Below are 115,343 nucleotides of genomic sequence, written 5' to 3' on the forward strand. Positions count from 1 at the left end.
GTCCTACATTTAAGAGCATCTCTTCCGTACGGATCACAAGCTACACCTCCACATCATACGGTTCATAATCTTTCCTAAGCGGATACCCTACCCAATCATCTGGCATTAAAATGCGAGATAAATTAGGGTGACCTTTAAATACAATACCGAGCAAATCATACGCTTCACGTTCCGGCCAATCTGCCCCTTTCCAAAACGCTGTCACCGATTCTACTTGCGGCGCTTCCCTATCCAGCTTTACCTTCACTGCTACTGACTGTTTCTTTCCATATGAAAATAAATGAACATATACTTCCATATGTGTCACAAAATCTGTCCCATGTAGCTCTGACATGTAATCAAAAGCAAGTCCCTCATGGAATCGTAGCAATTCCATCACTTCATAATATTTTGAAGGCTCCACCACAAGCGTTGGAACATCTTTTGAAAGCTTATTAATATAGGAATCTACTAATGCATATTCCCCTATCTTCTCCTTAACAACATCCACATAGCGATTTAAATACGGTTGGTTAACTGATGGTTCTTCCTGATTCTGCTCGTCTTCCTTCTTACTTTCAGTTCCCTTTGTCTTCGCCCTTGCCGCCGCTGCCACTTTTGCTTTCGCGGCTGCAATTGCCTTTGCTTTCTCATCTCCAGAATCTCCATCACTTTGTGAGGCTTTCTGCTTCGCTAATGCCGCTGCTTTCGCTTTTGCGGCTGCTACGGCCTTCGCTTTTTCTTCATCTGTTACCTCTTCCGTTCCTTCTCTCTTCTGCTTTGCTAGTGCAGCCGCTTTTGCTGTTGCTTTTGCAGCTGCTGCAGCCTTCGCCTTTGCTTTGGCTTTTTCTTCATCTGTTAATTCTTCTGTTCCTTCTCTCTTCTGCTTTGCTAGTGCCGCTGCTTTTGCAGCTGCTGCAGCCTTCGCCTTTGCTTTGGCTTTTTCTTCGTCCGTTACTTCTTCTGTTCCTTCTCTCTTTTGTTTCGCTAGTGCCGCTGCTTTTGCTTTTGCGGCTGCTGCAGCCTTCGCCTTCGCTTTTTCTTCATCTGTTACTTCTTCTGTTCCTTCTCTCTTCTGCTTCGCTAGTGCCGCCGCTTTTGCTTTTGCAGCTGCTGCAGCCTTCGCCTTCGCTTTGACTTTTTCTTCATCTGTTACTTCTTCTGTTCCTTCTCTCTTTTGCTTCGCTAGTGCCGCTGCTTTTGCTTTTGCGGCTGCTGCAGCAAGACGTTTTTCTTCTTCTACATTAATCTCCTTATCCTTTGGTAGCGCTTTCTCTTTTTCTCGATGTTCTCCTTCAAGTTTAGACATTTCCGCCTCATGTTTCGCAGCAAGACGTTTTCGCGCTTCCTCTTTCGCATGACGGGCTGCTTCTCTTTTCATACTTTCTAAGTCTTTATTTGGATCACTCATTTATTCGTCACCTGCTTCCCGGTCCTCGCCTCGTAACGAATTTTTTCTTTTAATTTATTAATTCCATAAATTAAAGCAGCAGGATTTGGAGGGCATCCAGGAATATACACATCAACTGGTACAATTTGATCTACACCTTTCACAACCGCATACGAATTCACATATGGACCACCGGCTGTTGCACAAGATCCCATCGCAATTACCCACTTTGGTTCAGGCATTTGATCATATAAGCGCCGAACAATAGGTGCCATTTTCTTCGTTACCGTTCCTGACACAATCATGACATCCGATTGTCTTGGTGAAGTCCGAAAAAATGACCCAAATCGATCTAAATCGTAATGTGATGAACCTACTCCCATCATTTCAATCGCACAGCATGCCAGTCCAAATGTCATCGGCCATAAAGAGTTGCTCCGCGCCCATCCCTTCAACTGTTCCAATGTAGAAAAAAAGATATTCCTTTCTAATTCCGCTCGATCCCGCGGGTGTAATTCCTCAAAATTTATAACCATTGTAACACCTTCTTTTTCCAAGCATACGCTAATCCAACTAGCAACATCACAACAAAAATGAGCATTTCAATCAGTGCAAATAAACCCAGCTTGTCATATGCAACAGCCCATGGGTATAAAAATAAAGTTTCTACATCGAAGATGACGAACAATAAAGCGAAAATATAATAACGAGCATGAAACCGAATATTTGCATCATGAAAAGGCTCAATTCCACTCTCATACGTCGTCGCTTTCGCTGCACTCGGTTTATTTGGACGCAGCATTTTCCCTAATGTAAGAGCCACTACCGGCAGCAATATACCTAATAGCAAGAAAATCAAAACGATCATATAACTATTTTCATATACACTTGCCATTGTGAAACCCTCCCCCCCTGAATTAAGAACAAGTTCACATAGTAAACAATATGTCTTACTTGCATTATTTATTATTTTTAAATTTTTCTAAATAATGCAACTATTTAATTCATTATAGCAAACTTCAAATTCCTATGTCGATATATTGGGAACAGAAACAACAATTAATACACGCTGAGCAAATCTATTTTTATAACTCATTATAAATGTGTAAAATAAGCATAGAAATTATATATATTTTTCAAGCAATACCTAAAAAACATGAAATACAAAAAGATAATTTATCTGTATATACAGTGGGTGATATAAATGAAAAAACAAACACATGTAAGTATTCTTATAAGTATTGTATTGTTTTCTATAGCGATTCATTACGTAGAAATGCCTTTTCTATATGAATACTCATTTCCTTTTCAAATATTAATTGGAATGAGTACCCTATTAATTGATATTATCGCTTGTGGTTATATACTTTATTTTTCAAATATGAAAGAAGGGTTACCTCGTTTATTTTGGATAATATTATCTGTTGGAGCCCTCTCTTATTTCATCGGTGATATAGTCGTTTCCTATCAACGTTTAATTTTAAAGGACTTCTATACGTTCGTTGATCCGTCCGACTTTTTTTACTTACTTTTTTTAATTAGCTTTGCACTTGCCTTTCTATACGAAATCATTTACAACCAAGATTTATTAGAAAAGCTTTTTATGATATGTGATATTTGCATTATCGTTACAGCCCAATTTACTTTAAGTTACTACTTACTTATTGAACGAACCATTCACGTTTTTACAACATCCTATATCGACATATTTGTTCAACTTACCTATCCAATGGCTGATTTACTCTTTCTTTTAATAGGAATCAATCTTTTATTCAGACCATTATCCTTATTACCAAAACAAGTTGGTGCACTTCTTAGCAGTGCTTTAATTTTGTATGCTACTACGGATGCTATTTATGCTTATATAAAATACTTCACACCAGAGTATTCTATGTTTACAGTTACTCCGCTCTATCAAGTGATCTTAGTGCTAGTAGCGATCGCCTGTATTCTTCATACAAAAGAGCCTGAAAAACAAGAGCAAGTACTATTAACGCCTAAATTTGGTGAATCAATCAGATCATCATTACCTTATATTTCTGTAGTAATGCTTATTGTTTTTATATTGGTCGAATATGTTTTTGCACCCATTGTAGTAATTGGTCTTATGATAACTTTCACTTTCGTTCTCATACGCCATAGTTTAGTTCGAAAACAAAATAAAATATTATTGTTAGCCCAAATGCAATTTAACTCGGAACTAGAGAAACAAATTGAACTACGTACAGAAGATTTAGTAGAACAAAAAAATGAGTTATATCATAACCAACAAATGTTTAAATCTTTATACGAGCACCATCCAGATCCAATTTTCACATTAGATTTGTACGGTAATTTTCTCAAAGTGAATAACGCTGGTACTATGTTACTCGGTTATCAAACGAATGAACTATTAAATCAGCCCTACTACTCACTCATATACGAGGAAGATTTAGAAGAAATTATTAATACTTTTCATCATGTAAAAAAAGGGAATTCTATCTCTTTAGAAATACGGGCATATCACAAAAACAGAGATATTTACTACTTGCATGTTACGGCTGTTCCCATCTTTTTAAAGGCGCATATTTCTGGGGTCTATTTAATGATTAAAGATATTACGGAAAGCAAACAACAACAAGAACAAATTAATTTCCTAGCATATCACGATACTTTAACGGAGCTTGCAAATCGGCGTTCATTTCATCAATATTTAGAAAAAGCGATTGTACGAGCAAAAATATCGAAAATACCTTTTGCTGTTATGTTTCTCGATTTAGACCGTTTTAAAGTTATTAACGATACTCTCGGTCACCGGGTAGGAGATCTTCTATTAATCGCAGTAGCAAAAAGGCTCGAACGAATATCGACACAGAATATGAAACTTGCTCGACTAGCTGGGGATGAGTTCACAATCCTTATCGAAAATTTTAAAAATAGGACAGATGTAAAAAAGATAGCTGATATGATTGTAGCTGCCATGAACGAACCATTCGAAATCGAAAATCAACATTTACGAATCTCACCAAGTATCGGGATTGCCATATACCCTGAAGCAGGCGAAGACCCACTGTCTATTTTACAACATGCCGATATGGCCATGTACGAAGCAAAAAATAAAGGGAAAAATCGTAGCTCTCTTTACACGAAAGAACTATATAAAAAAATGGAACGAAAAGCTCGAATCGAAAAAGATTTGCCACTCGCTTTAGTAAACAACGAATTTTATCTCGTCTATCAACCACAAATTGATACGACAACAAATAAAATTATCGGTGCTGAAGCATTAATACGTTGGAAACATCCACTATTAGGTGACATTTCACCTTGTGAGTTCATTCCAATTGTGGAAGAGACTCCTCAAGTCATCCCACTTGGACATTGGGTATTAAGAGAATCTTGTCGTCAACTAAAAATATGGCAAAGTTTTGGATACACAAACTTAAAAATGAGTGTCAATTTATCAGCGAAAGAATTTCAACAAAATCAATTAATCGAAAACATTTCACGAATACTACAGGACGTTAAGATTGATCCGAAAGATGTAACACTTGAACTAACAGAACGAATTGCGATGATTGATGAAAAAGAAACATTATCGAGACTAAAGCAATTAAAAGAATATGGTATTCAAACATCCATTGATGACTTCGGTACCGGCTACTCTTCGCTTGCTTATTTATCAATTTTCCCTATCGATACATTAAAAGTACCAAAAGAATTTACACAACTAGCCGATCATCGGCCTGAAGAAAGAGCCATCGTTTCCACTATCCTTTCTCTTGCAAATACTTTAAATCTCTCTGTCGTTGCTGAAGGAATTGAAACAGAAAAACAGCTTAAGTTTCTGCAAAAAAACAACTGTAAATACATGCAAGGTTACTATTTCAGTAAACCTCTAACAAGTAAACAGTTTATAAAATTCCTACAAAAAACACCCAGTATGAACCAATAGTTCACACTGGGTGTTTTTTAAAGTGTCGGAATTTTCCCCTCGTAATATTCCTCTGCAATCTCTTCGTAAAAAGCCGCTGACGTAGTATAAAAATATGGAATCAACCATAAAAATCCAATCCCTAATGTAATACAACTTAATATAAACCAACCAATAAAACTTAAACATAAAATGAAATACTCCATCTTATGTCCAGCCATCATACGACGACTTTCTTTAATAGCTTGATTTATTGAATACTCAGGATGATCATTTATAATAAAATACGTCATCGCATAAGAAAATGATTTAATAATACCTGGAATAATAAATAGTAAACACCATAAAAAAATATAAATATTTACTACTATATATAATAAAAATGACTTTATAAATTTATTTCCTTCTGTAAACCATCTGAATATATGCCCAATACGCGCTTCTTTTTCACGAATTATATGTAGTGCTAAACAATAACCCCCTAGCGTTAAAGGCCCCACTAGCAATATTGTAATAACATCTATTGAAAGTGAGCTATTCACTTCTTTCCACTCCCAAACCTGAGAGAGAATGAACTGGATACTAAAACTAAAAGCTGAAGTAAGAATCGAAATAAGTAATGTTGCCCCAACAGCTAAGCCCCATTTTCCTTCCAGCGAATCTAGCGCTTCTCCTTTTAAATCACTAATCATACTTAACCCCCTATACGTAACAATTCTATTAGTATAGCATGTTCCTACTGCAATTCACCTTTTGCAATATAGCGATAAAAATGTGCTGTCGTTGTACCTACATATGGACTAAGCCAAAGAAATCCTATTCCAAGAGTAAGAATCGCTAAAATAGCCCATCCTATGAAGCTAAGCCATAAAAGAAATAAATCTAGTTTATGTCCCTTCATAAGGTTCTTACTTTCTTTCATCGCCTGTGAAACGCTATAATCTGGATTTTCAATCATAACATAATACGTCATCGCATAAGAAAAATACATCACAATCATTACAACAATCGAAATAGCTAATAGTACGAAGAAAGCAATTGTTAACGACACATTCCCTTCCTCACCAAAAAACGCGAATAAACCTAGTAACAACATCGGGATCCACGTACCTGTATATAACAAAATCGCAAGCATAGCCCACATTGTTTTCATCATTCTTTTAAAGCCACGAAATCCTTCAAATAAATAATCTACTCTAGCATCTTCTCGTTTACTAATTTGTAGCAACACATTCGTATAACCGTATGATGTAATACCATAAGATGCATTACTCAAAATAATCATTATGCAATAAAAAATTCCAAATGTAATACCTGCCCCGATTGATATTGCTTCCTCTTCAAATGAGCCTGTTAAACCAGCAAATAAGAAAAATATAATAATTCCTGGAATTAAAAGTATAAGCATTGCAGCCATTGAAACAAAATAACTTAAAATAATATGCAAAATCGTTGATCCAACACCTAGTCCCCATTTTCCCTTTAAAGAGTACAATGCTTCTCGTTTCATTTCACCGATCATTTATTCATCTCCTTTATAAATTGTTGTACATTCTCTACTTATACAAGCATCAATATAATTATACCATTTTTGTAAAATTATCCATAAACTACATAAAAAAAAATCCGTAAAGGCAAGAGCCCTTACGGATTTTTTTACTTCATATCGGAAACGTTTAAACGGTTCACAGCACGCTGCAAGGCCATTTCTGCACGTCTAAAGTCAACATGTGCTTGTTTATCTTGCATACGTTGCTCAGCGCGACGTTTCGATTCATTTGCACGATGGATATCGATATGGTTTGCTTCTTCAGCAGATGATGATAATATAGTTACTTTATCTGGACGAACTTCGATAAAGCCACCGCTTACTGCTACATAATCAGTGTGCCCACCATTTTTCAGACGAACCGCACTAATTTTTAATGGTGCAACAGTTGGAATGTGACCTGGTAAGATCCCCATTTCCCCACTCTCTGCTTTTACACTTACCATTTCTACTTCTTTTTCGTAAACCGGTCCATCAGGAGTTACAATACTGACTGGAAATGTCTTCATAATTCGTCCCTCCTAAGGCCTTACGCCATCATTTTCTTCGCGTTTTCAATAACTTCTTCAATGCTACCTACTAAGCGGAATGCATCTTCTGGAAGGTCATCATATTTTCCTTCTAGAATTTCTTTGAAGCCACTAACTGTATTTTTTACAGGTACATAAGAACCTTTTTGACCTGTAAACTGCTCAGCTACGTGGAAGTTTTGAGATAAGAAGAATTGAATACGACGAGCACGATGTACAACTAACTTATCTTCTTCAGATAACTCATCCATACCTAAGATAGCGATGATATCTTGAAGCTCTTTATAACGCTGTAAAGTTTGCTGTACTTGACGAGCTACTTCATAATGCTCTTCTCCTACGATTTCTGGAGAAAGTGCACGAGATGTAGATGCTAATGGATCTACGGCTGGGTAAATACCCATTTGTGTTAAACGACGCTCTAAGTTTGTTGTTGCATCTAAGTGAGCGAACGTTGTAGCTGGTGCTGGATCCGTATAGTCATCGGCTGGTACATATACCGCTTGGATAGACGTGATAGATCCTTTATTTGTAGATGTAATACGCTCTTGTAATTGACCCATTTCTGTTGCAAGTGTTGGTTGGTAACCTACCGCAGATGGCATACGACCAAGAAGGGCAGATACTTCAGAACCTGCTTGCGTGAAACGGAAGATGTTATCGATGAACAATAGTACGTCTTGTCCTTGCTCATCACGGAAATGCTCAGCCATTGTTAAACCTGTTAATGCAACACGTTGACGTGCTCCAGGTGGCTCATTCATTTGTCCGAATACCATCGCAGTTTTCTTGATTACGCCAGAATCGCTCATTTCATGGTATAAGTCGTTACCCTCACGAGTACGCTCACCTACACCAGCGAATACAGAGATACCACCATGCTCTTGTGCGATGTTATTGATTAATTCCTGAATTAATACTGTTTTACCTACACCGGCACCACCGAATAGACCGATCTTACCACCCTTAATGTAAGGAGCAAGTAAGTCTACTACTTTAATACCAGTTTCAAGAATTTCTACTTTAGTAGATAATTCTTCGAATGCAGGTGCTTGACGGTGAATTGGATCACGGTGTACATCCGCAGGAAGTTCACCATCTAAGTCAATTGCATCACCTAATACGTTAAATACACGACCAAGTGTTGCATCACCAACTGGTACAGAGATTGCTTTACCAGTATCTTCTACTTCTGTGCCACGAACAAGTCCATCTGTGGAAGACATTGCAACTGTACGAACTGTGTCATCACCTAAATGAAGTGCAACTTCAAATGTTAAGTTAATGCTTGCTCCGTTTTCGTTGCTTTGTTTTACCGTAAGGGCGTTGTAGATTTCTGGTAGCTTTCCGCCATCAAACTTAACGTCTACAACCGGACCCATGATTTGCGTAACGCGCCCTTTATTCATCGGGTTCCCTCCTAGCTTTCTTTTAATTAGCCAGCTTTCTAAGAGAAGTCGGCTTTTATTTTTTTATTAGTGTAACTTTCGCAGTTCTCCTGAAAGAACCGCTTCCGCTTTTTAATACTATTCTAACGCTGCTGCTCCACCAACGATTTCCGTAATCTCTTGCGTAATCGCTGCTTGACGCGCACGGTTGAATGAAAGTGTAAGTGAATCGATAACTTCCATTGCGTTGTCTGTAGCACTCTTCATTGCTGTCATACGCGCTGCGTGTTCACTTGCTTTACCGTCTAGTAATGCACCGTACACTAAGCTTTCTGCGTATTGTGGCAATAATACTTTTAAAATTTCTTCTTCAGAAGGTTCGAATTCATAAGCTGTCGTCGGTTTGTCAGACGCCACATCAGTAAGCGGTAAAATTTTATTTTCCGTTACTTCTTGTGAAATTTTACTTACGTAATGGTTGTAGTAAATATACAGCTCATCATAAGCACCATCTGCGAACATCGCAATTGCTCGAGAAGCAAGGTCTTTAATATCAGTAAATGATGGGTGGTCAGATAATCCAACTACTTCATCAATGATGTTAAAGCCGCGACGTTTTAAATAATCACGTCCTAGTCGGCCAAGCACAATAATTGAATATTGGTTTGAATCCATATTATGACGTTCACGAATTACGTTACTTACTGTACGTAATACGTTACTGTTATAACCACCTGCTAGTCCGCGATCAGATGTAATAACGATGTATCCTGTACGCTTTACAGGGCGCGCATTTAGCATTGGGTGATTAATCCCTTTACTTCCTTGCGCAATGCTCGCTACTACTTCTTGAATCTTTTCCATATACGGAACGAAAGATTTAGCATTTTGCTCTGCACGGTTTAACTTAGATGCAGATACCATCTCCATCGCTTTCGTAATTTGGCTCGTTTTCTTTGTCGAGGTAATCTTCGCTTTTATATCGCGTAAAGATGCCACAGGTTTTCACCACCTTTTTTCCAGAAGTTGGCACGATTAGTAAGAATCCTCTTCCTAATCTACGTTGCAAGATATTCTTGCTCATGATTGAAGGAAAAGAATAGGTGCACCTACTCTTTTCCTTTACATAACCGTCAGCAATCTCAAATCTTGAGATGCCTTTTATATGATCTAGCTAAGCCACAATCGGCTTCACTTTTATTTATTACTCAGAAGCTACGAATACTTTTTTAAATCCGTTAATTGCTGCTGCAAATTTGTCATCATCCGCAAGTTTCTTAGTTGTGCGGATTTCTTCTAATAAGTCAGCTGCATTAGAATCTAACCAAGCATGGAATTCTTCTTCGAAACGAGTGATATCTACTACTGGGATATCATCTAGGAATCCACGTGTTAAAGCGTAAAGAATGATAACTTGTTTCTCTACACGTAACGGTTTGTGTAATCCTTGTTTTAATACCTCAACTGTACGAGCACCACGGTTTAATTTCGCTTGTGTTGCTTTATCAAGGTCAGAACCGAACTGAGCGAACGCTTCTAACTCACGGTAAGATGCAAGGTCAAGACGAAGTGTACCTGATACTTTACTCATCGCTTTAATCTGAGCAGATCCACCAACACGAGATACTGAAGTACCCGCATCGATCGCTGGACGTACGCCAGAGAAGAATAAGTCAGATTGTAAGAAGATCTGTCCGTCCGTAATAGAAATTACGTTTGTTGGGATGTAAGCTGATACGTCCCCTGCTTGTGTTTCGATGAAAGGTAGTGCAGTTAAAGAACCGCCGCCTCTTGCATCACTTAATTTTGCTGCACGCTCTAATAAGCGAGAATGTAAGTAGAATACATCCCCTGGATAAGCTTCACGACCTGGAGGACGACGTAATAGTAATGAAAGCTCACGGTAAGCCGCTGCTTGTTTTGATAAGTCATCATATACTACTAATACGTGTTTACCATTGTACATGAACTCTTCACCCATTGTTACACCAGCATAAGCAGCTAGGTATAATAATGGAGCTGGTTGAGAAGCTGATGCTGTTACAACGATTGTGTAATCTAATGCACCGTGCTTACGTAGTGTTTCTACTACGTTACGTACTGTTGATTCTTTTTGTCCGATAGCTACATAGATACAAATCATATCTTCATCTTTTTGGTTAATGATTGTATCAAGTGCAACTGCTGTTTTACCTGTTTGGCGGTCACCAATGATTAACTCACGTTGACCACGGCCAATTGGTACAAGAGCATCGATCGCTTTAATACCTGTTTGAAGTGGCTCATGAACAGATTTACGATCCATTACACCTGGTGCTGGACTTTCGATTGAACGAGTGTTTGTTGTATTGATTGGGCCTAAACCATCAACTGGTTGACCTAATGGGTTTACAACACGACCGATTAGTTCTTTTCCTACTGGTACTTGCATGATGCGACCAGTACGACGAACTTCGTCACCTTCACGGATTTCTGTGTAAGGTCCTAAAATAATAATACCTACGTTGTTTTCTTCTAAGTTTTGTGCTAGTCCCATAACGCCATTAGAGAACTCTACAAGTTCACCAGCCATAACGTTATCAAGACCATGAGCACGCGCGATACCGTCACCAACTTGGATAACTGTACCAACATCACTAACTTCGATTTCAGACTGATAGTTCTCGATTTGTTGCTTTATCAGTGCGCTAATTTCCTCAGCTCTGATGCTCATGTGCTTCACCCCTATCTATTCTTCATTAATTCACGTTGAATACGTGCTAATTTGCCTTGTAAACTTCCGTCATAAATGCGATTTCCAATACGTACTTTAATGCCGCCTAGTAAATCTTCATCTACAACATTTTTCACGCGAATTGCATCTCTTCCCGTTCTCTTTGCAAATGCTTCTGCAATGTTAAGCTTCTCTTCTTCAGATAGAAGGCGAATAGAATATACAGTTGCATCCGCTACGTTACGTTCTTCATTAGCAAGAACAACATATTCATCTGCAATTTCAGGTAAGATATCAATGCGCTTGTTATCAATTAAAATATATAACGTATTTAAAATAGATTCAGAAACAGATCCGAATACGTTTGCAAGAAACGTTTTCTTCTGCTCTTTTGAAATGTTCGGTTGCGTTAAAAAGCTATGTAGTTCTCCGTTTTTTACATAAACGTTTTGTACAAGGCGTAATTCCTCTTCAAACATTTCTAATACGTGTTTTTCTTTTGCAATTTTAAAAAGAGCGACAGCATAACGTTTTGCTACAATCCCATTGCTCATCGCGCTTCTCCTACTTCTTTAATATAATCGCGAATTAACTTCACTTGATCTTCTTCTTTTAATTCTTTTTCAATTACTTTAGAAGCAATTTGAACAGATAAAGAAGCAACTTGTTCTTGTAAAGCAGCAATCGCTTGCTCTTTTTCGCGTTGAATTTCTTGTACAGCAGATGCTTTAATTGATTCTGCTTCTTCTTTCGCAGCAGCAACAATAACATCTTTTTGATCTACAGCTTGTTTTTTCGCTCTTTCGATTAACTCTTGTGCTTCAACACGCGATTGTTTTAACATTTCACGTTGTTCTTCTACTAATTTCTTCGCTTCAGTGTTACTTCTTTCTGCAGCGTCGATTTCATTAGTAACATGCTCTTCACGTTCTTTCATAATTCCCATTAAAGGACCCCACGCAAATTTGCGTAGCATTACTAATAGAAGTAAGAAAATGAACAATGTATAAGCAATCGTTCCAAATGGAATGGAAGCCCCTAATAATAAAGTTGGCACAAGGATTCACTCCCTTCAAAATATCTAAATTGATCATATGAAAAAAAAAGACATACGTTTCGTTCATAAAGCAATGGCGAAGAAAGTTCAAAAAACACTCTTCGCCATCTATGTAAGGGGAGTCTCCCTTATTTGTTCATTACGATGAAAGCAATAACTACACCGATAATTGGAAGTGCCTCAACTAAAGCAACCCCGATGAACATAATTGTTTGAAGTGCGCCTTTTAATTCTGGTTGACGAGCAACACCTTCGATTGTACGTGATACGATAAGACCGTTACCAATACCTGCACCTAATGCTGATAAACCAATTGCAATTGCAGCTGCGATTACACCTAAACTCATTTAATTTGTCCTCCTTTGTATTATAAAAAATTAAATTTTTTCTTACTTAAATTATATTAATGGTCATGGCTTACTTTATGAGCCATATAAACCATCGTTAACATAACGAAAATAAATGACTGGATTGATCCAACGAATACGCTGAATCCCATCCATGCTAACATCGGTACAAGTGCACCTAATGCTCCAAGGAATGATGCCCCGCCTAACTTAGCAAGTAATCCTAACAGGATTTCACCTGCATAAATGTTACCGAACAAACGAAGACCTAACGTTAATGTGTTAGCAAACTCCTCAATAACCTTTAATGGGAATAAGAATTTCATAGGTTGGAAATAACCTTTAACGTATTCTTTCGTACCCTTCATCTTAATTCCATAATAATGGGTGAGGGTAACTACCATCACGGCTAATGTTAATGTAACTGCTGGATCAGACGTTGGTGATCTCCACCATGCAATATGTTCGCCAGCCTCAACTGTTGAATACATGAATGGTAAACCAAGGAAGTTCGATACGATGATAAACATGATAAGCGTAACGCCAAGCGTTAAGAAACGTCCACCTGTTTTCCAGTCCATCGTACTATTGATAATCCCTTTCACGAAGTCAAACACCCATTCCATGAAATTTTGCATTCCTGTTGGGCGAAGAGCTAAGCCGCGAGTTCCTATAACTGCGATTAAGAAAACAATAACTGCTGCTACAGTAACCATCATAACTGATGACAAATCGAACGTTAAACCTAGAAATTCAACTAATTTACCGTGTTCCACTAGTAATTCACCTCTCTTCCCTGCTCTTATACTCTAAATAAAGAAAATCTATGATCATGACAAGATATCCTGTCAGCAATCCTACACCTAAGCCCCACATCGCAATTAACTCTTGATAGTTGGCTGCAAATAAAATTAATAACCCAATCGTCGCGAATCTCGAATATGTACTTACCGCTGTTGCCTTAAACTTCACGTTTTCTCCATTTGTTACGCGATCTAACAGCTTGTCTGTTCTACGTGCAATGATGCGCAAACTAAGAAAACTGAAAATCGTTCCGATAATCAGCCCAAGAAATACATCCTTGTAAGAGGTAAATCCCCATCCTAGCACTAGAAGCGCAAGCAAGTAGTACATATATTTCTTTTGTCTTTGGACAAGTCCATGTACGTCTATCATCATTGCTCTCCCGAATAGTAATGTCGAATGAGTCGAATCATTGCGTATATCCCTGTTCCTAACCCGAGTAATAACCCTATAATAAGAAACAATGGAAACGTTCCAACCTTATTATCAATCCATTGCCCACCAAAGATTCCAATAAGAATAGAACCGACTAACTGAGCAAGAATTCCTGACATTAAAGCATATGCTTTTATATGGCTGCGATCGTTTTTTTGCAAGGATTCATCCCTCCAATATGTAACCCTCATTCACGATGTGTTAATAATAACTCATTTTTCTGCATAAATTCTATACAAAATAAAAAGTTTACATTTTCGTCACGGAATAGATGTATTTTTGTCACTGAAAGCCCTACCATCTATCCCCGTTGTTAGCATACAATAGGGTATTAACAGTGTCAACGAGAAATCGTAAAAAATCAAAAAATTTGAGTATTAGGCATTTCCTCCCAAAAATGAAAACGTTCCCCTTCTAAATACTGGTTAGAGATATGCAATTTCTAACAGTTTTCTCTTTATAATAGAAGAAAATGTTCACAAGTTTGTCACTATTATATTTTTAAGATATAGCGCTTTCCTTCCATAATATAGTGTTCCCAAGACGTAAGACTTCTATATTATATGTGATGTGTATGCAACTTATGTTGTATACACCCTGTATATTTATCTCCCCCTCCCCCTCCCCCCGCACGCTCAGGGCGAAAAAAAAAGACGAGCGGGGACTCCCCTCTCGTCTTTTGTCTTACTTCGTTCCGAATAAACGGTCACCAGCATCACCAAGACCTGGAACTACATAACCATGGTCATTTAGCTTCTCATCTAATGCCGCTACATAAATATCAACATCAGGATGCTCTTCTTGCACTACTTTTACTCCTTCTGGAGCAGCTACGATACACATTAATTTAATTTGTTTTGCACCGCGCTTTTTCAGAGAATTAATTGCTTCAGCTGCAGAACCACCTGTTGCTAGCATTGGATCTAGTACGATAAAGTCACGCTCTTCTACATCCGTTGGAAGTTTCACATAGTATTCTACCGGTTGCAATGTTTCAGGGTCACGGTATAAACCAACGTGTCCTACCTTTGCTGCTGGAATTAATTTCAGAATTCCATCAACCATTCCTAAACCTGCACGTAAAATTGGAATTAAACCAAGTTTTTTACCAGCGATCACTTTTGTTGTCGCTTTGCTTACAGGCGTTTCAATTTCAATGTCTTTAAGTGGAAGGTCGCGAGTAATTTCGAAAGCCATTAAGCTTGCTACTTCGTCCACTAATTCACGAAAATCTTTCGTACCTGTATTCTTATCGCGAATATATGTAATCTTATGTTGAATTAACGGGTGATCAAATACATACAGTTTTCCCATGTGAATCTCTCCTTTAGATGATATTCATGCGTTTACACGCTTTTTTACACTATTTACGATTGTAAAGAAAACGCTACTAATATTCAAGGGCAAATTTGGCAAAATCATGATTTTGTGATGAATCTATCTAGTATCTTTACCAATTATGGGAGGTGTATCCTTCATTATATCGCCAAAATTTATTCATCATTTGTATACATACTTTAAAAACAATATATGTCCAAAAAAAGACTACTAAAACAATTACGTTTCAGCAGTCTTTTTCAATCTATTATAGATTTGTATACATTGGGAATTTGCTCGTTAACGCTTCTACACGCTTACGTGCTTCTTCTAATGCAACTTCATTCTCATGATTTTTTAATGTATAAGCAATAAGTGCCGCAATTTCATCCATGTCTTCTAAACCGAAACCACGAGATGTTACAGCTGCCGTACCGATACGCACGCCGCTTGTTACAAATGGGCTTGCTGTTTCAAATGGAATTGTATTTTTGTTCACTGTAATACCAACTTCATCTAATACGTGCTCTGCTACTTTACCTGTAATTTCTAAGTTACGAACATCAATCAAGATTAAGTGATTGTCTGTTCCACCAGAAACAAGTGTAAGTCCTTCTTTTTGAAGGCCTTCAGCTAAGCGATTCGCATTATTAATGATATTTTGTGCATATGTTTTAAACTCATCTTGTAGTGTCTCACCAAATGCAACAGCTTTTGCAGCAATTACGTGCATAAGTGGACCACCTTGGATACCAGGGAAGATTGATTTATCAATTTGTTTTGCAAATTGCTCTTCACATAAAATCATACCACCACGTGGACCACGCAATGTTTTATGTGTTGTCGTTGTAACGAAATGTGCATGTGGTACTGGGTTTGGATGTAAACCAGCAGCTACTAAACCAGCGATATGTGCCATATCAACCATAAAGTATGCACCCACTTCATCTGCAATCTCACGGAATCGTTTGAAATCGATAACACGAGGATATGCACTTGCACCTGCAACGATTAATTTTGGTTTATGTTCTTTCGCTTTTGCTAATACATCATCGTAATTAATACGGTGAGATTCAGCATCCACGCCATATTCTACGAAATTATATTGTACTCCACTGAAGTTAACAGGGCTTCCGTGTGTTAAGTGACCACCATGAGATAAATTCATACCAAGTACTGTATCGCCTTGCTCTAAAATCGTGAAGTATACTGCCATGTTCGCTTGTGCACCAGAATGTGGTTGAACATTTACATGCTCTGCGCCAAAAATTTCTTTCGCGCGATCACGTGCGATATCTTCCACTACGTCTACGTGTTCACAACCACCATAGTAACGTTTTCCAGGATATCCTTCAGCATACTTATTCGTTAAAACAGAACCTTGCGCCTCCATTACTGCTTCACTTACGAAGTTTTCCGAAGCAATTAACTCAATCTTTGAACGCTGTCTTCCTAGTTCTGCCTCAATTGCAGCAAATACCTTTTCATCTTGACGTTTTAAATGATCCACCAAAATCCCCCTTTTCTGAACGAATTACATCGATTCCCAATAGTTTTTTCTCATTTATTCAGAAAAAACGAAAATTCAGGTTGTAATTCTTTCGAACCTTCATGTTTTCAACTACATTCTAACATGACTTTCTATATCATAAAAGAAAAAAAAAGACCGAAATTGGTCTTTTCTTTCTTCTATTATAAAGTCAGACTACATACCTTTTATCTTTCGATATAAAGCTGTTATACGACTTTATAATTTTTCATGTTTAACGGCAAGGAATAGCTTCTTCATTTGCCGCATAAACAGCACGCGCTCCACCTATTAGTTTCCCACGTGTTTTCGCCATCGTTACATGCGCACTTCCTATTTCCTTCACACTTGTACGAACCGGTACAGCTACATGCTTTAAATGCATACCGATAAATGTATCGCCAATATCCATTCCTGCATCTGCTTTAATAAACTCAATTACCACCGGATCTTTAAAATTGTGATACGCATACGTCGCTAATGCACCACCTGCCGATCTAACAGGCGTAACTGTTACAATTTCAAATTGATATTTCATCGCTACATCTCTCTCAACTACTAAAGCACGATTTAAATGCTCACAACATTGAAACGCCAATTCGATACCTGTTCGTTCTTGAAATTGTTTTAATTCAGAAAAAATCGCCTCTGCCACTTCCATCGTTCCTGATGTTCCAATTCTTTCACCTAGCACTTCGCTCGTGCTACACCCCACTACAAAAATTTGGCCACTTTGCAGCGTGGCTTGTTCTTGGAAATCAGAAAGCGATATTTGCAGCTGTTCTCTTACCTTTACGATTTCTGTCATTACGCCTCTTCCTTTCGCAGGTTGGTTCACCAAATTATATTTCATACTACTTATAGTTAGAATCTATTACTTTGTTTCGTACGTTTTAATTTTTCCTACGCGGTTTTCGTGACGGCCACCTTCATAGTCAGTTGTTAGCCAAATTTTTGCGATATCACGCGCTAGACCAGCTCCAATTACACGCTCGCCCATTGCTAACATGTTAGTGTCATTATGCTCTCTCGTCGCTTTCGCACTGAAAGTATCATGAACTAATGCACAACGAATACCATTTACTTTGTTTGCTGCGATTGACATACCAATGCCTGTCCCACAAACTAAAATGCCACGATCCACTTCACCATTCGCGACCATTTCTGCTGCTGGAAACGCAAAATCAGGGTAATCAACAGAACCAGCTTCACATTCACAACCTAAATCAATATATTCAATATTTAACTCTTCTAATAAGCTTACAAGTTCTTTACGGATATTCATACCGCCGTGATCAGATGCTACTACTACTTTCATTTTTACCCCTCCAAAGTTTCAAACAATTATCTTCATTTCACACTCGCTACCTTTAATGGAACGAAGTGATCTCCAATATCGTATTATACACGAAACATCAACCTTCTGAATGTTTTTTCAATAAAGTTTGTACAAGTTTTTCCATCTCTTCTAACGTTTCTTTATAAATAGAAAGTGATCCGCCAAATGGATCTGAAATATCCTTACTTACACCCTCAGTTAATCCATATAATGTATCCAATTTCTTTTCAACACTCGGATAATGCCCAAGTACAATTTGCTTATGGTTTTCCGTCATTGTTACTACAATATCCGCCCAATCAACCATAGTTTCGTTTACTTGCTGCGCGGCATGATTGATTGCAATTCCTTTTTCAGCTAAAGCTTCTTTTGCATGTACCGATGCATCGCTTCCAGGATAGGCGAAAACACCAGCAGATTGCACTTCAAATTTACCTTCTCCATAATGACGAAGCAAAGCCTCAGCCATCGGACTACGGCATGTATTTCCAGTGCAAACAAATAACACTCGTTTCATCTAAACCCACCCCTTTTTTTCTGTTTCCTAACATTTATCCCGCTATTTGTGGGCAGTAAGACCCCCACCTCCACTGATTAAAGTTTCACTTTATCATAGCGTACATTAGAATAGAACAAAAGAAATGTGAATATACGAAAGGCGCATTTCTCTTATATTTTTTCTAAGAAAAATGCGCCTTATCCACATATATGTGAAACCCTATTTCCAAGTGCCCAAAGTATTTTACCATACATAATGAAAACACTACAAAACAAAATAAGGAATCCATTTCATACGAAACAGATTCCTTTCATACAATAATTATTTCATTGTAACTTTCATTACTTCGGTTGAACCTTTTGTAGCTGTTACACCTACAGTTGTCTTAATAGACTCAGCTGCATCTGTGTTTGTAATAACGATTGGAGTAATTGTACTTTTCGCTTTTTCACGAATTAATTCTAAGTCGAATGAGATTAATTTATCTCCAGCTTTTACAGCTTGTCCTTCAGAAACGTGAGCTTCGAAACCTTCACCTTCCATTTTTACAGTTTCTAATCCAACGTGGATTAAAATTTCTGTACCGTTTTTCGCTTTAATTCCAATAGCATGTTTCGTGTGGAATAATTGTACGATTTCACCGTCAACTGGAGATACAACTACACCTTCAGTAGGATCGATTGCAACACCGTCACCCATCATACGACCAGCGAATACTGGATCTGGTACTTCTTCAATATTTTTCACTGCTCCAGTTAATGGAGCTACGATTGTTTCTTCATTTGTTTTTGAACCAAAACCGAATAATTTTTTAAACATAGGATAGTCCTCCTTATAATTTACCTAAAAGTTTATAGGGCAATCTCTATTCAAGATCGAAACACACGTAAGACTTCATACTTCGAATGTTATACTGTAAAAACGCTTTCGAAATAAATCATGTCATTACTACTAGACTCTTATTGTAGCGCCTCACAAAATTCCAGTCAATTCTGATTGTCTGAATAACAATGAGAAGTTAACTTCTACTTATATTTTCTCTTTTTTTCACTTACTTGTCTAGAGGTCTTTACTGCATTTTATTTTTTGTTGTTAAGTTGTAAAATTTATTTCGAATTTTTTTCAAAAACCACTTGACTAAAGTAAGTAACTATTTTATTATTACTTACATAAGGTAAGTTAATAACTTTTAGGAGGTTTTTAAAAATGATGGATTTCGGTCTTCTTATTATTCGTCTTATTATAGGAATTACATTCATGGGTCATGGTGCTCAAAAATTATTCGGTTGGTTCGGTGGATACGGCTTAAAGGGAACAGGTGGCTGGATGGAATCAATCGGTTTACGCCCTGGTGTCTTTATGGCATTTATGGCGGGTGCAACTGAACTATTAGGTGGTTTCTTATTCGCATCAGGTATTTTCACTGTAGTTGGTTCATTATTTATCGTAGGCACAATGTTAGTAGCCATCTTCACAGTTCACGGAAAAAATGGTTACTGGGTAACGCAAAACGGATTTGAGTATAATTTAATGCTAATCGCTGTTGCAGTTGGTGTAGCTTTAATCGGCCCTGGCGCTTACGTTTTACTTTAATATTTATCTCCATTTCGAGATATTTACCAAAAAAGAGATTACTTCAAATTGAAGTAATCTCTTTTTTACATCATCAAAAAAATATTATTTTCAGCAGGAGATTCCCATTGATATCTTGTAAACAAACAATAAGTATTCATATTTAGAAAGGGGATTACAACATGTTATCCATTAATCCAAACGAACAAACCGAAAAAGATAATTACAAATTACTAACAGGAAGTATCATTCCACGTCCTGTTGCATTCGTTACTTCTGTAACTAAAGATGGTGTATTGAATGGTGCGCCATATAGTTATTTCAATATCGTCGCTGCCAATCCACCACTTATCTCGGTTTCAGTACAACGAAAAGAAGGAAAACCGAAAGACACTTCACGAAACGCAATCGAAAAAGGAGAATTTGTCGTACATATTTCTGATGAATCTTACGTAGAAGCGATCAATGAAACAGCAGCCAACCTACCTCCTAATGAAAGTGAAATCGAATTAGCAAAACTAACACCGATCGACAGTGATGTCATTTCAGTCCCAGGGGTGAAAGAAGCAAACATTCGAATGGAATGCGTATTAGAACGTGCTATCCCGCTCGGCGGAACCGAAGACTCACCAGCTTGTGATCTACTAATTGGCCGCGTCGTTCGCTTCCACGTCGCAGAACACTTATACGAAAACGGCCGAATTCACGCCGAAGAACTAAAACCAATAAGTCGCCTAGCAGGACACAACTACGCAAAACTAGGAGAACAATTTGAATTAGTGAGGCCTATTTAAAGGCGGAAGCGGCTCGTTCAGAATGGGAGGAAGACGCGAAACCACCGATCATTCTTGCCGCTTCCATCACCCAAACATAAAATCCCCCGCTAAAAAGCGGGGGATTTTTTTTTATAATTCTTCCTTTTTTTCCTCTAAAGCCGGGAATTTCTCTTTTTTAGGTTTACCAAGCTTTATCACAAAGAAATATAAAGAAAGTAACGTAATAAGAAAAACAATTAAAAACGGATACGGTGAATAAAACGTACGCGCTGCCTCAGTTTTTCCCGCAACAAATTTTAATGACTCGATATCTAAAAACTCAGCAAACATTTGTACACCGAGCATACTAAACCAAAAAACAAAAAAACTAATAATAATACCAAAAACTTGTTTTACTCTCGTCATTCATCTCATCCTTTCTATATAATGATTTTTTCATTTAAATGAATATAGTGCAAACGAAACTATATACAAAAAGGAAATATCTCATCATTCACGAATCAATTTAATCCAGCCGAGAACCGCAATTTGTAAAATAACGCCCGAAACGATAAGTCGGTGTAACCACCTTGGGAAAAATGTTAAAAATGTTACATACCATTTTCAGCAATTTATCCTTACATAAAATTATATAGGAAAAAGGAGATATAATCCAAATCCAACAAGAATAATACCACCTACTATTTCACCGTATGTACCAAGCATATTTTTCGCATGCCTACCAAGCAATAAACCAATCCACGCTAGTAACATGCTTATTAGTCCAAACATTAATATAGTAATAATTGTCTCTGCTCCGTAAATTCCAAGACTCAGACCTACTGAAAAACTATCTATACTAACACCAAATGCAAATACAAATAAACTAATTCCAATTGGAGCAATTCTAGTCTCTTCACCTTCTAAAATAGACGAATATACGATATAGAACCCTAGCCCAATTAATAAAATGGCTCCTGCAAAATTCGCGATATCCCCATACCTCTCTGATAGAAAGCGTCCTAGTACCATTCCGATAAACGGCATAATAATATGAAATATCCCAATTGTCATACCGATATAAAGGATTTGTCTTAATTTTAATGTTACCATCCCCATACCGAGGCTTACTGAAAATGCATCCATCCCCAGGGCGAATGCCATAATTATTAAAGGTATTAATTGTTCAAGTGTCATTCATATCCCCCCTCGGACGTGCTACTTCACAATATGCTTATCCGAGGAGAAATATTCTGTTCACTAAAGGTACATTATCATTCAGTGATAATATGATGTCCCGCAGCTTTTGTTAAACGATTCATAATTGCATTTCCTATCCCTTCATTCGGGAATGATTCACTAAAAATAACATCTACTTCACTTGCATCAAACGTTCTAAGCACATCATATAACTTAGTCGCAACGCTGGCTAAATCGCTTCGCACACCACAAGACAATACAACATCTGCACTATACACATGCTGATACTCTTCTGTCGTTAATACACCTACTTTAAGCCCTTCTTTCTTTTTCTCATCCACAATAAGCTGAATAAACTCTCGTGACCCTTCAACAATACTAAGTGGCGCTTTCGGTGCATAATGTGTATATTTCATTCCAGGTGATTTCGGTTTTTCTTTCTCATCCTTTAAAGCTGGATCTAAAGAAACATTTCCTATCACTTCTTCTAATTGCTCCTTCGTAATCCCACCTGGACGTAAAATCGTCGGAACCTCGCTCGTACAATCAATTACAGTTGATTCAACGCCTACTCCTGTTGCCCCGCCATCAACAATACCAGCAATTTTTCCATTTAAATCTTCATACACATGAGAAGCTAACGTTGGACTTGGGCGTCCTGAACGATTCGCACTCGGTGCCGCAACAGGCACGTTTGCCTCTTCAATAAGAGCGAGCGCTACTGGATGATCTGGCATCCTCACTCCGACTGTATTAAGCCCTGCCGTAACCCTCTCTGAAATCCCTTCCTTTCTCGGTAAAATGATTGTTAATGGTCCCGGCCAAAAATGCTCCATTAACTTTTCTGCAACCGGTGGAATTTCTCTTACAATACCATCTAACTGAGATTTTGTTCCTATGTGGACAATCAGGGGATTATCGCTCGGTCTCCCTTTCGCTTTAAAAATTTTCGCTATCGCTTCATCATCCATTGCGTTTGCTCCTAACCCATATACCGTTTCCGTCGGGAAGGCCACCGCTTCATTTTCTCTTAATAATCTCGCTGCTTCTTTTAATTGTGGATAATATTTTTTTCTTTCCACAACATTATCCACAACCCACATATTTGTATGCATTTTTTTACACGTCCTTTTCTACCATGAAATACTTGTCTATTTTTAGTTTACTATGAGATTTATCCAAAAGACAAACAAGGTTTATCCACAAAATGTGGATAAACCTTGTTAATCCGTGGATAACTTTGTGAATAGCTGACAATTTAGTATTATTGCATTTAGCTCTTTTATATTTTTACAAAAGTGTTCTAACTGTCGAATTCCCTCTGGAACTTTCTCTTTCTCTATAATGACAAAGTCAAAAAACTGAAAGATTGTCACAGATTGTGGATGATTTGTGAGTAAGTACAATTGTCGAATATCTTTTTCTTTCATATACTGCAAAAACATTTCAAAAAAATATAAGAAAGTCTGTTTATCCACATTAGGTGTGAATAAACAAGAACGAATAAGTGCATTTTCTCCACTTTGTTCATATCCAATTACCGCTCGTATTTCTCCCGCCTCTTCCAAGATCATAAATTGTGCGTACAACTCATTTATTTTATCATCTTTTTTATTAGCTTGTCCGAAAAAAGAATGCAATCTTTCTACATCTGCTTTCGTAGCAAAATACACGTTCTTCATAGTAAATCCCTCCTCGTTTATATATATATGAGGAGGGATTTATTAATAGTACTATTTAGAGAATAAAGATGCAAAAGCTTCGACGATAAATAATTTAACCTCTGGTTTTTCTTCTTCCTCTTCTACTTTTACATACTCATTTTTCTTTTCTTGTTTTTGCTCCACAGGTTTTTCCACTTTTTCCACAGTTTTTGTTTCTACTTTTTTTACAGGCTGTTCTTCTACTTGCGTTTCATGTTTTACTACTTTCTTTTCCTGGGCTGTTACTTTTTTCGTTACCTCCTGTTTTACTATTTTCGTTTCTTTTATTTCAGCCTCTTTTTCCTTTGGAACTTCCTCTTCAGGAGATTCAGCTTTCACAACATGTTCTTCTTTCCTTACAGCTGTACCGCTCGAAAAATCTAAGAAACACATCGGTGGAAATAATACACACCACCAGTTCGCCCCTTCTCCTTCTCCAATTGTAATCAGTACTGCTTCATATTCTCCTGCCGGATAAATAAAATTCCCATATACCTTTGTAGGAAACTTCACATTCTTACCGAATTTCACTTGAAACGCCTCTTTACTTCCTTCTCTTTTCAGCGTCTTCGCCACTGTCTTTTCAATTTCAGGAATATGATTTTGAATTACTTTTCGAGCTTCTTCGAATGACGTTAAATCCGCTACCCATCCATCGATTTGCGCTTTCACTTCATCACGTACTTTACGTTTTAATGCCTGATCTTTATCGGAATCACTATTAGCTAAAATACGTAATCGAACGGCCTCTTTCGGAATAACTGAAGGCCCTTTTGCATCAGCTTTCATATATCCAAACTGCACAAGTAACTGTGCACCAATTAATAATAAAAGAAAATAAGCAATAACTTGTTTTTTCATTTCCTCCACCGTCCCCTCTAGAAACAGTGTAGACAGAGTTACTTCTTTCTAAACTATTAAATTCAAAATCTATATGAATTTTTTTAACTACTCAGCCACTCTATGAAAAACCGACAGAAAAGCATTTTTTTAAATGGTCGAGAGGGACTGGCTATGTATGGCGGAGTAGTTACGAATTTTTTATACAAAAAATAGAGTAAGGCTTATGCCTTACTCTATCTCTGCAAATACCATACGATCTTTTCCATTAATATCAAATACAACATCAACTTGAGCTCGCGGGAAAGTTTGCTGTAATAATGCTTTCACATCTTCACCTTGCCCTACACCAATTTCAAACGCCACAATCGCCTTTTTCTGTAATACATTCGGCAATTCCTCCATAAAACGACGATAGAAATCTAGTCCATCTTCGCCGCCAACAAGCGCCCTTTTCGGCTCATGCTCTTTCACAACAGTAGAAAGACCACGCCAATCTTCCTCTGGTATGTACGGAGGATTGGAAACAACAACATCTAACTTCTGACCCGTTTCATAAAACGGAGACAGTAAATCACCGTGATAGAAAGTCACATCCGCCCCTAAAGTTTTTGCATTTTCTTTTGCAACTTCAATCGACTCCTGTGCGATATCTACTGTATACACATGAAGATTTTTATTTTCTAAAGCGAGCGTAATAGAAATCGCTCCACTACCTGTTCCAATATCCGCTATGTGAAGCTCCTCATTACCGAAATGGCGCTCAATTCTCTCTAGCACTCCAACTATAAGTTCCTCTGTTTCCGGTCTTGGTATCAATACCTCTTCATTTACAAAGAATGATCGGCCATAAAACATTTCATAACCGAGCATATATTGGATCGGAGTACCTTCTACGTGCTTGTGGATAAATTCCGCAAAACTTTTCTCTTGTTCCGCAGTTATTTCTTCACGCATATTCATGAGCATTCCGGTTCTGTTCGTCTTTAATACATGACAAAGGACAATTTCTCCCGCATTTTCATCTCGTCCATTTTCCTGTAAAAAAGAAGAAGCCCATTTCAGGGCTTCATAGACACGCATTACTCAGCTGCCTCCATCTTTTGCGCCTGATCTTCCATCACTAAGGCATTGATGAAATCATCTAACTTACCTTGTAGGATTTGATCTAGCTTTTGAATCGTTAAACCGATTCGATGGTCTGTAACACGGTTTTGCGGGAAATTATACGTACGAATACGCTCTGAACGATCTCCCGTACCAACAGCTTGTTTACGGTTTTGATCATACTCAGCTTGCGCTTCTTGTCTAAACTTATCATAAACACGTGCGCGTAATACTTTCATCGCTTTTTCTTTATTCTTAATTTGTGATTTCTCATCCTGACAAGATACAACTACACCAGTCGGTAAATGTGTTAAACGTACCGCTGACATCGTTGTATTAACACTTTGTCCACCAGGACCACTAGAAGCAAATGTATCAACACGAACATCTTTTTCATGAATATTAATTTCTACTTCTTCTGCCTCTGGTAATACAGCTACAGTTGCTGTAGATGTATGAATACGTCCACCAGATTCCGTTTCAGGAACACGTTGTACACGGTGAGCACCATTCTCGAATTTCAGCTTCGCGAAAGCACCTTTACCGTTAATCATAAAGATAATCTCTTTATATCCACCTAACTCTGTATAGCTCGCTTCGATAATTTCAGTTTTCCAACCTTGTACCTCAGCATAACGGCTATACATACGATATAAATCACCAGCAAATAAAGCTGCCTCGTCACCACCAGCAGCACCACGAACCTCAACGATAACGTTTTTATCATCATTAGGGTCTTTTGGAACAAGTAAAATTTTCAGACGTTCTGATAATGTTTTCTCTTGTCCTTCTAATTCAGAAACCTCTTCTTTTACCATGTCACGCATATCAGCGTCTAACTTATCTTCTAACATTGCTTTTGCATCTCGTAATTGCTCACGAACATCCTTATACTCACGGTACACCTCTACCGTTTCTTGCATATCAGATTGCTCTTTTGAATACTCACGAAGCTTATTTGTATCGCTAATAACCTCTGGGTCACTTAACAATTCATTTAACTTCTCATAACGATCTTCTACAGCTTGCAAACGATCTAACACACCATTCACCTCTACATCCTAGTATCTAATACAAATAGTATATGGTACTTAATCAAAAAAACGCAAATTATATTTAAAAGTGGAGGCGGCTTGTTCAGCTCTGACTGGCTAAGGTTCTCTCGCACAAAAGGTGCTTTTTACCTTGAGTAGCGGAGGTTCTTAGACACGAAGAGCTAGCCGCCGGAACTGGATACAATTTAAAAGCGCAGGTGGCTTGTTCAGAATCGCAGGACACTTTCAGCTCTCGACCTTGAAGCGCTCTTTGCTTCGAGTGAGAGAGCGAAATGACCGGAGATTCTAGCCACTGGAGCTAGATAATATATTTAAAAGTGCAGGTGGCTCGTTCAGCTCTGACCACCAATCTTCATCTATTTTCGAAAAAAACCCGCTCTACATAGCGAGTTTCATTTATCTTTGTTTTGTAGGTACTGCATGACAATGACGACAACGCGGTTCATACGATTCTGAAGCCCCAACTAAAATAATTGGATCATCAAATGCCGCTGGTTCTCCATCGATTAAACGTTGCGTACGACTTGCAGGAGATCCGCATGCAGAACAAACTGCCTGCAATTTAGTTACATGTTCAGCAATCGCCATCAGCTGAGGAACTTGTCCAAATGGTAGACCACGGAAATCTTGGTCTAATCCAGCTACAATGACACGATAGCCACGATTTGCCAATACTTGCACCACTTCCACAATGTCCCCATCAAAAAATTGTACCTCATCGATTGCAATAACATCCATTTCTTCTGTTACATGGTTAAATATATCTTTTGAAGCTGAAACAGGAACTGCTTTAACCTTTAATCCATTATGTGATACAACATCTTCTTCACTATAACGATTATCAATACATGGTTTAAATACAATTGCATGTTGTTTCGCAAATTGTGTACGGCGTATACGGCGGATGAGCTCTTCTGATTTTCCAGAAAACATACTCCCGCAAATCACTTCAATCCAACCATTTTGATTCATTAAGTACATTGAGCTCTCCTTTCATCTACTTTCCTAATCCAAAGTAGGGTAAAGGTTTAATATTTTCGCAAAAAAAACAGACAAGCGAATACATACACTTGCCTGTTTTATGTTCTTTATTACTTGATGCCGTATTTCTTATTGAAGCGGTCAACACGTCCGTCTGCAGTAGCAAACTTCTGACGTCCAGTGTAGAATGGGTGAGAATCAGAACTGATCTCAATTTTTAGTAATGGATAAGTGTTACCATCTTCCCACTCAACAGTTTCGCTAGAGCCTTTTGTAGACCCGCTTAAGAATTTGAAGCCAGTGTTCGTGTCCATAAATACAACTTTATTGTAATTTGGATGGATTCCTGCTTTCATTCTTTTCATCTCCTTCCGCCCTGAATCATTTTCGAAACAGAGTTTTTCATCTTCAGCTGCTTACACAACTATATTGATGAAACACATATGATGAAATTATAACAAGGCTAACTCCATTTTGCAACTACCTGTTTTTGTCTTTTTAAATTTAAAGTGGAGGTGGCTCGTTCAGCTCTGACCAGCTAAGGTTCTTTCGCCCTAAAGGTGCTTTTTACCTTTCGGGCGGAAGGTTCTTAGATGCGAAGAGCTAGCCACCGGAACTGGATATTAATTAAGAACCCAGGACACTTCAAGCTCTCGACCTTGAAGCGCTTTTTGCTTCGAGCAAGAGAGCGAAATGACCGGAGATTTTAGCCGCTGGAGCTCTAACAAAAAATATGATTTTTATCTCAAAAAACAAATTTTTTCCATATATTACTCTCTCTAATATTCCCTTAAAAACATAAAAAAACTCGCTTACTACGAAATAAGCGAGTCCCAATCTTTTCCCTTTACTTAGTTGTTACATATCTTTTTGAATCTGCAACAATGTTTTGTAAAAATTCTTCATTTGTCTTTGTTTGACGAAGTTTACGTAAGAAGCCTTCAACAAAGTCTGGTGTATCACGCATTGTTTTACGAATACCCCACAGCTTGTCTAAATGTTCTTTCGGAATTAATAGGTCTTCTTTACGCGTACCAGAGCGACGAATATCAATCGCCGGGAAGATACGACGCTCAGCTAATGAACGATCTAAATGAAGTTCCATATTTCCAGTTCCTTTAAATTCTTCGTAAATTACATCATCCATACGAGAACCTGTATCAACAAGCGCTGTTGCTAAAATTGTTAAGCTACCGCCCTCTTCGATATTACGTGCAGCCCCAAAGAAACGCTTCGGTCTATGGAAAGCCGCTGGATCAATACCACCTGATAAAGTTCTACCACTTGGCGGAATAACAAGGTTGTAAGCACGCGCTAAACGGGTAATACTATCCATTAAAATGACAACGTCTTTTTTATGCTCTACAAGACGCATTGCACGCTCTAATACAAGCTCGGCTACTTTAATATGATTTTCTGGTACTTCATCAAAAGTAGAGCTTACAACGTCACCTTTAACAGAACGTTCAATATCTGTTACTTCCTCTGGACGCTCATCAATTAAAAGTACAATTAATTCTGCTTCCGGATGATTTGTTGTGACACTATGTGCAATTTCTTTTAACAGACTTGTTTTACCAGCCTTTGGAGGCGCGACAATTAAACCACGTTGTCCAAATCCAACTGGTGCGATTAAATCCATGATGCGTGTCGGTAACTTTTTCGTTTCCGTTTCCAGCTTCATTTGACGATCTGGGTATAACGGTGTTAATGCAGGGAAATGCACACGCTCTTTTGCTGAGTCTGGATCATCTCCGTTTACAGCTTCAACTTGTAATAATCCAAAATAGCGTTCATTTTCTTTCGGAGGTCGTACTTTACCAGAAACCTTATCTCCATTACGTAAATCGAAACGACGAATTTGCGAAGCCGAGATATAAATATCTTCTGAGCTTGGAGAATAATTGATAGGACGTAAGAATCCAAATCCTTCTGATTGAATAATTTCTAATACGCCTTCCATGAAAAAGAAACCTTCTTTTTCTGCTCGAGCTTTTAAGATAGCGAAAATCAGCTCTTTTTTCGTTAACTTGCTGTAATACGAAATCTTAAATTCTTTCGCAAGCTCGTATAACTCTTTTAATTTCATGTTTTCTAATGCTGCAATTGACAAATTCATTCAGACACCACACTTTAACGTTATTCTCTTTTCACATGGGTAAAGGGAAAAAATACGGAAGGCAAATAAATAATAATGAAAGGCAATAAGTTCAAGTAGGATAATATTCACTATTGTAACCCTTTTATCTAGTTTTAATCAATACGTTGAAACACAAATACAAGAAGCGAAGACAAGAAAATTTGTCTTCGCTTTTCATATTTCTTTCTTTTTTCTACTCACCCTATTATGAGGAAGAATAGATAAGCCATTTTCGCTCTTATTTAATCCAGCTTTAGCAGCTAGAATCTCCGGTCATTTCACTCTCTCACTCGAAGCAAAAAGCGCTTCAAGGTCGAGAGTTCCAATGCCCTGCGATTCTGAACGAGCTGCTTACGCTTTTTATTTAATCCAGTTCCAGCGGCTAGAATGGTCGGTGGCTTCACTTCTTCCTGCGAGGCAAAAGGCGCCTCTACGTCAGAAGCTCCATCCCCCTCCCATTCTGAACGAGCTGCTTACGCTTTTTACTTAATAACCAAATTTGGTTTTTTATTTAAGCTATGGCGGCCATCTACGAAGCGTACTGTACCTGATTTTGCACGCATAACAATGGATTGTGTTGTTCCGACGCTACCTTTAAATTGAACGCCTCGTAATAGTTCTCCGTCTGTTACACCTGTTGCTGCAAAGATTGCATCGTCACCTCTTACTAAGTCTTCCATACGAAGGATGCGATTTATATCTTCAATGCCCATTTTTTTACAACGTTCTAATTCAGCTTCGTCTTGTGGTAAGAGCTTTCCTTGAATTTCTCCACCTAAGCATTTTAATGCAACTGCTGCTAATACACCTTCAGGTGCTCCACCAGAACCGAATAGAATATCTACACCGGTACGGTCGAATGCTGTATTGATTGCTCCAGCTACATCTCCATCGTTAATTAACTTAATACGAGCACCAGCTTTACGAATTTCTTCAATAATTGCTTGGTGACGTGGACGATTTAAAACTGTCGCTACAACATCTTCGATATCTTTATTTTTCGCTTTCGCAACGGCACGTAAGTTGTCGATAATAGGTGCGTCGATATCAACTGCCCCAACTGCTTCTGGCCCAACCGCTATTTTATCCATGTACATGTCAGGAGCATGCAACAAATTACCGTGATCTGCAATTGCAATAACAGCAAGTGCATTCCAGCCGCCAGCTGCTACGATGTTTGTCCCTTCTAAAGGATCAACTGCAACGTCTACACGTGGTCCATATCCTGTACCTAATTTCTCTCCGATATATAGCATTGGCGCTTCATCCATTTCACCTTCGCCAATTACAACTGTACCTTTCATCGGAATTGTATCAAATACATCACGCATAGCTGATGTTGCTGCACCGTCTGCCTCATCTTTTTTTCCGCGCCCCATCCAACGCGCTGATGATAATGCTGCAGCCTCTGTTACACGTACTAACTCCATAGATAAACTTCTTTCCACAATAATCCCTCTCCTTTAAGTCTTTATATTTCTGCCGTATTTTGTGAACCGTGTTTTTCTATAAAGTGCACTTCCGTCAGTAGTGATTCTTCGCTCCCCATTAACGGAAGTATCACCACCTTATCCCAATTGGTGAGGGCTAATAATCAGTGGGGGATGCCCCATACTGATTATAGTTTCACTTTATGCGTTCTTCATTTCTTCAATTTCTTGCTTTGTCATTTGTTCTCGCCAAATGTTTGCACCAAGCCCTTTAAGCTTGTCTACTATATTTTCGTAACCTCGATCAATATGATCAAGTCCCGTTATTTCTGTAATACCATCTGCCATTAAACCCGCAATAACAAGGGATGCACCAGCTCGTAAGTCACTCGCTTTCACCTTCGCACCTTGCAATAAAACAGGTCCAGTCACAATTGCTGAACGGCCTTCTACTTTAATTTGTGCGTTCATACGGCGCAATTCATCAATATGCTTGAAACGTGCGCTGTAAATTGTATCAGTTACAACTCCTGTTCCATGCGCTTTTGTTAAAAGCGTTGTAAACGGCTGTTGTAAATCTGTTGGAAACCCTGGATATACAAGCGTTTTTACATCAACTACTTTTAACCTTCTATTGCCGTTCACTGTAATTTGGTCATCGTTTGTTTCAACTTGAACACCAGCTTCTCTTAGCTTCGCAGTAACGGATTCTAAATGCTGAGGAATAACATTATCAACCGTTACTTCTCCTCCTGACGCTGCTCCTAAAATCATATACGTACCAGCTTCAATACGGTCTGGAATGATAGTGTGGTGACAACCATGTAAAGAATCCACACCATCAATTCGGATTACATCTGTACCAGCACCTTTAATACGCGCTCCCATACTCGTTAACAATGTAGCTACATCAATAATCTCTGGTTCTTTCGCTGCATTTTCAATAACAGTTCTACCTTTCGCTCGTACAGCCGCTAGCATAATATTAATCGTCGCTCCCACACTAACAACATCTAAATAAATACGCGCTCCACGTAGTTCATCTGCTCTTAAATAAATGGCACCTTGTTCATTTGTAACATGTGCACCTAATGCTTCAAACCCTTTAATATGCTGATCAATCGGTCGCGGCCCTAAATGACATCCACCTGGAAGCCCAATAACAGCTTTTTTAAAACGGCCAAGCATTGCACCCATTAAGTAATACGAGGCGCGCAATTTTTTCACTTTTCCATTTGGTAAAGGCATCGCAACCATGTTAGAAGGATCTACTACCATCTCTTCCTCCTGCCCATAAGTTACTTTCCCTCCAATTTCCTCTAGTAAGTCTCCTAACATTTTCACATCCGAAATATTAGGAACGCCACCGATAGTTACTGGAGTATCTGCTAAAATCGTCGCTGGAATTAATGCAACAGCACTGTTCTTTGCACCACTCACGCGAATTGTTCCATTTAAAGCTCTTCCGCCTTCGACTAGCAATTTTTCCATATTGAGCTCCCTTCTTGTGAATGTATTTACCTTCTACTACCTCTTTATAAGAAGTAGTAGAAGGCTCCCCTTAAGAATCTCAATCCCTCTTTCCACCCTAAACCTCAATAAGTAGAAAACCATCACCTGTAGTTCCCATGCTGTACAAATAGATGAAAATTAACTATTCATCGAATCTAATTCATCAATTCAGATACTTATCACATTTATTAATAGGACTATGCACATTATTTTCTATATTTGCAGCCTAAAAATTCACTTTATAAAATCTTTAGACTTGTTCACGCTTTCATTATACAACGAAAGGAAACCGTCTAAAAGACTAGACGGTTTCCAAAACGGAATTTTATTCTTACGCTTTACCGTTAGAACCGAACTCACGCATTTTACCAGCAACAGTTGCTTTGATAGCGTCGCGGCCAGGTCCAATATATTTACGAGGATCGTAAACTTCTTGGTCTTTGCTTAATGCTTCACGAACAGCTTTTGTAAACTCAATTTGGTTCTCAGTGTTTACGTTAATTTTTGAAGTACCTAAAGAAATAGCTTTTACGATATCAGCAGTTGGGATACCAGTACCACCGTGTAATACTAAAGGTACGCCAGTGAAGTCGCGAACTTGTTCCATTTCTTTGAATCCTAAGTTAGGCTCACCTTTGTAAGGACCGTGTACAGAACCTAAAGCTGGAGCTAGGCAATCGATACCTGTTGCTTCAACAAGGTGTTTACACTCTTCAGGATCAGCGTAGATAACGCCTTCAGCGATAATGTCATCTTCTTGTCCGCCAACTGTACCAAGCTCAGCTTCTACAGATACGTTACGAGCATGTGCATATTCTACCACTTTTTTAGTAGTTTCAACGTTTTCATCGAATGGGTGGTGAGAAGCGTCGATCATTACAGATGTGAAACCTGCATCGATTGCTTCTTTACATTTTTCGAAGCTTGAACCATGGTCAAGGTGAATCGCTACAGGAACAGTGATGTTCATTTCTTCGATTAAAGCTTTAACCATAGCTACAACTGTTTTGAAACCAGTCATATGACGAGCTGCACCCTCAGATACACCTAAGATTACAGGAGATTTTTCTTCTTCCGCAGCAGCTAAGATAGCTTGAGTCCACTCTAAGTTGTTCATGTTGAATTGACCAACTGCGTATTTTCCTTCTAGTGCTGTGTTTAGCATTTCTTTCATAGAAACTAAAGGCATGGTGAATCCTCCTAAAAAACGTTTTTTGTATCCGATAAATTCTTATCGCTGGTAGTATGACCAGAATAAGGTAAAATATGTATATTTACATACCGGACTTCTTTCTACACTCAATAGGATAACAACTTGTACTCAAAAACTCAACCGTATTCACCTGCTCAACAGTCCATGTAAACGCTTTTTTCCATATTTTTTATAAAAAATTCATTTTTACGCCTCTACAGCAAGCTGATTTCTCACTGCTTGACGAATTTCATCAATATCAAACGGTTTAGCAAAGTGCATTAAAGCTCCTAAATCTTTCGCTTCTTGAATCATATCTAATTCTCCATAAGCAGTCATTAAAATCACTTTAATACTCTCATCAATTTCTTTTACATGTTTTAAAATCTCTATACCATCCATACCTGGAATTTTCATATCTAACACTACTAAATCCGGATTATCTTTTTTAACGATATCTAAAGCTTGAAATCCATTCGCTGCTTGGAACGTCTGATAACCTTCTTTTTGGAACACTTCATGCAATAAAACACGAATGCCATATTGATCATCAACGATTAAAATTTTCCCTTCCATAACTCCCAACCTTTCTGTGTAAGTACAAGATTTAAAGCTTCTTATATCTTATCGATTTATTTTCGCTATTCTTTGCCAAATTCCTTCCTGTTCTTTCTTATTTTACCGTTTCCTATTTTGTTATGCCACCTACTATTTCCCCTTTCAAAAAAAAATAAGCTATAATGGGAACCAACTAACACGAAAGAAAGGAGCAACAACATGTTAAAAATTTTCTCAACTCAATTAAGTGGATATTTCTCCAGAATTTCTCAAAAAGAGGACATGAATATAGAAGATAGCGCTCGTCTACTTGCCCAAGCGTTAGTTGGCGATGGCTTCATTTACTTGCATGGTACAAACGAAATGGAGGGCGTTGTTTCAGAAGCATTATTTGGCGCTGAACCAATGAAACAAGCAAAACGTTTAATAGAAAACGGTGAACTGGCGGCAGTGACTTCTGCGGACCGCGTACTTCTTATTAGTCGTTTTTCAACAGATGAAGAGGTTGTGACGATTGCAAAAAAACTTCAAGAAGAAGGCCAATCTATCGTTGGTATATCAGCTGTTCATGAAGGTCCCGAATCGTTAGAACAATATACAGATGTACATATTGATATAAAACTGTTAAAGGGTCTTATTCCAGATGATGAGGGTAACCGCTATGGATTCCCAAGTTTAATTATAGCTTTATTTGCTTATCACGGATTGAAATTCACAATTGATGAAATGTTAAATGAATATTAAAAAAAGCGCCCTATTTCAGGCGCTTTTTTTTATTACTTGCTCTCTTTATTCGTAATAGAAGCACTTACGAAATCATGGAACAATGGTTGTGGACGGTTTGGACGAGATACAAGTTCTGGATGGAACTGTGCTGCCACGAACCAAGGGTGGTCTTTTAATTCAATGATTTCAACTAGACGGCCGTCTGGGCTTGTACCAGAGAATACAAATCCTGCTTTTTCCATATCCGGACGGAATTGATTGTTGAACTCATAACGATGACGATGACGCTCATATACAACCGGCTCACTGTAAGCTCTGTAAGCATTTGTTTCTTCAGCAAGCTTACATGGATATAGACCAAGACGAAGTGTACCACCTAAGTCTTCTACATCTTTTTGTTCTGGTAATAAGTCGATGATTGCATAAGGTGTGTCAGGATTAATTTCAGAAGAGTTAGCCCCCTCTAATCCTAATACGTTACGTGCAAATTCAATCGATGCAAGTTGCATACCTAAGCAAATGCCTAAGAATGGAACTTTGTTTTCACGAGCATATTGAATCGCAACGATTTTACCTTCTACACCACGATCGCCGAAGCCACCTGGTACAAGGATACCGTCTGTGTCTCCTACTAATTCTTGTACGTTCTCTGCTGTTACGTGCTCAGCGTTTACCCATTTCACTTCTACATCTGTATCGAAAGAGTAACCTGCATGACGAAGTGCTTCTACAACAGAAATGTATGCATCTTGAAGCTCTACGTATTTACCAACAAGAGCGATTTTTGTTTTCTTAGAAAGGTTACGTACTTTATTAACTAGCGCAGTCCACTCTGTCATATCTGCAGCTGGATTGTCTAATTTTAAGTGATCGCAAACGATTTGGTCCATGTTTTGTTCTTGAAGAGATAATGGAACCGCATATAAAGTATCTGCATCGCGAGCTTCGATAACTGCTTTTGTATCGATGTCACAGAATAATGCAAGCTTGTCTTTCATATCTTGAGAAACAGGCAGTTCTGTACGAACAACGATAATGTTTGGTTGAATACCTAAGCTACGAAGTTCTTTAACACTATGTTGTGTTGGTTTTGTTTTCATTTCACCCGCTGCTTTTAAATACGGGATTAACGTACAGTGAATGTACATTACATTGTCACGACCGATGTCGCTCTTAATTTGACGAATTGCTTCTAAGAATGGTAGAGACTCGATATCACCAACAGTTCCACCGATTTCTGTAATAACAACATCCGCGTTTGTTTCGCGACCAGAACGGTATACGCGTTCTTTAATTTCGTTAGTAATGTGAGGAATAACTTGAACTGTTCCTCCTAGGTATTCACCACGACGCTCTTTTTGAAGAACTGAAGAGTAAATTTTACCTGTTGTTACGTTGCTGTATTTGTTTAAGTTGATGTCGATGAAACGCTCATAGTGACCAAGGTCTAAGTCAGTTTCTGCACCATCATCTGTTACGAATACCTCACCGTGTTGGTATGGGCTCATAGTCCCTGGGTCTACGTTAATGTATGGATCAAACTTTTGAATAGTTACGTTTAAACCACGATTTTTTAAAAGTCTTCCAAGAGATGCTGCTGTAATACCTTTTCCTAGAGACGATACTACACCGCCTGTTACAAAAATATACTTAGTCATGAAAAAGCTCCCTTCTACTTTGCTGTTATATAATCACCGTTGCAAAGCGCAACGTATGTAGATAACACTGTATCCATCTTATTGTTAGACTCTTTTTATATTCTAAACAAAAAACAAAAAAGAAAATTGCTCCCCTCATCACATAAAGTAATAAGTAGGGAGCAATTTTCTTTTATATTTACACTTTAAAAGTATTATCGTCCTTTTTTAAAGAGCCCAAAAATGATTCTACATGGACGATAATGAAAAGTCAAGAACTACCGCTCTTCCTCTTCTTCTTCTTCAGTTTCATCGTACTCAAGTTCTTCTTCTGCGAATTCATCATCATCTTCTTCTAAATCATCAAGATCATCATCGTCATCTGCGTCTTCTTCTTCAAGAACCTTGTCCAAATCTTCTACATCTTCTTCGTCTGCATTTCCTTCTGCATCGTCGAATTCATCTTCATCTTCTTCGATGTAGTCGTCAAAACCGTCCTCTTCAACTTTACGTTTCTTCTTCGGTTTTGGCTGAGGTAAGATTTCTTCATCAATTTGCTCATATGGGTACCAGCTACGTAGCCCCCAACGATTTTCTCCTAAATTGATGAAACGTCCATCGATGTTTAAATCTGTATAAAATTGTGCGAGTTTCGCATTAACTTGCTCTTGAGATAGTCCCAGCACTTGAGCGATTTCTTGAACCAACTCGTTGAATGTCGTTGCTTGTCTTTTATCCCCTAAAACGCTATGTACAACTTCAATCATTGAACATTCTTTTAGCTCTTCTGGTGAATATTGCTTAAAATTCACTTATGCGGCACTTCCTTTCTTCAAATATAACCTTATATACAACGGTCTGCCTAAAAAAATCCATACTATTCATTATAAACAAAAGTCGCACAAATATGCTACAAAAAAAACGGGAAACTTTTATCCTGCTATTTGCGGGCAGTAAACGCCCGATTGGTGAAGGCTAATAAAATTATAATTTGTCTATTCCTTATTTCGGAAACATATGCGCTCCTTGCAGTACATACCTAATTTGCATTTCAGTATATTCTTCAAGCGTATACAGCTTTTGCAGGGCCCAACGTCTAAATCCCCACATTTGTCCTTGTATGAAAATATTATGTGCAAGAAGCTGTATTTCCTTTTTACTTAGTGTAAATGTCCCATTTTCCGTACACTGCTCTAAAATATTCTCAAACATCCCGACCATTTGAAACTCTTTTTCTAATACATATGGGAGTGATTCTTTCGGTAAAAAACGTACCTCTTGATACATAATTAATACTTCTTCTTGCAATTCATCCATCACTTTAAAATAATTCGTTATCGCTATCTTTAAGCTTTCTATACTTCCCTTCTCTGTACACACTACTTCCTCTAACCGCTCTTTTACATGTTCATAAATACTATCACAAACTAAATATAATACATCATCTTTTGTGCGAATATATTCATAAAGTGTTCCGATACTAAATCCAGCCGCTTTCGCAATTTCTCTCGTTGTTGTACGCGGGAATCCTTTTTGCTTAAACAGCTGCACCGCACCTTTAATCATTTGTTCACGCCTTAACGCAACTAATTTTTCATCTTTCACTGACGCATGTACATTATGTTTAACCATCCCTTCACCTCTCTCTATTATTTTTGGAAGTAAAAAGCGTAGGAAAATACCTACGCTTTCGTTCCTACTTAGTTAACATACGAGAAATTACAAGCCTTTGAATCTCTTGTGTTCCCTCATATATTTGTGTAATCTTTGCATCACGCATATAACGCTCTACTGGATAATCTTTCGTATAACCGTAACCACCAAATACTTGTACCGCTTCAGTCGTCACCTTCATCGCTGTATCGCCAGCAAATACTTTTGACATCGCTGATTCTTTCCCGTACGGAAGCCCTTCCGATTCAAGCCAAGCCGCTTGGTATGTTAGAAGACGCGCCGCCTCCACATCCGTTGCCATATCTGCAAGTTTAAAGCCAATTCCTTGCTGCGCTGCAATTGGTTTCCCAAACTGATGACGCTCTCTTGCATATTCTACAGAAGCATCTAAAGCCCCTTGTGCAATACCAACCGCTTGCGCCGCAATACCATTACGACCACCATCTAATGTTTGCATCGCTACCTTAAACCCTTGTCCTTCTTCCCCGAGTAAATTCTCTACAGGAATACGGCAATCTTCGAACATAATTTCAGTTGTTGGTGAAGAGCGAATCCCTAACTTACTCTCCTTCTTCCCAACTGAAAATCCTGGTGTATCACTTTCCACAATAAACGCGCTCGTTCCACGCTGCTTCGAATCAGGATCTGTTAATGCAAAAACAACATAAATATCAGCAATGCCGCCATTTGTAATAAAGATTTTCGAACCATTTAAAATGTAATGGTCTCCATCTCGTTTTGCAGTCGTCCTCATTCCACCAGCATCTGATCCAGAGCTTGGTTCTGTTAAGCCATATGCACCAATTTTCTTCCCTTCAGCCATTGGGCGCAAAAACTTTTGTTTTTGCTCTTCCGTTCCAAATTTAAAAATCGGCCACCCAGCAAGTGAAGTATGTGCTGACAACGTTACACCTGTAGAAGCACATACGCGAGATAATTCTTCAATGGCAATTACATACGCCAAGTAATCGCTTCCAATTCCACCGTATTCTTCAGGCCACGGAATACCGGTTAAACCAAGCTCTGCCATTTGATCGAATAAAGCGCGATCAAATCGCTCTTCCTCATCACGCTCTGCTGCTGTCGGTGCTACTTCATTCCTTGCAAAATCCCGAACCATTTTTCTTATCATTTCATGTTCTTCTGACAATTTAAAATGCATTCCCGTCTCCTCCTCTTCCTTTTTATAAAGCTCGACTAATTACAAGCTTTTGTATTTCGCTAGTTCCTTCATATATTTGTGTAATCTTCGCATCACGGAAAAATCTTTCTACTGGATAATCTTTCGTATAACCATAACCACCAAATACTTGCACCGCTTCAATCGCAACTTCAACAGCTGTCTTAGAAGCAAATAATTTTGCAATAGAAGCTTCTTTACCGCATGATAATCCTTGCGCTCTAAGCGATGCCGCTCTATATACAAGTAATCGCGCTGCTTCTACGCTAGTCGCCATATCCGCGAGTTTGAATCCGATTCCTTGCTGCGCCGCAATTGGCTTTCCGAATTGCTCACGCTCTTTCGCATAATCAATCGCACATGCAAGCGCCGCTTCCGCGATCCCTAATGCCTGCGCTCCGATTCCAATTCGTCCAACATCTAAATTCGCCATTGCCACCTTAAATCCTTGTCCTTCTTCACCAAGTAAATTCTCGGCCGGCACTTTCATATCTTCAAACGTAAGTTGCACTGTACGAGAACCCAGAAGCCCCATCTTATGCTCATCTTTTCCGATGATTAAGCCTGGTGTATCTTCCTCTACAATAAATGCAGAAATACCACTTTTCCCCGCCTCTGGATTTGTAGAAGCGAATACAATGTATGTACTTGCTTCACCGCCATTCGTAATGAATACTTTCGATCCATTAATAATGTAGTGATCGCCTTTCTTTACAGCTCTTGATTTCAAACTACCTGCATCTGACCCTGCATTCGGTTCTGTTAGAGCAAATGCGCCTAAGTATTCACCAGTCGCCAGTTTAGAAACATATTTCTGCTTCTGTTCTTCTGTTCCGAAATACAAAATCGGATTCATTCCAACTGACGTATGTACAGCTAAAATTACACCAACCGTTGCACTTACCTTTGAAATTTCTTCAATCGCTAGAATGTAAGAAATAAAATCCATTTCTGCCCCGCCATATTTTGCAGGCGCTGGAATACCCATTAGTCCAAGCTCACCCATCTTTTGCAAAATCTCTTTTGGGAACACCCCTTGTTCCATACTAGGAACAAAGGGAGCTATTTCCTTCTGCGCAAAATCTCGAACCATTTTCCTCATCATTTGTTGCTCTTCAGTAAAGTGAAAATTCATGTATTTCGCCTCCGTTTGCTATATATCTTTTTAATAATTTGGTAAGACCACTATTTTAATAAAGGGAGGAATTTATTCGTAAACGTAGAAACCACGACCCGTTTTACGTCCTAACCATCCTGCATTTACATACTTACGTAATAATGGACATGGGCGATATTTACTATCTCCTAATCCTTCATGCAACACTTCCATAATGTATAAACACGTATCTAAACCAATAAAATCAGCTAATGTAAGTGGTCCCATCGGATGATTCATACCGAGTTTCATTACTTCATCAATCGCTTCTTTCGTCGCTACTCCTTCGTATAACGTATAAATCGCTTCGTTAATCATCGGCAATAAAATACGGTTCGATACAAACCCTGGGAAATCATTTACCTCAACTGGAACTTTCCCAATCTTTTTCGTAATATCCTCAATCGTTTCATACACCGCATCATCTGTAGCTAAACCACGAATAATTTCAACGAGCTTCATAACTGGAACTGGATTCATAAAGTGCATGCCGATTACTTTCTCCGGACGTTTCGTTACCGCTGCAATTTCCGTAATTGGTAGAGATGACGTATTCGTCGCTAAAATTGCGTGTTCTGGAGCAATTTCATCTAGATTCGCAAAAATTTTCTTTTTAATATCCATTTTCTCAACAGCCGCTTCAATAACAAGATCAGCTTCTTTGACACTATTGAAATCGAGCGTCCATGTAAGACGATTTAAAGTCGCTTCTTTCTCTTCTTCCTTCATACGGCCTTTTTCTACTTGACGGGCTAAATTTTTCGAAATAACAGCTAGCCCTCTCTCTAATTGCTCTTGCTTTAAATCTTGCACTTTCACATCATATCCTGCCATTGCACATACTTGCGCGATTCCCGATCCCATTTGTCCTGCACCAATTACAACAATCTTTTGTACACCCATTCTTTCTTCCCCCTTAATTTTTAATAAACTATATATCTTCTAATCTAATCTTAATTATTGAACTTCAATCATCACTGCGTCACCTTGACCGCCACCGCTACAAATAGAAGCAATTCCAATTCCGCCGCCGCGCTGCTTCAGTGCGTGGATAAGTGTAACGATAATACGTGCTCCACTTGCTCCAATCGGATGCCCCATCGCCACTGCGCCGCCATTTACATTCAATTTTTCTGGGTCGATCCCTGCAATTTCAGTACTCGCAATTGCTACCGCTGCAAATGCTTCATTAATCTCAAATAAATCGATGTCTTCAATTGTCTTACCTGTCTTTTTCAGCAATTCATTAATTGCATAACCTGGTGTTCTTGGGAAATCCTTCGATTCTACTGCAATCGCCGTATGCGCCAAAATTGTCGCCAATGGCTTTCTTCCTTCTTGCTTCGCTCTGTCCTCGCTCATTAATACAAGCGCAGCACCGCCATCATTTAGTCCAGGAGCGTTACCAGCTGTCACTGCCGACGTCTTATCAAAAACAGGCTTTAATTTCGCTAATTTTTCAATCGTTGTATCCTCGCGTGGCGCCTCATCCTTAGCCACAACGATAGGATCGCCTTTTCTTTGCTGAATTGTTACTGGTACAATCTCCTCTTCAAAACGACCTTCCTTATGTGCTGAAACCGCACGTTGATGGCTACGATATGCCCATTCATCTTGTGCTTCGCGAGAGATCCCATCCTCTTTTGCAACTTCTCCGCCATAAACACCCATGTGTATACCTGAAAATGCGCATGTTAAACCGTCTGCAACGTTTAAATCGATAACTTCGTTGTTACCCATTCTGTATCCCCATCTTGCCCCTCGTAAAATGTAAGGGCTGTTACTCATCGATTCCATTCCACCAGCTACAATCAGTGATTGGTCGCCAGTACGAATGATTTGATCCGCTAAAGTAACTGCACGAAGCCCCGACGCACAAACTTTATTCACCGTTTCAGTCTGCACTTCCCAAGGGATTCCAGCCGCTCTCGCTGCTTGGCGCGATGGAATTTGTCCTTGTCCGCCTTGAATAACCGTTCCAAATATAACTTCTTCAACATCACTAGCGGAAACATTCGCCCTTTCAAGTGCTGCCTTAATTGCGATTCCTCCAAGTTCTGTTGCCTTCACATCTTTTAAAGTTCCTCCAAATTTTCCAACTGGTGTTCTTGCAGCACTTAAAATAACTGTTTTACTCATGTTTATTTCCCCCATTTTCTTTATTAGCGCTGAGCGCTCGCTCGGTATTCCTACGTTGAGAAGAGGCGCAATTATTGCACCTCTTTCTAAAGTTGTATTCATTCCTACAAATTACATTGCTTCTTTCTTCTGTCCAATAACAGAGCGTTCTAAAATCTCTGTTACATCAAGAGTTTGAACTTTTTCTTCCACTTCTTTTGCTTTCGTACCATCGCTAATCATAGTTAAGCAATATGGACATCCTGTACCGATAATGGATGGCTTCACAGCTAGTGCTTGTTCTGTACGAGCAACGTTTATACGAGAACCTGTTGTTTCTTCCATCCACATTAAGCCGCCACCTGCACCACAGCACATTCCTGTTTCACGATTACGTGCCATTTCCACAAGGTTTACACCTGGAATTGCTTTTAAAATATCACGTGGCGCTTCATATACTTCGTTGTATCTTCCTAAATAGCAGGAATCATGGTACGTAACTGTTTCTTCAATACTGTGAACAGGTTTTAAAAGTCCTTCCTTCACCCACTGGGCTAACAATTCTGTATGATGATAGACTTCTGCTTGTAAGCCAAAGTCCGGGTACTCATTTTTAAATGTGTTATAAGCATGAGGGTCAATCGTAACGATTTTCTTCACTCCTGCTTTTTCAAATTCTTCGATATTCTTTGTCGCCATCTCTTGGAATACAAATTCATTTCCAAGGCGGCGCGGTGTATCTCCAGAGTTCTTTTCCTTATTACCAAGAATCGCGAATGAAATGCCTGCTTCGTTCATTAGCTTCGCAAATGATATCGCAATCTTCTGACTGCGATTGTCATACGAACCCATTGATCCAACCCAGAATAAGTATTCAAACTCTTCGCCAGCTTTTGATTTCTCTTTCACAGTTGGAACGGTTACTTCATCATCACCTTGGCGCCATGTTTCGCGCTCTTTACGGTTCAGACCCCATGGGTTTCCTTGACGCTCAATGTTTGTCATCGCGCGCTGTGCTTCCGCGTCCATTTTTCCTTCTGTTAAAACAAGATAGCGGCGTAAATCAATAATTTTATCAACATGCTCATTCATAACTGGACACTGATCTTCACAGTTACGGCACGTTGTACATGCCCAAATCTCTTCTTCTGTAATAACATCTCCGATTAAACTCGGATCGTAAGCTAGCGCTGTAGCTGCTGATTCTTGCTGCCCTTTTCCAGCTGCCATCATCGCTAATTGATTTCCTTGTGTATTATTAAAAGCGACAACCGGAACCCACGGTGCTTTTGATGTTACCGCCGCTCCTTTATCAGTTAAATGATCACGAAGTTTTAAAATTAAATCCATCGGTGATAACATTTTCCCTGTTCCTGTTGCCGGACACATATTTGTACAACGACCACATTCGACGCAAGAATATAAATCGATAAGTTGATTTTGTCTAAAGTCTTCAATTTTACCAACACCGAATGTTTCTTGTGTTTCATCTTCAAAATCGATTTTTTCAAGTTTTCCCGGATTTGAAAGACGACCAAAAAACACGTTAACTGGTCCAGCAATTAAATGCGCATGTTTTGATTGTGGAACATAAACTAAAAACGTTAACAAGATTAATAGATGCACCCACCAAGAGAAATAGAATACTGAAATGGCTACGGTTTCATTTATCCCTGAGAAAACGTAAGCGATTGCAGAAGCAATTGGTTCACTCCATGAAAGCTCCTCACCGTGCCATAGAATTCCCATCCCATTACCAAGTAGCACAGAAATCATTAAGCCACCGATAAAGATAAGAACAAGACCTGATTTGAAATTACGTTTTAAACGAACAAGCTTTTCAACATAGCGTCTATGAAAAGCCCAAAAGACTGCAATTAAAATAACAAGTGTGACAATTTCCTGGAAGAATGTAAATGCAGGGTATAGTGGTCCAAGTGGAAGATGCGATCCTGGTGCGAGTCCTTTCCAAACAAAGTCAATTGCTCCAAATTGGACAAGAATAAATCCGTAAAAGAACATAACGTGAATGATGCCGCTCTTTTTATCCTTCAGCAGCTTTTTTTGACCGAAAACATTGACCTTAAGAAGATCCCAACGCTCTTTAAAACGACGGTCAAATTCGATCTTTTTTCCTAGTTGTATGTAGGCCATCCTCGTTCGTATAAGATATACAAACAAATATCCCGCATAAGCAATAACAGCAATGGCAGCCAGCCAATTAATGATTAGTAAGCTATTCATTTTATGCTACCCCTCTCTTTGTAAGCCCTCTTTCTTTTTTTAGAATCTTTGAAAATATATAATTTTCTGAATTATATCCCCTATTCCCATTATATAATGAGTGAGCATTCAGTCAACAGTTTTTTGTTATACAACAACACATTTTTTCATAAAGCTGTTTATTTCGGTGAAACTATAAAGTGAAACTTTAATCAGTAGGGAGCTGTTTATTCCCTACTGATTATTAGCCCACACCAATCGGGCTTTTACGGGCTGTTGCCTCCCGCCTGACTCCTTTGAGTAAGCCTAATTTTGAGGTAGTAGGCTTACTGCCCGTTAATGCGGGGTAAAGTGAAACTTTAATCAGCGGGGCTGTTCATCCCCCACTGATTATTAGCCCGTAAATAGTGGGATAAAGTGAAATTTTGATTTGTAAAAAATTGATGGTGAAAAGACCGTGAAGGAGGGAATTTACTTATGTTTTTCTTATCTCTCTTGTTATTAGGCAGCGCTCTCTGGATTATAATCGACCTTTCATATGGAAGAATTGTTCATTTAAAGCGTGTACGTTCTCGTTCTTTCCCTTTACGTCAAAGTGATTTTCGCCTTTATACATACGGAAATAATCTGTACGATGCTCTCTTTACTGATATAAAACAAGCTAAACACCATGTGCACGTTTTATTTTTTATTGTAAAAAACGATGAAATAAGTCGTAAGTTTTTAAAGTTACTTATCGATAAAGCACAAGAGGGAATTGAAGTAAGACTTTTACTCGACCGGTTTGGAAGTCATTATTTATCAAAAGAAGTAATCTACTCCCTACAAAAGCATGGTGTTTCTTTTTCATTTTGTCACAAAGTAAAATTTCCTTTTCCTTTCTTTTCTGCAAATCAAAGAAACCATAGAAAAATTACAGTTATTGACGGGAAAATTGGTTATATTGGTGGGTTTAATATTGGTGAGGAATATTTAGGGCATAATCAAAGGTTAGGGTTATGGAGAGATTATCATTTGCGCCTTACAGGAGAAGGGATACAAGATTTACAAAAACAATTTTTACATGATTGGCTCGACGATACAGACCAAAATTTATTAGATTCATCTCTTTATTTTCCTACGCAACAACTAGGGACCGTTCTACATCGTTTCATCCCTACTGATGGTGCCTATTTACAAAATACATTTTTACATTTAATCGAAAGCGCGAAAAAAGAACTCTTTATCGGTACACCATATTTTATTCCTGGAAAAAAAATTATGAACGCATTATTAGAAGCACGAAAACGTGGGATTCAAATAACTATTCTCGTTCCACAAAAAGCTGATCACGCCCTCGTTCGAGAAGCAAAATTCCCATACTGCCGAAAATTAATACAAGCTGGTTGTAATATTTACGCTTTTCAGCAAGGATTTTTCCACGCAAAAATTATTATAGTAGACGATCATATTTGTGATATCGGAACTGCTAATTTTGATATGAGAAGTTTATATATTAACCATGAAATCAACTGCCTTTTATACGATAAACATTTCATACAAGAAGTAAAAAGCAAATTCGAGGAAGATTTGGAGCGCTCCTCATTACTTTCCTTTGAAGATGTCAGCCCTCTCTCCATTATTGATAGAGGAAAGGAATGGATAGGAACGATACTCGCGTTCTTTTTATAGGGAAATTTCAAGAGCTAAAGAGGTGCATCACATATGATAATGCGATTTGGATATGTCTCACATGCTATGGCATTATGGGACTGTTCGCCTGCCAAAACAATGACATTTACAAGCTGGCAAAAACTAAAACAACAGGAGCGTGAAGATAAATTATATAATGTCACACTACAAAATCTAGAACACACAATACGCATCCTTCATTACAATATTGCACACGAAATTCCATTATATCGTTTATCATCTTCTATCGTTCCGCTTGCAACACATCCTGAAGTTGAATTTGATTACATTCAAATATTTGCTCCACTATGGCGTAAAATAGGAGCATTAATTCAAGAACACAATTTACGCGTAAGTTTTCACCCAAATCAATTTACACTATTTACAAGCGACAAACCACATATTACAACTAATGCAATTACAGATATGACCTATCATTATAACGTGTTAAATGCTATGGGAATTGCAGATTCTTCCTACATTAATATCCATGTAGGTGGCGCGTATGGAAATAAGGAGCAGGCAATCGAACGTTTTCATGAAAATATACAAAAACTCCCTTACCATATAAAAAGACAAATGACTCTTGAAAATGATGATAAAACATATACAACTTCTGAAACTTTGGCTATTTGTCAAAAAGAAAAAATCCCTTTCGTGTTCGATTATCATCATCACATAGCGAACCTTTGTAATGAACCGCTAGAAGAATTACTTCCTATGATATTTAAAACTTGGTCACATACAAAGGTCCCTCCTAAAGTTCATATTTCTTCTCCTAAATCAGAAAAAGAATTTAGGGCCCACTCAGATTACATTGATTTAGACTTTATTAAACCTTTTTTACACATTGCAAAAAAAATTGATCATAATTTCGATATTATGATTGAAAGTAAACAAAAGGATTTAGCACTTATTCAGTTAATAGATGAAATTTCTTCTATAAGGGGAATAAAAAGAAAAAATGGCGCAACGTTACAATGGTAATTTGTAACGTTGCGCCATTTTTTCAAAAAAAAGTAATTCCTATAGTGAAAAATACTCCAATTTATATGCTATTATTTAAATTAGCATTTTTCCCCTGTGATTCAACTTTATTGAAACGGAGTTATAATATGATTAATCAGAAAAAATATGTACAATTTGTCATGATGTATATAATTATATTTTCTCTTTGGATATTCCTTATTCCTAAGGATTTAAATATAAAAGAAATTGGAATTCTCTTCTTATTTTGTTTTGCTGCAATCTTTTCTTGCTATTGCTTATATAAATCAATTAAGAAGATGACGCACGGTGACAAATTATTTTGGGTTTTACTACTATGTACTTGCCTATGTGGACTAGCTATGGAAATAACCTTATTTCTTCATGCACTTTCTATTTATGATCAAGTTATATTCTCATATAAAGCACTACCTTTTTTCATCATACAATATATTTTGCTCTTTTCTGGCTTTACTATAAAGTTTATAAAACATTACTCCATTAGAGGGCTTGCTCAATTTTCATTCGATAGCATATTCATTGTTATTATGAATATTTATTTTACCTTAACCTTTATTTTAGATATTTCCAGCTTTCGTATGTTGACGAAGGACATGTGGCTTTTGATTGGGTATTTTATCGCACAATCATTAGTAATTTACGCCGTTATTAGCCTATATAGGAGAGAGCGATATTCTTCTAGTAGAATATCATTAATTATCGGCTTTACTATCATACTTGTTTACGGATATATACACCTGCTTCAGCTAAACTTAGGCATGGAAACATCTTCTGAAGTCTCTTATTTAATACACACTGCTTCAATTTTATTAATTGGTTTATCGTCCATACTGTACATTGTAGATAAACCAATACAAAATAAAACGAAAATGAAATATTATCGATTCGATTATGTACGCTTTATATTACCTTATTTTAGTATAATCATTACTTTTTCCTTTATTGTTATTCAGCCTTGGGATGATAAGTTCATGCTAATCGGTCTAGTATTATCACTAATCTTATTATTCCTGCGACAACTTTACATGTGGAAAGATAATCAAGTATTAATCGATACGTATGAACAGTTGACTACACAACTAGAAGGAAAAGTCGAAGAAGGTGCATCTGCCCTATCAAAAAGTGAACAACGTTATAAATCTTTATTCGAAGATCATCCTGATGCTGTTTTTTCTTTAAATATGAACGGGATTTTCCAACAATCTAATAAGGCTTGTGAAAGTTTATTTACAGCCTATTATTGTGAAGTAACAAGCTATTCTCTTCTACACTTCATTGATCCACAAGATCATGAATTATTGAAGAAATCTTTACAAATGACAAAAGAAGGCAGACCACAAACGCTAGAAATTCGTACAAAAGAAAAAGAAGGATATTATTATTACCTTCACATTACATCCATCTCTATTTTTATAAATAAGGAAGTTGTTGGAATGTTTTGTATCGCTCGTGATATTACAACTTTATATGAAAAACAAAAGCAAGTAGAGCATATGGCTTTCCATGATGCACTTACAGGACTACCAAATCGCCGGAAATTCGAAAAAGATTTAAAAACGATTTTAAATACAGCTAAAAACACCACTAATGACGTTGCGGTCATGTTCCTCGACTTAGATCGATTTAAAAAAATTAACGATCGACTCGGCCATGATGTCGGGGATTTATTATTAATTGAAGTAGCAAAAAGATTACGTGGATGTTTGCGTTCAAAGGATATCGTTGCCCGCCAAGGCGGAGATGAATTTACGATTCTATTACCAGATATGTACTCTGAAAAAAGTGCTTCTTTTATAGCTGAACAAATTTTAACTACCTTAAATAAGCCTTACTTTATTAAAGATGAAGAACTTTCTGTTACACCGAGTATTGGAATTGCGATGTATCCGGAATACGGAACCGACGTAACCGAATTAATGAAAAATGCTGATATGGCTATGTATCGAGCAAAGGCTAATGGAAAAAATAGATTCATTTTCTTCTCAAAAGAAATGAGTATTGCTCAAAACGAAATACACTTCCTTGAAGGTGAGCTTTCAAAAGCACTACAACAAAATGAATTTTTCCTTGAATATCAACCGCAAGTAAATACAAAAACAAAACAAATTATCGGCTTTGAGGCGTTAATTCGCTGGAAACATCCCAAACTCGGAATTGTATCACCTGTCCAATTCATTCCTCTAGCTGAAGAAACAGGCTTTATTATTGAACTTGGTAATTGGATTTTACATACAGCCTGCTTGGAAGCAAAAAAATGGCATAACCAAGGCTTTTCTCACTTAAAAGTTGGTGTAAATTTATCTGTTGTTCAATTTAATCACGCAGATTTAATATCAACTATTTCAAAAGTCTTGGAAGAAACAGAACTAAAACCAGAAGCGTTAGATATTGAGATTACAGAAAGTATCGCGATTAATCAAAATCATTCTGTAATTGCTAAACTAGAAGAACTTCAAAATCTCGGTATCCAAATTTCAATTGATGACTTTGGAACAGGTTATAGTTCCTTAGCCTATCTAACAAAATATCCAATCAACACATTAAAAATTGCTCGAGAATTCATTTGTGGTATTACAAATAGTCCTTTAGAAGAAGCGATTATCGCTTCCATTATTACACTATCAAAAGAACTAAATTTAGAAGTTATTGCTGAAGGTGTAGAAACAGAGGGACAATGGGAATTTTTACATGAACAAGATTGTGACCACATTCAAGGATTCTTTATTAGTAAACCGGTTTCTAGTAAAGACGTTTGGATGTTACTCCACAAAAAAACAACCGTCTAAGTAAGACGGTTGTTTTTTAGTACTCAAAAGGTACATCTGAAGCTACTTGTATCTCTTGATCATTATAAGAAATTACTTGATTTTTCTCTAAAACTGTATCTCCTAATGAAATACCCCATGCCATCGCTAACGTTAATAGACTACCAATAAGTAGTTTTTTCATATTCCATCACCCGCATTTTTTCTTTAAATATATCATGAAAATTTATCCACATCTTATGCAATTATGCATATTTGTTTTTTGTTTTTTTTATTTCTTCATTTTTTTTATAATTGATTCTTTTAACGTATGGTTTCCTAATATATCGAAAAAGAAGCACGCTTTTTCGTAAGCATCTTCAATTTCTGCTCTATCACACTCGAGCTTTTCTAGGCATTCACCTTTTCGATAGTATAACTGTCCAATCAATGTCATACTATTAATTCGACACGATAGTTCAATGGCTTTATTTGCGTGACAAAGCGCTTCTTCGTATTGATTGTCTAAGTATAATGCTTTTGCATGATTATGTCTCACCTTCACATCAAACTCTTTATTATCATGTAATGCCTCTAATTGTTTTAATATATTTTCAAATAACTCAATACTCTTCTTAAAATAGCCATTTTCAGCGTAAATGTTTGCAATTGCGTTTTCAATATAAAGGTTCTGATATACATCTATTCCTGCCAATTGTTGATTGAGCAATTTCTTTAATTCTAAAATACAATATTCGTAATCGATTTTTTTCAATATGTAAGCAGCTACATAATATTGCCATTGAAGAAATTGCTGAAGCTCGGGATGATATTCTTCCTTTTTCAACTCATTCCATACCTTATTATAAATTTCTTTATATTTCTTTTGCTTACAAAGCATAATAATTCGATCTTTTAATTGCTTATTCCTCTCAATATCAGAATAAATGAGTACCTCATAAAAATGAATAATGGGAACTTGTAACTTCGCTGCAATACCTTGCAATATATCCATACTTGGGTATACCGCGCCCGATTCAATTCGACTCACTTCCGATTGATGACATATGTTCTCGGATAACTGCTTTTGTGTTAATCCTCTCATCACCCTAATTTTCTTAATTTCACTTCCTAGTTTTTCTGCGTGCATACTTACTCACCATCCCATTATAACAATCTAATTTTTTGAGTTGTCATACCACTACAATAATGTGAATTCGACAATTTTTGATATGAAATAATGCATAATATATATAAAATTCGGCGAATTTTTCATACAATCCATCTCACATAATATAATAGACTAGTAATTTTATAGATAAATTATAGAAAATTTGCCCGTGCTTTCGTTACATTCGGTCTTCTTTATCCTTTATCAGCAGAAGCTATTCACACCCAAGAACTAGATAGAAATGAAGTAAACGTTGAAATTGCTCAGCCTAGTTTAACGATTTAAAAATTAACACAACCTCAAAATGATACAAAAATATATGGCGAAAAAGTATTTAAAGGGTGAGATAAATGAGGCTAAAGCTCAACAAGAGTGAGTGACAACTGAAATGAATGTAGATTCCCAACCTACAAATAAAGATACAAAAAAAAATAAAACCGAAGTTCGCCTTGCACAAACTTACAAAAATTATAAAGTATATGGCCAAGATCTTATTGTAAAAGTAGATAAAAATGGAGTAATTACAACTGTTAGTGGTAAAGTTGTCCAAAATTTAGACCAACAACCTAATCTTACTATAACAAATTTTTTGTCGAAAAATGAAGTAAAATCTAAATTACGCGATATACTTCAAATTCTGAGCTATGCGACTGCGACGAAACTCTCTATTGAAATACTTGTTTATAAGAAAAAAGAAGTTTACCACTCTTAGGTAAACTTCTTTTTATATCCATCCCTTTTCTTCCGCAATTGTAATTGCCTCAATCCTATTTTTCGCATCGAGCTTCGTTAATACTTCAGAAATGTAATTACGAACTGTCCCAGGAGAAAGATAAAGTGCCTTCGCAATTTCATTTGCAGTCTTTCCTTCTTTCGCAAGTAAAAGCACTTCTTTTTCACGATCTGACAACGGATTTTGCTCCTGCCATAAGCCAAACATTAGCTCCTGAGAAATCTCTCGCTTCCCTTTCATAACATTGCGAATTGCTGAAGCTAAATCTTCACTCGGGCTATCCTTTAATAAATATCCGTGTACACCAGCTTTCATCGCTCTTTCAAAATAACCAGGACGCGCAAATGTTGTTAAAATCATTACTTTGCACGAGGATTTTTCTTTCTTTAACGTTTCAGCAACATCTAAACCACTTTGAATTGGCATTTCAATATCCATAATACTTATATCCGGCTTTAGCGATTCGATTAATTTTAGCGCCTCTTCACCGTTCGCAGCTTGCCCAATTACCTCAATATCATCTTCTAGATCAAGTAGGGCTCCTAACGCACCTCGAAGCATCCGCTGATCTTCTGCAATAATAATTCGAATCATGCCCTCACCTCATCTTTTCCTGTTCTAATTACAATTGGAACTTTCACCGTTAACAGCGTCCCGGGATTAATCGTATCCAATTCAACTATTCCATCAATAAGTGCAATTCTCTCCTTCATACCACGAATACCATTTCCATCATTATTTTGAGCCTCTAACCCAACACCATTATCTCCCACTTTTAAAATCAACTCACCTTGTGATTCTAATACAGAGACCATACACCGCGTCGCCTTACTATGCTTTACAACATTCGTCACTGCCTCACGTAAACACATTCCTAAAATATTTTGTTCAATTGGTGATAACGAACTCGCGCTCGCCTCTTGTTCTATTTCTAATTCGATATTAGCTGCTTGTAAAATCACTTTTATTTGCTCAAGTTCTTCTTCCACTGTAATCATACGCATATCAGAAATTAACTCTCGCAGTTGTTTTAAAGCGGTACGAGATGTTTGTGTAATTTCCTTCACCTCGATACTTGCGCGTTCTGGGTTCTTCACAATCAATTTCTCCACGAGCTGACTTTTTAAAGTAATAAGAGATAGTGTGTGTCCTAATGTGTCATGAAGATCTCTTGCAATTCGCTGACGTTCTTCACGTTTTACTAAGTCTTTAATTTGCTCGTTTGCTTCGTTTAGTTGATTCTTTAACATCTTTTTTTGATTAAAGTTACGCATTCCAAATGGTGTAAGTAGCATTAAAATAAACATTGGAACTATATTCACTAAACTCGGGATTGTTAGTTGATTAACATTTACAAATATAAAAGCCCCAAGCATTACAACTAATAAACCTAACAGCACACGAAACGCTTTCTTACTTGGCGCAAATCCCATCGCACTCGCCGTGAAATATCCAAAAAGTATCATGAAAGGATTATAAAATAAGGCAAATAAAAAGGTTAGTATCATTTGAATACATGCCCATAAAATGAACGTCTTTTGAACGAAATAAAGTTGACGGTATGTGACGATAAAAACTATCAACATACCGCTTCCTATCACAAGCTTCCACCCTGATACTTGTGTTAAATTATAAATTGGAAATAACAAATACACGAGCCACATATACGGGAAGAAACCCATCTGTTTCGGAAAAATCTCAAACTTCTTCTCTATCATTTATACCGCTTCCTGTCTTTTTCTTATATATATTGATATTACAACAAATATAAGGAAATAACCTCCTAGTACCGCGATATTTTCCCAGCCGATTGATTTTCCAGCTACAATATCCCATGCCCCGCTTCCGAAGTGGTATGTTGGTGTCCATTCACCGATAGATCTTAATACTTTTGGGAATACTTCAATTGGCATCCATAATCCACCGATTACAGCTAGACTCATATTTAAAATATTTGCTAATCCAGTAGCTGCATCCGCCTTCTTAATTGAACCTATTACTGTTCCGAGTGCTAAAAATGGTGTCACGCCTAATAATAACCATAATCCTGCACCAATCCATTGGCCTATCGTTAGCTCGACGTTATTAATTAATATTCCTGCCATAAAAATAACTAAGATTGAAAAAGCATTCACTACTGTTTGAGCAATAATTTTAGCTGCTAAATATGCCCCCTCTGGAAGTGGTGTGATTTTTAAAAGATGTGTCCACCCTTGCCCTTTTTCTTGAGAAAGTCTCACACCGAAACTAAAAAGTGCAGTTCCTACAATACTGAAAGTCGCCATTGAAATTAAATAATGTGCTTTCCAAGCATCTCCGTTCTGCGGGACTTGAACAACATTTGTAAAGATGTAATAAAACATAACTGGCATTAATAATGAGAAAAAGATAAATAATTTATTGCGGAACGTACGTAAAATCTCTATTTTACATTGCATCCATAGTGCTCTCATGCGATTTCCCCCTTCTGATTTGCGACAAACTGTTCAAATGCTTCATCTAAACTTCCGCGTTCAACTGAAATATCTGTTACAGGTAAGTTCTTTTGATAAATTGCTTGTAACGTGGCATCAGTATCCTCCGTTGTTAAAATAAATCGTCCCTCATTTGACTGTACTCCTGTTACATTCGGCAATTCCTTTAGCAAGCCCATAGGAATACTTTCTTTCGAATAAAATGAAATCGTTTTTCGAGAAATCGTCGCTTTCATTTCATCTGGCGTACCATCTGCAATGATTTTCCCATTCGCAAATAATAAAATTCGATCTGCTAACGCATCCGCCTCTTCTAAATAATGTGTCGTTAAAATAATCGTTTTCCCTTCACTTGCTAACTTTCTAATCGTTTCCCAAAATGTTTTTCGAGACGTGATATCCATCCCTACAGTTGGTTCATCTAAAAATAATAACTCTGGATTTCCTGCAAGTGCCAGCGCAAAATTTAACCTTCTCTTTTGACCACCCGATAATTTCTCACATCTTTGCTTTCGTTCTGATTCTAAGTTTGATACCTGCAGTAATGTTTCCTTCTCTACAGGGTTCGTATAATAACTACGGAATAACTCGATTGCCTCTTCTACCGTGATGCTGTCAATTACACTTACTTCTTGTAGCATCGCACCGAGGCTATTACGAACATCTCTATGCTTCGGGCTCTTTCCAAATATAGAAACATTCCCTTCTGTCGGATTTTTCAACCCGAGCATCATCAAAATTGTCGTTGTTTTCCCTGCACCATTCGGGCCGAGCAATGCTACTATTTGCCCTTTATTCACATGAAATGAAACGTTATTTACTGCTTTTTTATGTTTAAATGTTTTAGAAACACCATTTACCTCAATAATCTTTTCCATCTCTCCACCCCCGCCGTTTCTTATATTTACATTGTATGTGCTGGAAAAGTTAGGAAACAGTATGATGCGTCATGACATCCATATGACAATTGTCATGTATTCTTTATGAGAGGAATCAACCCGCATACCTCACGCGACGAGTAGCAGTACAAAAATAAACATGATACAATCGGATAAGACATATATTCGAGGAAGGACAGTGGTTTTCATGATTATTCGTAATGAACAAGATTTAGAAGGTTTACGAAAAATCGGCCGCATCGTTGCACTTGCACGCGAAGAAATGAAAAAACAAGCGAAGCCAGGTATGACAACGAAAGAGCTTGATTTAATTGGTAAAAAAGTATTAGACGAGAACGGTGCTATTTCAGCGCCTGAAAAAGAATATAAATTCCCAGGTGTAACTTGCATTAGTGTAAACGAAGAAGTTGCTCACGGCATTCCAAGCGATCGCGTATTAAAAGAAGGCGATTTAGTGAACGTAGACGTATCGGCAGCACTTGACGGCTATTATGCAGATACAGGTATCTCATTTGTTCTTGGAGAAGATGAAGAAAAAGAAAAACTTTGCCAAGCAGCAGTAGACTCTTTTTGGGAAGCAATGAAAAAAGTAAAAGCTGGCTCAAAACAAAATCAAATTGGTCGTGCTGTTTCTAACTTTGCACATAAAAGTGGATATAACGTAATCCAAAACTTAACTGGTCACGGTATTGGTCTTAGCTTACACGAAGCTCCAAACCACATTTTAAGCTACTATGATCCAATGGATAATGCGCTTCTAAAAGATGGTCTTGTTATCGCTGTAGAACCATTTATCTCTATGAAAGCTGATCATATTATTGAGCGCGGTGATGATGGTTGGACATTCGTTACACCAGATAAAAGCCTTGTTGCACAATGTGAACATACAGTTGTTGTCACTCGTGGCGAGCCAATTATTTTAACTCAACTATAATAGAAAAACAGCCATTTTGTAGGTTCCTTCTACTAAATCGGCTGTTTTTTATTATTTTTAAGTATGTAACATCCCTATAAACAAAAAGCTTATACAAATAAAAAGGTGATACATCAAAGTATCACCTTTTTAACGGGGTGAGGCTGTCCAAAAGTACGGAAAACTCTTGAACAGCCTCGTATTTTCATATGGATGCCTTACATATATCACTGATGATAATTATGAAATGCGGAAACATATTTACCATCACATGATTCAAACAAAAGAAAAGAAACCCTATAACGGATCTCTTTTCCCTACATAATCTAAAGTTTGGGTACACTAGATTCATGCAATGTAGGAGCCTTCTAAGCAGAAAGCGATCCTTCATTTAAAATGATAGCATACATATATCCGCTAAAAATATGTAAATGTGCATATAGCGTTTTTTATTTCTCAACATGCAATTATTGAAAATTCAGACATATAAAGGTAAGATAAAGTGAAACTTTAATCAGTGAGGGCTTTATCCATCCCTCACTGATTATTAGCCTTCACCAATCGGGCTTTTACGGGCAGCCCGACTCCCATCTAGCTTCTTTGCTTTACAGTTGAATTTTGAGATGAGGGTCTTACTGCCCCAAAATAGCGGGATAAAGTCGTTATCCGTCTTCTTTTGTCAGTCAGAGAGAATAGAAGAATGGGAGAGGAAAAAATGAGAAAATCACTGAAACAAAAAATAGTAAGCTCCTTGCTTGCTGTATCACTCGCCGTTAGCTTAGCTCCAATCGGACAAGCAAAAGCTGATTCCACGTCAGAAATTACACAGACTCCACCTATTACAAAACAAGTTGATGCAAACCGTGCCATCGAGCATATCCGTTTCTTATCCGAAACAATCGGTCCCCGTCCAGGTGGTACAAAATCAGAAGAATGGGCCTCTCGCTACGTTGGTATGCAACTTAAATCAATGGGCTATGAAGTAGAATATCAGCCCTTTCAAGTACCGGATCAATACGTTGGATTTATCGAATCACCATTATCCACAAAACGAAATTGGCAAGCTGGCGCTGCTCCCAATGCGCTAATTTCTACAGAAGCTGTTACAGCTCCTCTTATCTTTGTTCAAGGTGGAACAAAATTAGATGATATTCCAAATGAGGTAAACGGAAAAATTGTTTTATTCGAAAGAGGTGCAACAGTAGCAGATTATAATAAACAAGTTGAAAATGCTGTTAGCAAAGGGGCAAAAGGTGTTCTTTTATACAGCTTAATTGGTGGACGTGGAAACTATGGACAAACTTTCAATCCTCGCTTAACTAAAAAACAGTCTATCCCTGTCTTCGGTCTTGCTTATGCTCAAGGAAATGCATTTAAAGAAGAAATCGCTAAAAAGGAGACAACCATTCTTTCCCTAAAAGCGAGACATGAATCTAATTTAACATCCTTAAATGTCATCGCAAAAAAGAAACCAAAAAATAGTACAGGTAATGAAAAGGCTGTCGTTGTAAGTTCACACTACGATAGTGTCGTTGGAGCACCTGGAGCAAATGATAATGCCTCTGGAACGGGATTAGTATTAGAATTGGCTCGCGCTTTTCAAAATGTAGAAACTGATAAAGAAATTCGTTTTATTGCTTTTGGTTCTGAAGAAACTGGCTTACTTGGCTCTGATTATTATGTTAATAGTCTGTCCCAAAAAGAACGCGATCGAATTTTAGGTGTCTTTAACGCAGACATGGTTGCAACAAATTATGATAAAGCAAAGAATTTATATGCAATGACTCCTGATGGCTCAGCAAACATTGTAACAGATGCTGTCTTACAAGCAGGTAAACAATTAAATAATGATCTCGTTCTTCAAGGGAAATTTGGCTCTAGTGATCACGTACCATTTGCTGAAGTTGGTATTCCTTCTGCACTATTTATTTGGATGGGTGTCGATAGTTGGAATCCATTAATCTATCATATCGAAAAGGTATATCACACGCCTCAAGATAACGTATTTGAGAACATTTCACCAGAACGTATGAAAATGGCGTTAGAAGTCATTGGTACAGGTGTCTATAATAGCCTTCAACCTAACGTGAAAACAGGACAAAAAGCCGCTTAACACTATTTCAAGCTACCGATTAATCGGTGGCTTTTTATTAAGGAAAAATAAATATGTATAAAAGCATATTTATTACATAGCGTTATTACCCGAAAAAAAATCCTAATGCATCAATTTAAGTATATTAATTATACGATTTATAGTGTATAATATAAAACGTAATATATTAATGTAATTGTATTACCATGTAGAATGAAAATTGTAATAATAGTAATTACATCTAATAAAGAAGGCTTTCTACTATGAAAAAATTATTCTTGCAGTTGTGTTAGCTTTAACAGTTATTTTAGGAACAAATGCTTTTATTCCTGAAACAAACGCTGATGCAGCTACTCACGAGCAAAGCTTTACAAAATACTATTTCTAAATTAGCCATAAAAATGGCTATGCATTCATCCAAAACTTAACGGAACATGGTCATTGATCTTAAATCACATGAGATACCACACCACATTCTAAGCTTATGATCCAATGGATAATAGACTTATTGAAAGCGGTTTCGTTATTACTTTAGAGCCGCTTATCTCTATGAAAGCTGACCATATTATTCGGCCGCTGATTGAGCCCAACCTGAAATTGTTCTCTTTTTTCTATAAAAAACCCTTCAGGTTGCATTCTTCCCTTCACTTTATCGTGAAGTGTTTTTGAATACTTACCTAAAGGGCGTAATATCAATAGTAATTTTTTAATTTGTCTGCTACTCAGATTACAGTGTAATCAATAATCTAAATCTTTTTTATTATTTTATTCGCTGACGAGCGAGTAGGATTCCACCTAAAAGGAATAATACAATACCTCCAAGAATTGAACTCATTTCTGCTGATGTTCCTCCTGTGTTAGGAAGTAATGTTGGCTTATCATTTTCTGTAGTAGGTGGAACTTTTGAATCGCTATTTTTGTCTGTATTTGCGTTTGGATCTGTACTTGGATCTTTTGGATCTGTGCTTGGATCTTTTGGATCTGTGCTTGGATCTTTTGGATCTGTGCTTGGATCTTTCGGATCTGTACTTGGATCTTTTGGATCTACACCTGGTTCGTCCTTGATTTTTGTATTCGTGATGTCATATCCTTTTACTTCAGATTTGTATCCCGCTACTGCTTGTTCTTTCACTTCATACTTGTACGCCTTACCTTCGGCATCGTATGCTGCTAAATCTGTAAACACATATTTCCATTCGCTTGCTGCGCTTACTTCTTGTGTTGCGATTACTTGGCCATTTTGTAGTAGGTCTACTTTAATCATCGTCGGACGTTCTGATGAATTATCGTCTTTCCATGTTTTCGTTCCTTCTACTTTTGTTTTGCCAACCTTTGTATTCGTGATGTCATAACCTTTGACTTCTGTTTGATATCCGTCTACTGCTTGTTCTTTTACTTCATACTTATATGCCTTACCTTCGGCATCATATGCCGCTAAATCTGTAAACGCATATTTCCATTCGCTTGCTGCGCTTACTTCTTTTGTATCGATTACCTTGCCATTTTGTAGTAAGTCTACTTTAATCATTGAAGGACGATCTTTCGCATTATCGTCTTTCCACTTTTTTGTTCCTTCTACTTTTGTTTGACCTACTTTTGTATTTGTAATGTCATAACCTTTTACTTTGGATTGATATCCATCTACCGCTTGTTCTTTTACTTCATACTTATATGCCTTGCCTTCGGCATCATATGCCGCTAAATCTTTGAATTCATACTTCCAATCGCTTGCTGCGCTCACCTCTTGTGTTGCGATTACTTGGCCATTTTGTAGTAAGTCTACTTTAATCATTGAAGGACGTTCTGATGAATTATCGTCTTTCCATGTCTTCGTTCCTTCTACTTTTGTTTGACCTACTTTTGTATTTGTGATGTCATTACCTTTGACTTTTGATTGATATCCGTCTACTGCTTGTTCTTTCACTTCATACTTGTAAGCTACACCATTCTCATCATATGCTGCTAAATCTTTAAACGCATATTTCCATTCGCTTGCTGCGCTCACTTCTTGTGTTGCGATTACTTGGCCATTTTGTAGTAAGTCTACTTTGATCATATTCGGACGATCTTTCGCATTATCGTCTTTCCACGTTTTTGTTCCTTCTACTTTTGTTTGACCTACTTTTGTATTTGTAATGTCATAACCTTTTACTTTGGATTGATATCCATCTACCGCTTGTTCTTTCACTTCATACTTATATGCCTTGCCTTCGGCATCGTATGCCGCTAAATCTTTGAATTCATACTTCCAACCGCTTGCTGCGCTTACTTCTTGTGTTGCGATTACTTGGCCATTTTGTAGTAAGTCTACTTTAATCATTGTCGGACGTTCTGATGAATTATCGTCTTTCCATGTCTTCGTTCCTTCTACTTTTGTTTGACCAATCTTTGTATTCGTGATGTCATTACCTTTTACTTCTGTTTGATATCCGTCTACTGCTTGTTCTTTCACTTCATACTTGTATGCCTTACCTTCGGCATCGTATGCCGCTAAATCTGTGAATTCATATTTCCAACCTGTTGCTTCTGTTACTTCTTGTGTTGCGATTACTTGGCCATTTTGTAGTAAGTCTACTTTAATCATATTCGGACGATCTTTCGCATTATCATCCTTCCACGTTTTCGTTCCTTCTACTTTCGTCTTGCCTACTTTTGTATTCGTGATGTCATTACCGTTTACTTCCGATTGATATCCGTCTACTGCTTGTTCTTTTACTTCATACTTATATGCCTTACCTTCGGCATCATATGCCGCTAAATCTGTGAACGCATATTTCCATTCGCTTGCTGCGCTCACTTCTTGTGTTGCGATTACTTGGCCATTTTGTAGTAAGTCTACTTTAATCATCGTCGGACGATCTTTCGCATTATCGTCTTTCCACGTTTTTGTTCCTTCTACTTTTGTTTGACCTACTTTTGTATTTGTAATGTCATAACCTTTTACTTTGGATTGATATCCATCTACCGCTTGTTCTTTTACTTCATACTTATATGCCTTGCCTTCGGCATCGTATGCCGCTAAATCTTTGAATTCATACTTCCAACCGCTTGCTTCTGTTACTTCTTGTGTTGCGATTACTTGGCCATTTTGTAGTAAGTCTACTTTAATCATCGTCGGACGATCTTTCGCATTATCGTCTTTCCACATTTTCGTTCCTTCTACTTTTGTTTGCCCAACTTTAATATTCGTGATGTCATAACCATGTACTTCTGTTTGGTATCCGTCTACTGCTTGTTCTTTTACTTCATACTTGTATGCTACTCCGTTTGCATCGTATGCTTGTAGGTTTTCAAATGTGTACTTCCAATTTGTTGCTTTGCTTACTTCTTTTGTGTCTACTACTTTACCATTTTGTAGTAAATCTACTTTAATCATTGTTGGACGATCTTTCGCATTATCGTCTTTCCATGTTTTCGTTCCTTCTACTTTCGTCTTGCTTACTTTTGTATTCGTAATGTCATAACCTTTTACTTCTGTTCGATATCCGTCTACTGGTTGTTCTTTTACTTCATACTTATATGCCTTACCTTCGGCATCGTATGCCACTAAATCTGTAAACGAATATTTCCATTCGCTTGCTGCGCTTACTTCTTTTGTATCGATTACCTTGCCATTTTGTAGTAGGTCGACTTTGATTGTTTCTGGACGCCCTTCACCATTTCCGTCCTTCCATACCTTCGTTCCCTCTACTTTTGTTTGACCAACCTTTATATTCGTGATGTCATAACCGTTGACTTCTGTTTGATATCCGTCTACTGCTTGTTCTTTCACTTCATACTTGTATGCCTTACCTTCGGCATCGTATGCCGCTAAATTTTTGAATTCGTATTTCCAGCCTGTTGCTTTGCTTACTTCTTGCGTCGCAATCACTGTACCATTTTGTAGTAGGTCTACTTTAATCATTTCCGGACGATCTTTCGCGTTATCGTCTTTCCATGTTTTCATTCCTTCTACTTTTGTTTGACCTACTTTTGTATTTGTGATGTCATAACCGTTGACTTCCGGTTTGTATCCATCTACTGCTTGTTCTTTCACTTCATACTTGTACGCTACTCCGTTTGCATCATATGCTTGGAGGTTTTCAAATGTGTACTTCCATTCTGTTACTGCTGTTACTTCTTTTGTATCTACTACTTTACCATTTTGTAAAAGGTCTACTTTGATCATTTTCGGACGATCTTTCGCATTATCGTCTTTCCATGTCTTCGTTCCTTCTACTTTTGTTTCGCCTACTTTTGTATTTGTGATATCATAACCATTTACTTTTGATTCATATCCTGGTACTGCTTGTTCTTTCACTTCATACTTGTATGCTACTCCATTTTCATCATACGCTACTAAATCTTTAAACTCATACTTCCAGCCTGTTGCTTCACTTACTTCTTGCGTCGCAATCACTGTTTCTTTTTGTGCTTGTGAGTTATCTTTTTGTACTAAATCTACTTTGATGGTTTTCGGACGATCTGATGCATTGTTATCGTTCCACGTCTTCGTTCCTGCAACTGATGTCTTACCTACTTTTGTATTCGTGATGTCATAACCATTTACTTTTGATTCGTATCCATCTACCGGTTGTTCTTTCACTTCATACTTGTATGCTTTTCCATTTTCGTCGAACGCTACTAAATATTTAAATTCATACTTCCAACCTGCTTCTTTGCTTACTTCTTGTGTCGCAATCACTGTACCGTTTTGTAGTAAGTCTACTTTGATGGCTTTATGCTCTTCCTCTGTGCCACCTTTCCACGTCTTCGTTCCTGCAGCTGATGTCTTGCCTACTTTTGTATTCGTGATGTCATAACCATTTACTTTTGATTCGTATCCGTCTACTGCTTGTTCTTTCACTTCATACTGGTATGCTTTTCCGTCTGCATCGTTTATCACCAAATCTTTAAATTCATATTTCCAGCCTGTTGCTTCGCTTACTTCTTGCGTCGCAATCACTGTACCGTTTTGTAGTAAGTCTACTTTAATCATCGTCGGACGACCTTCCGCATTTCCGTCCTTCCATGTTTTCGTTCCTTCTACTTTGGTTGTTTGTACCACTTTTGTATTTGTAATGTCATAACCACTTACTTCTGTTGTGTATCCATCTATCGGTTGTTCTTTTACTTCATACTTGTACGCTACTCCATTTGCATCATAGACTACTAGGTTGTCAAATTTGTATTTCCAACCATCTGCCGCCGTTACTTCTTTCGTGTCTACTACTTTCTCATTTTGTAGTAATTCTACTTTGATTGAACTTGGACGATCTTTCTCGTTATCGCCTTTCCACATCTTCGTTCCTGAAACAGATGTAGTTTTCACGTTGTTGGAAATTGGCAACTCGATTCCATTTTCAGAATCTGATTTTATTTCAAACTCTATTTTTTTCTGGGGATCGAAATCAATATAGTCTGGAGCTGAAACCTCTTGTACATAATATTTACCTGGTGATAATTGAGGAGTTTCAACTATCCCTTTTTCATTTGTTGTATATTCGCCTCCAACTTGTTCACCAGACTCTTTATACAACTTAAACGAAACATTCGGGATTACTTTTTCTTTATTTCCTTCAATATATTTAATAATTTTCAGCTTTCCTTTTGGGACCTTGTTACCGGTAGCACCACCGCCAGCTGTCATATTTTCGACTGGATGAGTACCCGATTCAGTAACTGGTTCTTCGTTTAGAACTTGGTAATCAATCGTATAATCATTCTTAAAAAAATCTTGCGTCTTCCCAGCTTCCGTTATAGTAGATGTATAACCAATCGAAAAGGAGGCGAGACGTGCTTTATCTTTATTAAGCACAACTTTAAATGATTTGTCCCCGGTAAAGGTAATTGTTCCGTAACCTTGCCCTTCAAGCTCTTGTAGCGTTAAAGATCGACGACCTAGATAATCATCTACAATTATATAGAAACTATTCTTATTAAGTGTTTGACCTTCCTGTAAATTATCAGTCACAACAATATTACGACTTAACTCTTCTTTAGCTAAGTTTATATTCAAGAACCAACGTACTTCATCGTCCTTACCTGAGTTCATATCACCAGTTTTATAAAAAAACGGTGGCTTTCCAGGATCTGTACCACCACCACTGCTTGGGCCGGTAATTGTTACAGACTGCTTATCTACAGTTGTACCAAAATTGGTTTCAATCTCTTTCTTTTGATCCGTTCCTACATTAGTAGCTTCTACGAAAAAGTTTAAATACCCTTGAATATTTTCATATGTATCCACTTTATCATTAAATGTACATACCACAGTACCTGCTGTAACTTTACAAGTACCATAGTCATTTAATAGAAACTCGATATTTAATCCTTTTAATTCTGGAGGCAGTGTTAATGTTAGTGTGTCTCCAGGCTTCAGCCTAAGTCCATCTTTTTCACTGAAGTTTACAGTTACTTTAGTCCTTTCTGTGGTACTTAGATTTGTTTTACCAATCTGAAAACTATCCACAAGTCCTGCTGTGTTTAGCTCTTGTGCATTTGCTACTATAGGTAGCAAACCCTGACCTATGGTAAACATGAAAATCATTATAATCGAAAAAATCGAAGTAACTCTTTTTAAATACATATTTTATGTTATCCTCCTATAAAATTAAAAATAGATAGATCCTGGTACAAGCATACTATGACAAAGATTCTACTATTCAATGTCATTAAGCCACTTTACTAAAACTTGTTTGACAGCTATTATCATCTTTTTCTCTTTTTCAATCCTTCTATTACTTAAAAAATTGCAGTTTGACTTTTATATAGATTCATCTAATTTCTCCGGCATTTTATTTATCGTATATACTGTTTAACAAAAACAGATACAGGACAAATTTTGATAAAGGAATTCAAATTATAAATACCCATGAACGGACAAACAACTTCAAAGTCAGAAGAAGACCACTCAACAAGCACTCACGATAAAACTCATGACGGTCATTGTCTTATTATGCTGTAGAGTTTCCGAAATTTCTCCATACCAACGCAAACGCTTGCTCTATAAATGCAAAAATTTCATTGTCGGAAAGTATGGCCAAGCTACTTCACAGTAAATATACATTTGGTCAACTTCCTTACTTATCCTCCTAAAGAATAACAAGAAGTACCATCTATAATCGAAATTAGCATATCAGCCAAGGAAAGTTCGAACTGTGAAACATACTTGGATACTCGTATTCTAAAAGATGTTATTGAAGATGCGTTTTCTGCCATTATAATTTGCGGTGAAATTGGCCATATGTTAAAACCTTTTGTGTTTAGTTACACAGCCGACCTACACACCGAAACAAGTAGAACAAGAAGCGTTCCACCGCCAGCATTATATAATTAAAAACGCTCTGGATGAAGTATTGTTTGCCTATGCAAGATGATAGTCATATTCTCCAAATTTGAATACAGTGGACCGAATTTAGGGGTAAATAAAAAAGAGTATGATTGTCAACTGATTTCATGTAAATCGCATAGAAATACGAAATTCAGTCTTTTCATTTTTGGAGTATATAAATGAGTGTCGAGAAAAAACACTTTGCCTAATGGGTTCCATGGCTATGTCGAAGAATTAAAATGAGCTTATATATGATGATAATATCAAAACCGAGAGATTTATATCCTTTCATTATTTTTTATCAAATCATGAAAACTTCAATTGTACTATATGTACTATTTTAAACATATCCCCCTAGTTTCTTGACTAAGCTGGAAGTTTTCAAGATTAATTACTAATTGGTTAGATACTTGGTTAGATGAATTGTTATTTTAGTATTTGGCATAGCTGTAACAATGTTTTTTACAACAATCACACCATTTCCTAGTAACATTCCACCAACTAATAATACATATATGGATTTTTAATAATTTTACCCCCGACAGTCTATTATTCTAGAATCGTTCCTAAAAATCAATAGTTAATTGGTACTTTACTATTTTCACTTCATCACCATAACATATATTTGTCACATGTATTTATATTAGTAAACTGAAATAAAAAAAAGAGACAGCTCTGCCATCTCTTTTTCATTTCAGTTTACCCTCATCAAGACGTACGTGAGGTTCTCCCCCATACGTCTTTTCGTTGATCTTCTTTCTTTGACATCTAATCAGTGTATAGACTGATTAGATGTCTTTATATCAACTTGTATATCACTTCTAAACAAAAATAAGTATCTTTTCTTTTGTCTATTACATTTTTTCTGGTGCAGATACTCCTACGATTGCTAATGCATTTTGAAGTGTAGTGCGTACTGCTTTCATTAATTCGTAACGAGCTTTACTTAATTCTAAGTTATCTTGGTTTAATACTTTTTCTGCATTGTAGAAGCTGTGTAATGCTGCTGCTAATTCAAATGCATAGCTTGTAATGCGGTGTGGCAGGCGTTTTTGCGCTGCATCCGCAACTACAGCTGGGAATTCACCAAGTTTTTTCAGTAACTCTACTTCTTTCTCAGAAGTAACAAGTTTGTAATTCACGTCTCCACCTGTAGCTAATCCTAACTCTTCACCTTGACGAAGGATACTGCATACACGAGCATGAGCGTATTGTGCATAGTATACTGGGTTTTCATTAGATTTTGATACAGCTAAGTCCATATCGAAGTCTAAATGAGAATCACCACTACGCATTGCGAAGAAGTAACGCATTGCGTCCACGCCTACTTCTTCCATAAGCTCACGAAGTGTAACTGCTTTACCTGTACGCTTACTCATCTTCATTTTTTCACCATTTTGATACAGTTGTACCATTTGAATGATTTCTACTTCAAGAGTGTCTTTATCGTAACCTAGCGCTTGAATAGCAGCTTTCATACGAGGAATGTAACCGTGATGATCAGCACCCCAAATGTTGATTAATTTATCAAAACCACGCTCTAATTTATCGCGGTGATAAGCGATATCTGGCGTTAAGTATGTGTAAGAACCGTCGTTTTTAATTAATACACGGTTTTTATCGTCACCGTAAGTCATTGAACGGAACCAAGTTGCTCCGCCTTCTTCAAAGATTTCATCACGCTCTTTTAATACTGCAAGTGCAGCATCAATTTTTCCGTTTTTGTATAATGATGTTTCTGAGAACCACACATCGAAGTTAACACGGAAGCTTTCTAAGTCTTTTTGAAGTTTTGCTAATTCATATTTCAAACCGTATGAACGATAGAATTCATAGCTTTCTTCTGCATCAGCTTTTGCATAACGATCGCCAAACTCTTCTGCTAAACGTTTACCGATTCCAATGATGTCCGCACCATGGTAACCGTCTTCTGGCATTTCTTTCTCTAAACCTAAAGCTTGCATGTAACGAGCTTCAACAGAAAGAGCTAAGTTATGAATTTGGTTACCAGCATCATTAATGTAGTACTCACGAGATACATCGTATCCTGCTTTTGCTAATACGTTACATAAAGTGTCACCTACTGCCGCACCACGTGCATGTCCTAAGTGAAGATCGCCTGTTGGATTCGCAGATACGAACTCAATTTGTACTTTTTCACCTTTACCAGTATTCGTTTCACCGTATGCTTCACCAGCGTTGACGATTGTTGGGATTAAGTCTGTTAAGTAGCTATTATCCATGTAGAAGTTAATGAAACCAGGACCAGCGATTTCAATTTTTTCAATAGAAGCTTTTGCTTTATCGAAGTTTGCAACTAATTCTTCTGCAATCATACGAGGTGCTTTTTTCGCAACGCGTGCAAGTTGCATTGCCATATTTGTAGAGAAGTCACCATTTGTTTTATCTTTTGGAGATTCTAATACAACGTTTGGAATTTGTTCTTCTGTCGCTAATTCTGCCTTTAATACAGCAGCTTGAATTTCTTCTTTAATCAATCCTTTTACTTGTTCTAAAGAATTCATTATTTTGCCTCCTTCAAATTAAGTGTAATTGTATATCTGCCAGCTTCTTGTTCACTTAGAAGCAATGCGTACGTTAAGAAGAGTTGTCCTTTTTTCTTTTCATCCGACCATTTAAAAAGAACGTTATCAGTCTTTGTTTGCAATGCAAACGTACCAAGTTCACTCGTATACGTACCAGTTGTCCATTCACCTTTCACATGCGTCTGACGCATAGAAATAGCACCTGAACGCATAATGAGAACTTGTTCATCTTGAATTTTAATAATTGTTTTCACTTCGCCTTGTTCGTTCGGCTCTTGGAATGTTATATATGTACCTTGACCTTTTACATAGTATTGACCATTTGCTTCAAAAGCAACGGTTTCCTTCCTCGCCCCTTCACGGATTTCTGTTACGAAATGAACGTGTACCGGCAAGCCTGCAAGTTGTTTTTTCACGTCTTGCACACCTTTCAAATGTTATAGATATTAAATACTACTTATAATAAATCACTTTTCCTATCATATCAAAAAAAGACTCTGTCTGTCTGCTGAAAAATCAGGAAAACTCCTTTTCAAAAAATAATTCACCTTCACTTTATTTCATATGTTAAAATATTTTTTAAATCTAAATATTCTTTCATTTCAAGGGGTGAATTTGGTGCTACCAACAAAATTAAAAAAAGGTGATGAAATAAGAGTTATTTCACCATCTTGTAGTTTAAGTATTGTCTCAAATACGAACCGAGAGCTTGCTACGAAAAGATTAACCGATATGGGCTTTCAAGTTACATTCTCAAAAAATGCTGAAGAAATAGATCACTTTTCTTCATCCTCTGTTTCTTCACGAATTCAAGATTTTCATGAAGCATTTAGAGCCCCTAATGTAAAAGCAATTTTGACGACACTTGGAGGATACAACTCTAACGGTTTATTAAAATACCTCGATTATAATTTAATTCAGGAAAACCCGAAAATTTTCTGCGGTTATTCTGATATTACCGCTTTAAACAACGCGATTTATGCTAAAACAGGCTTAGTTACATATTCAGGTCCTCACTTCTCTTCATTTGGAATGGAGAAAGGCCTTGATTATACGACTGATTACTTTTTAAAATGCTTAAATTCTAATGAGCCTATTGAAATACTGCCGGCTGAAACATGGAGCGATGATTCTTGGTATATTGATCAGGAAAATCGAGAATTTATTAAAAATGAAGGATATGTTTCAATTCAAGAAGGAGAAGCTACAGGAGATATTATTGGTGGTAATATGAGCACATTTAATTTACTGCAAGGTACGCCCTTTATGCCTAACTTACAGGACAAAATTTTATTTCTTGAAGAGGATAGTTTAACAGAAAAAGCTACCCTTAAAACTTTTGATCGATATTTACATTCTCTTATGCAGCAACCTGACTTTGAACATGTAAAAGGCATTGTTATAGGGAGAATGCAAAAAGGAGCAGAATGTACAATAGAAGACATTCAAAAAATGATTGCTTCAAAGCCTGAACTTACACATATACCTATCATTGCAAATGCTAGTTTTGGGCATACAACTCCTATTTTCACCTTCCCAATTGGCGGAAGAGCAAAAATCACTTCTAATAAAAAGAACACATCTATTACAATTTTAACGCATTAAAAAAGGAGCGATTTGTTCGCTCCTTTTAAGCTTTTTCTATTTTTTGTAATGCCTTTTGCGGGATTGATTCTTTCGGGATTTCAGCCCATCCTTTTCCTTGCATACCCTTTGCATAAATTTTTACAAAATCACCTGTATGCAATTCACGGTTCACTATTCTTTTAATGATTTGTAGCTTTCCGTCTTCCGTATACCCTTTAAATGTATACAAATATTCATCGTCTTTTTTCTCACCTTTATCTATAACTGCATAATAATCTTGTATTTCTTTATTTGAAAAGAAGTTGTCTACAAAGGCATCAACACCTTCTGTTTTTGATTGTAAATAATATGCTGTACCACCTAAAATAATGGCGAAGACAGCTAAAACTTTCATTACCAACTTCATACATGCGCCTCCTGTTTGCACTTCTTTCTCACTAACCGTATGTCTATACCTGTATTATACGAAAAAAAGCATACTATACTCTATCGAAATATCTTACACTTCCCTTACATTATTGTAAGGCTTTTTAACCTTACAGCAATTTCCGGACAAAAAGTTTTTCCGTTTAACAAACTTTTATATTATTATTGAATGATACGAATTTTTACTACAAACATCAAAGGAGACAGTTTTCAAATGGCTATCTTGCAAGGTTTAGCACTATTACTTGTTGTACTCTGTCTATTTACACTTTTTAGTTACCGTGCTCCTTACGGAATGAAAGCAATGGGTGCTTTAGCTAATGCAGCAATCGCAAGTTTTCTTATTGAAGCATTTCACCGTTATATCGGTGGAGAAATGTTTCATAATGACTTTTTACAATCAGTAGGAGAAGCTTCTGGTAGTATGAGCGGTGTCGCAGCGGCGATTTTAGTAGCATTGGCAATCGGTGTTTCACCCGTATATGCTGTTTTAATCGGTATCGCTACTAGTGGATTCGGCATTTTACCAGGATTTTTCGCCGGATACGTTTGTGCCTTTGTCGTGAAATTTCTCGAAAAGAAATTACCAGCTGGTGTAGAATTTTTAGCAATTTTATTTATTGCCGCACCAATTTCACGTGGAATGGCCATGCTTATGGATCCGCTCGTTAACGCAACACTCGGTAAAATCGGTTCTATGATTTCAGTTGCAACTACAGAAAGTCCTATTATTATGGGTATTATGCTTGGTGGATTAATCACAGTTATTTCTACATCTCCATTAAGTTCTATGGCACTAACTGCAATGCTTGGATTAACAGGTTTACCAATGGCAATTGGTAGTCTTGCCGTAGCAGCTTCTGCCCCAATGAACTTCATTTTCTTTAAACGACTAAAAATTTGTTCCAAGAAAGATACAATCGCTGTAGCAATCGAACCGTTAACACAAGCCGATGTTGTCTCAGCAAATCCAATTCCAATTTATATGACAAACTTCGTTGGCGGTGCACTTGCTGGTATTATTACATCGCTATTCCAGCTCGTTAATAATGCGCCAGGAACAGCATCACCAATTCCAGGACTTCTTGTCTTATTCGGATTTAATGACGTTATAAAAGTAACGATCGCTGCTGCATTATGTGGAATCGTTACCACTATTGTCGGATACGTTGGATCAATTGTATTCCGCAAATATCCAATCCGCTCCGCTGATGAAATTCGCGGAATTAATTCGGAAGAGAACGTGGCATAAGAAAAAGAGTTATTCTCATCGTTTGAGAATAACTCTTTTTTTCATGGCTCGCCATGGTTTTTTAATATATCGACTTACTGACACATAACGAAAAAATAAGGGCCCCCTATTCATGTAGGAGGCCCTTATTTTATCCAGCTACAGCGGCTAGAATGATCGGTGGCTTCGCTTCTTCCTTCGAGGCAAAAAGCACCTCTACGTCTGAAGCTCCATCCCCCTCACATTCTAAACGAGCCGCTTCCGCTTTTATTTTATTTCACCCAACCGAGCAGCATTTCCCGCACGAATTTGCTTGCTGCGACTGGTGTTTGGTCACTATGGTCGTAGACTGGAGCTACTTCTACTAGGTCTGCTCCAACTACATTTATATTTGAATTTGCAATTGCCACGATGGAATCTAATAATTCTTTAGATGTGATACCTCCAGCTTCTAACGTTCCTGTTCCTGGAGCGTGAGCTGGGTCTAATACGTCAATGTCGATTGTGACATAGACTGGGCGTCCTGCAAGTTTCGGTAATACTTCTTTTAACGGTTCTAATACGTCAAATTTGTATAAGTTCATACCTACTTCTTTCGCCCATTCAAATTCTTCCTTCATTCCAGAACGAATTCCGAAAGAATATACGTTTTCCGGACCAATTAAATCACACACTTTACGAATTGGTGTAGAGTGGGATAAAGGCTCCCCTTCATAAGATTCACGTAAATCAGTATGAGCATCCATATGAATGATTGCTAAATCCGGATATTTTTTTGCCATTGCCTTAAAAATTGGCCAAGACACTAAGTGCTCACCGCCGAGACCTAGTGGAAACTTATCGGCATCTAAAAGTTTTGATACATACTCTTCAATCATGTCTAAGCTGCGTTGTGCATTTCCGAATGGTAATGGGATATCACCCGCATCAAAATATTTTACCTCTTCTAGTTCACGATCTAAATACGGACTATATTCTTCAAGACCGATTGATACTTCACGAATACGTGCAGGGCCAAAGCGAGATCCCGGACGGTAACTTACTGTCCAATCCATAGGCATCCCGTAAATAACTACCTTTGACTCTTCAAAACTTGGATGACTTTTAATAAATACTTTACCTGAATAAGCTTCATCAAAACGCATATTCTTTTCCTCCTTATGTGGAACTTAAGGTATCCCAACCTTTCATATTTCTCAAATTTGGAGCGCACTGCTCCTCTTTCTCGATTTACCGGGGTCTTCTGTTTCATAACAAGAAGACGATTTTCTTTACAGAAGTGTAAATAGCTAGCATGTTCAAGTCTTCTGGACAAACACCTTAAATGAGCTATTTACACTTTATTTGTTAAAATTCGATTTTCTTACTTAATTAAATCGCCAACAAATTTCGGTAATGCGAATGCTGCATTGTGCAATTCTTTCGTGTAGTATTTCGTTTCGATTTCGTGGAAACGCTCTTCACTTACTTCTAATGGATCATGTTTTTTAGATCCGATTGTGAATGTCCAAAGACCACTTGGATACGTCGGAATGTTTGCTGTGTATAAACGAGTAATTGGGAAAATCTCTTTTACATCTTTAAACACAGTCGTAATTAATTCTGGTGTGAACCAAGGGTTGTCCGTTTGCGCAACGAAAATACCGTCTTCTTTTAACGCTTTAGAGATTCCAGCGTAGAAACCTTTCGTAAATAAGTTTACTGCTGGTCCTACTGGCTCAGTAGAATCTACCATAATTACGTCATATTCATTTTCGCTTTCCGCGATGTGTAGGAAACCGTCTCCTACTTTCACTTCTACACGCTCATTGTCTAATGCGCCTGCAATTGATGGTAAGTACTGTTTAGAGTACTCAATTACTTTCCCATCAATCTCAACAAGAGTTGCTTTCTTTACGCTTGGGTGTTTTAACACTTCACGAATAACACCGCCATCACCACCACCTACAACTAAAACGTTTTCAGGGTTTGGATGTGTAAATAAAGGTACGTGCGCTACCATTTCATGATAAACGAACTCGTCTTTTTCTGTCGTCATAACCATGCCGTCTAAAATAAGCATGTTTCCGAACTCTTCCGTTTCAACCATATCAAGTTTTTGGAATTCTGTTTGCTCCGTATGTAATGTGCGGTTAATACGCGCCGTAATTCCAAAATGTTTTGTTTGTTTTTCAGTGAACCATAGTTCCATCGTACAATCACGCCTTTCAATGCAAATTTATAATAGGGACATCATTAATGTCCCCTAACAAAAATAAAACAAAACATCCAAAAAGTATAGTTAAAAGTATAAAAATACCGAAAATATATTTTAGTCAGAGCGTTCTAACATATATGTGAACAGGGTTTGCTCTGTAATAGGAAAGAAAACCCTTTCTTAAGAAAGGGCCTTCGTCTCTACTTCTACCGGTTTACGAATTGGAATTAAAATCATAATACAACCAACTAATACAACAATTCCGCCGACTAAAAACGGGCTTTGCGGTGAAACTGTGTGCCCGATAATTCCTGATAAAATAGGAGCAATCGCGCCTCCTAACCAACGAACGAAGTTATAAACACCTGATGTAATAGATCTTTCATAAGGTGAAATATCCATTACATAACTTGTAAATAATGCGTTATTTAATCCTGATGCTAATCCAGATAGAACGATTAACACGATTTGTAACCACATAATTTTCACGAAGAATAGCGCAATTAATAACATCGCAAATACGAGTAAACTACCCTTTAATACTGTTTTTGGTTCATATTTACCTTCTAGCTTATGCGCTAAAATTGCTGATCCGTAAGCTAGCGCTAATCCCCACCCACAAAATACAAAACCTAATTGAATAGCAGATAAATGCATAATAAGTGGTGAATATGCTAAAACAACGAAAAATCCATAGTAATATAACATCCCTGAAATGGCACCTTGCATAAATGGTTTATACTTCACCAAGTTAAGTAATTCTCCCATGCCCGCTGCTTTACGCTTCACTTTTCGCTCCGGTTCTTTTACAAAAAAGAAAACTAAAATAAATGCTAAGAAAATTAAAATACTCGTCGCAAAAAATGGATAACGCCAAGAATGTCCACCTAATATCCCGCCTAATAACGGCCCACCTGCCATCCCTAAACCAATGGCTGCTTCATATAATCCTACTGCTTCATGAACTTCTTTACTTAATGCAATTAATAATGTCATCGCCGTTGCGAAGAACATCGCATTTCCTAATCCCCACCCTGCGCGGAAAATAGATAATTGAGCAATCGTTTGCGATATACCGCATATAAAAGCAAATACAGTTACAATCGCAAGACCAATTGTCATCATTCGTTTATCACCAAATCTTGATGCAAATATTCCAGCTGGTAACATCATAATTGCCATCGTTAAAATATATGCTGTAAATAACATCTCGACTTGCCAATGCGAGGCACCAATTTGTTCAGCAATACTTGGTAAAATCGGATCGACTACCCCTATACCAGAAAAGGCAAGAAAGGTAGCGATCACTGTAATCAATCTCCCTAATTTTTGTTTGCTCTCCATTTTGATTACTCTCCTTTGGTATTCTCTAAAAATGTAACTGCCCGGCTTAAACTATCCTCTAGCTCCGCCTTCACACGCTGCATTTGCTCCATTTTCTCGTCTAGCGTTTGCACTTGTTTTGCAAGCATCTCTTTAATTTCTTGAATCACTTCGCGGTCACGAGGGTTCTCGCTATTTCTCCTGTGTTCCATTCTTTCTTTTAACGATAAGAAATGTTGCATTTCTTGAAGCGTAATTCCTAGCACTTCTTTCGCTTCTACAATCCTTTTAATTCTTGCAATGTCCTCATCTGTATACAGACGAATGTTTCCCTCACTACGCTCCGGGGGATGAATTAAACCAATTTCCTCATAATAACGAAGTGTACGTTTTGTTAAACCAACTTGTTTTGTTACTTCATCGATTTTATACATGTTTATTCCTCCCTTCACTCAACTATTACATTTTACGTTAACGTTAACTTTTATGCAACTGTTAGATTTTTGTAAATGTTTTTCCTATTCAATTGTATTTTTCCCAAGGCAGTTTCATAATGAAGAAAAAGAGATGATAAGGAGATTTTCACATGAATAAACCACTTATTTTTGCTCATCGCGGGGTAAAAGGAACACACCCAGAAAATACGATGATTGCCTTCCAAGAAGCTGAACGCATTGGTGCTCACGGAATTGAACTTGATGTTCATCTATCAAAAGATGGTGAACTAGTTGTTATTCATGACGAAACAGTGGATCGCACAACAAATGGCGTGGGGCTTGTTTCCGAGAAAACTGTAGAAGAATTACAAGCTTTAGATGCCGGTAGCTTTAAAGATCCTTCTTTCCATGAAGCAAAAATCCCAACGTTACGCGAAGTATTTATCTGGCTCTCTACAACAAATTTACAACTTAACATTGAATTAAAAACAGATGTGATTCACTATTCAAATATTGAAGATAAGGTTGTTGCCCTTGTTCGCGAATATCATCTATCCAATCAAATTGTATTTTCATCATTTAACCATGATTCCGTTTCATTATTAGCAGAAATTGCTCCAGAAATTCCAAGAGCGATTTTGTACGATACACCACTTGCAGATCCTATTGCTGAAGCAAAAAAACGCGGGGCAACTGGATTACATCCAAACTTTCAATTATTAACGAAAGAGTTTGTCCAATTAGCACAGGGGCAAGGATACGTTTTTCGCCCTTACACCATTAATGAATATAAAGATTTACAAACTATGATTGATTATGGCGTAGATGTTATTATTACCGATTGGCCAGCGCGTGCCTTTGAGCTCCTTTCTTAATTGAAGGGGCTTTTTTATTTTCGAAATTTCATTGTTTAAAATAACTCAAAACCCTCAATACTAATACAATAACGCTTGTATTAATGAGGGGCTGAAAAAAGATGGATCAAACTATGAATCCAAAACTTAAAAAATATAAACGTCTTTTCTTCACCGCAATGTTTTCTTGCGTCCTTTTCTTCGTTTTTTCCTTTTTTGTTATTCTTATAGTTGCAAAAATTATGGGACCTCCTCCTGTTGCGGTCCCGCAAACGAGTGTCTTTTACGCTAATGATGACACTGTTATAGGACAAAGTAATGAAATGCAAAAACGCTATAATGTATCTCTTGATGAAGTTTCTTCTTATGTAAAAGAGGCGACACTATCTATTGAAGATCAACGATTCTACAAACATCATGGCTTTGATATGAAGCGCATTGCTGGTGCCATTATTGCCGATTTAAAAGCAATGGCAAAAGTACAAGGTGCTAGTACTATTACACAACAGTATGCTCGTAACCTATACTTAGATCATGATAAAACGTGGAAGCGTAAACTATTAGAAGCAATGTATACCGTTCGCCTTGAAGTGAACTATAATAAAAATCATATTTTAGAAGGATATTTAAATACAATTTATTACGGACATGGCGCTTACGGTATCGAAGCTGCGTCCCGTCTATATTTCGATAAAACAGCAAAAGAATTAACATTAGCAGAAGCGAGTATGCTCGCAGGTATCCCGAAAGGACCAAGTGTCTACTCTCCCTTCTTAAAAGAAGAACGTGCGAAAGGGCGTCAATCTCTCATACTAGATGAAATGGTAGAACAAGGTTATATTACAAAACAGCAAGCTACCTCGGCAAAAAAGGAAACACTTACTTTTGCCTCATTGGATACGAAGACAGTTGCAGAAATTGCACCTTATTTCCAAGATGCTGTACAGGCTTCCCTTCTTCGTGATATCGGATTAGATGAGCAAGCCTTACAGCGAGGTGGCTTGCGTATTTATACAACGCTAGACCCTAAATTACAATCTGTAGCAGAACAAGCTGTAAAAAATCATATACCTGAAACAACAAACATCCAAACTGCCCTCGTCTCTATGAATCCAAAAACAGGTGAAGTGGCTGCCCTTATTGGTGGAACTGATTATAATACGAGTCAATTTAACAGGGCTACACAAGCCGCTCGCCAGCCTGGCTCTACATTTAAGCCGTTCCTATATTACGCGGCCTTAGAACGAGGATTCACCCCTGCTACACGCTTAAAAAGCGAATACACTGTATTCACTTTAGGTGACGGTGTTTCAAAGTATAAACCGAAAAATTATAAAAACTATTATGCAGACGATTTTGTGACAATGGCACAAGCACTCGCCGTTTCTGATAACGTATATGCTGTGAAGACGAATTTATTTTTAGGCGAAGACATTCTTACAAAAACAGCGAAGCAATTCGGTATTACTAGCGCCTTAAAAGATGTTCCGTCTCTTGCTCTCGGCACATCTCCTGTAAAACCAATTGAAATGGTCAATGCTTATAGCATGTTTGCAAACGGCGGAAAAGAAGTAAAACCAATCTTTATACGACGCATCGTTGATCATGAAGGAAATATGCTATACGACGCTCATTTAGAAAGTAAACAAGTTCTAGATAAAAGCAAAACTTTTGTGATGGAAGAAATGATGACAGGTATGTTTAATAAAAAACTAGGCAGTTATGCCGCTGTGACCGGTCAATCGATGTTATCAAAACTATCAAGAACATATGCTGGAAAGTCTGGTTCTACAGAAACTGATAGTTGGATGATTGGATTTACCCCGCAGCTTGTAACAGGGGTTTGGATTGGATACGATCAACCTAAATCCATTTCAAACGTAGCAGAACAAGGATACGCAAAAAAAATATGGACCGATACGATGGAAAAAGGATTAGATGGACAGCCTAAAAAAGAGTTCAAACAACCAACAGATGTTGTTGCTGTCGACGTTAACCCTGAAAACGGTAAAATTGCTACAAAAAATTGTCCCATTTCTGTGAAAATGTATTTCGCAAAAGGTACAGAGCCGACTGAATATTGTATGGATCCCGTTGATGATAAAGAAGAGTTCGAAAAGGTTAGTGAAGAGAAGAAAAAGACGGGTTGGTGGAAAAAATATCTCCCGTGGTAAAAAAATAGCTGACGGAAATCCGTCAGCTATTTTTATTCACCTAATAATGCGTGGCGCAATTCTTCACTAGATTCGTTCCAAATTGCTTCATTATGCTCTTTTAAGAATGTGCCAAGTACCTTTTTAGATGATTCATCCATATGATCAATCATGATGTGGCGCTTTAATGATTTATCCATTTTGTTTACATGCTCTGGAAGTGATTTATATCCGCGGCGAATTTCACGGTCAACTGTCATTTCACAAGCAGTTACACCTGCGTAATATGCACCGTTTGGTGTTCTTTCAATTGTTACCCAAACAAGCCAAAATGGTTTTCCGTTCGGAACTTCATCTTTATTTGTTAAAAACTTAATTCCTTTTTCTACTGTACTACGCGCATGCATCGCACCGATATCAACGAACGCAGTTTTCTCTAATACATCAACAAATACAGGAGAAATATTTTCTAGGCTTAATGCCCCAACACCAAACCCACCATGTCCATCTGTTGAATCATTTTTTACAATATTAAAACCGATTTTTTTCTTTTTCTCTGTCATATGTAACTTCCTCCTCGCTTAATGATTATAAAAGCCCGAAAATAGGCGCAATGATATTTTGTAAAAACCTTAATACATGCGGAATAACTACCTGAAAAATAGGTTGAATTGTGTAATTGCTAAGCGGTGTAATAACAAGAATTAATAACGCAATTGCTCCATACTTTTCATACTGTGTCATTTTCGCACGAATATTTGCTGGTGCTAAATCTTCCACAACGCGATACCCATCAAGTGGCGGGATTGGTAATAAGTTAAATACAAGTAAAACAACATTTAACATAATAAAGATTTCAAAAAACTTCCCTAATGTATCAGCTACTGCGACTGGAACTGCATCTAAAACTCCGAATACTACTAAGCTATACAAAATAATTAAACCAATTGCACTTAAAATTAAATTACTAATCGGTCCTGCAATCGAAACTAATATCCCGGCAAGACGAGGTCTTTTAAAGTTATAAGGGTTAACTGGTACTGGTCTTGCCCAACCGAATCCAAGAATTAATACAGCAATCATCCCGATAGGGTCTAAGTGAGCCATCGGTGATAGCGTTAAACGCCCTTGTTTTTTCGCTGTATCGTCCCCAAATTTATATGCAACATACGCATGTGCAAATTCATGTACAGATAGTGCAATAATAATCGCCATTGCTACCAACGGAATTTCTTGCAATGGATATCTAAATAACTGATCCATAATTCATCTCCTCTTCAATATCTCAAAAAAAGAAAATATTTGTTTTTCTGATTGTTCTTCCTCATAATCCGCTATAATAAGAGTGTAACTTACATAAAAGGAGCGATTGTACATGCCATACGTAACAGTGAAAATGTTAGAAGGACGCACAGAAGAACAAAAGAAAGCTCTTGCTGAGAAAGTAACCACAGCAGTAAGCGAAACAACTGGTGCTCCTGAAGAAAACATCGTTGTTTTCATCGAAGAAATGTCTAAAAACCATTATGCAGTTGGCGGAAAACGCTTAAGCGACAAATAATTTCAAGTTTTTTCATAAGAAGCAGCCCTTAGCTGCTTCTTATTTCTTTCCTTCTAACAACTCGATAATTCTCTCTTTATATTTTCCTTTTCTTCCATCTTCATAGATTAAATCATGCGGATAGAATAACTTTTGATCCGTTCTCTTCTTACCCGTAATCGCCTCAACAATATCCGATTCACGTGAAAGCTCTCTAAGTTCCCCGCTCGGCATAAGAAGTAAGATTGGCAGACGCTCTTCTTCTTCTCCTGCGCGGTAAAAATCGTACGGTAAGTCTGATGTTGAATCAACAACTAAATAATACTCTGGATCGAGTCCAATCTTTTTAAATAAGCTACTTAATTCCACCCAATTATCTAAACCATGCTTGTCTGTAAACTCTACATATTTAAATAGATTCCGATTCATAAAACGGCGGCATAAATCACTCAAAATTGGATCTTCTTCGTCTTGCCATACTTGGAAGTAATAATACATTACGTTCTCGTCTAACTTTAAATAATCCTCTACTGTTACCTCTTCTTCAAATAAAGAATAGAAATGAACAGGGTGATATTTAAATGCATAATACTTCTCATGCAATGATTTAGCTCGGTGCAAAATCTTCGTTAAAATAACTTCTGCACTACGCGTTACCGGATGGAAATATACTTGCCAATACATTTGATAACGACTCATAATATAATGCTCTACAGCATGCATACCACTATTTTTAATGACTACTTGATTCCCACATGGACGCATTACGCGCAGTATACGTTCCATATCAAAGTTGCCATACTTTACACCTGTGAAATAAGCATCTCTTAATAAATAATCCATACGATCGGCATCAATTTGACTTGAAATCATACTAATCGCTAGTTTATTAGTAGATGTTTTCGCAATGACATCTGCTACCTTTTGCGGAAACTCCTTATCAACACGGCTTAACACATCATTAATTTCCGTATCACCGACGATAATCTTTTGCGTAAATTTCTCATGATCTAACGAAAATACTTTTTCAAACGAATGAGAAAATGGGCCGTGACCGACATCATGAAGTAATGCCGCACATAAACATAATAATCTATCTTCAGCATTCCAATTTGGTCTGCCATCAAACACATCATCAATCATACGACGAATAATTTCATACACACCTAACGAATGAGTAAAGCGACTATGCTCTGCACCGTGAAATGTAAAAAATGTCGTTCCAAGCTGCTTAATACGGCGCAAGCGTTGAAATTCTTTCGTTCCGATTAAATCCCAAATAACGCGATCACGCACGTGCACATATTTATGTACTGGGTCTTTAAACACTTTTGTTTCGCTGAGTTTGTCGTTTAAATATACCACTTTCCGACATCCCCCTTTCTTTACTGCATTCTTACTTTATATTATAAACGAAATAAGAAACAGAAAGAAATGAAAGACTATATTAATTCCTGTTATATAAAGAAAAATCACTTTTACCGACGTAAAAGTGATTTTTCTTTATATATTATTTTCCTAAAACAAACTCAGCAACTTCGTCTAAGATCATTTCTTTACCTAGTGGGAAGTATCCTTTGTTTAGGTCTTCATTGCTAATTGTGAATACGTGATTGTTTTTAACAGCGTTCATATTTTTCCAAATTGATTCTTCTTGGAATTCTTTTAGACGCTGAGAACCGTCACCAGTTGTAAATACGAATAAGTAATCTGGGTTGTAATCGATTAAAGCTTCTTTTTGCACTTGTACTAGCGGTTTATCAGTTGGTGTACCTTTAACTGCTGGTAACTTTAAGTCATTAAAGATTACGCTACCGTAACCGTAGTCACCGTATACGCGGAAAGCATTTGGATATGCAGCCATTTTCATGAATGTTGCATCGCCAGTTTTAGCAACGATTTTGTCATGTAATTTGCTTGCTTTTTCATCATACTGTTTGAACCATTCTTTTGTTTCTTTCTCTTTACCGAAGATTTGACCTACTTCTTCGAATTTTGGACGCCATTGGTCTAATGGTGTTTTTAACATAACTGTTGGTGCAATTTTAGATAATTGATCATAAATTTTTTCTTGACGATTGTTTACAAGAATTAAGTCTGGTTTTGCAGCAGCTACTGCTTCGATGTTAATTTTATCGCCCCAAGCAGAACCTACTGGTTTCACACCTTCTAATTTCTTTGCAATATGTCCATCAATTTTTTCTTGTGTTGTATTTGCAGTAATAATCGGTTTCATACCGAAAATTAATAATTCTTCTGTTGAACCACTAAGGTCAGCAATTTTCTTTGGATTTGCAGGAATTTTAATTTCCCCTTTTGCATGTTGTACAGTGCGCTCTTCAACCTTCGCATCTGCTTTCTTTTCTTCTTCTTTGTTAGAACAAGCTGCAAATAGTACAGAAGTAACAACTAGTACCATTGCTAATAGTGCCATTTTAAAATTCTTCATATTCCCACTTCACTCCTTCTAGCTGTATTTCTCTTATAATTCGCATGTAACTATAAGAAACGAAAACAACATTTAATTAATATATTTTTATTAATTGTTGTTTATAGCCCGTTCTAACGGGCGTTCAACTTCCCATCCATGGGTAAGAAGCTCAACGTCCATTAGAAGTTCCCCCTCTCACCTCTTTAAGAGGGGGCAATTCTATTAATTATGCTTTTTACGCAATTGATTATTAATCATCGCTAAATCGTATGTTAAACAAATTGGTTTACAGTTTACTGGACATGGAACGATTTGAGCTTCGATTTCAAATACATTTCGAAGCGTTTCACTTGTCATAACTTCATCTGGCGTTCCTTGTTTCATTAACTTCCCAGCTTTTAATGCAATCATATGATCAGAGAAACGAGAAGCATGATTTAAATCGTGAATAACCATAACAATCGTTCTGCCTTCTTCTTGGTTTAACTTCTTCAGTAAGTTTAATACTTCTAGTTGATGAGCCATATCTAAGTATGTTGTTGGTTCATCTAACACAAGTAAATCTGTTCCTTGTGCAAGAGCCATCGCAATCCATACACGTTGACGCTGACCACCTGATAAAGCTTCTGCTGGACGATTTGCGAATTCTGTCATCCCCGTCACTTCAAGTGCCCAATGAATGTAGCGATAATCCTCTTCTTTCAATGTTCCAAATCCTTTTTGATGAGGAAAACGTCCATATGAAACAAGTTCAAACACAGTAAGGCCTGTTGGCACTTCTGCAGTTTGTGGTAAAATCGCCATTTTCTTTGCGATTTCTTTCGTTGGCTGTTTCTCAATTGCTTTTCCATCAAGATAAACAGTACCTCGTTTTGCTTTCAAAATACGAGAAGCCGTTTTTAATAATGTGGATTTCCCACAACCATTTGGTCCAATAATCGTTGTAATTTGTCCTTCCGGAATTTCAACTGTTAATCCATCTATAATTAACCCTTCATTATAGCCAACAGATACCGCATCAACTGCTAAAGTTGCCATACAAAAAGCCTCCCTTTATTTTGTCCTCATAAGTAAATATATGAAGTATGGTGCGCCAATTACAGAAATAACAAGACCGACCGGTATTTCTGAAGTTGGTAACACACTTCTTGAAATTACATCTGCAAATAAAAGCAAGAACGTTCCTATTAATGCAGCCGTTGGTAACATAATTTGATGCTTTCCGCCAACAAGTCTTCTCGCTAAATGAGGAGCCATTAAACCGATAAAACCGATTCCGCCTGCCACCGCAACAGATGCACCTGCTAAACAAACTGCAATAAATAATAATTTACGTCTTTCCTTTTCTACGTTTACACCAAGGCCAACTGCTGTAGAGTCGCCTAAATTCATTACATTTAATATGTGCGCTTTACTAATGGCAAGTGGTAAGAAAATAACCATCCATGGGAGTACACTTAGTACGAACTTCCAATCTGTTCCCCATAAACTTCCTGCCAGCCAAATCGTTGCAAAACGGAAGTCGTTAGATGTCATCTTCATAGAAAAAATTAAACTAACAGCACCAAATCCGGCTGCAACAGCGATACCGACAAGTATTAATCGAGTCGATGAAACGCCGTCTTTCCATGCTAGTAAATAAATAATAACTGCTGCTAATATCGCACCAACTAGCGCGAAAAATGGAAGGATAAATACAGATAAAAATGTACCAGTTCCAACTTTTCCAAAGAAAAAGTATACGAATACAACAACTGTTAATCCCGCTCCGGCGTTAATACCTATAATACCTGGATCAGCAAGTGGATTTCGTGATAGCCCTTGCAAAATTGCACCTGACATAGCTAATGCAGAACCAACTAATATAGCAATAACCATACGCGGCATACGAAATTCAAATAAAATAACAGATTGATCTTCTGCACCTAATCCAACTAGTGACTTTAATACATCTATTGGAGGAATTTTAAATGTTCCTGTATTTAAACTTACTAAAAATACAGCAACGATTAATCCTACTAAAATCGTTAAAATAGAAATGTTCTTTTTTGTTAAGACGCTCGTCCTCACATTTTCCCTCTCCCTTCATTACGTGCTAAGTAGAGGAAGAATGGAACTCCAATTAGCGCTGTAATTGCTCCAATTGGCGTTTCAAATGGTGGATTAATAACGCGAGATAACATATCTGCACATTCAATTAACAATCCACCTAAGACTGCAGAACATGGAATAACCCATCTATAGTCTGAGCCTACAAGGAAACGAGTCATATGTGGAATTACAAGTCCAACGAATCCAACCGATCCTGCCATAGAAACCGCAGAACCTGTTAATACAAGAACAAGTACTGTTCCGATAAATTTAATTAATGTCGTATTTTGACCAAGTCCAATCGCAATTTCTTCACCAAAGCTTAAAATGGTAATATACCTCGACATCATAATTGCTATGACGAGACAAACAAGACCAATCGGTACTAACATATTAATACTTTGCCATTTCACTCCAGAAACACCGCCTGCATTCCACATACTTACCTCTTGGGCAAGATTGAAATACAATGCAATTCCAGATGAAATTGCCCCTAATAAAGCACTAATTGCTGCACCAGCTAAAGCTAATTTCACAGGCGTTAACCCACCTGGTGAAGAAGACCCAATACCATATACAATGCTCGCTCCAAACGCAGCTCCAATAAAAGATGCAATAACAAACATTAAATAAGGTGAATTAGGGAAGAATGCATACATAATTGCAATCCCGAATACAGCACCATCTGTAATCCCCATTAACGATGGCGATGCAAGTGGATTTCGTGTCATACCTTGCATAATTGCTCCTGATACCGCTAAAAAGGCACCTGCAACTACGCCCCCTATTGCTCTAGGCATGCGAAGTTCTTTAATTACGTTATGATGCGTTATAGACCCATCAAACTGAAATACAGCTTGCCAAACGGTCTTTAAACTAATATCTGCTGCACCAAACGAAATAGAAACTGCCATGCTTAAAGCTAACAAAATTGTGCCCGCTATTAAAATAATAGAAGCAACGAGTGGTCTGCTCTTAATCTCTTTAACATTCACATCTTGCTGTTCTATACTCCTTGCGCTCGCTTCCATCCCTCAACCATCCTAACCAACAACATATATTTAATAAAATGAAATTTATTCTCAAATAATAATAAAAAAATTAGGTGAATTGATCTTTTCATGATAATGATTCTCAGAATCAGACACTTTCTATTCTACCTAGTGCTTTAAAAGGCTGTCAACCATTATTTTGAAATACGAATCCACACAAAATCCGCATTTAATATCACATCTCGTTTTATAAACATAAAAAAAGAAGAGTAATCTGTTCACTCTTCTTTTTCTTACTTATTTAATTTTGCTTCAATTTTTACAATTAATTCGTCTTCTGTTGGAGCCGCAACTGGACGATTATTTACAAATGCGAATGATTTTTTACGACCAGGGCCACAGTAAGACTGACATGCAACCTCAATCGTTGCACATGAATCTACTTTTTTTAACTTCGGAATCAACGTTTTAACGTTCGTCGCCTGACAATCATCGCACACACGAAATTCGTTTCCCATTATATATAACACTTCCTCTATTTTAAACTTTTCACAAGTACATTTAAAAATAAACACTAAATGGTATTTTACCGCTCTTTGAAGCTTGTTGCAAGTCTCCGGGCGTAGCTCTATTCCTGTATAAGGCTACCTATTATTTATATTTTCTCCTTCAAAATCTTTCATCATTCATAGCCACATTTTTTCTCTTCATTGAAATCTACCATATTTTTAAAAGCTTTGTATAAAAGCTCATCTTTTTGCCCATTATAAAAATAGGAAGTTCATAAAAAGAAAGGGAGTTGAATCTATGAAAGTAAGACAAGATGCTTGGACAGACGAGGACGATTTATTACTTGCTGAAACAGTCCTTCGCCATGTTCGAGAAGGAAGTACTCAATTAAATGCATTTGAAGAAGTTGGTGATCAGTTAAATCGCACATCTGCTGCTTGTGGTTTCCGCTGGAATGCTGTTGTTCGCTATAGCTATGAACAAGCTCTTCAACTAGCAAAAAAACATCGTAAAGATAAAATGCGTGCTGCGGGCGGTGAACAAGCAAAAAAACGTTTGCTTTATACACCACCAGCTTCAGGGGCGATAACTGATTATGAAGAACACGTACCGTATGAAACAGCTGTTCAATATACAGAAGCTATTCCATATCAAGAGCCGACTGTTCCTGCTTCAAAAAGTTCAATAACAATGCAAGATGTTATTTACTTTTTACAAACAGTTGGATCTTCAAATATAAAAGTCACAGCTCTTGAAAACGAGAATACGAGATTGAAGCAAGAAATTAAAGCACAAATCTTGCGAAATGAAGAACTAGAAAAGAAACTAGAAAAATTAGAACAACAATCTCATACTGTACAAGAAGATTACGAAACACTTATGAATATTATGAACCGTGCTCGTAAATTAGCAGTAATGGATGATGAGGAGCGCTCACAAACATCTTTCCGCATGGATCGAAACGGTAACTTAGAAAAAATTGCAGAATAAAAAGGATGCATACAATGCATCCTTTTTATTCTTTCACTTCAAAACCCCCACTGATTAAAGTTTCACTTTATATCCGAGAAAACCCCTTTCTTCATTTTTTGCTATAATAGAGGTTGTCATTTTATAGATAAGGGGTTAGTTATATGAGCAATTCCCGTTCGATTTTATCTCAGCCAGAGTGGCGTATTGTAGACCAGTCTAGTTTAGGACCAACATTCCATGCACTTCAGTCATTCGCAATGGATGACACGTTATGCACAAGTATTGGAAATGGTCTATCCGCTGCAACAATGCGCTCTTGGGTTCATCACAATACAATTGTTCTTGGCATTCAAGATTCACGCCTACCGCATTTAGAAGAAGGTATTTCCTTTTTAAAAGAACACGACTTCAATGTTATCGTGCGTAATTCTGGTGGACTTGCGGTCGTACTTGATGAAGGTGTTTTAAACGTATCACTTTTATTCCAAGAAACAGAAAAAGGTATCGACATCGATCTTGGATACGATACGATGTGGCATTTAATTAAGGAAATGTTAAAAGATTACGATGTTACTATCGAGGCAAAAGAAATTGTTGGTTCTTATTGTCCTGGTAGCTATGATTTGAGCATTCACGATCAAAAATTTGCTGGTATTTCTCAGCGTCGTATTCGCGGAGGTGTTGCTGTACAAATTTACTTATGTGCGACAGGAAGCGGATCTGAGCGCGCCGCACTCGTTCGTGATTTTTACAACGTAGCGATTCAAGGAGAAGAAACACGATTTACGTATCCTGAAATTGTACCGAGTACAATGGCTTCACTATCTGAATTACTTGGCGAAACAATTACAGTGCAAGATTTAATGATGCGCCTTTTAAAAACGTTGCAACAATTCGCTCCAAAGTTAACACCATCTCAGCTAACAGTAGATGAAGTTCCTTTATACGAGACGAATTTACAACGTATTATTGATCGTAATAATAAAGCACTTGGCTTAGAAAAGTAAAAAAGACCACCTTCATTTCAAAAGAAATAGGGTGGTCTTTTTTCATATTAATTCATTATAGAATTAAAGTGCTTGAGCTGCTGTAATTAAAGCTAACTTGTACACTTCTTCTTCGTTACATCCACGAGATAGATCATTTACAGGCATGTTTAAACCTTGTAAGATTGGTCCTACTGCTTCGAAGTTACCTAAGCGTTGAGCGATTTTGTAACCAATATTACCAGCTTCTAGGCTTGGGAATACGAATACGTTAGCATCACCTTTAATTGTAGAACCTGGAGCTTTTTTCTCAGCTACAGATGGTACGAATGCAGCATCGAATTGGAATTCTCCATCTAAAGCTAATTCAGGAGCCATTTCTTTTGCAATGCGAGTTGCTTCTACAACTTTTTCTGTTTCTGGAGATTTCGCAGAACCTTTTGTAGAGAAGCTTAACATAGCAACGCGTGGGTCAATACCGAATAGTTCAGCAGTTTTCGCACTTTCGATACCAATTTCAGCTAAATCTTGGCTGTTTGGCGCAATGTTAATTGCGCAATCAGCGAATACATACTTCTCTTCTTCACGTACCATGATGAATACGCCTGAAGTTTTTGTAACGCCTGGTTTTGTTTTAATAATTTGAAGTGCTGGACGAACTGTATCAGCTGTAGAGTGAGCTGCACCACTTACTAAACCTTGTGCTTTGCCCATGTATACAAGCATTGTACCGAAGTAGTTTTCGTCTTTAAGAATTTTACGAGCATCTTCTTCTGTTGCTTTACCTTTACGACGTTCAACGAAAGATGCTACCATTGCATCCATCTCTTCGTATGTAGCTGGATCGTAAATATCAACGCCTGCTAATGTTAAGTTCATGCTAGCAGCTTTTGCGCTAATTTCTTCTTTATTACCAACTAAAATTGGTTTTACTAGTTCTTCTTTTGCTAAACGCTCTGCAGCGCCTAAAATTCTTTCATCAGTTCCTTCAGGAAGTACGATAGAAATGCCTTTCCCTTGAACTTTTTCTTTTACTGCTGTAAATAAATTGCTCACGAATAAACCCTCCTACAAATGTTAAAAAACTCTACCTTTAAGAATACTTCTTTTCAGCTATATTTTAAACTTATAGCTCCCAAAAAATAGATAAAATGAAAATGATTATATTTTCATAAAATTCAGCCGGAAAATAAAGCCTACTTAAGCCTTATTTTCTCCCGTTTTCCAATAAATATAAAGTGAAACTTTAATCAGTGGGGGTTTTGTTCATCCCCACTGATTATTAGTTGAACCAATCGGGCATTTACGGGCAGTTATCTCCCACCTAACTTCCTCGCATTCGCCAAATTTTAAGGTGGGAGTCTTACTGCCCGTTAATGCGGGATAAATGTGACAGTTTTATGCACCGAAACTTTATTTAGATGTTTTTAACCCTATATATGCTATAGTTAACGTGTAAAATATCATTAACTGAGGTGAATAGAATGAGTGAAGCAACAACAACGTTAGATGGCTGGTATTGTTTACATGATTTACGTTCTATTGATTGGGCAGCATGGAAAACATTATCTAGTGATGAACGCGGACAAGCAGTGTCTGAATTTTTAAATGTCGTTGAAAAATGGAATGAAGTAGCTACTGCAAAAAAAGGCAGTCATGCAATGTATACAGTTGTTGGTCAAAAAGCAGATATTATGCTTATGATCTTACGTCCAACAATGGAAGAGTTAAATGAAATCGAAACAGAATTAAATAAAACAACATTAGCTGAATATTTAGTCCCTGCATATTCTTACGTATCTGTTGTTGAACTAAGCAACTATCTTCCAGCTGATGAAGACCCATACCAAAACCCACAAGTCTTAGCTCGCTTATATCCTGAGTTACCGAAAGCAAATCACATTTGCTTCTATCCAATGGATAAGCGTCGCCAAGGTAATGATAACTGGTATATGCTTCCTATGGATGAACGTAAGAAACTTATGTACAGTCATAGCAAAATCGGTCGCCAGTACGCAGGTAAAGTGCGCCAAGTTATTTCAGGATCAGTCGGATTTGACGATTTTGAGTGGGGCGTAACATTATTTGCTGACGATGTTCTTCAATTTAAGAAACTTATATATGAAATGCGCTTCGATGAAGTAAGTGCTCGCTACGGTGAATTTGGAACATTCTTTGTCGGAAACATTTTACCAAGCGAAAAAGTAACAACATTTTTACACATATAATATAAAAAAGGAACGAAATTCGTTCCTTTTTTTATTACCCTCTACATTTACCTGCAAAAACCTTCTTTTCTCTGCAAATTTGAACAAAAATCGATAAATTATTTTCAAATTTCTTGTAAGATTGTAACCTTTTCACATCCAAATTTATGCTAAAATGGTACGAGCTATATGCTAATAACGATGCGAAGGTGATAATGTATATGAAGAAAATCTTGTCTATTTTACTAGTGTTTCTATTGTCATTTTCTTCCTTAGGAGTAACAACATCCCATGCGGAAGAAAAAATACATATAGAGGCAGCTGCTGCACTTCTATTTGATGCAGATACAGGAAAAATAATGCATGAACAAAATCCAGATGAATTACTAGCTATCGCTAGTATGTCAAAATTAATTGTTGTTTATGCCGTATTAGAAGCAATTAAAGAAGGAAAAATCACTTGGGATACGAAAGTAAACATTTCTGATTACGCTTATGAAGTTTCACGTAATAATGAATTCTCTAACGTACCGTTCGAAAAAGGACGCCAATATACTGTAAGAGAATTATATCATTCTATCGTTATCTTCTCTGCGAATGGATCTAGTATTGCTTTAGCAGAATTACTTGCAGGAAGTGAAAAGAACTTCTTAAATCTTGCAAATGAACATGCAAAAAAACTAGGGTTAAAGAAATATAAATTTGTAAACGCTACTGGGTTAAACAACGCTGATTTAAAAGGAAAACATCCTGAAGGAACTGATCCGAATGGAGAAAACTCCATGTCAGCTCGCGATATGGGTATTCTTTCAAAAACAATTATTACAAAGTATCCAGAAATGCTAGAGGATACAAAACAAAGATTTAGAAACTTCCCAGATAATCATCCGAAACCAATTCGTATGGAAAATTGGAACTGGATGTTACCAGGTGCTGCTTTCTCTTATGAAGGAGCAGATGGTTTAAAAACAGGAAGTTCTGATACCGCTGGATATGGATTCACTATTACAGCAAAACGCGGTGATTTACGTCTTATTTCTGTTATTATTAAAACGAAATCGATGGATGAACGTTTCACAGAATCTCGCGCATTAATTGAATATGGATTTAATAACTTCGAAAAACAGAAATTAAAGATAGATAAAAATAACAAAATTTCTGTAGTACAAGGAAAAGAAGACTACGTAACAGTTGCACCAGAAAAAGAAGTGACAGTAGTTACTGCAAAAGGTAGCAAATCACCTTACAAAATTTCAGCTGAAGCAGATAAATCACTTGCTGAAAATGGGCATTTAGTTGCCCCTATTAAGAAAGATGCAAAAGTAGGTTCAATCGTCTTAGACTCAACTGATAAATACGGTTTCTTAGATGGAAATAAAAGCATGAAAGTTGCTGCAAAAACGACAGAAGAAGTAGAAAAAGCAAATTGGTTCGTATTAACAATGCGTTCCGTTGGTGATTTCTTCTCAAACTTATGGTCCAAAATATTTTAATGATAAAAAGCTAGCCCACGCTAGCTTTTTTATTTTCTTCTCTCAATGTAAAACTTCGTTTGGTTGTCATATCCGAGTCCTTTTTCTCATACGTATGAACTAGTAATTGTTCCACACTTCATCTAGAAATAAACCTCTTTCCAAAAGGTATTCCAAAAAGAGAGGTGACACATAATGGGTGTTATTGCTTATAACGAAGAAGATGTAAAGTTATTAGCTAGACTGATGCGTGCTGAAGCCGAAGGAGAAGGACAACAAGGGATGTTAATGGTCGGAAACGTTGGGGTAAATCGTGTCCGCGGAAATTGTTTAGATTTTAAAAAAATACGTAATTTACGTCAAATGGTTTATCAAAATCCTGGTGGTTTTGAGGCAACGCAAAAAGGGTATTTTTATCAACGAGCAAGAGAACAAGATATCGCATTGGCAAGACGAACCATTCAAGGACAACGTTTTTGGCCTGCCAACTTTTCCTTATGGTTCTTTAGACCTGAAGGCCCTTGCCCACCAACTTGGTATGACCAACAAAATTCTGGTCGCTTTAAAAAGCACTGCTTCTTCCAACCATCTGGTGAGGATTGTCCTGGCGTATATTAAGGAATGAAAATGAGGAGGGATTTTTGAATGGCACAGCAACAAAACCCATACTACGGAACAGGTTTTTATCAACCATCTGGAACTTATGTGCAACCGCAACAAATGACTCCTGGGCAACAGCAACAAATGACTCCTGGACAACAGCAACAGCAACAAGCGATGCAACAACAAGTTGCTCAGGCTCAGCTTGCAGTTTCTCAAGGGATGTTACCACTAGAGCAATCGTATATTGAAAACATCCTTCGTTTAAACAAGGGTAAGCCAGCTACAGTTGTAATGACTTATGAACGTGGTAGTTCGCTTGGTACACAATCTTATACAGGGATCATCGAGGCAGCTGGCCGTGATCATATCGTTATTAGTGAACCGAAATCTGGAAAGCGCTATTTGCTACTAATGATTTACTTAGATTATGTAGAATTCCCAGGAGAAATTACGTATTTACCTAGTCAACAAGCAACTTACGCCCCAAGACCATAAAAAAAGCTGGCAAATGCCAGCTTTTGTTTTTTATAACCCTTTTACAACTGCAGTTCCGACTAAAATCCACGCCACAATAAACGCTACACCACCAAGAGGTGTAATTGGGCCAAAGAACTTAATACCTGTCGTACTTAATGCGTAAAGACTACCTGAGAACATAATAATCCCAGCTACCATTAGCCAACCAGCAGTAGTTAAAAGTGATGATTGAATCTTATCCATCAATAAAGCAACTACGAATAAGCCACCTGCATGAAACATTTGATATGTAACGCCCGTCTTCCACACTTCTAACATTTTTGCAGAAATTTTATTTTCTAAACCATGTGCTCCAAAAGCCCCTAACGCAACAGATAGCCCCGCTGCAATACAACCTAGTAAAAAGAAAATTTTCATCTTAATTCCCCTTTTTTACCTTTATCATAAGCAATTTTTACATATAAGCCAAACGATTTAATTCTTAAAAATCAAATAAAGAATTACCATTTGCACCTTCTTCTTTTATATACACAGGTTCTCCAGAAACCGGCATAACTGGTTGAACTGTTGTTATAGGCTGCGATCCAATTACTTGCGATTGAATTTGCGGCTCCCTATACGTAGAAGATTCAACCTGTTCATCTAATAGTAAATCGCATAAAGCACGTACAACTAATAAATGATCTTTTGATTTTTGTCCTTCACTACTTTTTGCCTTTGCAATTTCATTTGCCATTTTATTTAAAATCTTATCGCTCGATATTTGCATTCCTTATCACCTCGTACTTTGTAGTTCTTTCTCAAATTGCCCCAGCTTCTCTACTGAACCAAATACTATTATCATATCATGTTCTTGCAATTTTTCCTGCCCCGTCGGATTATGTATAATATCCCCATTTCTCAAAATCGCTAAAATTGTTACATCAAATTGATTTCTCACGTCACTTTCTAGTAATGATTTATTGACTAAGATAGAATCGTTCCCGACTGAAATTTCTTCAATTACAAATGATTGCTCTATTCCATACAATACTGTATCAATATAATGAACTGTTAACGGATTCGCAATACCTTTTGCGATATGAATGCCTGCCATACTAGATGGATTAATAACCTTATTTGCACCAACGCGCCGTAATTTTTCTTCTGTTTCTGGTTTTTCAGCTCTTGCTACAATTTTAATTGCATCATTAAGCCCTCTTGCCGTTAATGTAATAAATACATTTTCAGCATCGTTTGCTACGATAGCAACTAGACCGGCTGCCTTCGAAATTCCAGCATTATGTAACACTTGATCTTCAGTTGCATCTCCATGTACATATAGAAACTTTTCCTGTTCGAATATACTTTCATCTTTATCCACAACTACAAATGGGATTTTCTTTTCCTGTAATTCATGTACCACTTGAAGCCCTACTCTTCCGCAACCACATACTATAATATGCTTTTGTAACTGTGCTATTTGTTTATCCATCTTCTTCCTCCGCACTGCATGAAATAAGTTACCCTCAATGATCATAGCTGCTACTACCCCCATTGCATACGTAACGATACCGACGCCAACAGGTATAATAAGGAGCGCAAAAAATTTCCCTGCTTGTGTTACAGGCACTACATCACCATATCCAACCGTTAATACAGTAATCATCGTCATCCAAAATGCTTGAAACAAGCTAATCTCTTCAATTGTCATAAATCCTAGCGTCCCTAAAATTACAACAAAAGTCATACATATAACTGCTATCCATAATTGCTTACGTGCATTCATATTATGTTTCAACTCTTTTCTCTATCTACAATCTTTGCCAAAGGAAATGAAATACCTATATACTAGAAACGGAATCTATGAAAGAGGTTGATATAATGAAGCTATTTCTTTCTGCCTTACAATGGGCACTATTTATTTTAGCTGGAAGCCTTATTGTACCAATTAGTGTCGCAACTAGTTACGGCCTTGATGGCACTGAAGCTATCGCGTTTGTACAAAGAACATTATTTGTTCTCGGATTTGCCGGTCTCTTGCAAGCTATATTTGGACATAAACTTCCTATTCAAGAGGGTCCCGCAGGCCTTTGGTGGGGAATTTTCTCTCTTTATGCAAGTTTAGGCGTCGTATTATTTGGATCAAGCAATGAAACACTTAAGGTCCTTCAGTACGCTTTCTTACTAAGCGGAATTATTTGTATTATTCTTAGTGTTTTTGGACTTATTGATAAACTAGTTCGCTACTTTACACCTACAGTAATTGGAACGTATTTATTCCTTCTTGTCGCACAACTTAGTGGCTCCTTCTTAAAAGGCATGTTTGGCCTTGATGGACAACATACAGAAGTACAGCCAAAGATATTTATTCTATCACTCATTGTTATTTTACTATCTTTTTTCATTATGAAGCTACCTATTATTGGACAATATTCCGTTCTTTTCAGTATCGTCTGCGGCTGGATATTATTCGCGTGCTTCGGATTATCTAATCCAGTAACACCTGTGACAAATATAATTCGTCTTCCATCTCTATTTGTTTTCGGAATGCCTCGCATTGAATGGAACATGGCAATTACGGTAGTTTTCGTCACACTATTACTTCTAACAAATATGTTAGCAAGTATTCGCGTTGTACAAAAGGTTGTTTCTAAGTATGAAGAAGGTGCCGCGGAGAACCGCTTCAAACAAGCTGGCATTATAACAGGAATAAATCAATTACTAGGTGGTCTGTTTTCAGCCATTGGTCCTGTTGCCATTTCTGGATCAGCAGGGTTTATTGCAACGACAAATATTTATAAACGCCTCCCATTTATGTTAGGATCAAGCTTTATCATTCTTGTTAGTATATTCCCAAAGATTACTTCATTCTTTGCAGCAATCCCCGTCGCAGTTGGGTATGCTGCGATTTACCCTGTATTTGCAAGCATGATCGGTCTCGCTTTTCGCGAATATGACACTGTACAAAATAAAGAACAATTATTTAAAGTAGCAGGTCTTTCAATCTTTACAGGAATCGGAGTTATGTTTGTTCCAGCCGGGGCATTTTCTACTCTACCGCCATTTTTAGCTTCATTTTTAAGTAACGGTCTCGTTCTTGGATCTGTAATGGCTATCTTGCTGGAAATACTGTTTTCTCGTTCGCACGAAAAACAACTATCGTAAATTGGAAAACTTCCATTATTGCACTCTATCTTTAGAGTTGTTACGATAATGATAAAGTGAAACTTTAATCAGTGGGGTTTTTGTTCATCCCCACTGATTATTAGCCCACACCAATCGGGCGTTTACGGGCAGTTAATCTCCCACCTAACTTCTTTGCTCCAGCTAAATTTTGAGGTGGGAGTCTTACTGCCCGTTAATGCGGGATAAATTATCATGGGCAACACGCTCATGATAATTTATACTAACAATGCAGAACTTCTCCTAGCTTCACGCAAAGAGGTTCGATGTCTTACTATATATTTCCCCAATATCTTCATAAAAATTTATTTCTATTTCAACAGAGAAAGGAACTTCCTATATGACTTATAAAATGATTGTTTTAGACTTAGATGATACTTTATTACGCGATGACCACACAATTTCACCTCGTACAAAAGAGGCTTTAATGACAGCACAAGAGCGCGGTGTTAAAGTTGTACTTGCTTCCGGGCGTCCGACGTTTGGTATGCGCAATGTTGCAAAAGAACTTCGTTTAGAAGAATACGGCAGCTTTATTTTATCTTTTAACGGTGCAAAAATTATTAACTGTAAAACAAATGAAGAAATCTTTAGTAGTACGCTATCTCCTGAAATCGTTCACAACCTATTTGAAATTAGTAAAACTGAAGGTGTATGGATTCATACTTATATTGGCGATGATATCATAACAGAAGAAAATAATCCGTATACTGAAATTGAGGGCGACATTACTGGTATGCCAATTGTTGTAGTAGATGATTTTAAAGCCGCTGTAACAGAGCCTGTAGTAAAAGTATTAATGAACAAAGAAGCTGAACGCCTTGTTGAAGTAGAAAAGAAACTACAAAAACAACTAGAAGGCCAATTAAGCGTTATGCGCTCAAAACCATTCTTCTTAGAATTTACCGAGCATGGTGTTACGAAAGGAACAAGCCTAAACCAACTAATCCAAAAACTTGGTATTAAACGCGAGGAAGTAATCGCAATGGGCGACAGCTATAACGACCAAGCGATGATTGAATTTGCTGGTCTTGGTGTTGCAATGGGCAATGCACCAGATGATATTAAAGAAATTGCGAACTACGTGACAGACACGAATATGAACGATGGTGTTGCAAAAGTTGTAGAGAAATTCGTTTTAAAAACGGAAGTACTTGTTTAGTATTTTCATTCATAAAACCTATTTGAAGTCAAATACTTCAAATAGGTTTTTATTTAAATTACAATGCTTTTGTGACTATATTTTGAACTTTGCACTATTCTCGTAGTGTAAACTTTCTTTTTGTATATAATGGAACAAAATAGACTATTTTATTTTGAAAAAGAATACAAATTTACTATAAACAAGCATACGTTAAAGGAGGCTACTTCATGTTATCTACACCAATCGGAAGGTTAAGAGCAATCGGCTTAGTTGAGGGTATTTCTTTCCTATTACTATTATTTGTAGCAATGCCATTAAAATATTTCGCAGGATTTGCAACAGCTGTTAAAATTACTGGTATGGCTCATGGTGTTTTATTTATTCTATTCATCTTTGCAGTAATCCAAGTAACAATCGTACACCGTAAATCAATTTTATGGGCACTTGGGGCACTAGTTTCATCCGTTATCCCATTCGGTACTTTTGTATTAGATGCAAAATTAAAGAACGAACAATAACAAAAAGGTAGCTAATGATAGCTACCTTTTTCGCATTTATAAATTGGGAATTTCCCAATCAATTTCTCTCCCGCCCATATTAGCTAAAATCGTATTTACTTTAGAATACGGTTTACTGCCAAAGAAACCACGTCTTGCTGATAGTGGGCTTGGATGTACAGATTCAATAATATGGTGATTCGTATTCGTAATTAGCTTTTTCTTCGCCTGTGCATGGCGTCCCCATAATATGAAAATAACTGGCTTTTCACGTTCATTTAATAGCTCAATTACGCGATCTGTGAAATGTTCCCACCCTTTTCCTTTATGAGAATTCGCCTCACCTTGACGAACCGTTAATACAGTATTTAATAATAATACTCCTTGCTCCGCCCATTTTACTAAATAACCGTTATTCGGAATTTCATAACCGTATTCATCTCGAAGTTCTTTATACATATTTAGCAATGACGGTGGCGTTTTAATACCAGGTTGTACAGAAAAGCTTAAACCATGTGCTTGATTCGGTCCATGATATGGGTCTTGTCCTAAAATAACGACCTTTGTATTTTCATAACTTGTATACTGAAGAGCGTTAAAAATATCTTCTTTCTTTGGATAAATCACATGCTCCTCATACTCTTCTTTTAAAAATTCAGCTAAAGCTTGATAGTATTCTTTCTCAAATTCTGACCCCAGTAATGGTCCCCAATCATTCTGCAAAATGTTTTCCACGCCTTCACTTCCTATCCAATTAATTCACCATATCCTGCCTTGTAAATACTACAAATGAAATGATAAGGGAAACTACTGCCCAAACAGTTAAATTCATTAACGAAAACCCCATTGATAACCCTTGTAATGCAGGCAACTTTCCTGATAAATAATCCGTTAACGATAAATTGACACTAAAAATATATTTTGCCCCTTCCCAAGACGTTGCAAATGAACTTAAAATACCGCCAGCAATTAATGCCGCTAACATAACGCCCATACCAGCTGGTGTATTACGAATTAAAACAGAAACCATAAATGATATAGTTCCGACCACAATGGCAACAAACCAAGCCAATCCGTACGCCATTAAAATATATTGCCACTGTGGGATAAGGTGGACAAAGTTCGTATTTAATGTTTCCTTATCAATAACAAATCCAGTTAAAACAGGTAAATTCCATCCAGAGTATCCAAATACAAGCCCTGATAATGCGTAAGCAAACACACCGACAAGAAGCAATATGAGCGAAATAAAGAATAACATCGTCACATATTTACTAAGGAGTATTTTCCAGCGCCGAATTGGCCTCGTCAGAAGCATTTTCATCGTACCATCGCTTCGTTCTCCTGAAACAATATCAATGGCGACAATCATAACGAGCAATGGAATAAATAACGTTATTCCTTGTTCAATAAACGCCCTCACAAATGTTGGTGCTCCTGGCGCAGTCGGATTAATATCATGATCTAAATAATATTGTTGTTGCTCCACCCTTACTTTTAGCCAATCCCGCCATTCTTCTGGCAATCTAGAATTGTTCAAGCGGTTTTGTGAATCAACAATTTGTTGCTGTAATGATACTTTCCAATCGGTCGTACCAAGCCTTTTTTGCGTTGTTTCTATTTCACGATACTGAGCATACACAAAAAGCGGAATCAAGATTGCTAAAATAAGCATGACAACAACAATCCGTTTCTTACGATAAATCTTTTCTGATTCATTTAAAACTAGATTCGCAAATTCACGCATGTTGCTCACCCCTTGTAAGTTCAATAAATAAATCTTCTAGCGTAAATACAAGCTCTTTAACGCCATGTACATCTATCCCGTTTTCTACAAAGTGCTTATTCCAAACATTAATAGACGCAACATCCATGCGACATAGTAAACGCTCATCTTCTATACTAACTTCCTCTACCCCTTCAGCAGCTTCTAACATGTCTTTCGCTTTGGAAATGGGTGTAACGACCCATTCTACACGATCACTCGCTGTTTTGATCAACTCTTCAATAGGTGCAACTGTTATCATTTTTCCTTTATGAATAATAGCAACACGGTCGCATATCATTTGCACTTCACTTAATAAGTGACTCGAAATAAATACACTCATGTTTTCTTCTTTTACAAGCTTATGTATAAATTCTCGCAGTTCCCTAATCCCAGCTGGATCTAAACCATTCGTCGGTTCATCTAATATGAGCAATTTTGGGTTTCCAAGAAGCGCCTGTGCAATTCCGAGGCGCTGCTTCATACCAAGGGAATATGTTTTTACCTTATCGTGAATACGCTCATCTAAATGAACCATTTTTGCAATTTCAATAATACGTTCATCTGATATATCACCAAGCATGCGCGCAAATTGCTTTAAGTTTTCCCATCCCGTTAAATATGTATAAAGCTCTGGGTTTTCAACGATACTTCCAATTTGACGCATCGCTTCTCTGAAATTTTCCTTAATAGAATAACCACCAATAGAAATAGTACCTTCTGTCGCTTTAATCAGTCCGACTAACATTCGAATTGTTGTCGTTTTCCCAGCTCCGTTCGGTCCTAAGAAGCCAAACACTTCTCCTTGTTTTACATCAAATGAAATGTCTTCTACAAGTGTCTTCTTTCCAATTACCTTCTTCACGTCTCGTACGGAAAGTATCATCGTCATTTTATCCCCCCTTGTTCTAGTTTTAGTTTACTTACGACGTTTTGAACTAATCGCTCTGCCATATATGTGTAGCCTACTTCATTCGGATGAAAATGATCGGAGTATAATAAATCTTTTCCGCGATTTTGGAATAAATCAAATGTCGGTGTAATATACACATTTTTATCATTTAATGCTAACTTCTCTAAAGAAGCATTCCAATCAACAACAATATTTGATGAACCTCTTAAATCTTCTACATCCTCAAAAGGATTGTATAAACCTAGCCAAAAAATAGGGCTATCTGTATTTAATTTACGAATTTCTTCTATAATTTTCTTTGCTTCATTTTGAAACGTTTCCGTATCAGGACGATACGTCTCTAAATCTATCTTTCCGAGCGATTCCCAACCTGGGAACAAATCATTTCCTCCAATTGTTAAAACAATTACATCTGCTTGCTTAATTGAATATTGAGCTCCGCTACTTTCAATTTGTTTTAATAAATCGGGCATTTTCGCACCACTAACTGCCAAGTTGGTTAGTGCAACTTTTTGTTTATAATCTTTTTGTAAATCCTCTTTCATTCGTCCAATATAGCCAATTCCTTCTTTATCACCAACGCCGCGCGTTAATGAATCACCTAAACTAACTATTTGTAACGTTCCCGTTTTCTTTTTCTCTTTTGCCACTACGTCAGTCTTCGTAATTAATTTTGAAGCTTTCGGATTTAATACATCATTCACACCCGAAACAAAACCGTATGTAAATAAACAGAAAGACGCAATTGTAATGAGTAGAATTACTTTTACTAATTTTGATCTCATATCAAAACCCCTTTTAGCCCCTATAGATTGTCCATAATTATACCAAACGAATTTTCGAAAAGCGATTCTCGCACCTTCTCTATTATGTCGTTTCCCTATCTACCAAATTTGGTAATAACTCTACATGTTTCACATCTATTTCCTCATCATTAATCTTTTCATATAATAATTCAAATGCCTTTACGCCAACATTTTTACTAGAATGCGAAATCGTCGTAATACCTAATATATCTGCCACCTCTTGATCATCACATCCGATAATCGTAATATCCTCTGGGATACGAATTCCTTGTTTTTTCGCCTCCGTTACCATTCCTGCAGCGATATGATTGCAAGATACAAGAAACGCCGTCGGTTTTACAGACATACGGGCCCATTCCCTGACTACATTGCGCCCATCTTCCACCGTAAAACATCCTTTAAACTTCCAGGCATCTAACCGTGTTACAGCAATCTGTTGAAGTGAATCTTCATATGCCTTTTTTCGCCTTTGGCTATTAATGCTATTACTTCTTCCAATGCAATATCCGATACGTGTATGACCAGCATCTATTAAGCTTTTCATCCCGCGCAAAAATACTTTATAGTAATCAATATGTACACTCGAAATGAAATTCGAATCTATTTCTTCACACATCACAATTGGACCAAACTTCGTATACTCTTCAAGTTTTTCCTTACTATTTGTCCGTGAACATATAATTACTCCATCCAGCTTTTTCATTTTTAACATATGTAAAATTTCAAGCTCTTTTTCTTCGCTATAATTTGTCTGGCAAAGCATCATATTATAATTGTTCTTTGCGGTTTCCTTTGATATCCCCCCAATAATGGCACTGTAATATTGATCATTTACGTGCGGCAATAATACGCCAATTACATTCGTTTTTCCTTTCACTAAATGAATCGCATTCACATTTTGCGTATAATTCAATTCTTCTATAATCGCTAAAATTTCTTTTCGTTTCTGTTCATTCACGTACGGATGATTATTGAGTACACGTGAAACAGTTGAAACAGATACCCCAGCAAGTTCAGCAATCTTTCTTATATTCGTCATCCCATTCTCCCCTTCTCGCAAAAATTATCCCTTGACCTGGTAAGCTTTCCACAATATATCCTTTCCTAGCAAATACATTTTGAAAGGATATACAACTATGCTTCGATTCAAATTAGAATATATATTTTTCATTGGTGGTTTACTCATTCTCTCCATCGGTATTAACATGATGACGACAATTACTTCCTTTGGACTTAGCCCTTATGATTCCTTCTTTATTGCACTATATCAAAATTTCGGGATAAGTATTGGTTTTTGGATTTTTATGATTAACTTTGTTTTTACCCTTATCGTACTCTTTTGGGACAAAAAACAAATTACAATCGGCACAATTGTAACGATGATTCTTATTTCTCTTTTTGTTGATTGGGTTGGTTCCATTACAACTATTATGGACGCTATCCGCTCTCTTCCAAAATATATAACACTTATTTGCGGAAATCTATTCGTCGGAGCTGGCATCGGTCTTTATGTCTCTACAAACCTTTGCGCGGCGCCTCAAGAGGCTTTCGTTTTAACTGTTGCTGAGAAAAAGAAATGGACATTTAGAAGAACAGAAATTTCATTAGCTTTTTTATTTTTAACATTAAGCTTCTTATTAGATGGGCCAATCTATTTTGGAACAATTATCTTATCCTTTACAACAGGTTGGATTATTCAAGCATTTATTCAAGTTGGTACGCAGATTTTAAAACGAAAAAAACCTATTAAGCAAGCCGCTTAATAGGTTTTTTCGTTTTATCCCGCTATTTGTGGGCAGTAAAACTCCCACCTCAAAATCCAGCGAATGCAAAGAAGTTAGGCGGGAGATAACTGCCCCTAAATGCCCGATTGGTGAAGACTAATAATCAGTGGGGGATGGACAAAACCCCCACTGATTAAAGTTTCACTTTATGATAAGAGACCTTACTTAGCATCTCCTTCAATTCGATAGTTTGCTTTCAAACAATCTATTTCTTCATACGATTGCAATGTATGTAGAATGTACTCGTAATCCGCAAGAGAAGCACGATGCGTTACAATTACGATTTCTGCTTTCCCTTTCTCTTCAAGTGGCATTTGAATAATCTTTTCAAAACTAACACCGCGCTCAGAGAACAATGATGTAATTTTTGCAAATACACCAATTTCATCTTTCACATGCAGTCTTAAAAACTTTTTCACAACAATTTCATCTGGCTCTTTTAATACTTTCTTATACTGAGGAGATACCGCACTATTTCCGTTTACACCTAACCTAATATTTTGCATTACAGCAACTAGGTCAGAAACAACAGCTGTCGCTGTCGGTAAGCTTCCTGCTCCCGGTCCATAAAACATCGTTTCTCCTACTGCTTCACCATACACATAGACAGCATTATATTCATTTTGCACTGCTGCAAGAGGGTGTGTATTTGGAAGTAAAGTTGGCTCAACCGTAACCTCTAATTTCTCACCATCTCGCTTTGCAAGACCAATTAATTTAATTGTGTAGCCTAAGCTCTTACTATATTCAATATCTTCTGCTGTAATAGAAGTAATTCCTTTTACCTTCACATCTCCAAGCTCTACATTTGTAGAGAAACCGAGAGTAGCCAAAATCGTCATTTTTCTTGCTGCATCTAAACCTTCCACGTCTGATGTTGGATCTGCTTCTGCAAATCCAAGCTGCTGAGCTTCTTTTAACACGTCGTTATATGCTCTCCCTTCGTCTGACATTTTCGTCAAAATAAAATTTGTCGTTCCATTTACGATTCCCATTACTTTCGTAATAAGGTCTGAAGAAAGTCCTTCTACGATGCTTCGTAAAATTGGAATCCCTCCAGCTACACTTGCTTCATAAAATAAATCAGCCTTGTTATCTTTTGCTACTGCTAAGAGTTCCGCTCCATGTAACGCCATTAAATCTTTATTTGCAGTCACAACGTGCTTCCCGCCTTTTAAAGCTTGTAAAATATATGCTTTTGCTTCATCAATGCCGCCCATTACTTCGATGACAACATCAATATTAGGATTATCTAAAATTTCATTCACATCTTGTGTTAATAGAGTAGAAGGTACCTCGACCTCCCTCTCCTTCTCAATATTTTGCACCAACACTCTCGCTACTTTCACTGGACAACCTACTTGGTGTATAAGTCGTTCTTGATGATCTGTAATAATACGAACTACACCACTGCCAACTGTCCCAAGACCTAATAACCCCACTTGAATTTCTTTCATAATACTGTCCACCCCTCAAAAATTGTGTTTAGATGAATTATATAGACGAAAAATCAGAAAAACAATTAATTTAGAACATTCGGAAAAATAAAGGTTAATCTTTACAAATAAAACGCTACCACGTGTTATACAATCATTTACAATATATAAGGGGTTTCTTGATACACGTAATAATTCAGCCAATTAGAGAATAATAAATTCCCATGACTCCTCCACCTAACAAGTGGCTTCTCATTCGGATTATTATGTTTAAAATAATTTTTTGGCACATCAATTTTTAACCCTTTTTGGCAGTCCCGTTCGTATTCTTGCTTTAACGTATCACAACTGTATTCACTATGTCCGAGTGCGAAAACTTGCCTTCCCTCTTGCCCAATAACAAGATGAACACCTGCTTCTTCAGAATTGGCTAATAACGTTAATTCTTTCACCTTTTCAATATCACTCTCTCGTACTTCTGTATGACGAGAATGCGGGGCAAAAAACACTTCATCAAACCCTTGTAACAATTTCACATGTTGCTCGCAAACCTCATGTTCAAATACACCAAACATTTTTTCCGCAAGAGGATACTTCGGCACACCATAGTGATAATACAAACCCGCTTGTGCCCCCCAGCAAATATGAAGCGTAGATGCTACATTCGTTTTTGAATACTCCATAATACGTCCAAGCTCTTCCCAATAATCAACTTCTTCAAAAGAAAGAGTTTCAACTGGTGCTCCTGTAATAATGAGTCCATCAAATTTTTCATTCTCAATATCACGGAATGTTTTATAGAAGCTCGTTAAATGGTCCTGCGCTACATTGCGAGACAGATGCGATTCCATATGAAGTAAATGAACATCTAATTGCAACGGTGTATTTCCAATTAAACGAAGTAATTGCGCCTCTGTTTCTTGTTTTGTAGGCATTAAATTTAATATAGCAATTTTCAAAGCACGTATATCTTGTGTTGCTGCTCGCTCCTTCGTCATTACAAAAATATTTTCCTTCTGCAATACTTTGCGAGCTGGTAAATCTTTATCAATTATGATCGGCATGTTGTTTGCCTCCGACTAGCGCTGCTTCTAAATCTGCAATAATATCAGAAACATCTTCTATACCGACCGATAAACGGATTAAATCAGATGTAACACCAGCTAACCGCTGATCTTCTGCACTTAATTGTCTATGCGTCGTACTAGCTGGATGTATTACACAAGTTCTTGCATCAGCTACATGCGTTACAAGAGTTGCGAGTTTTACATTTGCGATGAATTCTTTTGCTGCTTCTAATCCGCCCTTAATACCAAATGTTAAAACTCCACTAGCACCTTTTTTCAAATACTTTTGTGCTAACGAGTAATTTTCATTACTATCTAACCCTGGATAATTCACCCATTCAATGCGATCATGATTAGCAAGCCACTTAGCAACTTCGAGAGCATTTTCACTATGACGCTCCATTCGTAAATGCAATGTTTCCAGGCCAATATTGCTAATATACGCATTGAATGGGCTCATACAGTTTCCGTAGTCTCTTAATAACTGAACGCGTGCTTTCAGAATATACGCGGCTGCTCCAAAATTTTGAACATAGCTTACACCGTGATAACTCGGATCAGGTTCGACAAGCTCAGGGTATTTTCCATTTGTCCAATCGAAGTTCCCTCCGTCTATTACAATGCCACCTAGAGAACTTGCATGGCCATCAATATATTTCGTTGTAGAATGGACAATGATATTGGCCCCATGTTCAAACGCCTGGCATAAATAAGGTGTCGCTAATGTATTATCAACGATAAAAGGTACTTCTAATTCTTTTGCTGCCGCTGAAAGTTCTTTGAAATTCAAAACGTTCATTGCTGGATTTCCTAACGATTCTGCATAAACGAGCTTTGTCTTATCATTAGCAAGTGCCGCAATTTCATCTGACGTTAAATTAGGATTAAAGAACGTAACATCGATGCCAAGCTTACGCAAACTCACTCCAAATAAATTAAACGTTCCTCCGTAAACAGTTGAAGAACAAAGTAAATGGTCTCCACTACTGCAAATATTTAAAACCGCAAGCATAATAGCTGCCTGCCCAGAAGCTGTTGCAACAGCCCCTACACCGCCTTCTAAATCTGATAACTTTTGTTCAAATGCAGCTAGAGTAGGATTTCCAATACGCGTATATATATATCCTTCTGCCTCTAAATTAAATAGTGCTGCTAAATCATCTGACGTATCGTATTTATACGTTGTACTTTGATAAAGTGGCAAAACACGCGGCTCACCATTTTTTGGCGTATAGCCACCTTGCACACAAATCGTTCCTTTTCCCCATGATTCTCCCATCTCTCATTCTCCTTTCTTTTATCCCGCTACTTGCGGACAGTAAGACTCCCACCTCAAAATTCAAAGAATGCGAGGAAGTTAGGTGGGAGATAACTGCCCGTTTGGTGAAGGCTAATAATCAGTGGGAGAGGGACAAAACCCCCACTGATTAAAGTTTCAATTTATGCAAAATAAAAAACTGCCCCTTTCCTGAAAACAAGAAAGGAGCAGTTTGAAAACACGCTCTAAGGGCTCTTTCTTATCTCTCAGGATTATTACCTGCAGGATTTGGCACAATTCCGTTATACGGCTGTTGCCAAGGTTTCATCGGGCCTGTCCCTCCACCTTTTCTTGATAAGACTATGCAATTACCGTTGATTTTATAGCAATAATTTCCTGATGTCAAACAGTTTTTCTGAATGTTCTAAATTAAATGTAAAAAATTTAATAGAAACAACAAAAGAAATATATTCCATATTCATTTGAAAAAGACCTTTTAAAAACTCCGATCAATATATAGAATTAAATAAGTGGTTTAACTTATAGGACCCAAGCTCTAATGAAATCCCAATATATATGTTGAATAAGCCAACCTCTCACAAAGATACTATATATATTCCATTCATTTCACACTAGCATATATAATCCTTTCTACATTAAAACTTACATAACGGAGGTATAACATGACAGATAAAAAGGACATGCACTATATACTTGCCCTATATGGCATTCTTTTAGGCTCTATAGTAGGAGCTACAGTTTGGTTATTTTTAGTTACGTTAAATATCGGAATCCACTTTATTTGGGGATACTTACCTACTATTTTCTCTTCTCCCCCTTATTACACCATTTGTGTAACAGTCATCGGTGGTTTCCTCGTTGGTTTAACACAAAAATACTTCGGTACATATCCACGGCTTATGCCGGAAGTGATGGCTGAATATAAAAAAACAGGTAGAATTGAATACCATTTTGTACATAAAGCTACTTTAACTGCGCTTATTGTTTTAATATTTGGAGCTAGTCTAGGCCCAGAGGCCGCACTTGTTGGAATTATCGGTGGACTTTGTACATGGGTAGGGGATCGCTTTAACTTCGCTTTAAAGGGAATGAACGAACTAACAGAAGTTGGAATTGGTGCTACTTTAAGTGTCATTTTTAACGCTCCATTATTCGGTTATTTAGCTCCGAGTGAAAATGAAGGTGAACAAATTTCCGAGTTTTCTAAAGGAAAAAAAGCAATTGTATATTTAACTACTACTTTTGCTGGTTTTTCCGTTTATTTATTGCTTAGCAAATTCGATAATCGCGGATCCTTTATTGTTGATTTTGGGGAAGGATCTCTTTCAATCAATGAATGGATCGCCTTTCTCCCTCTTACTTGCATCGGTGCTATCGTTGGTTTCTTTTATTTCAAAGTAGAATTTACATTAGAGAAAATCATCCATCCTTTCCGCGAATACAAAATAACACTTGGAATTATAGGTGGTATTTTATTAGGAATTGCGGGGACTTTTCTCCCATACACATTATTTTCAGGGGAACATCAATTAAAAGATTTAGTTGTTGAATGGAGCCATTTATCTTTTTGGGTATTACTTCTTTCAGGAGTTTTAAAACTATGCATTACTGCCGTTTGTTTAAATACAGGTTGGCGCGGTGGACATATTTTCCCAATTATATTTGCTGGATCAAGTATCGGATATGCTATAGCTTCTATTATCCCTATAGATCCAATAGCTTCTGTAGCCATCGTCACGACAGCGATTTCGAGCTATGCATTAAGAAAACCAATAGCTATAACATTACTATTACTCATGTTTTTCCCGCTCAATTTATTATTACCGATGCTCGGGGCGGCGGCTATCGGTAATGCATTTCCACTTCCTAAAAACAACGAAGCTACAAACGAATAAAAATAGGCAGTAGGGACAAAAGTTCCACTGCCTATTTTTATTACACATGTTGCTTCAATAGCGCGTATAACTCTTCAAAATTTTGTACTTCATATGTTGGCACAATCTCGCTATTATTTGATTTCTTTTCTGGATTAAACCAACAAGTATCAATTCCCGCTACATATCCACCTTTAATATCAGCGCTTAACGAATCCCCAATAATGAGCCCTTCTTCAGGATCAAAATTAGGAATTCGTTCAAAAACATAATCAAAATACTCTTTCATTGGCTTTTGATAACCCGTATCTTCAGAAACAAAAATATCTTTAAATAGCGGATGTAATCCTGCATTACGCAAACGTTTATCCTGCGTCTTAGAAACACCGTTTGTCACTATATATAAATCATACTCCCCTTGAATTTGATTTATAAATTCAAACGCGCCTTGTATGAGTTGATTCCCTTCTTCTAAGTAACTGCGATAATTATTTTCGAATAATATCCCATCCACTTCTTGTCCATATTCTTTAAATAAAACCGAAAATCTTGTATTTACTACTTCATCACGATTTATTTTACCTTCTTCAAAAGCATCCCAAAGACTTTTATTAACTTTTTATAATGTGCTTCAACCTCGCTAGTTAGAGGAATTCCTTTCTCCTCAAAAAGCATACGTAACGCTATCCTCTCAGCCTTCTGAAAATCTAACAATGTATCATCTACATCAAATAATAGTGTTTTATATTTTTTCATAGGCCCCTCACACTCTCTTTTCTACAAAAACAAATTTACATAAATCGTATCATTCTTTCTTGTAAAAATAATAGGAGATATCTCATACTAAACATGAGGTGAAAATATGAAAGTCAGCAAAAATAGCAAAGAAATCTCTCATTACATACAAAATTACAACTTCCACACTCTTTTTTCTTTTGATGTCTTACCGTATGCTGAACTACATTCCTTTCAAAAGAAAGAAAAGATATGTACTGAAGGAGTTGATGTTCCTTATCTTTATTACTTAATTTCCGGGAAGGCAAAAATATATATGAGTCACAAAAACGGAAGGGTCTCCTTAATTAACTTTATTCAAGCACCTTCGTTCATTGGAGAATTAGGGCTAATTGACGTAGAATCCGTTACGAAAACGGTAGAAGTAATTGAAGATTGTATATGCTTAGCGCTTCCTCTTAAAGATTGTCAGCATCTTTTATTGCAAGATGCTATCTTTCTACAGAAACTATGCAAATTTATCGGCGAAAAAACAATTACCCGAACAGAAAGTTACGCTAAAAACAATAGTTATCCGTTCGAAAACCGGTTAGCGGCCTTTATTCTATTAACAGAACAAAATAATTGTTATATGGAAAAACATACTGAGGCCTCGGAATACTTAAACGTCAGCTACCGTCATCTTTTATATGTATTAAACCAGTTTTGCCAGCAAAATTATTTAAAAAAGAACGGAAGAATCTATTACATACAAGATCGAATTCAATTAGAAACACTGGCTGACGAACTTAAAATATAAAAAAAGTAGCATTAACGTTTACATGTTAATGCTACTTTTTTCGAGTGACGATTCTATTTTTGATTAAAATTTGCTTGCTACTTTAGCCGCTTCTTCAAGACCTGCTGTAATGATTTCTTCTGCTTTATCTGGGAATTGGTTATGACCTTCAATAACGATTGTTTCCATGTTTGTTGCACCGAAGAAGCCCATCATACTTGCTACGTATTTAACAGCCATTTCCATTTCAGCTGCTGGTCCTTCAGAATATACGCCGCCGCGTGCATTTAATAACGCAATCTTCTTATCTCCAATAAGCCCAACTGGACCTTCTGGTGTATATTTAAACGTTTTACCAGCACGGTTTAAATAATCAATATACGTGTGTAATACAGCTGGAATCGTTAAGTTCCATAATGGGAAACCGAAAACAACTTTATCAGCTTCTAGAAATTGATTTAAATACTTATCAGCAACTGCTACTGCTTTTGCTTCTTCTTCTGTTAAATCAAATCCTTTACCTGCTTTGAATGTACCATTAATCATGTCTACGCCTACGTATGGTAATTCTTCTTTATATAAATCAAGTTCTACTACTGTATCATTTGGATGTGCTTCTTTATAATTTGCTAAAAATGCCTCGTATAATTTCACACTAACTGCTTGTTCCGCTGGGCGGTTGTTCGCTTTTACGAATAAAATTGTTGCCATTATTTCTTCCTCCTACTACTCACTCTTATGTTGTTATATATTACTTACGAAAAAAGGGTACTCCCTTGTAATTGTTGTTGCTTACAAATACATTTTATCTTTATATCAAGACAATTCCATCCTCACATAGACGTATTTTTCCATAAAAAAAGTCCACCTTCTAAAGGCGAACTAGGTCTTACGACTTTCGTCTTATACAATTCCATTTTTCACTGCATATAATGCCGCTTGTGTGCGATCGGATAAATGTAACTTACTCAAAATACTACTCATATGAGCTTTTACCGTTTTTTCTGTAATAACTAAAACAGAAGCGATTTCTTTATTACTCATCCCTTTCGCCAATAGCTGCAATACTTCATTTTCTCTCGCCGTTAACACATCCACTTGAACGGCAGGTTCTTCTTCTTTTTCTTCCTCCGGTAATGTTTGAGAAAGAAGGGCATTTGCTATATCTGGATGTAATTGAATATTACCTTTATACGCGCTTCGAATAGCTTCAACAAGCTGATCTGGTTCTATATCTTTTAAAATATAACCACTCGCCCCAGCTTTTAGTGCCGGCATTACATGAGCTTGATCAGAAAAACTAGTTAATACAATTACTTTCACGTTTGGATATTCTTTTTTAATACAAGTTGTTGCCTCAATTCCATCCATCTCAGGCATATATAAATCCATTAATACGACATCTGGACTCGTTTCGCCTACTTTCACCAATGCGTCTTTCCCATTGTTTGCTTCCCCAACCAATTCAAAATCTTCCTGTGTGCTTAGAAAAAATGCCAATCCTTTTAAAACAACTGTATGATCATCAACTAACAATACTTTTATTTTCACAAACTTCCCTCATTTTCACATCATAATGGTACATTTACTTTTACACTCGTTCGTTTCTTGCTACTTACAATTTTAATTGTTCCACCAACTAATTCTACTCTTTCACGCATCGTAATCATACCGAGTGATTTCTTCTCTTTTATATCCTTTTCTACAAACCCATTTCCTTGATCGACTATTTCTAATGATACATTTTTCTCCGTCACTTTGAAATAAATCGTCGCTTCTCCTACATTCGCATGCTTACTTACGTTATTTAAAGATTCTTGTCCAATTCGCCATAGCGCTTCTTCTACTACACGCGGCAAATCACGCACACCTGTAACTTGTTCCCGAATTTTCAATCCTAAACTTTCACCATATTGCTTTAACGCTGGTAATAACCCTTTCTCTAATCCAGCCGGACGGAGCTGCCAAATTAATGTCCTCATTTCTTTTAAGGCACCTTGCGCTAGTTCACGCATCTCATGCAAAGATCGATCTACCGTTTCATTTTGACCTTTTAAAATTGCCTCAGCGCCTTTTGTCATAAAGGTTAATGAAAACAACTTTTGTGAAACAGAATCATGTAAATCTCTTGCCAACCGATTTCTTTCTTCCATTCGTACAAGTTCACGGCGCTGCTCATTTAATCTTAAATTCTCTATTATTAACGAAACATGGTTCGATAGCGCTTGGATTACATCTATTGTATTAACATCAAATTCTCCATTGTTCAAACCAACACATAAAACACCAAATATATGGCTTTGAATATGTATTGGCGTAGCAATAACAGCCCTATTTAAATGTACACTATGACCAATTTGATGTTTTAATAGAACCGGCTCATTTTTTTCTAACGCCATCTTTGCCGCTTCTTTTACATCTTCTTGTAACTCTTCCTGACTATAAGACGCTCGCAAAGATAATTCTTTTTCTTCTCTAATAAAAAACGCCACTTGATTCCACTGAAATACTTCACCTACGTGATTTACAACTTTTTCAGGTAATACATTAAACTTATGGATCGTTTTTAAAGCTTGAATAAAACGTTCCAATTTCACATAATAATGTGCTCTTCGCTTTTCATTTTCATATAATTTTGTTCGTTTTAAAGCCGTCCCAATTTGGAAAGCAACGGATTGGAGCAATACTAATTCTTCTTCTGAAAAATGTGTTTTACCTGGACTCGCTACATTTAATAAACCAAACTTTTCTCCTCCTGCTTTTAAAGGAACTGTAGCATGATGAAGAATCCCCTCCGTATTTCCCCAATTGTATTCAATTGCATTATTAATTCTTTTACATTCAATAATGTTAACGGCTCGCTCTAATTTTCCATCTACAAAGCCACGTAAACACCAACATTCACCTTCACACATCGGGCGTTTGTTTTCATATGTAAGTGCCTCTGGTAACTGATAATCAATCAACTTCGTATACTTCCCATTTTCATCCGCAAGAAAAATCCATCCTGTCGTTAAACCTGTTACACTAAGTAATTTTTCTAGCACTGCTTGCAATACATGATATGTATCATTTGATGTATTTAACGTTTCTGCAATTTCTTTTAATATAACTAATTCATTTGTACGATTATCTCGAAACATACCAAGTCTCCTACATACAAGATTTTAAATCGCTTCTCAAGTAAATCATCTACTTTTCACTTTGTACTTATTCGTAACATTGATATAATGGTGAAAACATAGTTTTCATTATATCACTTGAGGGGGCTTTCATAATGACATTAAATAAGGCACTTACAATCGCTGGTTCTGATACAAGTGGCGGTGCTGGTATACAAGCAGACTTAAAAACATTCCAAGAACTTGGCGTATACGGAATGACATCCCTTACGACGATCGTAACAATGGATCCACATAACGGGTGGGCACATAACGTATTCCCAATCCCAGCTTCTACATTAAAACCACAATTAGAAACAACAATTGAAGGTGTTGGAGTAGATGCTTTAAAAACGGGTATGCTTGGATCAGTAGAAATTATTGAAATGGTTGCAGAAACAATTGAAAAGCATAATTTCAAAAACGTAGTAGTTGATCCTGTTATGGTATGTAAAGGTGCAGATGAAGCATTACATCCTGAAACAAATGATTGCTTACGTGACGTTCTTGTTCCAAAGGCATTAGTTGTAACACCAAACTTATTTGAAGCTTACCAATTAAGTGGCGTGAAAATTAATTCTCTTGAGGACATGAAAGAAGCAGCGAAGAAAATCCACGCTTTAGGTGCAAAATACGTCCTAATTAAAGGCGGTAGCAAACTTGGTACGGAAACTGCAATCGACGTCCTATATGACGGAGAAACATTCGACCTTCTAGAATCAGAAAAAATTGATACTACAAACACACACGGCGCAGGTTGTACATATTCTGCTGCAATTACAGCAGAACTTGCAAAAGGAAAATCTGTGAAAGAAGCAGTAAAAACTGCTAAAGAATTTATCACAGCTGCTATTCGTTACTCATTCAAGATTAACGAATACGTAGGACCAACTCATCATGGTGCATATCGTAAATTCGTTGCACCGAAAGAGCTTGTCTAACATAAAGCTTTTTATTCATAAATTACAAAATATATTAAAACCCACAGAACATTTATTGTTCTGTGGGTTTTAATATATTTTGCAGAGATGTTTTAAAGTACTCCCCGAATTCCTATGATGCTGTACTAACTTTGTTTCTACCATTTCTTTTTGAATAGTATAGTGCATCATCTGCTGATTGAATAAAGTGTTCCGGGGATTTTTCATACTCTGAAATCCCGACAGAAACTGTGATTTTGATTTTTTTTCCATTTTCCAGTTGGAATGAATGCTTTTCAACAGCTAGTCGAATTTGTTCCCCTATACGAGTTCCAAATACTAATCCTTTTTTTGGTAACAACAGGGCAAACTCTTCGCCACCCTTTCGAAAGACTAAATTTTGGAATGGTGCATTCTTTA

111 protein-coding genes, 2 pseudogenes and 1 riboswitch (2 of these 114 running past the window's edge) are annotated in these 115,343 nt (G+C 37.2%); of the genes and pseudogenes, 29 read left to right on the forward strand and 84 right to left on the reverse strand.

The genetic code is table 11. The features are described 5' to 3' along the window. The 4 genes in view from nuoD to nuoA are tightly spaced (at most 3 nt apart) and all read right to left on the reverse strand, a layout consistent with a single transcriptional unit that may run on beyond the window. A protein-coding gene (gene nuoD / locus QUF93_RS27850; protein WP_002123807.1) for an NADH-quinone oxidoreductase subunit NuoD crosses the window boundary here: on the reverse strand, positions 1-37 show its beginning. Its footprint begins 1,064 nt before the window's first position; the window shows 37 of its 1,101 coding nt (coding positions 1-37); its start codon is at positions 35-37; the stop codon falls past the left edge of the window. A gap of 3 nt (positions 38-40) precedes the next feature. Beyond that, positions 41-1,390 carry an NADH-quinone oxidoreductase subunit C gene (locus QUF93_RS27855; protein ID WP_289375953.1) on the reverse strand — a complete coding sequence of 450 codons (1,350 nt, stop codon included), beginning with the start codon at positions 1,388-1,390 and terminating at the stop codon, positions 41-43. Further along, positions 1,387-1,905 (reverse strand): NADH-quinone oxidoreductase subunit NuoB, encoded by a 519-nt coding sequence (nuoB, locus tag QUF93_RS27860; RefSeq protein ID WP_002113032.1) that lies wholly within the window; start codon positions 1,903-1,905, stop codon positions 1,387-1,389. The genes QUF93_RS27855 and nuoB overlap by 4 nt, the downstream gene beginning before the upstream one ends. Beyond that, complete coding sequence (gene nuoA, locus QUF93_RS27865) at positions 1,896-2,264, reverse strand: NADH-quinone oxidoreductase subunit NuoA (RefSeq protein ID WP_000179270.1); 369 nt, start codon at positions 2,262-2,264, stop codon at positions 1,896-1,898. Before nuoA ends, nuoB begins: the two co-directional genes overlap by 10 nt. Positions 2,265-2,573: 309 nt before the next feature. On the opposite strand from nuoA, the gene QUF93_RS27870 reads away from it, so the two are divergent. Next, positions 2,574-5,303 (forward strand): putative bifunctional diguanylate cyclase/phosphodiesterase, encoded by a 2,730-nt coding sequence (locus QUF93_RS27870; protein WP_289360851.1) that lies wholly within the window; start codon positions 2,574-2,576, stop codon positions 5,301-5,303. A gap of 17 nt (positions 5,304-5,320) precedes the next feature. On the opposite strand, the gene QUF93_RS27875 is transcribed toward QUF93_RS27870, so the two are convergent. The 19 genes from QUF93_RS27875 to QUF93_RS27965 all read right to left on the reverse strand — a co-directional run bounded on the left by QUF93_RS27875 (position 5,321) and on the right by QUF93_RS27965 (position 19,607). Further along, positions 5,321-5,974 (reverse strand): DUF975 family protein, encoded by a 654-nt coding sequence (locus tag QUF93_RS27875; protein WP_289360852.1) that lies wholly within the window; start codon positions 5,972-5,974, stop codon positions 5,321-5,323. A 44-nt stretch (positions 5,975-6,018) separates the two neighbouring features. Next, positions 6,019-6,804: a DUF975 family protein gene (locus QUF93_RS27880; RefSeq protein WP_289360853.1), complete on the reverse strand. Its 786-nt coding sequence runs from the start codon at positions 6,802-6,804 to the stop codon at positions 6,019-6,021. Between the two features lie 134 nt (positions 6,805-6,938). Further along, on the reverse strand, positions 6,939-7,340 hold the full coding sequence (gene atpC, locus QUF93_RS27885; protein WP_002123795.1) for a F0F1 ATP synthase subunit epsilon: 402 nt from the start codon (positions 7,338-7,340) through the stop codon (positions 6,939-6,941). Positions 7,341-7,360: 20 nt separating this feature from the next. Next, positions 7,361-8,770 carry a F0F1 ATP synthase subunit beta gene (gene atpD, locus QUF93_RS27890; protein WP_002123794.1) on the reverse strand — a complete coding sequence of 470 codons (1,410 nt, stop codon included), beginning with the start codon at positions 8,768-8,770 and terminating at the stop codon, positions 7,361-7,363. Between the two features lie 117 nt (positions 8,771-8,887). Next, the gene (gene atpG / locus QUF93_RS27895) at positions 8,888-9,748 is read right to left on the reverse strand and encodes a F0F1 ATP synthase subunit gamma (RefSeq protein WP_000157703.1); all 861 of its coding nucleotides are present in this window, start codon (positions 9,746-9,748) and stop codon (positions 8,888-8,890) included. Between the two features lie 205 nt (positions 9,749-9,953). Then, positions 9,954-11,462: a F0F1 ATP synthase subunit alpha gene (atpA, locus tag QUF93_RS27900; RefSeq protein ID WP_289360854.1), complete on the reverse strand. Its 1,509-nt coding sequence runs from the start codon at positions 11,460-11,462 to the stop codon at positions 9,954-9,956. 11 nt (positions 11,463-11,473) lie between these two features. Then, positions 11,474-12,016 carry a F0F1 ATP synthase subunit delta gene (gene atpH / locus QUF93_RS27905; protein WP_097902981.1) on the reverse strand — a complete coding sequence of 181 codons (543 nt, stop codon included), beginning with the start codon at positions 12,014-12,016 and terminating at the stop codon, positions 11,474-11,476. Next, positions 12,013-12,519 (reverse strand): F0F1 ATP synthase subunit B, encoded by a 507-nt coding sequence (gene atpF / locus QUF93_RS27910; protein WP_144506161.1) that lies wholly within the window; start codon positions 12,517-12,519, stop codon positions 12,013-12,015. The genes atpH and atpF overlap by 4 nt, the downstream gene beginning before the upstream one ends. Positions 12,520-12,647: 128 nt before the next feature. Beyond that, on the reverse strand, positions 12,648-12,866 hold the full coding sequence (gene atpE / locus QUF93_RS27915) for a F0F1 ATP synthase subunit C (RefSeq protein WP_000052064.1): 219 nt from the start codon (positions 12,864-12,866) through the stop codon (positions 12,648-12,650). A 56-nt stretch (positions 12,867-12,922) separates the two neighbouring features. Beyond that, positions 12,923-13,642 carry a F0F1 ATP synthase subunit A gene (gene atpB / locus QUF93_RS27920; RefSeq protein ID WP_000399868.1) on the reverse strand — a complete coding sequence of 240 codons (720 nt, stop codon included), beginning with the start codon at positions 13,640-13,642 and terminating at the stop codon, positions 12,923-12,925. A 7-nt stretch (positions 13,643-13,649) separates the two neighbouring features. Continuing rightward, the gene (locus tag QUF93_RS27925; RefSeq protein WP_289360855.1) at positions 13,650-14,042 is read right to left on the reverse strand and encodes an ATP synthase subunit I; all 393 of its coding nucleotides are present in this window, start codon (positions 14,040-14,042) and stop codon (positions 13,650-13,652) included. Next, complete coding sequence (locus QUF93_RS27930; protein ID WP_001171218.1) at positions 14,042-14,266, reverse strand: AtpZ/AtpI family protein; 225 nt, start codon at positions 14,264-14,266, stop codon at positions 14,042-14,044. The genes QUF93_RS27925 and QUF93_RS27930 overlap by 1 nt, the downstream gene beginning before the upstream one ends. A gap of 26 nt (positions 14,267-14,292) precedes the next feature. Continuing rightward, a complete protein-coding gene (locus QUF93_RS27935) occupies positions 14,293-14,406 on the reverse strand; it encodes a DUF4024 domain-containing protein (RefSeq protein WP_033712414.1) in 114 nt (37 codons plus the stop codon). Positions 14,407-14,789: 383 nt separating this feature from the next. Beyond that, the gene (upp, locus tag QUF93_RS27940; RefSeq protein ID WP_000517536.1) at positions 14,790-15,419 is read right to left on the reverse strand and encodes a uracil phosphoribosyltransferase; all 630 of its coding nucleotides are present in this window, start codon (positions 15,417-15,419) and stop codon (positions 14,790-14,792) included. Positions 15,420-15,690: 271 nt separating this feature from the next. Further along, entirely contained in the window at positions 15,691-16,932 is a 1,242-nt protein-coding gene (gene glyA, locus QUF93_RS27945; protein ID WP_289360856.1) for a serine hydroxymethyltransferase, read from the reverse strand. A 253-nt stretch (positions 16,933-17,185) separates the two neighbouring features. Continuing rightward, positions 17,186-17,758 carry a TIGR01440 family protein gene (locus QUF93_RS27950; RefSeq protein WP_002123786.1) on the reverse strand — a complete coding sequence of 191 codons (573 nt, stop codon included), beginning with the start codon at positions 17,756-17,758 and terminating at the stop codon, positions 17,186-17,188. Between the two features lie 66 nt (positions 17,759-17,824). Continuing rightward, positions 17,825-18,268 carry a ribose 5-phosphate isomerase B gene (rpiB, locus tag QUF93_RS27955; protein ID WP_000869917.1) on the reverse strand — a complete coding sequence of 148 codons (444 nt, stop codon included), beginning with the start codon at positions 18,266-18,268 and terminating at the stop codon, positions 17,825-17,827. A 97-nt stretch (positions 18,269-18,365) separates the two neighbouring features. Then, complete coding sequence (locus QUF93_RS27960) at positions 18,366-18,806, reverse strand: low molecular weight protein arginine phosphatase (protein ID WP_289360857.1); 441 nt, start codon at positions 18,804-18,806, stop codon at positions 18,366-18,368. A 303-nt stretch (positions 18,807-19,109) separates the two neighbouring features. After that, positions 19,110-19,607, reverse strand: a complete 498-nt coding sequence (locus QUF93_RS27965; protein ID WP_002016294.1) for a PTS sugar transporter subunit IIA — start codon at positions 19,605-19,607, stop codon at positions 19,110-19,112. A 387-nt stretch (positions 19,608-19,994) separates the two neighbouring features. Here QUF93_RS27965 and QUF93_RS27970 point away from each other — a divergent pair, with 387 nt between their 5' ends. Both QUF93_RS27970 and QUF93_RS27975 read left to right on the forward strand, forming a co-directional pair. Further along, the gene (locus QUF93_RS27970; protein ID WP_289360858.1) at positions 19,995-20,381 is read left to right on the forward strand and encodes a DoxX family protein; all 387 of its coding nucleotides are present in this window, start codon (positions 19,995-19,997) and stop codon (positions 20,379-20,381) included. A 161-nt stretch (positions 20,382-20,542) separates the two neighbouring features. Then, positions 20,543-21,154 carry a flavin reductase family protein gene (locus tag QUF93_RS27975; RefSeq protein ID WP_016106716.1) on the forward strand — a complete coding sequence of 204 codons (612 nt, stop codon included), beginning with the start codon at positions 20,543-20,545 and terminating at the stop codon, positions 21,152-21,154. A gap of 111 nt (positions 21,155-21,265) precedes the next feature. Here QUF93_RS27975 and QUF93_RS27980 read toward each other — a convergent pair whose 3' ends face one another. The 14 genes from QUF93_RS27980 to spo0F form a co-directional block, all read right to left on the reverse strand. Next, a complete protein-coding gene (locus QUF93_RS27980) occupies positions 21,266-21,541 on the reverse strand; it encodes a DUF3935 domain-containing protein (RefSeq protein WP_002123780.1) in 276 nt (91 codons plus the stop codon). Between the two features lie 222 nt (positions 21,542-21,763). Next, positions 21,764-22,312 carry a manganese efflux pump MntP gene (locus QUF93_RS27985; protein WP_289360859.1) on the reverse strand — a complete coding sequence of 183 codons (549 nt, stop codon included), beginning with the start codon at positions 22,310-22,312 and terminating at the stop codon, positions 21,764-21,766. A 77-nt stretch (positions 22,313-22,389) separates the two neighbouring features. Further along, positions 22,390-23,430 carry an L-threonylcarbamoyladenylate synthase gene (locus QUF93_RS27990; RefSeq protein ID WP_289360860.1) on the reverse strand — a complete coding sequence of 347 codons (1,041 nt, stop codon included), beginning with the start codon at positions 23,428-23,430 and terminating at the stop codon, positions 22,390-22,392. A gap of 108 nt (positions 23,431-23,538) precedes the next feature. Then, a complete protein-coding gene (locus QUF93_RS27995) occupies positions 23,539-23,997 on the reverse strand; it encodes a GNAT family N-acetyltransferase (RefSeq protein WP_098776018.1) in 459 nt (152 codons plus the stop codon). 51 nt (positions 23,998-24,048) lie between these two features. Further along, positions 24,049-24,888, reverse strand: a complete 840-nt coding sequence (gene spoIIR, locus QUF93_RS28000) for a stage II sporulation protein R (RefSeq protein ID WP_289360861.1) — start codon at positions 24,886-24,888, stop codon at positions 24,049-24,051. A 201-nt stretch (positions 24,889-25,089) separates the two neighbouring features. After that, on the reverse strand, positions 25,090-25,941 hold the full coding sequence (gene prmC / locus QUF93_RS28005; protein ID WP_289360862.1) for a peptide chain release factor N(5)-glutamine methyltransferase: 852 nt from the start codon (positions 25,939-25,941) through the stop codon (positions 25,090-25,092). Further along, positions 25,941-27,008, reverse strand: coding sequence for a peptide chain release factor 1 (gene prfA, locus QUF93_RS28010; protein ID WP_002174366.1), 1,068 nt, complete (start codon positions 27,006-27,008; stop codon positions 25,941-25,943). Before prfA ends, prmC begins: the two co-directional genes overlap by 1 nt. A 408-nt stretch (positions 27,009-27,416) precedes the next feature. Then, a complete protein-coding gene (locus tag QUF93_RS28015; RefSeq protein WP_000281086.1) occupies positions 27,417-28,001 on the reverse strand; it encodes a thymidine kinase in 585 nt (194 codons plus the stop codon). 110 nt (positions 28,002-28,111) lie between these two features. Next, positions 28,112-28,357: a type B 50S ribosomal protein L31 gene (locus tag QUF93_RS28020; protein ID WP_000643447.1), complete on the reverse strand. Its 246-nt coding sequence runs from the start codon at positions 28,355-28,357 to the stop codon at positions 28,112-28,114. A 491-nt stretch (positions 28,358-28,848) separates the two neighbouring features. Beyond that, entirely contained in the window at positions 28,849-30,120 is a 1,272-nt protein-coding gene (gene rho, locus QUF93_RS28025; protein WP_002123767.1) for a transcription termination factor Rho, read from the reverse strand. Between the two features lie 503 nt (positions 30,121-30,623). After that, positions 30,624-31,589, reverse strand: coding sequence for a class II fructose-bisphosphatase (gene glpX / locus QUF93_RS28030; protein ID WP_002123765.1), 966 nt, complete (start codon positions 31,587-31,589; stop codon positions 30,624-30,626). Between the two features lie 183 nt (positions 31,590-31,772). Further along, positions 31,773-33,062: a UDP-N-acetylglucosamine 1-carboxyvinyltransferase gene (murA, locus tag QUF93_RS28035; RefSeq protein ID WP_289360863.1), complete on the reverse strand. Its 1,290-nt coding sequence runs from the start codon at positions 33,060-33,062 to the stop codon at positions 31,773-31,775. A 352-nt stretch (positions 33,063-33,414) separates the two neighbouring features. Continuing rightward, complete coding sequence (locus tag QUF93_RS28040) at positions 33,415-34,272, reverse strand: class II fructose-bisphosphate aldolase (RefSeq protein ID WP_002123762.1); 858 nt, start codon at positions 34,270-34,272, stop codon at positions 33,415-33,417. Positions 34,273-34,482: 210 nt separating this feature from the next. Next, positions 34,483-34,851 (reverse strand): sporulation initiation phosphotransferase Spo0F, encoded by a 369-nt coding sequence (gene spo0F / locus QUF93_RS28045; protein WP_000398595.1) that lies wholly within the window; start codon positions 34,849-34,851, stop codon positions 34,483-34,485. Positions 34,852-35,052: 201 nt separating this feature from the next. On the opposite strand from spo0F, the gene QUF93_RS28050 reads away from it, so the two are divergent. Beyond that, a complete protein-coding gene (locus QUF93_RS28050) occupies positions 35,053-35,577 on the forward strand; it encodes a DUF2529 domain-containing protein (RefSeq protein WP_289360864.1) in 525 nt (174 codons plus the stop codon). 32 nt (positions 35,578-35,609) lie between these two features. Here the strand turns inward: QUF93_RS28050 and pyrG are convergent, their stop codons facing one another. The 8 genes from pyrG to QUF93_RS28090 all read right to left on the reverse strand — a co-directional run bounded on the left by pyrG (position 35,610) and on the right by QUF93_RS28090 (position 45,568). Then, positions 35,610-37,217: a CTP synthase gene (gene pyrG, locus QUF93_RS28055; RefSeq protein WP_289360865.1), complete on the reverse strand. Its 1,608-nt coding sequence runs from the start codon at positions 37,215-37,217 to the stop codon at positions 35,610-35,612. 257 nt (positions 37,218-37,474) lie between these two features. Then, complete coding sequence (gene rpoE / locus QUF93_RS28060; RefSeq protein ID WP_289360866.1) at positions 37,475-38,008, reverse strand: DNA-directed RNA polymerase subunit delta; 534 nt, start codon at positions 38,006-38,008, stop codon at positions 37,475-37,477. A 190-nt stretch (positions 38,009-38,198) separates the two neighbouring features. After that, a complete protein-coding gene (locus QUF93_RS28065; RefSeq protein WP_289360867.1) occupies positions 38,199-38,828 on the reverse strand; it encodes a TetR/AcrR family transcriptional regulator in 630 nt (209 codons plus the stop codon). Positions 38,829-38,892: 64 nt separating this feature from the next. Continuing rightward, the gene (acdA, locus tag QUF93_RS28070) at positions 38,893-40,032 is read right to left on the reverse strand and encodes an acyl-CoA dehydrogenase AcdA (protein ID WP_289360868.1); all 1,140 of its coding nucleotides are present in this window, start codon (positions 40,030-40,032) and stop codon (positions 38,893-38,895) included. 22 nt (positions 40,033-40,054) lie between these two features. Continuing rightward, positions 40,055-41,185: an acyl-CoA dehydrogenase gene (locus tag QUF93_RS28075; RefSeq protein ID WP_289360869.1), complete on the reverse strand. Its 1,131-nt coding sequence runs from the start codon at positions 41,183-41,185 to the stop codon at positions 40,055-40,057. 72 nt (positions 41,186-41,257) lie between these two features. Further along, positions 41,258-42,109, reverse strand: a complete 852-nt coding sequence (locus QUF93_RS28080; protein WP_289360870.1) for a 3-hydroxybutyryl-CoA dehydrogenase — start codon at positions 42,107-42,109, stop codon at positions 41,258-41,260. A 54-nt stretch (positions 42,110-42,163) separates the two neighbouring features. Beyond that, positions 42,164-43,447 (reverse strand): acetyl-CoA C-acetyltransferase, encoded by a 1,284-nt coding sequence (locus QUF93_RS28085; RefSeq protein WP_128281730.1) that lies wholly within the window; start codon positions 43,445-43,447, stop codon positions 42,164-42,166. A 9-nt stretch (positions 43,448-43,456) separates the two neighbouring features. Then, positions 43,457-45,568 (reverse strand): (Fe-S)-binding protein, encoded by a 2,112-nt coding sequence (locus QUF93_RS28090; RefSeq protein ID WP_289360871.1) that lies wholly within the window; start codon positions 45,566-45,568, stop codon positions 43,457-43,459. A gap of 456 nt (positions 45,569-46,024) precedes the next feature. Here QUF93_RS28090 and cls point away from each other — a divergent pair, with 456 nt between their 5' ends. The 3 genes from cls to QUF93_RS28105 all read left to right on the forward strand — a co-directional run bounded on the left by cls (position 46,025) and on the right by QUF93_RS28105 (position 51,012). Next, complete coding sequence (gene cls / locus QUF93_RS28095) at positions 46,025-47,218, forward strand: cardiolipin synthase (protein ID WP_289360872.1); 1,194 nt, start codon at positions 46,025-46,027, stop codon at positions 47,216-47,218. 33 nt (positions 47,219-47,251) lie between these two features. Beyond that, complete coding sequence (gene uvsE / locus QUF93_RS28100) at positions 47,252-48,205, forward strand: UV DNA damage repair endonuclease UvsE (RefSeq protein WP_289360873.1); 954 nt, start codon at positions 47,252-47,254, stop codon at positions 48,203-48,205. 128 nt (positions 48,206-48,333) lie between these two features. Then, positions 48,334-51,012, forward strand: a complete 2,679-nt coding sequence (locus QUF93_RS28105) for a DUF4084 domain-containing protein (RefSeq protein ID WP_289360874.1) — start codon at positions 48,334-48,336, stop codon at positions 51,010-51,012. A gap of 16 nt (positions 51,013-51,028) precedes the next feature. Here the strand turns inward: QUF93_RS28105 and QUF93_RS28110 are convergent, their stop codons facing one another. After that, entirely contained in the window at positions 51,029-51,175 is a 147-nt protein-coding gene (locus QUF93_RS28110; RefSeq protein ID WP_000734736.1) for a quorum-sensing peptide PapR, read from the reverse strand. Between the two features lie 87 nt (positions 51,176-51,262). After that, positions 51,263-52,120, reverse strand: coding sequence for a transcriptional regulator PlcR (plcR, locus tag QUF93_RS28115; protein ID WP_000542930.1), 858 nt, complete (start codon positions 52,118-52,120; stop codon positions 51,263-51,265). Positions 52,121-52,529: 409 nt separating this feature from the next. Here plcR and QUF93_RS28120 point away from each other — a divergent pair, with 409 nt between their 5' ends. Continuing rightward, positions 52,530-52,853 (forward strand): bacillolysin, encoded by a 324-nt coding sequence (locus QUF93_RS28120; protein WP_289360875.1) that lies wholly within the window; start codon positions 52,530-52,532, stop codon positions 52,851-52,853. A gap of 12 nt (positions 52,854-52,865) precedes the next feature. Here the strand turns inward: QUF93_RS28120 and QUF93_RS28125 are convergent, their stop codons facing one another. Genes QUF93_RS28125 through QUF93_RS28140 form a run of 4 tightly spaced genes read right to left on the reverse strand, consistent with a single transcriptional unit; the run spans position 52,866 to position 56,226 of the window. After that, on the reverse strand, positions 52,866-53,468 hold the full coding sequence (locus QUF93_RS28125) for a response regulator transcription factor (RefSeq protein ID WP_002123732.1): 603 nt from the start codon (positions 53,466-53,468) through the stop codon (positions 52,866-52,868). Next, complete coding sequence (locus QUF93_RS28130) at positions 53,465-54,592, reverse strand: sensor histidine kinase (RefSeq protein ID WP_289360876.1); 1,128 nt, start codon at positions 54,590-54,592, stop codon at positions 53,465-53,467. Before QUF93_RS28130 ends, QUF93_RS28125 begins: the two co-directional genes overlap by 4 nt. Continuing rightward, positions 54,593-55,327 (reverse strand): ABC transporter permease, encoded by a 735-nt coding sequence (locus QUF93_RS28135; protein ID WP_002123729.1) that lies wholly within the window; start codon positions 55,325-55,327, stop codon positions 54,593-54,595. Then, complete coding sequence (locus QUF93_RS28140) at positions 55,324-56,226, reverse strand: ABC transporter ATP-binding protein (RefSeq protein ID WP_289375955.1); 903 nt, start codon at positions 56,224-56,226, stop codon at positions 55,324-55,326. The genes QUF93_RS28135 and QUF93_RS28140 overlap by 4 nt, the downstream gene beginning before the upstream one ends. Before the next feature lie 160 nt (positions 56,227-56,386). Between QUF93_RS28140 and map the strand changes: the two genes are divergently transcribed. The 3 genes and pseudogenes from map to QUF93_RS28155 all read left to right on the forward strand — a co-directional run. After that, positions 56,387-57,181 carry a type I methionyl aminopeptidase gene (gene map / locus QUF93_RS28145; protein WP_078179533.1) on the forward strand — a complete coding sequence of 265 codons (795 nt, stop codon included), beginning with the start codon at positions 56,387-56,389 and terminating at the stop codon, positions 57,179-57,181. A gap of 694 nt (positions 57,182-57,875) precedes the next feature. After that, positions 57,876-59,273: a M28 family metallopeptidase gene (locus QUF93_RS28150; protein ID WP_289360877.1), complete on the forward strand. Its 1,398-nt coding sequence runs from the start codon at positions 57,876-57,878 to the stop codon at positions 59,271-59,273. 370 nt (positions 59,274-59,643) lie between these two features. Next, positions 59,644-59,822: pseudogene (locus QUF93_RS28155) on the forward strand (type I methionyl aminopeptidase); the annotation flags it as partial. Between the two features lie 190 nt (positions 59,823-60,012). Here the strand turns inward: QUF93_RS28155 and QUF93_RS28160 are convergent. The 3 genes from QUF93_RS28160 to QUF93_RS28170 all read right to left on the reverse strand — a co-directional run bounded on the left by QUF93_RS28160 (position 60,013) and on the right by QUF93_RS28170 (position 69,526). Further along, the gene (locus QUF93_RS28160) at positions 60,013-65,772 is read right to left on the reverse strand and encodes a Cna B-type domain-containing protein (RefSeq protein WP_434476087.1); all 5,760 of its coding nucleotides are present in this window, start codon (positions 65,770-65,772) and stop codon (positions 60,013-60,015) included. A gap of 1,646 nt (positions 65,773-67,418) precedes the next feature. Then, entirely contained in the window at positions 67,419-69,089 is a 1,671-nt protein-coding gene (argS, locus tag QUF93_RS28165) for an arginine--tRNA ligase (protein WP_289360879.1), read from the reverse strand. Beyond that, positions 69,089-69,526 carry a YwiB family protein gene (locus QUF93_RS28170; RefSeq protein WP_002089794.1) on the reverse strand — a complete coding sequence of 146 codons (438 nt, stop codon included), beginning with the start codon at positions 69,524-69,526 and terminating at the stop codon, positions 69,089-69,091. The genes argS and QUF93_RS28170 overlap by 1 nt, the downstream gene beginning before the upstream one ends. A 148-nt stretch (positions 69,527-69,674) precedes the next feature. On the opposite strand from QUF93_RS28170, the gene QUF93_RS28175 reads away from it, so the two are divergent. Beyond that, positions 69,675-70,715 (forward strand): S66 family peptidase, encoded by a 1,041-nt coding sequence (locus tag QUF93_RS28175; RefSeq protein ID WP_289360880.1) that lies wholly within the window; start codon positions 69,675-69,677, stop codon positions 70,713-70,715. Positions 70,716-70,740: 25 nt separating this feature from the next. Here the strand turns inward: QUF93_RS28175 and QUF93_RS28180 are convergent, their stop codons facing one another. Continuing rightward, positions 70,741-71,103, reverse strand: coding sequence for a YxeA family protein (locus tag QUF93_RS28180; protein ID WP_289360881.1), 363 nt, complete (start codon positions 71,101-71,103; stop codon positions 70,741-70,743). Between the two features lie 234 nt (positions 71,104-71,337). Here QUF93_RS28180 and QUF93_RS28185 point away from each other — a divergent pair, with 234 nt between their 5' ends. Further along, complete coding sequence (locus QUF93_RS28185) at positions 71,338-72,375, forward strand: PTS sugar transporter subunit IIC (RefSeq protein ID WP_289360882.1); 1,038 nt, start codon at positions 71,338-71,340, stop codon at positions 72,373-72,375. Positions 72,376-72,626: 251 nt separating this feature from the next. On the opposite strand, the gene speB is transcribed toward QUF93_RS28185, so the two are convergent. From speB to QUF93_RS28205, 4 genes are all read right to left on the reverse strand, one after another. Next, positions 72,627-73,499, reverse strand: coding sequence for an agmatinase (gene speB / locus QUF93_RS28190; protein ID WP_001209831.1), 873 nt, complete (start codon positions 73,497-73,499; stop codon positions 72,627-72,629). A 218-nt stretch (positions 73,500-73,717) separates the two neighbouring features. Next, entirely contained in the window at positions 73,718-74,545 is an 828-nt protein-coding gene (gene speE, locus QUF93_RS28195; protein ID WP_000424696.1) for a polyamine aminopropyltransferase, read from the reverse strand. 186 nt (positions 74,546-74,731) lie between these two features. Further along, a complete protein-coding gene (locus QUF93_RS28200) occupies positions 74,732-75,895 on the reverse strand; it encodes an MFS transporter (protein ID WP_098268626.1) in 1,164 nt (387 codons plus the stop codon). A 5-nt stretch (positions 75,896-75,900) separates the two neighbouring features. Then, positions 75,901-76,308: a MerR family transcriptional regulator gene (locus QUF93_RS28205; RefSeq protein ID WP_289360883.1), complete on the reverse strand. Its 408-nt coding sequence runs from the start codon at positions 76,306-76,308 to the stop codon at positions 75,901-75,903. 152 nt (positions 76,309-76,460) lie between these two features. Here QUF93_RS28205 and QUF93_RS28210 point away from each other — a divergent pair, with 152 nt between their 5' ends. After that, the gene (locus tag QUF93_RS28210; protein WP_289360884.1) at positions 76,461-77,186 is read left to right on the forward strand and encodes a glycerophosphodiester phosphodiesterase; all 726 of its coding nucleotides are present in this window, start codon (positions 76,461-76,463) and stop codon (positions 77,184-77,186) included. Positions 77,187-77,287: 101 nt separating this feature from the next. Beyond that, on the forward strand, positions 77,288-79,339 hold the full coding sequence (locus QUF93_RS28215) for a transglycosylase domain-containing protein (RefSeq protein ID WP_289375957.1): 2,052 nt from the start codon (positions 77,288-77,290) through the stop codon (positions 79,337-79,339). A 32-nt stretch (positions 79,340-79,371) separates the two neighbouring features. On the opposite strand, the gene QUF93_RS28220 is transcribed toward QUF93_RS28215, so the two are convergent. Next, positions 79,372-79,881: a YwhD family protein gene (locus QUF93_RS28220; RefSeq protein ID WP_000136685.1), complete on the reverse strand. Its 510-nt coding sequence runs from the start codon at positions 79,879-79,881 to the stop codon at positions 79,372-79,374. A gap of 25 nt (positions 79,882-79,906) precedes the next feature. Further along, positions 79,907-80,581: a site-2 protease family protein gene (locus tag QUF93_RS28225; protein WP_002123706.1), complete on the reverse strand. Its 675-nt coding sequence runs from the start codon at positions 80,579-80,581 to the stop codon at positions 79,907-79,909. Between the two features lie 112 nt (positions 80,582-80,693). On the opposite strand from QUF93_RS28225, the gene thmT reads away from it, so the two are divergent. Next, positions 80,694-80,879, forward strand: a complete 186-nt coding sequence (thmT, locus tag QUF93_RS28230) for a 2-hydroxymuconate tautomerase (protein ID WP_001147172.1) — start codon at positions 80,694-80,696, stop codon at positions 80,877-80,879. Between the two features lie 39 nt (positions 80,880-80,918). Here the strand turns inward: thmT and QUF93_RS28235 are convergent, their stop codons facing one another. From QUF93_RS28235 to QUF93_RS28260, 6 genes are all read right to left on the reverse strand, one after another. Beyond that, a complete protein-coding gene (locus QUF93_RS28235) occupies positions 80,919-82,223 on the reverse strand; it encodes an HD domain-containing protein (protein WP_289360886.1) in 1,305 nt (434 codons plus the stop codon). 145 nt (positions 82,224-82,368) lie between these two features. Further along, the gene (locus QUF93_RS28240) at positions 82,369-83,307 is read right to left on the reverse strand and encodes an ABC transporter substrate-binding protein (protein WP_002123703.1); all 939 of its coding nucleotides are present in this window, start codon (positions 83,305-83,307) and stop codon (positions 82,369-82,371) included. Positions 83,308-83,511: 204 nt separating this feature from the next. Further along, the gene (locus QUF93_RS28245; protein WP_289360887.1) at positions 83,512-84,327 is read right to left on the reverse strand and encodes an ABC transporter ATP-binding protein; all 816 of its coding nucleotides are present in this window, start codon (positions 84,325-84,327) and stop codon (positions 83,512-83,514) included. 15 nt (positions 84,328-84,342) lie between these two features. After that, entirely contained in the window at positions 84,343-85,359 is a 1,017-nt protein-coding gene (locus tag QUF93_RS28250; protein WP_144505020.1) for a FecCD family ABC transporter permease, read from the reverse strand. Further along, positions 85,356-86,411, reverse strand: a complete 1,056-nt coding sequence (locus tag QUF93_RS28255) for a FecCD family ABC transporter permease (protein ID WP_289360888.1) — start codon at positions 86,409-86,411, stop codon at positions 85,356-85,358. Before QUF93_RS28255 ends, QUF93_RS28250 begins: the two co-directional genes overlap by 4 nt. A 254-nt stretch (positions 86,412-86,665) precedes the next feature. Continuing rightward, positions 86,666-86,890: a YuzB family protein gene (locus QUF93_RS28260; protein ID WP_000526075.1), complete on the reverse strand. Its 225-nt coding sequence runs from the start codon at positions 86,888-86,890 to the stop codon at positions 86,666-86,668. A gap of 289 nt (positions 86,891-87,179) precedes the next feature. Between QUF93_RS28260 and QUF93_RS28265 the strand changes: the two genes are divergently transcribed. Then, positions 87,180-87,872, forward strand: coding sequence for an RsfA family transcriptional regulator (locus QUF93_RS28265; protein WP_289360889.1), 693 nt, complete (start codon positions 87,180-87,182; stop codon positions 87,870-87,872). 143 nt (positions 87,873-88,015) lie between these two features. Further along, complete coding sequence (gene lipL / locus QUF93_RS28270) at positions 88,016-88,861, forward strand: octanoyl-[GcvH]:protein N-octanoyltransferase (RefSeq protein ID WP_289360890.1); 846 nt, start codon at positions 88,016-88,018, stop codon at positions 88,859-88,861. Between the two features lie 63 nt (positions 88,862-88,924). Here the strand turns inward: lipL and pta are convergent, their stop codons facing one another. After that, complete coding sequence (gene pta / locus QUF93_RS28275) at positions 88,925-89,896, reverse strand: phosphate acetyltransferase (RefSeq protein WP_002113123.1); 972 nt, start codon at positions 89,894-89,896, stop codon at positions 88,925-88,927. 428 nt (positions 89,897-90,324) lie between these two features. Here pta and hemQ point away from each other — a divergent pair, with 428 nt between their 5' ends. The 4 genes from hemQ (at position 90,325) to gerQ (ending at position 93,617) form a co-directional block, all read left to right on the forward strand. Then, the gene (hemQ, locus tag QUF93_RS28280) at positions 90,325-91,068 is read left to right on the forward strand and encodes a hydrogen peroxide-dependent heme synthase (RefSeq protein ID WP_002113124.1); all 744 of its coding nucleotides are present in this window, start codon (positions 90,325-90,327) and stop codon (positions 91,066-91,068) included. 194 nt (positions 91,069-91,262) lie between these two features. Then, positions 91,263-92,540: a serine hydrolase gene (locus QUF93_RS28285; RefSeq protein WP_289360891.1), complete on the forward strand. Its 1,278-nt coding sequence runs from the start codon at positions 91,263-91,265 to the stop codon at positions 92,538-92,540. A gap of 174 nt (positions 92,541-92,714) precedes the next feature. Beyond that, a complete protein-coding gene (gene cwlJ, locus QUF93_RS28290; protein ID WP_000538162.1) occupies positions 92,715-93,137 on the forward strand; it encodes a cell wall hydrolase CwlJ in 423 nt (140 codons plus the stop codon). Between the two features lie 27 nt (positions 93,138-93,164). Further along, entirely contained in the window at positions 93,165-93,617 is a 453-nt protein-coding gene (gene gerQ, locus QUF93_RS28295; RefSeq protein WP_289360892.1) for a spore coat protein GerQ, read from the forward strand. A 30-nt stretch (positions 93,618-93,647) separates the two neighbouring features. On the opposite strand, the gene QUF93_RS28300 is transcribed toward gerQ, so the two are convergent. The 3 genes from QUF93_RS28300 to QUF93_RS28310 form a co-directional block, all read right to left on the reverse strand. Further along, positions 93,648-94,016 carry a DUF423 domain-containing protein gene (locus tag QUF93_RS28300; RefSeq protein WP_000688311.1) on the reverse strand — a complete coding sequence of 123 codons (369 nt, stop codon included), beginning with the start codon at positions 94,014-94,016 and terminating at the stop codon, positions 93,648-93,650. Positions 94,017-94,080: 64 nt separating this feature from the next. Further along, on the reverse strand, positions 94,081-94,368 hold the full coding sequence (locus tag QUF93_RS28305; protein ID WP_002123688.1) for a YwdI family protein: 288 nt from the start codon (positions 94,366-94,368) through the stop codon (positions 94,081-94,083). Between the two features lie 6 nt (positions 94,369-94,374). Continuing rightward, positions 94,375-95,367 (reverse strand): potassium channel family protein, encoded by a 993-nt coding sequence (locus tag QUF93_RS28310; RefSeq protein WP_289361026.1) that lies wholly within the window; start codon positions 95,365-95,367, stop codon positions 94,375-94,377. Positions 95,368-95,462: 95 nt separating this feature from the next. Between QUF93_RS28310 and QUF93_RS28315 the strand changes: the two genes are divergently transcribed. The 3 genes from QUF93_RS28315 to QUF93_RS28325 all read left to right on the forward strand — a co-directional run bounded on the left by QUF93_RS28315 (position 95,463) and on the right by QUF93_RS28325 (position 98,426). After that, a complete protein-coding gene (locus tag QUF93_RS28315; protein WP_289360893.1) occupies positions 95,463-96,746 on the forward strand; it encodes a purine/pyrimidine permease in 1,284 nt (427 codons plus the stop codon). 358 nt (positions 96,747-97,104) lie between these two features. After that, a complete protein-coding gene (locus QUF93_RS28320; protein WP_289360894.1) occupies positions 97,105-97,926 on the forward strand; it encodes a Cof-type HAD-IIB family hydrolase in 822 nt (273 codons plus the stop codon). 209 nt (positions 97,927-98,135) lie between these two features. Beyond that, positions 98,136-98,426 (forward strand): DUF3817 domain-containing protein, encoded by a 291-nt coding sequence (locus QUF93_RS28325; RefSeq protein ID WP_002123681.1) that lies wholly within the window; start codon positions 98,136-98,138, stop codon positions 98,424-98,426. A 36-nt stretch (positions 98,427-98,462) separates the two neighbouring features. Here the strand turns inward: QUF93_RS28325 and QUF93_RS28330 are convergent, their stop codons facing one another. The 5 genes from QUF93_RS28330 to QUF93_RS28350 all read right to left on the reverse strand — a co-directional run bounded on the left by QUF93_RS28330 (position 98,463) and on the right by QUF93_RS28350 (position 102,928). Next, positions 98,463-99,140, reverse strand: coding sequence for a uracil-DNA glycosylase (locus tag QUF93_RS28330; protein ID WP_289360895.1), 678 nt, complete (start codon positions 99,138-99,140; stop codon positions 98,463-98,465). 19 nt (positions 99,141-99,159) lie between these two features. Next, entirely contained in the window at positions 99,160-100,152 is a 993-nt protein-coding gene (locus tag QUF93_RS28335; protein ID WP_078180857.1) for an ABC transporter permease, read from the reverse strand. Then, positions 100,145-101,062, reverse strand: coding sequence for an ABC transporter ATP-binding protein (locus QUF93_RS28340; protein WP_289360896.1), 918 nt, complete (start codon positions 101,060-101,062; stop codon positions 100,145-100,147). The genes QUF93_RS28335 and QUF93_RS28340 overlap by 8 nt, the downstream gene beginning before the upstream one ends. After that, entirely contained in the window at positions 101,059-101,868 is an 810-nt protein-coding gene (locus tag QUF93_RS28345) for an SGNH/GDSL hydrolase family protein (RefSeq protein ID WP_289360897.1), read from the reverse strand. Before QUF93_RS28345 ends, QUF93_RS28340 begins: the two co-directional genes overlap by 4 nt. 82 nt (positions 101,869-101,950) lie before the next feature. Next, complete coding sequence (locus tag QUF93_RS28350; protein ID WP_289360898.1) at positions 101,951-102,928, reverse strand: LacI family DNA-binding transcriptional regulator; 978 nt, start codon at positions 102,926-102,928, stop codon at positions 101,951-101,953. Positions 102,929-103,025: 97 nt separating this feature from the next. Between QUF93_RS28350 and QUF93_RS28355 the strand changes: the two genes are divergently transcribed. Beyond that, positions 103,026-103,652: a YczE/YyaS/YitT family protein gene (locus QUF93_RS28355; RefSeq protein WP_289360899.1), complete on the forward strand. Its 627-nt coding sequence runs from the start codon at positions 103,026-103,028 to the stop codon at positions 103,650-103,652. A gap of 182 nt (positions 103,653-103,834) precedes the next feature. Here the strand turns inward: QUF93_RS28355 and QUF93_RS28360 are convergent, their stop codons facing one another. The 3 genes from QUF93_RS28360 to QUF93_RS28370 all read right to left on the reverse strand — a co-directional run bounded on the left by QUF93_RS28360 (position 103,835) and on the right by QUF93_RS28370 (position 107,455). After that, positions 103,835-105,130 carry a homoserine dehydrogenase gene (locus QUF93_RS28360; protein WP_289360900.1) on the reverse strand — a complete coding sequence of 432 codons (1,296 nt, stop codon included), beginning with the start codon at positions 105,128-105,130 and terminating at the stop codon, positions 103,835-103,837. 137 nt (positions 105,131-105,267) lie between these two features. Beyond that, positions 105,268-106,173 carry a homoserine O-acetyltransferase MetA gene (gene metA / locus QUF93_RS28365; protein ID WP_289360901.1) on the reverse strand — a complete coding sequence of 302 codons (906 nt, stop codon included), beginning with the start codon at positions 106,171-106,173 and terminating at the stop codon, positions 105,268-105,270. Continuing rightward, positions 106,157-107,455 (reverse strand): bifunctional O-acetylhomoserine aminocarboxypropyltransferase/cysteine synthase, encoded by a 1,299-nt coding sequence (locus tag QUF93_RS28370; protein WP_289360902.1) that lies wholly within the window; start codon positions 107,453-107,455, stop codon positions 106,157-106,159. The genes metA and QUF93_RS28370 overlap by 17 nt, the downstream gene beginning before the upstream one ends. 235 nt (positions 107,456-107,690) lie before the next feature. Then, positions 107,691-107,795, reverse strand: a riboswitch (SAM riboswitch). 322 nt (positions 107,796-108,117) lie between these two features. On the opposite strand from QUF93_RS28370, the gene QUF93_RS28375 reads away from it, so the two are divergent. After that, the gene (locus QUF93_RS28375) at positions 108,118-109,350 is read left to right on the forward strand and encodes a chloride channel protein (protein ID WP_289360903.1); all 1,233 of its coding nucleotides are present in this window, start codon (positions 108,118-108,120) and stop codon (positions 109,348-109,350) included. 40 nt (positions 109,351-109,390) lie between these two features. Here QUF93_RS28375 and QUF93_RS28380 read toward each other — a convergent pair. Continuing rightward, positions 109,391-110,085 (reverse strand): annotated as a pseudogene (locus QUF93_RS28380) (YjjG family noncanonical pyrimidine nucleotidase). A gap of 106 nt (positions 110,086-110,191) precedes the next feature. Between QUF93_RS28380 and QUF93_RS28385 the strand changes: the two are divergent. Then, positions 110,192-110,863 carry a transcriptional regulator YeiL gene (locus QUF93_RS28385; protein WP_289360904.1) on the forward strand — a complete coding sequence of 224 codons (672 nt, stop codon included), beginning with the start codon at positions 110,192-110,194 and terminating at the stop codon, positions 110,861-110,863. Between the two features lie 63 nt (positions 110,864-110,926). On the opposite strand, the gene QUF93_RS28390 is transcribed toward QUF93_RS28385, so the two are convergent. From QUF93_RS28390 to QUF93_RS28400, 3 genes are all read right to left on the reverse strand, one after another. Continuing rightward, positions 110,927-111,553, reverse strand: coding sequence for an FMN-dependent NADH-azoreductase (locus QUF93_RS28390; RefSeq protein WP_212935487.1), 627 nt, complete (start codon positions 111,551-111,553; stop codon positions 110,927-110,929). Between the two features lie 192 nt (positions 111,554-111,745). After that, complete coding sequence (locus QUF93_RS28395) at positions 111,746-112,393, reverse strand: response regulator (protein ID WP_289360905.1); 648 nt, start codon at positions 112,391-112,393, stop codon at positions 111,746-111,748. Positions 112,394-112,413: 20 nt separating this feature from the next. Continuing rightward, positions 112,414-113,985: a GAF domain-containing sensor histidine kinase gene (locus QUF93_RS28400; RefSeq protein WP_289360906.1), complete on the reverse strand. Its 1,572-nt coding sequence runs from the start codon at positions 113,983-113,985 to the stop codon at positions 112,414-112,416. 134 nt (positions 113,986-114,119) lie between these two features. On the opposite strand from QUF93_RS28400, the gene pdxK reads away from it, so the two are divergent. Then, complete coding sequence (gene pdxK, locus QUF93_RS28405) at positions 114,120-114,944, forward strand: pyridoxine/pyridoxal/pyridoxamine kinase (RefSeq protein WP_000174255.1); 825 nt, start codon at positions 114,120-114,122, stop codon at positions 114,942-114,944. A 112-nt stretch (positions 114,945-115,056) separates the two neighbouring features. Here pdxK and QUF93_RS28410 read toward each other — a convergent pair whose 3' ends face one another. Continuing rightward, positions 115,057-115,343: the end of a diguanylate cyclase gene (locus tag QUF93_RS28410; RefSeq protein ID WP_289360907.1), read on the reverse strand. The gene runs 769 nt beyond the window's last position; only the last 287 of its 1,056 coding nucleotides appear in the window; its start codon lies beyond the right edge, outside the window; the stop codon is at positions 115,057-115,059.

This window comes from Bacillus hominis, from assembly GCF_030348325.1.
Taxonomy (GTDB): domain Bacteria; phylum Bacillota; class Bacilli; order Bacillales; family Bacillaceae_G; genus Bacillus_A; species Bacillus_A hominis.

What these genes read in the sequence shown, in the direction of transcription:
- QUF93_RS27855 (WP_289375953.1), bottom strand. Translation starts at nt 1,390, where the DNA reads ATGAGTGATCCAAATAAAGACTTAGAAAGTATGAAAAGAGAAGCAGCC.
- nuoB (WP_002113032.1), bottom strand. Translation starts at nt 1,905, where the DNA reads ATGGTTATAAATTTTGAGGAATTACACCCGCGGGATCGAGCGGAATTA.
- nuoA (WP_000179270.1), bottom strand. Translation starts at nt 2,264, where the DNA reads ATGGCAAGTGTATATGAAAATAGTTATATGATCGTTTTGATTTTCTTG.
- QUF93_RS27870 (WP_289360851.1), top strand. Translation starts at nt 2,574, where the DNA reads ATGAAAAAACAAACACATGTAAGTATTCTTATAAGTATTGTATTGTTT.
- QUF93_RS27875 (WP_289360852.1), bottom strand. Translation starts at nt 5,974, where the DNA reads ATGATTAGTGATTTAAAAGGAGAAGCGCTAGATTCGCTGGAAGGAAAA.
- QUF93_RS27880 (WP_289360853.1), bottom strand. Translation starts at nt 6,804, where the DNA reads ATGATCGGTGAAATGAAACGAGAAGCATTGTACTCTTTAAAGGGAAAA.
- atpC (WP_002123795.1), bottom strand. Translation starts at nt 7,340, where the DNA reads ATGAAGACATTTCCAGTCAGTATTGTAACTCCTGATGGACCGGTTTAC.
- atpD (WP_002123794.1), bottom strand. Translation starts at nt 8,770, where the DNA reads ATGAATAAAGGGCGCGTTACGCAAATCATGGGTCCGGTTGTAGACGTT.
- atpA (WP_289360854.1), bottom strand. Translation starts at nt 11,462, where the DNA reads ATGAGCATCAGAGCTGAGGAAATTAGCGCACTGATAAAGCAACAAATC.
- atpH (WP_097902981.1), bottom strand. Translation starts at nt 12,016, where the DNA reads ATGAGCAATGGGATTGTAGCAAAACGTTATGCTGTCGCTCTTTTTAAA.
- atpE (WP_000052064.1), bottom strand. Translation starts at nt 12,866, where the DNA reads ATGAGTTTAGGTGTAATCGCAGCTGCAATTGCAATTGGTTTATCAGCA.
- QUF93_RS27925 (WP_289360855.1), bottom strand. Translation starts at nt 14,042, where the DNA reads ATGATAGACGTACATGGACTTGTCCAAAGACAAAAGAAATATATGTAC.
- QUF93_RS27935 (WP_033712414.1), bottom strand. Translation starts at nt 14,406, where the DNA reads ATGGTAGGGCTTTCAGTGACAAAAATACATCTATTCCGTGACGAAAAT.
- upp (WP_000517536.1), bottom strand. Translation starts at nt 15,419, where the DNA reads ATGGGAAAACTGTATGTATTTGATCACCCGTTAATTCAACATAAGATT.
- QUF93_RS27950 (WP_002123786.1), bottom strand. Translation starts at nt 17,758, where the DNA reads ATGACAGAAATCGTAAAGGTAAGAGAACAGCTGCAAATATCGCTTTCT.
- rpiB (WP_000869917.1), bottom strand. Translation starts at nt 18,268, where the DNA reads ATGAAAGTAGTAGTAGCATCTGATCACGGCGGTATGAATATCCGTAAA.
- QUF93_RS27960 (WP_289360857.1), bottom strand. Translation starts at nt 18,806, where the DNA reads ATGAAACGAGTGTTATTTGTTTGCACTGGAAATACATGCCGTAGTCCG.
- QUF93_RS27965 (WP_002016294.1), bottom strand. Translation starts at nt 19,607, where the DNA reads ATGTTTAAAAAATTATTCGGTTTTGGTTCAAAAACAAATGAAGAAACA.
- QUF93_RS27970 (WP_289360858.1), top strand. Translation starts at nt 19,995, where the DNA reads ATGATGGATTTCGGTCTTCTTATTATTCGTCTTATTATAGGAATTACA.
- QUF93_RS27975 (WP_016106716.1), top strand. Translation starts at nt 20,543, where the DNA reads ATGTTATCCATTAATCCAAACGAACAAACCGAAAAAGATAATTACAAA.
- QUF93_RS27980 (WP_002123780.1), bottom strand. Translation starts at nt 21,541, where the DNA reads ATGACGAGAGTAAAACAAGTTTTTGGTATTATTATTAGTTTTTTTGTT.
- QUF93_RS27985 (WP_289360859.1), bottom strand. Translation starts at nt 22,312, where the DNA reads ATGACACTTGAACAATTAATACCTTTAATAATTATGGCATTCGCCCTG.
- QUF93_RS27990 (WP_289360860.1), bottom strand. Translation starts at nt 23,430, where the DNA reads ATGCATACAAATATGTGGGTTGTGGATAATGTTGTGGAAAGAAAAAAA.
- QUF93_RS27995 (WP_098776018.1), bottom strand. Translation starts at nt 23,997, where the DNA reads ATGAAGAACGTGTATTTTGCTACGAAAGCAGATGTAGAAAGATTGCAT.
- prmC (WP_289360862.1), bottom strand. Translation starts at nt 25,941, where the DNA reads ATGCGTGTCTATGAAGCCCTGAAATGGGCTTCTTCTTTTTTACAGGAA.
- QUF93_RS28015 (WP_000281086.1), bottom strand. Translation starts at nt 28,001, where the DNA reads ATGTACTTAATGAATCAAAATGGTTGGATTGAAGTGATTTGCGGGAGT.
- QUF93_RS28020 (WP_000643447.1), bottom strand. Translation starts at nt 28,357, where the DNA reads ATGAAAGCAGGAATCCATCCAAATTACAATAAAGTTGTATTTATGGAC.
- rho (WP_002123767.1), bottom strand. Translation starts at nt 30,120, where the DNA reads ATGAATTTGTCAATTGCAGCATTAGAAAACATGAAATTAAAAGAGTTA.
- murA (WP_289360863.1), bottom strand. Translation starts at nt 33,062, where the DNA reads ATGGAAAAATTGCTAGTCGAAGGCGGAAGAGCTTTAAATGGAACAATT.
- QUF93_RS28040 (WP_002123762.1), bottom strand. Translation starts at nt 34,272, where the DNA reads ATGCCTTTAGTTTCTATGAAAGAAATGCTAAACACAGCACTAGAAGGA.
- spo0F (WP_000398595.1), bottom strand. Translation starts at nt 34,851, where the DNA reads ATGGAAGGGAAAATTTTAATCGTTGATGATCAATATGGCATTCGTGTT.
- QUF93_RS28050 (WP_289360864.1), top strand. Translation starts at nt 35,053, where the DNA reads ATGTTAAAAATTTTCTCAACTCAATTAAGTGGATATTTCTCCAGAATT.
- pyrG (WP_289360865.1), bottom strand. Translation starts at nt 37,217, where the DNA reads ATGACTAAGTATATTTTTGTAACAGGCGGTGTAGTATCGTCTCTAGGA.
- QUF93_RS28065 (WP_289360867.1), bottom strand. Translation starts at nt 38,828, where the DNA reads ATGGTTAAACATAATGTACATGCGTCAGTGAAAGATGAAAAATTAGTT.
- acdA (WP_289360868.1), bottom strand. Translation starts at nt 40,032, where the DNA reads ATGCATTTTAAATTGTCAGAAGAACATGAAATGATAAGAAAAATGGTT.
- QUF93_RS28075 (WP_289360869.1), bottom strand. Translation starts at nt 41,185, where the DNA reads ATGAATTTTCACTTTACTGAAGAGCAACAAATGATGAGGAAAATGGTT.
- QUF93_RS28080 (WP_289360870.1), bottom strand. Translation starts at nt 42,109, where the DNA reads ATGGGTGTACAAAAGATTGTTGTAATTGGTGCAGGACAAATGGGATCG.
- QUF93_RS28085 (WP_128281730.1), bottom strand. Translation starts at nt 43,447, where the DNA reads ATGAATACAACTTTAGAAAGAGGTGCAATAATTGCGCCTCTTCTCAAC.
- QUF93_RS28090 (WP_289360871.1), bottom strand. Translation starts at nt 45,568, where the DNA reads ATGAATAGCTTACTAATCATTAATTGGCTGGCTGCCATTGCTGTTATT.
- cls (WP_289360872.1), top strand. Translation starts at nt 46,025, where the DNA reads ATGTTTTTCTTATCTCTCTTGTTATTAGGCAGCGCTCTCTGGATTATA.
- uvsE (WP_289360873.1), top strand. Translation starts at nt 47,252, where the DNA reads ATGATAATGCGATTTGGATATGTCTCACATGCTATGGCATTATGGGAC.
- QUF93_RS28105 (WP_289360874.1), top strand. Translation starts at nt 48,334, where the DNA reads ATGATTAATCAGAAAAAATATGTACAATTTGTCATGATGTATATAATT.
- QUF93_RS28110 (WP_000734736.1), bottom strand. Translation starts at nt 51,175, where the DNA reads ATGAAAAAACTACTTATTGGTAGTCTATTAACGTTAGCGATGGCATGG.
- plcR (WP_000542930.1), bottom strand. Translation starts at nt 52,120, where the DNA reads ATGCACGCAGAAAAACTAGGAAGTGAAATTAAGAAAATTAGGGTGATG.
- QUF93_RS28120 (WP_289360875.1), top strand. Translation starts at nt 52,530, where the DNA reads ATGAATGTAGATTCCCAACCTACAAATAAAGATACAAAAAAAAATAAA.
- QUF93_RS28125 (WP_002123732.1), bottom strand. Translation starts at nt 53,468, where the DNA reads ATGATTCGAATTATTATTGCAGAAGATCAGCGGATGCTTCGAGGTGCG.
- QUF93_RS28130 (WP_289360876.1), bottom strand. Translation starts at nt 54,592, where the DNA reads ATGATAGAGAAGAAGTTTGAGATTTTTCCGAAACAGATGGGTTTCTTC.
- QUF93_RS28135 (WP_002123729.1), bottom strand. Translation starts at nt 55,327, where the DNA reads ATGAGAGCACTATGGATGCAATGTAAAATAGAGATTTTACGTACGTTC.
- QUF93_RS28140 (WP_289375955.1), bottom strand. Translation starts at nt 56,226, where the DNA reads ATGGAAAAGATTATTGAGGTAAATGGTGTTTCTAAAACATTTAAACAT.
- map (WP_078179533.1), top strand. Translation starts at nt 56,387, where the DNA reads ATGATACAATCGGATAAGACATATATTCGAGGAAGGACAGTGGTTTTC.
- QUF93_RS28150 (WP_289360877.1), top strand. Translation starts at nt 57,876, where the DNA reads ATGAGAAAATCACTGAAACAAAAAATAGTAAGCTCCTTGCTTGCTGTA.
- QUF93_RS28160 (WP_434476087.1), bottom strand. Translation starts at nt 65,772, where the DNA reads ATGTTTACCATAGGTCAGGGTTTGCTACCTATAGTAGCAAATGCACAA.
- argS (WP_289360879.1), bottom strand. Translation starts at nt 69,089, where the DNA reads ATGAATTCTTTAGAACAAGTAAAAGGATTGATTAAAGAAGAAATTCAA.
- QUF93_RS28175 (WP_289360880.1), top strand. Translation starts at nt 69,675, where the DNA reads ATGTTAAAATATTTTTTAAATCTAAATATTCTTTCATTTCAAGGGGTG.
- QUF93_RS28180 (WP_289360881.1), bottom strand. Translation starts at nt 71,103, where the DNA reads ATGAAGTTGGTAATGAAAGTTTTAGCTGTCTTCGCCATTATTTTAGGT.
- QUF93_RS28185 (WP_289360882.1), top strand. Translation starts at nt 71,338, where the DNA reads ATGGCTATCTTGCAAGGTTTAGCACTATTACTTGTTGTACTCTGTCTA.
- speB (WP_001209831.1), bottom strand. Translation starts at nt 73,499, where the DNA reads ATGCGTTTTGATGAAGCTTATTCAGGTAAAGTATTTATTAAAAGTCAT.
- speE (WP_000424696.1), bottom strand. Translation starts at nt 74,545, where the DNA reads ATGGAACTATGGTTCACTGAAAAACAAACAAAACATTTTGGAATTACG.
- QUF93_RS28200 (WP_098268626.1), bottom strand. Translation starts at nt 75,895, where the DNA reads ATGGAGAGCAAACAAAAATTAGGGAGATTGATTACAGTGATCGCTACC.
- QUF93_RS28205 (WP_289360883.1), bottom strand. Translation starts at nt 76,308, where the DNA reads ATGTATAAAATCGATGAAGTAACAAAACAAGTTGGTTTAACAAAACGT.
- QUF93_RS28210 (WP_289360884.1), top strand. Translation starts at nt 76,461, where the DNA reads ATGAATAAACCACTTATTTTTGCTCATCGCGGGGTAAAAGGAACACAC.
- QUF93_RS28215 (WP_289375957.1), top strand. Translation starts at nt 77,288, where the DNA reads ATGGATCAAACTATGAATCCAAAACTTAAAAAATATAAACGTCTTTTC.
- QUF93_RS28220 (WP_000136685.1), bottom strand. Translation starts at nt 79,881, where the DNA reads ATGACAGAGAAAAAGAAAAAAATCGGTTTTAATATTGTAAAAAATGAT.
- QUF93_RS28225 (WP_002123706.1), bottom strand. Translation starts at nt 80,581, where the DNA reads ATGGATCAGTTATTTAGATATCCATTGCAAGAAATTCCGTTGGTAGCA.
- thmT (WP_001147172.1), top strand. Translation starts at nt 80,694, where the DNA reads ATGCCATACGTAACAGTGAAAATGTTAGAAGGACGCACAGAAGAACAA.
- QUF93_RS28240 (WP_002123703.1), bottom strand. Translation starts at nt 83,307, where the DNA reads ATGAAGAATTTTAAAATGGCACTATTAGCAATGGTACTAGTTGTTACT.
- QUF93_RS28245 (WP_289360887.1), bottom strand. Translation starts at nt 84,327, where the DNA reads ATGGCAACTTTAGCAGTTGATGCGGTATCTGTTGGCTATAATGAAGGG.
- QUF93_RS28255 (WP_289360888.1), bottom strand. Translation starts at nt 86,411, where the DNA reads ATGGAAGCGAGCGCAAGGAGTATAGAACAGCAAGATGTGAATGTTAAA.
- QUF93_RS28260 (WP_000526075.1), bottom strand. Translation starts at nt 86,890, where the DNA reads ATGGGAAACGAATTTCGTGTGTGCGATGATTGTCAGGCGACGAACGTT.
- QUF93_RS28265 (WP_289360889.1), top strand. Translation starts at nt 87,180, where the DNA reads ATGAAAGTAAGACAAGATGCTTGGACAGACGAGGACGATTTATTACTT.
- lipL (WP_289360890.1), top strand. Translation starts at nt 88,016, where the DNA reads ATGAGCAATTCCCGTTCGATTTTATCTCAGCCAGAGTGGCGTATTGTA.
- hemQ (WP_002113124.1), top strand. Translation starts at nt 90,325, where the DNA reads ATGAGTGAAGCAACAACAACGTTAGATGGCTGGTATTGTTTACATGAT.
- QUF93_RS28285 (WP_289360891.1), top strand. Translation starts at nt 91,263, where the DNA reads ATGTATATGAAGAAAATCTTGTCTATTTTACTAGTGTTTCTATTGTCA.
- cwlJ (WP_000538162.1), top strand. Translation starts at nt 92,715, where the DNA reads ATGGGTGTTATTGCTTATAACGAAGAAGATGTAAAGTTATTAGCTAGA.
- gerQ (WP_289360892.1), top strand. Translation starts at nt 93,165, where the DNA reads ATGGCACAGCAACAAAACCCATACTACGGAACAGGTTTTTATCAACCA.
- QUF93_RS28300 (WP_000688311.1), bottom strand. Translation starts at nt 94,016, where the DNA reads ATGAAAATTTTCTTTTTACTAGGTTGTATTGCAGCGGGGCTATCTGTT.
- QUF93_RS28305 (WP_002123688.1), bottom strand. Translation starts at nt 94,368, where the DNA reads ATGCAAATATCGAGCGATAAGATTTTAAATAAAATGGCAAATGAAATT.
- QUF93_RS28310 (WP_289361026.1), bottom strand. Translation starts at nt 95,367, where the DNA reads ATGAATGCACGTAAGCAATTATGGATAGCAGTTATATGTATGACTTTT.
- QUF93_RS28315 (WP_289360893.1), top strand. Translation starts at nt 95,463, where the DNA reads ATGAAGCTATTTCTTTCTGCCTTACAATGGGCACTATTTATTTTAGCT.
- QUF93_RS28320 (WP_289360894.1), top strand. Translation starts at nt 97,105, where the DNA reads ATGACTTATAAAATGATTGTTTTAGACTTAGATGATACTTTATTACGC.
- QUF93_RS28325 (WP_002123681.1), top strand. Translation starts at nt 98,136, where the DNA reads ATGTTATCTACACCAATCGGAAGGTTAAGAGCAATCGGCTTAGTTGAG.
- QUF93_RS28335 (WP_078180857.1), bottom strand. Translation starts at nt 100,152, where the DNA reads ATGCGTGAATTTGCGAATCTAGTTTTAAATGAATCAGAAAAGATTTAT.
- QUF93_RS28340 (WP_289360896.1), bottom strand. Translation starts at nt 101,062, where the DNA reads ATGACGATGATACTTTCCGTACGAGACGTGAAGAAGGTAATTGGAAAG.
- QUF93_RS28345 (WP_289360897.1), bottom strand. Translation starts at nt 101,868, where the DNA reads ATGAGATCAAAATTAGTAAAAGTAATTCTACTCATTACAATTGCGTCT.
- QUF93_RS28350 (WP_289360898.1), bottom strand. Translation starts at nt 102,928, where the DNA reads ATGACGAATATAAGAAAGATTGCTGAACTTGCTGGGGTATCTGTTTCA.
- QUF93_RS28355 (WP_289360899.1), top strand. Translation starts at nt 103,026, where the DNA reads ATGCTTCGATTCAAATTAGAATATATATTTTTCATTGGTGGTTTACTC.
- QUF93_RS28360 (WP_289360900.1), bottom strand. Translation starts at nt 105,130, where the DNA reads ATGAAAGAAATTCAAGTGGGGTTATTAGGTCTTGGGACAGTTGGCAGT.
- metA (WP_289360901.1), bottom strand. Translation starts at nt 106,173, where the DNA reads ATGCCGATCATAATTGATAAAGATTTACCAGCTCGCAAAGTATTGCAG.
- QUF93_RS28370 (WP_289360902.1), bottom strand. Translation starts at nt 107,455, where the DNA reads ATGGGAGAATCATGGGGAAAAGGAACGATTTGTGTGCAAGGTGGCTAT.
- QUF93_RS28375 (WP_289360903.1), top strand. Translation starts at nt 108,118, where the DNA reads ATGACAGATAAAAAGGACATGCACTATATACTTGCCCTATATGGCATT.
- QUF93_RS28385 (WP_289360904.1), top strand. Translation starts at nt 110,192, where the DNA reads ATGAAAGTCAGCAAAAATAGCAAAGAAATCTCTCATTACATACAAAAT.
- QUF93_RS28390 (WP_212935487.1), bottom strand. Translation starts at nt 111,553, where the DNA reads ATGGCAACAATTTTATTCGTAAAAGCGAACAACCGCCCAGCGGAACAA.
- QUF93_RS28400 (WP_289360906.1), bottom strand. Translation starts at nt 113,985, where the DNA reads ATGTTTCGAGATAATCGTACAAATGAATTAGTTATATTAAAAGAAATT.
- pdxK (WP_000174255.1), top strand. Translation starts at nt 114,120, where the DNA reads ATGACATTAAATAAGGCACTTACAATCGCTGGTTCTGATACAAGTGGC.